At 63.5% G+C, this 114968-nt stretch carries 100 protein-coding genes, 1 pseudogene and 1 riboswitch (2 of these 102 cut by a window edge); of the genes and pseudogenes, 59 read left to right on the top strand and 42 right to left on the bottom strand.

Annotated elements, in window-relative coordinates; translation table 11 throughout:
* From F3H96_RS22060 to F3H96_RS22050, 3 genes are all read left to right on the top strand, one after another.
* A protein-coding gene (locus tag F3H96_RS22060; protein ID WP_149803821.1) for a sugar-binding transcriptional regulator crosses the window boundary here: on the top strand, positions 1-870 show its 3' portion. It extends 96 nt beyond the left edge of the window; the window shows 870 of its 966 coding nt (coding positions 97-966); its start codon lies off the left edge, out of view; its stop codon occupies positions 868-870.
* Between the two features lie 87 nt (positions 871-957).
* Positions 958-3012 carry a bifunctional aldolase/short-chain dehydrogenase gene (locus F3H96_RS22055; RefSeq protein ID WP_149803820.1) on the top strand — a complete coding sequence of 685 codons (2055 nt, stop codon included), beginning with the start codon at positions 958-960 and terminating at the stop codon, positions 3010-3012.
* A gap of 223 nt (positions 3013-3235) precedes the next feature.
* Positions 3236-4300 carry a D-alanine--D-alanine ligase family protein gene (locus F3H96_RS22050; protein WP_149803819.1) on the top strand — a complete coding sequence of 355 codons (1065 nt, stop codon included), beginning with the start codon at positions 3236-3238 and terminating at the stop codon, positions 4298-4300.
* Positions 4301-4609: 309 nt separating this feature from the next.
* Here F3H96_RS22050 and F3H96_RS22045 read toward each other — a convergent pair whose 3' ends face one another.
* Positions 4610-6115 (bottom strand): winged helix-turn-helix domain-containing tetratricopeptide repeat protein, encoded by a 1506-nt coding sequence (locus F3H96_RS22045; protein ID WP_149803818.1) that lies wholly within the window; start codon positions 6113-6115, stop codon positions 4610-4612.
* Positions 6116-6266: 151 nt separating this feature from the next.
* Between F3H96_RS22045 and F3H96_RS22040 the strand changes: the two genes are divergently transcribed.
* Positions 6267-6479 carry a DUF1127 domain-containing protein gene (locus tag F3H96_RS22040; protein ID WP_188131496.1) on the top strand — a complete coding sequence of 71 codons (213 nt, stop codon included), beginning with the start codon at positions 6267-6269 and terminating at the stop codon, positions 6477-6479.
* Positions 6480-6556: 77 nt separating this feature from the next.
* On the opposite strand, the gene F3H96_RS22035 is transcribed toward F3H96_RS22040, so the two are convergent.
* From F3H96_RS22035 to F3H96_RS22025, 3 genes are all read right to left on the bottom strand, one after another.
* Positions 6557-7609, bottom strand: coding sequence for a substrate-binding domain-containing protein (locus F3H96_RS22035; RefSeq protein WP_149803816.1), 1053 nt, complete (start codon positions 7607-7609; stop codon positions 6557-6559).
* A gap of 43 nt (positions 7610-7652) precedes the next feature.
* A complete protein-coding gene (locus F3H96_RS22030; RefSeq protein WP_149803838.1) occupies positions 7653-8648 on the bottom strand; it encodes an ABC transporter permease in 996 nt (331 codons plus the stop codon).
* A 77-nt stretch (positions 8649-8725) separates the two neighbouring features.
* Positions 8726-10237, bottom strand: a complete 1512-nt coding sequence (locus tag F3H96_RS22025; protein ID WP_149803815.1) for a sugar ABC transporter ATP-binding protein — start codon at positions 10235-10237, stop codon at positions 8726-8728.
* Between the two features lie 137 nt (positions 10238-10374).
* Here F3H96_RS22025 and mtnK point away from each other — a divergent pair, with 137 nt between their 5' ends.
* The 7 genes from mtnK to F3H96_RS21990 all read left to right on the top strand — a co-directional run bounded on the left by mtnK (position 10375) and on the right by F3H96_RS21990 (position 18118).
* Positions 10375-11643 carry an S-methyl-5-thioribose kinase gene (gene mtnK, locus F3H96_RS22020; RefSeq protein ID WP_149803814.1) on the top strand — a complete coding sequence of 423 codons (1269 nt, stop codon included), beginning with the start codon at positions 10375-10377 and terminating at the stop codon, positions 11641-11643.
* Positions 11640-12734 (top strand): S-methyl-5-thioribose-1-phosphate isomerase, encoded by a 1095-nt coding sequence (mtnA, locus tag F3H96_RS22015; protein ID WP_149803813.1) that lies wholly within the window; start codon positions 11640-11642, stop codon positions 12732-12734. Before mtnK ends, mtnA begins: the two co-directional genes overlap by 4 nt.
* A 233-nt stretch (positions 12735-12967) precedes the next feature.
* Positions 12968-13114: riboswitch (FMN riboswitch) on the top strand.
* A 76-nt stretch (positions 13115-13190) separates the two neighbouring features.
* Complete coding sequence (locus tag F3H96_RS22010; RefSeq protein WP_149803812.1) at positions 13191-13658, top strand: 6,7-dimethyl-8-ribityllumazine synthase; 468 nt, start codon at positions 13191-13193, stop codon at positions 13656-13658.
* Positions 13659-13818: 160 nt separating this feature from the next.
* Positions 13819-14883, top strand: a complete 1065-nt coding sequence (fba, locus tag F3H96_RS22005) for a class II fructose-bisphosphate aldolase (protein ID WP_041005077.1) — start codon at positions 13819-13821, stop codon at positions 14881-14883.
* A gap of 132 nt (positions 14884-15015) precedes the next feature.
* Positions 15016-15174: a peptide ABC transporter permease gene (locus tag F3H96_RS22000; protein ID WP_149803811.1), complete on the top strand. Its 159-nt coding sequence runs from the start codon at positions 15016-15018 to the stop codon at positions 15172-15174.
* 114 nt (positions 15175-15288) lie between these two features.
* Positions 15289-16014 carry an MgtC/SapB family protein gene (locus F3H96_RS21995; protein ID WP_149803810.1) on the top strand — a complete coding sequence of 242 codons (726 nt, stop codon included), beginning with the start codon at positions 15289-15291 and terminating at the stop codon, positions 16012-16014.
* A gap of 103 nt (positions 16015-16117) precedes the next feature.
* On the top strand, positions 16118-18118 hold the full coding sequence (locus F3H96_RS21990) for a protein-L-isoaspartate(D-aspartate) O-methyltransferase (protein ID WP_149803809.1): 2001 nt from the start codon (positions 16118-16120) through the stop codon (positions 18116-18118).
* A 16-nt stretch (positions 18119-18134) separates the two neighbouring features.
* On the opposite strand, the gene F3H96_RS21985 is transcribed toward F3H96_RS21990, so the two are convergent.
* Positions 18135-19529, bottom strand: a complete 1395-nt coding sequence (locus F3H96_RS21985; protein WP_244620103.1) for a transaminase — start codon at positions 19527-19529, stop codon at positions 18135-18137.
* Between the two features lie 159 nt (positions 19530-19688).
* Here F3H96_RS21985 and F3H96_RS21980 point away from each other — a divergent pair, with 159 nt between their 5' ends.
* The gene (locus F3H96_RS21980; protein ID WP_149803807.1) at positions 19689-20435 is read left to right on the top strand and encodes an IclR family transcriptional regulator; all 747 of its coding nucleotides are present in this window, start codon (positions 19689-19691) and stop codon (positions 20433-20435) included.
* Positions 20436-20906: 471 nt separating this feature from the next.
* Positions 20907-24311: an acyl-[ACP]--phospholipid O-acyltransferase gene (locus F3H96_RS21975; RefSeq protein WP_149803806.1), complete on the top strand. Its 3405-nt coding sequence runs from the start codon at positions 20907-20909 to the stop codon at positions 24309-24311.
* A 241-nt stretch (positions 24312-24552) separates the two neighbouring features.
* Here the strand turns inward: F3H96_RS21975 and F3H96_RS21970 are convergent, their stop codons facing one another.
* On the bottom strand, positions 24553-25278 hold the full coding sequence (locus F3H96_RS21970) for an SDR family oxidoreductase (RefSeq protein ID WP_149803805.1): 726 nt from the start codon (positions 25276-25278) through the stop codon (positions 24553-24555).
* Positions 25279-25427: 149 nt separating this feature from the next.
* On the opposite strand from F3H96_RS21970, the gene F3H96_RS21965 reads away from it, so the two are divergent.
* Positions 25428-26324: an AraC family transcriptional regulator gene (locus F3H96_RS21965; protein ID WP_149803804.1), complete on the top strand. Its 897-nt coding sequence runs from the start codon at positions 25428-25430 to the stop codon at positions 26322-26324.
* A gap of 11 nt (positions 26325-26335) precedes the next feature.
* Here the strand turns inward: F3H96_RS21965 and F3H96_RS21960 are convergent, their stop codons facing one another.
* Positions 26336-28309, bottom strand: coding sequence for an EAL domain-containing protein (locus tag F3H96_RS21960; protein WP_244620102.1), 1974 nt, complete (start codon positions 28307-28309; stop codon positions 26336-26338).
* A 315-nt stretch (positions 28310-28624) separates the two neighbouring features.
* Here F3H96_RS21960 and F3H96_RS21955 point away from each other — a divergent pair, with 315 nt between their 5' ends.
* Complete coding sequence (locus F3H96_RS21955; protein WP_149803802.1) at positions 28625-29659, top strand: class I SAM-dependent methyltransferase; 1035 nt, start codon at positions 28625-28627, stop codon at positions 29657-29659.
* Between the two features lie 64 nt (positions 29660-29723).
* Here the strand turns inward: F3H96_RS21955 and F3H96_RS21950 are convergent, their stop codons facing one another.
* Positions 29724-30710 carry a zinc-dependent alcohol dehydrogenase family protein gene (locus tag F3H96_RS21950; RefSeq protein WP_149803801.1) on the bottom strand — a complete coding sequence of 329 codons (987 nt, stop codon included), beginning with the start codon at positions 30708-30710 and terminating at the stop codon, positions 29724-29726.
* Positions 30711-30812: 102 nt separating this feature from the next.
* On the opposite strand from F3H96_RS21950, the gene F3H96_RS21945 reads away from it, so the two are divergent.
* Positions 30813-31715, top strand: coding sequence for a LysR family transcriptional regulator (locus F3H96_RS21945; protein WP_149803800.1), 903 nt, complete (start codon positions 30813-30815; stop codon positions 31713-31715).
* Between the two features lie 29 nt (positions 31716-31744).
* Here the strand turns inward: F3H96_RS21945 and F3H96_RS21940 are convergent, their stop codons facing one another.
* From F3H96_RS21940 to F3H96_RS21930, 3 genes are read right to left on the bottom strand one after another with little or no spacing between them, the layout of a single operon-like run.
* Positions 31745-33235 carry an aldehyde dehydrogenase gene (locus tag F3H96_RS21940; protein WP_149803799.1) on the bottom strand — a complete coding sequence of 497 codons (1491 nt, stop codon included), beginning with the start codon at positions 33233-33235 and terminating at the stop codon, positions 31745-31747.
* Between the two features lie 19 nt (positions 33236-33254).
* Positions 33255-33443: a hypothetical protein gene (locus F3H96_RS31220; protein ID WP_244620101.1), complete on the bottom strand. Its 189-nt coding sequence runs from the start codon at positions 33441-33443 to the stop codon at positions 33255-33257.
* Positions 33444-33498: 55 nt separating this feature from the next.
* The gene (locus tag F3H96_RS21930; protein WP_188131494.1) at positions 33499-34956 is read right to left on the bottom strand and encodes an APC family permease; all 1458 of its coding nucleotides are present in this window, start codon (positions 34954-34956) and stop codon (positions 33499-33501) included.
* 164 nt (positions 34957-35120) lie between these two features.
* Here F3H96_RS21930 and F3H96_RS21925 point away from each other — a divergent pair, with 164 nt between their 5' ends.
* The 4 genes from F3H96_RS21925 to F3H96_RS21910 are packed head-to-tail and all read left to right on the top strand — an operon-like array spanning position 35121 to position 39229.
* Complete coding sequence (locus F3H96_RS21925) at positions 35121-35891, top strand: IclR family transcriptional regulator (protein WP_149803797.1); 771 nt, start codon at positions 35121-35123, stop codon at positions 35889-35891.
* Between the two features lie 30 nt (positions 35892-35921).
* The gene (locus tag F3H96_RS21920; RefSeq protein WP_149803796.1) at positions 35922-37184 is read left to right on the top strand and encodes a Tm-1-like ATP-binding domain-containing protein; all 1263 of its coding nucleotides are present in this window, start codon (positions 35922-35924) and stop codon (positions 37182-37184) included.
* On the top strand, positions 37181-37846 hold the full coding sequence (locus F3H96_RS21915) for an HAD-IA family hydrolase (protein ID WP_149803795.1): 666 nt from the start codon (positions 37181-37183) through the stop codon (positions 37844-37846). The genes F3H96_RS21920 and F3H96_RS21915 overlap by 4 nt, the downstream gene beginning before the upstream one ends.
* A 24-nt stretch (positions 37847-37870) precedes the next feature.
* A complete protein-coding gene (locus F3H96_RS21910; RefSeq protein WP_149803794.1) occupies positions 37871-39229 on the top strand; it encodes an aminotransferase class III-fold pyridoxal phosphate-dependent enzyme in 1359 nt (452 codons plus the stop codon).
* A 54-nt stretch (positions 39230-39283) separates the two neighbouring features.
* Here the strand turns inward: F3H96_RS21910 and F3H96_RS21905 are convergent, their stop codons facing one another.
* Entirely contained in the window at positions 39284-40150 is an 867-nt protein-coding gene (locus F3H96_RS21905) for a helix-turn-helix domain-containing protein (RefSeq protein ID WP_149803793.1), read from the bottom strand.
* A gap of 94 nt (positions 40151-40244) precedes the next feature.
* Between F3H96_RS21905 and F3H96_RS21900 the strand changes: the two genes are divergently transcribed.
* Both F3H96_RS21900 and F3H96_RS21895 read left to right on the top strand, forming a co-directional pair.
* On the top strand, positions 40245-41789 hold the full coding sequence (locus tag F3H96_RS21900) for a 4-hydroxyphenylacetate 3-hydroxylase N-terminal domain-containing protein (RefSeq protein WP_149803837.1): 1545 nt from the start codon (positions 40245-40247) through the stop codon (positions 41787-41789).
* Positions 41790-41813: 24 nt separating this feature from the next.
* Positions 41814-42323 (top strand): flavin reductase, encoded by a 510-nt coding sequence (locus tag F3H96_RS21895; RefSeq protein WP_149803792.1) that lies wholly within the window; start codon positions 41814-41816, stop codon positions 42321-42323.
* A 2-nt stretch (positions 42324-42325) separates the two neighbouring features.
* Here F3H96_RS21895 and hpaR read toward each other — a convergent pair whose 3' ends face one another.
* Positions 42326-42730, bottom strand: a complete 405-nt coding sequence (gene hpaR, locus F3H96_RS21890; protein ID WP_244620100.1) for a homoprotocatechuate degradation operon regulator HpaR — start codon at positions 42728-42730, stop codon at positions 42326-42328.
* 211 nt (positions 42731-42941) lie between these two features.
* On the opposite strand from hpaR, the gene F3H96_RS21885 reads away from it, so the two are divergent.
* The 5 genes from F3H96_RS21885 (at position 42942) to hpaH (ending at position 47794) form a co-directional block, all read left to right on the top strand.
* Entirely contained in the window at positions 42942-43328 is a 387-nt protein-coding gene (locus tag F3H96_RS21885) for a 5-carboxymethyl-2-hydroxymuconate Delta-isomerase (RefSeq protein ID WP_149803790.1), read from the top strand.
* 35 nt (positions 43329-43363) lie between these two features.
* On the top strand, positions 43364-44881 hold the full coding sequence (gene hpaE, locus F3H96_RS21880) for a 5-carboxymethyl-2-hydroxymuconate semialdehyde dehydrogenase (RefSeq protein WP_149803789.1): 1518 nt from the start codon (positions 43364-43366) through the stop codon (positions 44879-44881).
* Between the two features lie 12 nt (positions 44882-44893).
* A complete protein-coding gene (gene hpaD, locus F3H96_RS21875; protein ID WP_149803788.1) occupies positions 44894-45874 on the top strand; it encodes a 3,4-dihydroxyphenylacetate 2,3-dioxygenase in 981 nt (326 codons plus the stop codon).
* Between the two features lie 244 nt (positions 45875-46118).
* Positions 46119-46994, top strand: coding sequence for a fumarylacetoacetate hydrolase family protein (locus F3H96_RS21870; RefSeq protein WP_149803787.1), 876 nt, complete (start codon positions 46119-46121; stop codon positions 46992-46994).
* Positions 46991-47794 carry a 2-oxo-hept-4-ene-1,7-dioate hydratase gene (gene hpaH / locus F3H96_RS21865; RefSeq protein ID WP_188131493.1) on the top strand — a complete coding sequence of 268 codons (804 nt, stop codon included), beginning with the start codon at positions 46991-46993 and terminating at the stop codon, positions 47792-47794. Before F3H96_RS21870 ends, hpaH begins: the two co-directional genes overlap by 4 nt.
* 223 nt (positions 47795-48017) lie before the next feature.
* On the opposite strand, the gene F3H96_RS21860 is transcribed toward hpaH, so the two are convergent.
* The 5 genes from F3H96_RS21860 to F3H96_RS21840 all read right to left on the bottom strand — a co-directional run bounded on the left by F3H96_RS21860 (position 48018) and on the right by F3H96_RS21840 (position 52996).
* Positions 48018-49037 carry an isopenicillin N synthase family oxygenase gene (locus F3H96_RS21860; protein ID WP_149803785.1) on the bottom strand — a complete coding sequence of 340 codons (1020 nt, stop codon included), beginning with the start codon at positions 49035-49037 and terminating at the stop codon, positions 48018-48020.
* Positions 49038-49249: 212 nt separating this feature from the next.
* A complete protein-coding gene (locus F3H96_RS21855) occupies positions 49250-49906 on the bottom strand; it encodes a methionine ABC transporter permease (RefSeq protein WP_149803784.1) in 657 nt (218 codons plus the stop codon).
* The gene (locus F3H96_RS21850) at positions 49887-50978 is read right to left on the bottom strand and encodes a methionine ABC transporter ATP-binding protein (RefSeq protein WP_149803783.1); all 1092 of its coding nucleotides are present in this window, start codon (positions 50976-50978) and stop codon (positions 49887-49889) included. The genes F3H96_RS21855 and F3H96_RS21850 overlap by 20 nt, the downstream gene beginning before the upstream one ends.
* Positions 50979-51060: 82 nt before the next feature.
* Positions 51061-51912, bottom strand: a complete 852-nt coding sequence (locus F3H96_RS21845) for a MetQ/NlpA family lipoprotein (protein ID WP_149803782.1) — start codon at positions 51910-51912, stop codon at positions 51061-51063.
* Between the two features lie 394 nt (positions 51913-52306).
* Positions 52307-52996 (bottom strand): SDR family NAD(P)-dependent oxidoreductase, encoded by a 690-nt coding sequence (locus F3H96_RS21840; protein WP_149803781.1) that lies wholly within the window; start codon positions 52994-52996, stop codon positions 52307-52309.
* 225 nt (positions 52997-53221) lie between these two features.
* Between F3H96_RS21840 and F3H96_RS21835 the strand changes: the two genes are divergently transcribed.
* Positions 53222-54337 (top strand): anhydro-N-acetylmuramic acid kinase, encoded by a 1116-nt coding sequence (locus F3H96_RS21835; protein WP_149803780.1) that lies wholly within the window; start codon positions 53222-53224, stop codon positions 54335-54337.
* Here the strand turns inward: F3H96_RS21835 and F3H96_RS21830 are convergent, their stop codons facing one another.
* Positions 54338-54763, bottom strand: a complete 426-nt coding sequence (locus F3H96_RS21830; protein WP_149803779.1) for a GNAT family N-acetyltransferase — start codon at positions 54761-54763, stop codon at positions 54338-54340.
* Between the two features lie 157 nt (positions 54764-54920).
* Here F3H96_RS21830 and F3H96_RS21825 point away from each other — a divergent pair, with 157 nt between their 5' ends.
* The 3 genes from F3H96_RS21825 to F3H96_RS21815 all read left to right on the top strand — a co-directional run bounded on the left by F3H96_RS21825 (position 54921) and on the right by F3H96_RS21815 (position 56974).
* Positions 54921-55460, top strand: a complete 540-nt coding sequence (locus F3H96_RS21825; protein WP_149803778.1) for a dihydrofolate reductase family protein — start codon at positions 54921-54923, stop codon at positions 55458-55460.
* A 125-nt stretch (positions 55461-55585) separates the two neighbouring features.
* Complete coding sequence (locus tag F3H96_RS21820; RefSeq protein ID WP_149803777.1) at positions 55586-56005, top strand: GFA family protein; 420 nt, start codon at positions 55586-55588, stop codon at positions 56003-56005.
* 57 nt (positions 56006-56062) lie between these two features.
* On the top strand, positions 56063-56974 hold the full coding sequence (locus tag F3H96_RS21815) for a sigma-70 family RNA polymerase sigma factor (protein WP_244620099.1): 912 nt from the start codon (positions 56063-56065) through the stop codon (positions 56972-56974).
* Between the two features lie 14 nt (positions 56975-56988).
* Here F3H96_RS21815 and F3H96_RS21810 read toward each other — a convergent pair whose 3' ends face one another.
* The gene (locus tag F3H96_RS21810; protein WP_149803775.1) at positions 56989-58167 is read right to left on the bottom strand and encodes an MFS transporter; all 1179 of its coding nucleotides are present in this window, start codon (positions 58165-58167) and stop codon (positions 56989-56991) included.
* A 48-nt stretch (positions 58168-58215) separates the two neighbouring features.
* Between F3H96_RS21810 and F3H96_RS21805 the strand changes: the two genes are divergently transcribed.
* The gene (locus F3H96_RS21805; protein ID WP_149803774.1) at positions 58216-58755 is read left to right on the top strand and encodes an Lrp/AsnC family transcriptional regulator; all 540 of its coding nucleotides are present in this window, start codon (positions 58216-58218) and stop codon (positions 58753-58755) included.
* Between the two features lie 97 nt (positions 58756-58852).
* Here F3H96_RS21805 and F3H96_RS21800 read toward each other — a convergent pair whose 3' ends face one another.
* A complete protein-coding gene (locus tag F3H96_RS21800) occupies positions 58853-59356 on the bottom strand; it encodes a hypothetical protein (protein WP_149803773.1) in 504 nt (167 codons plus the stop codon).
* A gap of 94 nt (positions 59357-59450) precedes the next feature.
* Positions 59451-60278 carry a class I SAM-dependent methyltransferase gene (locus tag F3H96_RS21795; protein ID WP_149803772.1) on the bottom strand — a complete coding sequence of 276 codons (828 nt, stop codon included), beginning with the start codon at positions 60276-60278 and terminating at the stop codon, positions 59451-59453.
* A gap of 82 nt (positions 60279-60360) precedes the next feature.
* On the opposite strand from F3H96_RS21795, the gene F3H96_RS21790 reads away from it, so the two are divergent.
* Entirely contained in the window at positions 60361-61314 is a 954-nt protein-coding gene (locus F3H96_RS21790; protein WP_149803771.1) for a LysR family transcriptional regulator, read from the top strand.
* A 186-nt stretch (positions 61315-61500) separates the two neighbouring features.
* Here F3H96_RS21790 and F3H96_RS21785 read toward each other — a convergent pair whose 3' ends face one another.
* Complete coding sequence (locus tag F3H96_RS21785) at positions 61501-62322, bottom strand: helix-turn-helix transcriptional regulator (RefSeq protein ID WP_149803770.1); 822 nt, start codon at positions 62320-62322, stop codon at positions 61501-61503.
* A gap of 104 nt (positions 62323-62426) precedes the next feature.
* Between F3H96_RS21785 and F3H96_RS21780 the strand changes: the two genes are divergently transcribed.
* Positions 62427-63989: an ABC transporter substrate-binding protein gene (locus tag F3H96_RS21780; RefSeq protein ID WP_149803769.1), complete on the top strand. Its 1563-nt coding sequence runs from the start codon at positions 62427-62429 to the stop codon at positions 63987-63989.
* Positions 63990-64045: 56 nt separating this feature from the next.
* On the opposite strand, the gene F3H96_RS21775 is transcribed toward F3H96_RS21780, so the two are convergent.
* Positions 64046-64879: a helix-turn-helix transcriptional regulator gene (locus F3H96_RS21775; protein ID WP_149803768.1), complete on the bottom strand. Its 834-nt coding sequence runs from the start codon at positions 64877-64879 to the stop codon at positions 64046-64048.
* A 98-nt stretch (positions 64880-64977) separates the two neighbouring features.
* On the opposite strand from F3H96_RS21775, the gene F3H96_RS21770 reads away from it, so the two are divergent.
* Entirely contained in the window at positions 64978-65880 is a 903-nt protein-coding gene (locus F3H96_RS21770; protein ID WP_149803767.1) for an SDR family oxidoreductase, read from the top strand.
* Between the two features lie 52 nt (positions 65881-65932).
* Here F3H96_RS21770 and F3H96_RS21765 read toward each other — a convergent pair whose 3' ends face one another.
* The 10 genes from F3H96_RS21765 to F3H96_RS21720 all read right to left on the bottom strand — a co-directional run bounded on the left by F3H96_RS21765 (position 65933) and on the right by F3H96_RS21720 (position 74272).
* Entirely contained in the window at positions 65933-66640 is a 708-nt protein-coding gene (locus tag F3H96_RS21765; RefSeq protein WP_149803766.1) for a GntR family transcriptional regulator, read from the bottom strand.
* Between the two features lie 135 nt (positions 66641-66775).
* Positions 66776-67519 carry an aspartate/glutamate racemase family protein gene (locus F3H96_RS21760; protein WP_149803765.1) on the bottom strand — a complete coding sequence of 248 codons (744 nt, stop codon included), beginning with the start codon at positions 67517-67519 and terminating at the stop codon, positions 66776-66778.
* Between the two features lie 10 nt (positions 67520-67529).
* The gene (locus F3H96_RS21755) at positions 67530-68252 is read right to left on the bottom strand and encodes an ABC transporter ATP-binding protein (protein WP_149803764.1); all 723 of its coding nucleotides are present in this window, start codon (positions 68250-68252) and stop codon (positions 67530-67532) included.
* Positions 68249-69028 carry an ABC transporter ATP-binding protein gene (locus F3H96_RS21750; protein WP_149803763.1) on the bottom strand — a complete coding sequence of 260 codons (780 nt, stop codon included), beginning with the start codon at positions 69026-69028 and terminating at the stop codon, positions 68249-68251. Before F3H96_RS21750 ends, F3H96_RS21755 begins: the two co-directional genes overlap by 4 nt.
* A 3-nt stretch (positions 69029-69031) precedes the next feature.
* Positions 69032-70012 (bottom strand): branched-chain amino acid ABC transporter permease, encoded by a 981-nt coding sequence (locus tag F3H96_RS21745; protein ID WP_149803762.1) that lies wholly within the window; start codon positions 70010-70012, stop codon positions 69032-69034.
* A 7-nt stretch (positions 70013-70019) separates the two neighbouring features.
* Positions 70020-70886, bottom strand: coding sequence for a branched-chain amino acid ABC transporter permease (locus F3H96_RS21740; protein WP_149803761.1), 867 nt, complete (start codon positions 70884-70886; stop codon positions 70020-70022).
* A gap of 80 nt (positions 70887-70966) precedes the next feature.
* Positions 70967-72169: an ABC transporter substrate-binding protein gene (locus F3H96_RS21735; RefSeq protein ID WP_149803760.1), complete on the bottom strand. Its 1203-nt coding sequence runs from the start codon at positions 72167-72169 to the stop codon at positions 70967-70969.
* A gap of 208 nt (positions 72170-72377) precedes the next feature.
* Entirely contained in the window at positions 72378-72689 is a 312-nt protein-coding gene (locus F3H96_RS21730) for a hypothetical protein (protein ID WP_348530078.1), read from the bottom strand.
* Positions 72690-72878: 189 nt separating this feature from the next.
* A complete protein-coding gene (locus F3H96_RS21725) occupies positions 72879-73760 on the bottom strand; it encodes a sigma-70 family RNA polymerase sigma factor (protein WP_280177785.1) in 882 nt (293 codons plus the stop codon).
* Positions 73757-74272, bottom strand: coding sequence for a carboxymuconolactone decarboxylase family protein (locus F3H96_RS21720; protein ID WP_244620098.1), 516 nt, complete (start codon positions 74270-74272; stop codon positions 73757-73759). The genes F3H96_RS21725 and F3H96_RS21720 overlap by 4 nt, the downstream gene beginning before the upstream one ends.
* Before the next feature lie 310 nt (positions 74273-74582).
* On the opposite strand from F3H96_RS21720, the gene hutH reads away from it, so the two are divergent.
* From hutH to F3H96_RS21675, 8 genes are all read left to right on the top strand, one after another.
* Positions 74583-76079: a histidine ammonia-lyase gene (gene hutH / locus F3H96_RS21715; RefSeq protein ID WP_149803758.1), complete on the top strand. Its 1497-nt coding sequence runs from the start codon at positions 74583-74585 to the stop codon at positions 76077-76079.
* A 440-nt stretch (positions 76080-76519) separates the two neighbouring features.
* Positions 76520-77245 carry a Crp/Fnr family transcriptional regulator gene (locus tag F3H96_RS21710; RefSeq protein WP_149803757.1) on the top strand — a complete coding sequence of 242 codons (726 nt, stop codon included), beginning with the start codon at positions 76520-76522 and terminating at the stop codon, positions 77243-77245.
* Positions 77246-77252: 7 nt separating this feature from the next.
* Positions 77253-77501 (top strand): hypothetical protein, encoded by a 249-nt coding sequence (locus F3H96_RS21705; RefSeq protein WP_149803756.1) that lies wholly within the window; start codon positions 77253-77255, stop codon positions 77499-77501.
* A 132-nt stretch (positions 77502-77633) separates the two neighbouring features.
* On the top strand, positions 77634-77879 hold the full coding sequence (locus F3H96_RS21700; RefSeq protein WP_149803755.1) for a hypothetical protein: 246 nt from the start codon (positions 77634-77636) through the stop codon (positions 77877-77879).
* Between the two features lie 475 nt (positions 77880-78354).
* Positions 78355-78933, top strand: coding sequence for a hypothetical protein (locus tag F3H96_RS21690; RefSeq protein ID WP_149803754.1), 579 nt, complete (start codon positions 78355-78357; stop codon positions 78931-78933).
* Between the two features lie 162 nt (positions 78934-79095).
* A complete protein-coding gene (locus F3H96_RS21685; protein ID WP_149803753.1) occupies positions 79096-80310 on the top strand; it encodes a glycosyltransferase family protein in 1215 nt (404 codons plus the stop codon).
* Between the two features lies 1 nt (position 80311).
* Complete coding sequence (locus F3H96_RS21680) at positions 80312-81556, top strand: glycosyltransferase (protein ID WP_149803752.1); 1245 nt, start codon at positions 80312-80314, stop codon at positions 81554-81556.
* On the top strand, positions 81553-82749 hold the full coding sequence (locus F3H96_RS21675) for a glycosyltransferase family protein (protein WP_149803751.1): 1197 nt from the start codon (positions 81553-81555) through the stop codon (positions 82747-82749). The genes F3H96_RS21680 and F3H96_RS21675 overlap by 4 nt, the downstream gene beginning before the upstream one ends.
* 110 nt (positions 82750-82859) lie before the next feature.
* Here F3H96_RS21675 and F3H96_RS21670 read toward each other — a convergent pair whose 3' ends face one another.
* Both F3H96_RS21670 and F3H96_RS21665 read right to left on the bottom strand, forming a co-directional pair.
* On the bottom strand, positions 82860-83255 hold the full coding sequence (locus tag F3H96_RS21670) for a RidA family protein (RefSeq protein ID WP_149803750.1): 396 nt from the start codon (positions 83253-83255) through the stop codon (positions 82860-82862).
* A gap of 127 nt (positions 83256-83382) precedes the next feature.
* Positions 83383-84054, bottom strand: coding sequence for a class I SAM-dependent methyltransferase (locus F3H96_RS21665; protein ID WP_149803835.1), 672 nt, complete (start codon positions 84052-84054; stop codon positions 83383-83385).
* A gap of 280 nt (positions 84055-84334) precedes the next feature.
* Between F3H96_RS21665 and F3H96_RS21660 the strand changes: the two genes are divergently transcribed.
* The 3 genes from F3H96_RS21660 (at position 84335) to F3H96_RS21650 (ending at position 88449) form a co-directional block, all read left to right on the top strand.
* Positions 84335-87049 carry an ABC transporter ATP-binding protein gene (locus F3H96_RS21660; RefSeq protein WP_149803749.1) on the top strand — a complete coding sequence of 905 codons (2715 nt, stop codon included), beginning with the start codon at positions 84335-84337 and terminating at the stop codon, positions 87047-87049.
* A 27-nt stretch (positions 87050-87076) separates the two neighbouring features.
* Positions 87077-87526: a cyclic nucleotide-binding domain-containing protein gene (locus F3H96_RS21655; RefSeq protein WP_149803748.1), complete on the top strand. Its 450-nt coding sequence runs from the start codon at positions 87077-87079 to the stop codon at positions 87524-87526.
* 74 nt (positions 87527-87600) lie between these two features.
* Entirely contained in the window at positions 87601-88449 is an 849-nt protein-coding gene (locus F3H96_RS21650; protein WP_149803747.1) for an MBL fold metallo-hydrolase, read from the top strand.
* Positions 88450-88713: 264 nt separating this feature from the next.
* Here F3H96_RS21650 and F3H96_RS21645 read toward each other — a convergent pair whose 3' ends face one another.
* Both F3H96_RS21645 and F3H96_RS21640 read right to left on the bottom strand, forming a co-directional pair.
* Positions 88714-89475 (bottom strand): polysaccharide deacetylase family protein, encoded by a 762-nt coding sequence (locus F3H96_RS21645; RefSeq protein ID WP_149803746.1) that lies wholly within the window; start codon positions 89473-89475, stop codon positions 88714-88716.
* Positions 89472-90560 (bottom strand): glycosyltransferase family 4 protein, encoded by a 1089-nt coding sequence (locus tag F3H96_RS21640; protein WP_149803745.1) that lies wholly within the window; start codon positions 90558-90560, stop codon positions 89472-89474. Before F3H96_RS21640 ends, F3H96_RS21645 begins: the two co-directional genes overlap by 4 nt.
* Before the next feature lie 92 nt (positions 90561-90652).
* On the opposite strand from F3H96_RS21640, the gene F3H96_RS21635 reads away from it, so the two are divergent.
* From F3H96_RS21635 to F3H96_RS21595, 8 genes are all read left to right on the top strand, one after another.
* Positions 90653-91813 carry a DUF3095 domain-containing protein gene (locus tag F3H96_RS21635; protein ID WP_149803834.1) on the top strand — a complete coding sequence of 387 codons (1161 nt, stop codon included), beginning with the start codon at positions 90653-90655 and terminating at the stop codon, positions 91811-91813.
* Between the two features lie 114 nt (positions 91814-91927).
* Positions 91928-93271 carry a nucleotide sugar dehydrogenase gene (locus tag F3H96_RS21630; protein WP_149803744.1) on the top strand — a complete coding sequence of 448 codons (1344 nt, stop codon included), beginning with the start codon at positions 91928-91930 and terminating at the stop codon, positions 93269-93271.
* Positions 93272-93538: 267 nt separating this feature from the next.
* Complete coding sequence (locus F3H96_RS21625; protein ID WP_149803743.1) at positions 93539-94879, top strand: adenylate/guanylate cyclase domain-containing protein; 1341 nt, start codon at positions 93539-93541, stop codon at positions 94877-94879.
* A gap of 145 nt (positions 94880-95024) precedes the next feature.
* Positions 95025-96920, top strand: coding sequence for an ABC transporter ATP-binding protein (locus F3H96_RS21620; protein WP_149803742.1), 1896 nt, complete (start codon positions 95025-95027; stop codon positions 96918-96920).
* On the top strand, positions 96917-98815 hold the full coding sequence (locus tag F3H96_RS21615) for an ABC transporter substrate-binding protein (RefSeq protein WP_149803741.1): 1899 nt from the start codon (positions 96917-96919) through the stop codon (positions 98813-98815). Before F3H96_RS21620 ends, F3H96_RS21615 begins: the two co-directional genes overlap by 4 nt.
* Before the next feature lie 2 nt (positions 98816-98817).
* On the top strand, positions 98818-99816 hold the full coding sequence (locus tag F3H96_RS21610) for an ABC transporter permease (RefSeq protein WP_149803740.1): 999 nt from the start codon (positions 98818-98820) through the stop codon (positions 99814-99816).
* Positions 99813-100994: an ABC transporter permease gene (locus F3H96_RS21605; RefSeq protein ID WP_149803739.1), complete on the top strand. Its 1182-nt coding sequence runs from the start codon at positions 99813-99815 to the stop codon at positions 100992-100994. The genes F3H96_RS21610 and F3H96_RS21605 overlap by 4 nt, the downstream gene beginning before the upstream one ends.
* A 316-nt stretch (positions 100995-101310) precedes the next feature.
* Positions 101311-101790, top strand: coding sequence for a class I SAM-dependent methyltransferase (locus tag F3H96_RS21595; RefSeq protein ID WP_149803737.1), 480 nt, complete (start codon positions 101311-101313; stop codon positions 101788-101790).
* Positions 101791-101812: 22 nt separating this feature from the next.
* Here the strand turns inward: F3H96_RS21595 and F3H96_RS21590 are convergent, their stop codons facing one another.
* Positions 101813-103228 carry an adenylate/guanylate cyclase domain-containing protein gene (locus F3H96_RS21590; protein WP_149803736.1) on the bottom strand — a complete coding sequence of 472 codons (1416 nt, stop codon included), beginning with the start codon at positions 103226-103228 and terminating at the stop codon, positions 101813-101815.
* Positions 103229-103431: 203 nt separating this feature from the next.
* On the opposite strand from F3H96_RS21590, the gene F3H96_RS21585 reads away from it, so the two are divergent.
* The 3 genes from F3H96_RS21585 to F3H96_RS21575 all read left to right on the top strand — a co-directional run bounded on the left by F3H96_RS21585 (position 103432) and on the right by F3H96_RS21575 (position 106338).
* Positions 103432-104256 carry a hypothetical protein gene (locus F3H96_RS21585; RefSeq protein ID WP_149803735.1) on the top strand — a complete coding sequence of 275 codons (825 nt, stop codon included), beginning with the start codon at positions 103432-103434 and terminating at the stop codon, positions 104254-104256.
* A gap of 75 nt (positions 104257-104331) precedes the next feature.
* The gene (locus F3H96_RS21580; protein WP_149803734.1) at positions 104332-104853 is read left to right on the top strand and encodes a GNAT family N-acetyltransferase; all 522 of its coding nucleotides are present in this window, start codon (positions 104332-104334) and stop codon (positions 104851-104853) included.
* A 99-nt stretch (positions 104854-104952) separates the two neighbouring features.
* A complete protein-coding gene (locus tag F3H96_RS21575) occupies positions 104953-106338 on the top strand; it encodes a hypothetical protein (protein ID WP_149803733.1) in 1386 nt (461 codons plus the stop codon).
* Positions 106339-106348: 10 nt separating this feature from the next.
* Here F3H96_RS21575 and F3H96_RS21570 read toward each other — a convergent pair whose 3' ends face one another.
* On the bottom strand, positions 106349-108118 hold the full coding sequence (locus tag F3H96_RS21570) for an adenylate/guanylate cyclase domain-containing protein (protein ID WP_149803732.1): 1770 nt from the start codon (positions 108116-108118) through the stop codon (positions 106349-106351).
* 242 nt (positions 108119-108360) lie between these two features.
* Between F3H96_RS21570 and F3H96_RS21565 the strand changes: the two genes are divergently transcribed.
* Positions 108361-111660: an adenylate/guanylate cyclase domain-containing protein gene (locus F3H96_RS21565; protein WP_188131491.1), complete on the top strand. Its 3300-nt coding sequence runs from the start codon at positions 108361-108363 to the stop codon at positions 111658-111660.
* Between the two features lie 17 nt (positions 111661-111677).
* Positions 111678-112358, top strand: coding sequence for a peroxiredoxin-like family protein (locus F3H96_RS21560; protein WP_149803731.1), 681 nt, complete (start codon positions 111678-111680; stop codon positions 112356-112358).
* A 131-nt stretch (positions 112359-112489) separates the two neighbouring features.
* Here F3H96_RS21560 and F3H96_RS21555 read toward each other — a convergent pair.
* Together F3H96_RS21555 and F3H96_RS21550 are read right to left on the bottom strand one after the other, a co-directional pair.
* Positions 112490-112850: pseudogene (locus F3H96_RS21555) on the bottom strand (DUF5939 domain-containing protein); the annotation flags it as partial.
* Positions 112851-112991: 141 nt separating this feature from the next.
* Positions 112992-114968, bottom strand: the 3' portion of a protein-coding gene (locus tag F3H96_RS21550) for a trifunctional glycosyltransferase/class I SAM-dependent methyltransferase/polysaccharide deacetylase (protein ID WP_149803730.1). It continues 987 nt past the right edge of the window; 1977 of the gene's 2964 nt are visible here — the last part of the coding sequence; the start codon falls outside the window, past its right edge — the gene reads right to left on this strand; the stop codon is at positions 112992-112994.

Here is a 114968-nt window from a genome sequence, read left to right as displayed (position 1 = left end):
ATCTCGCGTGCATCGGTCGCCATGTATTTGCGCAAGGCGCGTGAGACCGGCATCGTCAACATATCGACCTCGACGCAGCTTTTCACCGACGACGTCATGGCGCGCGAGGTCGAGGACGCCTTCAAGCTCGACGCCGTCTGGATCGCGCCGGAAAATGCCTATGTTGCCGATCCCTCGACCGACATTGCGGTGCTGGCGGCAAGCGTCTTCCTGGAGCTGGTGAAGAAGGGCGACCGCATCGGCGTCGCCTGGGGCCGCACCGTCTACACCATCGCCGACATCATGTCCTATGCCGACCTGCAGGACGTCACCGTGGTGCAGCTCTGCGGCAATCTCGGCGCGCCCTATTCCTATCGGCCGGACCAGTGCACGATGGAGATCGCGCGGCGGCTGAACGCCAGGGGCCTCAATTTCTACGCGCCGCTGGTGCTGTCGACCGAGGCGCTGGCGCAGGGCCTGCGTGCCGAGCCGGTGATCCGCGACCAACTCGCCGGCATCAGCGACTGCGATCTGGCGCTCTATTCGGTGGGCGCGGTCGACGCCGACAGCCATCTGGTGAAATGCGGCGCGCTGACGCCGGCCGAGATGGAAGCGCTGCGCAAGGAAGGCGCCGCGGGGGTCATTGCGGGGCAAATCATCGACGCCAGCGGCGAGGCGCTCGACTGCAGCTACAACCGGCGCGTCATCTCCGCCGAGCTCGCTTCGCTGCGCGCCATCGGGAAGCGGCTGATGGTGGTGCAGGAAGATACCAAGTTCGAGCCGCTGCTGGCAGCCATCGCCGGCGGGCTCTGCACGCATCTGGTGATCGGCGCGCATATGGCCGAGCGCCTGCTACAGCAGGCCGGAGCGGCAAGCAAAAAGGCCTCGTAGGAAAAACCACCTTCGCCGCGAACTGTCATCAAGGCGTCGCGGCGTCCTGTTCATGAACAGCAAAAAGACGGAATCGGACGGAACGACATGAAGAACCTTTGGAACGACGCCGACGCGCAAAAGATGGTTGCCGACTATGCCAAGAAGGGTGTCGGCCGCGACCTTGCGCTGCGCGTCTATACGACCCGTCTGCTCGGCGGCGAGCCGCGCCTGGTGCTGCACGGCGGCGGCAACACCTCCTGCAAGACCAAGGCCACCGACCTCGTCGGCGACGAATGGGACGTGCTCTGCGTCAAGGGCAGCGGCTGGGACATGGCCGTCATCGAGCCGCAAGGCCTCCCTGCGGTGAAGATGGACGCGCTGCTCAAGGCGCGCAGGCTGGAAAAGCTGTCGGATGAGGACATGGTGGCGCTGCAGCGTTCCAACCTCATCGATCCCGCCTCCCCCAACCCGTCGGTCGAGACGCTGCTGCACGCCTTCCTGCCGCACAAATTCGTCGACCACACGCATTCGACCGCCATCCTCGCCATCGTCGACCAGGAAGACAGCAGGGCACTGGTGAGGACAGTGTTCGGCGACAAAATGGGCTACGTGCCCTACATCAAGCCGGGCTTCGACCTCGCCAAGGTCGCGGCGGAGGTTTTCGACGCCGATCCGAGCGTCGAGGGCCTGATCCTCGACAAGCACGGCATCTTCACCTTCGGCGACGACGCCCGGCAGGCCTATGACCGCATGATCCACTATGTGAACGTGGCCGAGGACCATGTCGCGAAGAACGGCAAGCCGCCGGCGGCCAAGGCGGCGCTGCCGGCAAGGCTCGCCAAGCCGAGCGACATCGCGCCGACGCTGCGCGGCGCTGTTGCCGTGTCGCGCGGCGAAGGCCGCTTCGACCGGATGATCAGCGACTTCCGCACTTCCGATGCAATCGTCGATTTCATCAATTCGGCTAAGATCGCAGACTATGCCGGGCGCGGCGTATCGACGCCGGATCTGTCGATCCGCATCAAGACCGGACCGATGGCCGTGCCGGCGCCCGATGCCGACAAGCTCGGCGACTACAAGGCGGTCATCCGCAGCCGCGTCAGGGCCTTCGTCAAGGACTACACTGCCTATTTCGAGGCCAACGACGCGCTGGACGACGTCAAGCGCACCATGCTCGACCCGATGCCGCGCCTGACGCTGGTCCCCGGCCTCGGTATGTTCGGCCATGGCCGCACGCTGAAGGACGCCAGGATCGCTTCCGATGTCGGCGAGATGTGGATCGAGGCAGTGCGCGGCGCGGAGGCGATCGGCAATTTCCATCCGCTCTCCAAGGCCGATCTCTTCCCGCTCGAATACTGGTCGCTTGAGCAGGCCAAGCTCGCTTCGAACAAGCCGAAGCCGCTCACCGGCCAGGTGGTGCTGATCACCGGCGGCGCCGGCGCCATCGGCGCGGCAACCGCCAAGCTTTTCGCCGCCAACGGCGCGCATGCCGTCATCGTCGACCTCGACCCCGCAAAGGCGGCCGAAGCGGCAAAGGCGGCCGGCAACAGCTCGATCGGCGTCGGCGCCGACATCACCAATCCGGCCGAGATGCGCGCCGCCTTCGACAAGGCGGTCGCCGTCTTTGGCGGCGTCGATATCCTGGTGTCCAACGCCGGGGCGGCTTGGGAAGGCCGCATCGGCGAGCTCGACGACGCCACCTTGCGCAAGAGCTTCGAGCTCAACTTCTTCGCCCACCAGTCGGCGGCGCAGAACGCGGTGCGCATCATGCAGGAGCAGGGCACGGGCGGCGTGCTGCTCTTCAACACCTCCAAGCAGGCGATCAATCCCGGGCCGAAATTCGGCGCCTATGGCATCCCGAAAGCGGCGACGCTGTTCCTGTCACGGCAATATGCCTTGGACTACGGCGCCTACGGCATCCGCTCCAACGCGGTCAACGCCGACCGCATCCGCTCCGGGCTTCTGACCGACGCCATGATCGCGAGCCGGTCTGGCGCGCGCGGCGTGTCGGAGAAGGAATACATGTCCGGCAACCTGCTCGGGCAGGAAGTCACGGCCGAAGACGTGGCGCAGGCCTTCCTGCACCAGGCTCTGGCCGAGCGCACCACCGCCGACGTGACGACCGTGGACGGCGGCAACATCGCGGCGGCCCTGCGCTGATGAAGTAAAGACACAACCTTGGAGCGGTTTGTCGTTTCATAAACGGATGAACCGCTTCCCGTCTTGACGCGGTTCCAAACGGAAGGCCTTTCATTCTTCTGCTGAAAAACTGCTTCAACCTGTCAAAGTCCGCTCCAATCCTTCGGTTACTACTCGGACGGTTGAAGGGGATGTCTGGTGATTCGCGTACGAGCTCCAACCCCGATCATTGGTGGAGTTGTCGATGCCCGCGAAAAGACTGCGTATCGGAGTGCTGTTCGGCGGGCGATCCGCAGAGCACGAGGTGTCGCTGCTTTCGGCGGCCAATGTCATGGCCGCGCTCGATCCGGCGAAATACGACGCCGTCCCAATCTTCGTCACCCGGCAAGGGCAATGGCTGCTCAGCGGTTTCGAGAACGGCGCTCTCGCCACGCCCTCCAGCGGCACTGAAATCTGCCTGTTGCCGGGTGGCCATGGACGCCTGCTGGCGATTCCCGCGAGCGACTCTCCTTACCCGCTGCCCGCCCTCGACATCCTGTTTCCGGTGCTGCACGGCCTGCACGGTGAGGACGGCGCGGTGCAGGGAGTGGCCGAGGTGGCGCGCGTGCCGCTCGCCGGCTGCGGCATTCTGGGTTCTGCCACGGCCCTCGACAAGGATATCGCCAAGCGGCTGCTGAAGGCGGCGGGAGTGCCCGTCGCGCGCTCGGTGACGATCGATGCGGATTCGGCGCCTTCCCTCGCCTCGCTGGAAGAGCAGCTTGGCCTGCCGCTGTTCATCAAGCCGGCGCGGCAAGGCTCTTCGGTCGGCGTCGCGAAGGTCAATGCCAGCCAGGAATTCGATCGAGCGCTTGCGGAAGCCTTCCGGCACGATCGCAAACTTTTGGCGGAGGAATTCGTTCGCGGCCGTGAGATCGAATACAGCGTGCTGGAGGACACCGCGGGCGAGCTCTTCGTCTCACGGCCGGGCGAGATCGTGCCCGCGGAAAGTCACGGCTTCTACGACTACAATGCCAAGTATGTCGACGAGAACGGCGCGGTCTTGATCGTGCCGGCTGAACTGCCGCCGCAGATCGAGGAGGCCATGCGTGCCATGGCTGCAAAGGCCCTCAGAGCCGTCGGTTGCGACGGGATGGCGCGCGTCGACTTTTTCCTGATGCCGGACATGCAATTCCTGGTCAACGAGCTCAACACCATTCCCGGCTTTACCGATATCAGCATGTACGCCAAGGCGATGGCGGCAAGCGGCGTCAGCTATCCGGAGGTCATCGACCGGCTGGTCGCCCATGGGCTGGCGCGCGCCGGCCGGTGAAAGGGTCTGAGGAATTGGACGCGGGGCGACAAGTTCCCCGACACAGGCATTTTGAAAGGTCGCCTTTTGTCTCGGTACAAGATTTTCCGCTCATTTCCGTGAAATCAGCGCAAACGCCAGGATTGGTTGAAGCCGCCCCGACCTCGTCATTCTATGGTCTTCGCGACGGAGTTCGCTCCTGCTCCGCCCTAGAATGACGATCGCGATGGGCGTTTCGGCCAATCTCCAAGGCATGCCACCTGCCAACGCAAACAGAGCCGACCGGTCAAAATCCCTGTGCTGGGTAACTAGCCCGTCGCCGTGGCCACCTCACTCCGGTAGGCCCGCCTTGCGGAAGCCGTCGACGAAATGCTCCAGCGTCGCCGTGTCGCGGAACGGTTCCGTCTCGACCCAGCGGCGGGTGGAAAAATGCGGATTGCCGACGAGGAACAATTCGACCTCCGTTCGCGCCTCGTCGAGCCGGCCCAACTGCGCCAGGCTCGCCGCCAGGAAGCGGCGCGAGCTGGTGCGATAGGTTTCGTCGCGGCGCAGCGTTTCGACGGCGGTTTCGTAGTCGCCGGCAGCATATTGCGCCTGGCCGAGCGTCAGGTGATACCAACTCGGCGGAAACGGGTTCAGCCGGAACGCCTTGCGAATATGTTCCAGGCCGACTTCGACCCGCCCGGCCAGCACCTCGATGTCGGACAAGGTCGCCCAGATATCGGCCTCGTTCGGATCAAGCTCGATCGCCCTGGCGAATTCCGCATCCGACTGCTCGAAATCGCGTTCATAGGCAAGCAAATTAGCCAGAACCCAGCGGCAGCCGGCGTCGTTGGGGTCGATCGCCACGGCCTTGCGCGCCAGTTCCAAGGACGTGCTGCGGGCAGGCTCGAACGGCTCGCCCCAATGCACCCAGCCCATCCAGTGGTTCATGGCGAGCCAGCGATAGGCCTCGGCGTAGTCCGGATCGAGCGAGATCGCGCGCGTGAGCATCAGATGCGCTTCGCGCGCCATCTGCGGGGACTCGTCGAACACTTTTCGTGCCCGCACGACGAGATCGTAGGCCTCGAGGTTCTTCGGCCGATTGCGCGCCGGCGGCGCGCGCAACCGCCCGAGCAACGCCTCCACGATCTTGGCCGTCGCCTCGTCCTGAACAGCGAAAATGTCTTCCAGGCCGCGATCGAAACGCTCCGCCCAAAGATGCTCGCCGCTCAGCGCATCGATCAGCTGGGCGTTGATGCGCACGCGCCCTGAGGCACGCCTGGCGCTGCCCTCCAGCAGATAGCGCACGCCGAGCTCGCCCGCGATCGCGCGCACGTCCATGGCCTTGCCCTTGTAGGCAAAGACCGAATTGCGCGCGATGACGAACAGGCCCGGAATCCGCGACAGATCGGTAATCAGGTCTTCGGTCAGGCCGTCGGCGAACGATTCCTGCTCGGGATCGTTGCTCAGATTGACGAAAGGCAAGACGGCGATCGACGGTTTGTCGGGCAGCGGCAAGGGTTTTCGCTTGGTGTCGGACCGTTCGACGGAGCCGGTGAAACGGTAGCCGACGCGCGGGACCGTGGCGATCCACTCGCCGCCGTCGGCCGCTGGACCAAGCAGCTTCCTCAGCTGGGCGATCTGGACGGTGAGATTGCCTTCTTCGACGGCCGTGCCCGGCCAAGCCGCATCCATCAACTCGGCCTTGGCCAGGATTTCGCCCGGACGCGCGACGAGGGCCTCGAGCAGCTTCAATCCGCGATGGCCGGCGGCAACGGGAACATCGCCCCGAAGCAGCGTTCCCGCGCCCGGATCAAGCACGAACGGTCCGAAGGCAAAGCGCGATCCCTGCATGCGGCGATCTATAGCCGATTTGGAAGTTTTGAGAACTATTTGGAAGGGCTTAATTACGCCGCTGGCGGCATCCTGCAGAATTCAGCCTCATTCCAGTCAACGGGCCTTGGAGCCCTCATCCTGCATGGAGGTTGCCATGAACGATATTCTTATGCCCGCCTCGCGTCTGGGCGCGCGACCGGCGACGCGCCGTTTCAGCCTGGCCGCCTTGCGAAGCAGGATCGCGGCTGAGCGCGAGCGCGCCCGCTTTCGCCTCGCTCTCAACCGGATGGCCAGGGACAATCCGCACCTGATCGACGATATCGGCCTGACCAACCGGCAGGTCGAGGAAGAGATCGCCAAGCTGCCTTTCTGGCAGCGCTAAGCGCAGCGCTTGAAAGAGGCCAATACGAAAAGAGCGGCCGAGGAGCCGCTCTTTCTTTTTTACAATTGGCCGAAACCTTACTTGGCGTTCGGGTTCGGCATCCAGGCGGGCATCGCCACATCGGCATGGGCGAACTGCGGCAGCTTGGCCGACAGGTCTTCCATGTTCTTGATGTCCTTGTCGACGAGTTCCTTCTGGGTGATCAGCGTCGGCGGCACGATGACGTTGTGGCCGGGATCCTCGCCGGCAAGCAGTTGCGCCAGCGCGCGCACCGAGACCTGGCCGACGACGGCCGGGTTGGTGGCGGCAGTCGCGGCCCAGGCGCTGTCCGGCTCGCGCATCGCCGCGATGTCGGAGGTCGAGATGTCGGCCGAATAGATCTTGATGCCCTTGTTCAGGCCGGCTTCGTCGACGGCGATCTTCACGCCCTTGGCGAACTCGTCATAGGGCGCGAACATCACCTTGATGTCGGGATGCGCCTGCAGCACCGAGCGCGCCTGGTTGGCGACGGAGTTGGCGATCGGGTTGTCGAGCGTGCCGAACATGGCGACCTCGCTGATGCCCGAATATTTCTTCTTCACGTCCACCCAGGTCTCGTTGCGGCGGTCGAGTGGGGCGATGCCGGCGACATAGACATAGCCGGCCTTCCAGCTGTCGCCATTGTCCTTGACCGCCTGCTCGAGCGCGAGCTTGGCCAGGTCGCGATCGGACTGCTCGATCTGCGGGATCTTCGGGTTCTCCACATTGACGTCGAAGGCGACGACCTTGATGCCGGCGTCGACCGCGCGCTGGGCGGCGTCCTTCATCGATTCCGTCAGGCCGTGCTGGATGATGATGCCTTGCACGCCGAGCGCGATCGCCTGGTCGACCATGTCGGCCTGAAGCGCCGCGTCCTGGCGGCTGTCGAGCACGCGCAGGTCGACGCCAAGCGCTTTGGCCTGCGCCTCGACGCCGGAGAGATAGGCCTGGAAGAAGTCACCGGTCGACAGATAGCGCACCAGCGCGATCTTGACGCCCGGCTTGTCGAACGGCGCCGGGCGGTCCGCCGCCAATGCCGTTCCCTGCGCCAGCAGCGCCGCGCCGGCGAGGCCGAGTGCCGCCTTGCCCAAAAGTCTTCTTGTGATGCTCACGTCGTTTTCCTCCGTTGTGTTCTCATCAATGCCCCGGTCGAAACTATCTCTTGCCCCTGCCGGAAAGGGCGAAGGTGAAGACAAGGGCGACGACGAGCACCGCGCCCTTGACGAAATCCTGCGTGTAGTAAGGTGCGTTCATCATCGTAAGGCCTTGCAGCAGGACGCCGACGAACACCGCGCCGACAGCCGTGCCGAAGGCGTTCGGTTTGGCGGCGCCGAGCACCGCGTAGCCGATGAGCGCCGCGGCGACAGCGTCGAGCAAGAGATTATTACCCGAGGCGATGTCGCCGCGTCCAAGCCGGGCGGCGAGCAGAATCCCGCCGATCGAGGCAAAAACTCCCGAAATGACATAGGCCCAGATTTTATATGCCTTGACAGGCGCGCCGGCGAGTTCGGCAGCGCGTTCGTTACTGCCGACGGCATACATCATGCGGCCGAAGCGGGTGTATTCGAGGAAGAACCAGATCAACAGCGCGAGCACGACCAGCACCACGACCGAGACCGGGATCAGGTTCGGGATGAAGAAGTCGATGCGGTGACGGCCGAGCGCCAGGAAGGCCTCGGAGAACTTGCCGTTGGCGACCGAGCCGTCGGGCATGGTCATGCCGGTGGCGATCGAACGGCCTTCGGTCGGGATGCGCTGCAGGCCGAGCAGCAGGAACATCATGCCGAGCGTCGCCAGAAGATCGGGGACGCGCATATAGACGATCAGCCAGCCGTTGATCAGGCCGACGATCACGCCGATGACCAGGCAGGCGACGACGGCGACGATCGCATTCTGCTCCAGCACCACCATGGCATAGGAGGCGGCCATCATGGCGCTGGTGGCGACCGAGCCGATCGACAGGTCGAAGCCGCCGACGACCAGCGTGGCGGTGACGCCCAATGCCAGCACGCCGGTGATGGCCACCGACTGGAAGATGAAGACCGCGCTCTGTGGCGACGCGAAACCGTCGGCGGCAACAGCGAAATAGGCGATCAGTCCGACCAGCAGGACGATGAAGCCGTAGCGGATGGCGTAATCGCGCAATGTCATCGAACGCTCCCGCGCCGTTGCCTTGCCCGCCAAACTGGAACTCATGCCTGCACTCCGAGTCTCGTCATCCTGCGATCTCACGCCGCGCTGGTGAGCGGCCCGCCGGCCACTTGCGCCAACAGCCGGTCGAGATCGATGTCATCGTTCCGGTGCTCGCCGACGATCGTGTGTTCCGACATCACCAGGATGCGGTCGGCGGTCTCCAGCGCCTCGTCGAGCTCGGTGACGAAGATCAGCGTCGCGCGGCCATCGGCGCTGGCCCTCAACTTGGCGGCGATGTCGCGCCGCGCCGAAATGTCGACGCCCTGGAACGGCTCGTCGAGAATGAACAGCCGCGCGGCCTGCGACATCCAGCGCGCCACCATCACCTTTTGCTGGTTGCCGCCGGAAAGCGCCGACAGGTCGTCCTTCTCGGAGCGGCAGACGATGCCGAGCTCGTCGATCTGACGGCGGGCAATTGCTCGTTCCGCCCGCTTTTTCATGACGCCGAGACCCGACATGCGCTTGAGGAACGGCAGGCTGATGTTGCGCTCGATGTTGAAGCCGCCGACGATGCCGCTTGTCGCGCGGTCCTTGGCGACGAGGAAGACGCCGGCGGCAATGGCCTGGCGCGCCGACTTTGGCGCAAAGGGCTTGCCGTCCATCTGCATGGTGCCGGCGAGCGGCCGGCGCACGCCGAACAGCGTTTCCGCCAAAGCCGTCTTGCCGACGCCGACCAGGCCGGTGATCGCCACCACCTCGCCGGTGCCGAGCGTCATCGAGATTGGTTTCGCGCCTTGCGCTAGCCGCAGGCCTTGTGCGGTGAAGACTGCTCGCGCCGAGCTCCTGGCGACAACCCTGTCGAGATGGATCTTGCGGCCAAGCATGGCGTTGACGGCGCCTTCATAGTCGAGCGGCTTGCGGCCGAACACGCCGGAAACGGCGCCGTCGCGCATCGAGACGATGCGGTCGGCAAGCCGCCTGATATCGGACATGCGGTGCGAGATGTAGAGGATGGCGACGCCCTGCCCGCGCAGCCGGTCGATCAGGGAAAACAATCGTTCGGCCTCGGCGCTTGACAACGAAGAGGTCGGCTCGTCGAGGATCAAAACCTTCGGCCGGTGCGCCATGGCGCGCGCGATCGCCACCATCTGGCGGTCGGCAAGCGAAAGGTCGGCGACGCGCGCCCTGAGGTCTATGGCCAGGCCCATGCGGTCGGCGACGGCCCTGGCTTCGGCGCGGACATTGGCAGGCTTGAACAGCAACGATGCGCCCTTGCCGCTCAACCGGTCGAGCGTCAGGTTGGTGGCCACATCCAGTTCGGCCACCACGCCGTCATTGATGTTTTGATGTACCGTCACGACGCCGGCGCGGATGGCTTCGGCGGGAGTCTGCGGATCGAAGGTCGCGCCGGCGAGCTGCATCGTGCCGCCGTCGTGCGAATAGACGCCGCTGACGATCTTGACCAGGGTGGATTTGCCGGCGCCGTTGGCGCCCATCAGCACGGTCACCTCGCCGGCAAAGAGGTCGAGCGAGATGCCGCCAAGCACCTCGTTGCGGCCAAAGGATTTCCTCAGGCCTTCCACACGGAACACGGCATCTGCGCCCATTCGTTCCTCCCTGGCCGTGACGCTATGGGCTCATTCGGCAATTGTCAACACGATTGACATTTGCCAGATCGCTTCCTAGCTTGGCCCCGCCGCCGTGGCTCCGCTATCGTCGGAAACCACGCGCAGGAGGGGAGAGAATGACCGGGAAGTTCGAAGCATTGTCGGTGGAGACGCTGCCGGCGCGCCTTGGCGAGACCACGGCGCTGACCGGGCGCATCGGCAAGGACGCCGGCCGCTGGAAGGTACGCGAGGTCGGCGACGGCAATCTGAACCTCGTGTTCATCGTCGAGGGCGACCAGGGCGCTGCGGTGGTGAAGCAGGCGTTGCCCTATGTGCGGCTGGTCGGCGACACCTGGCCGCTGCCGCTCAAGCGCTCGTTCTTCGAGTATCATGCGCTGACCAGGCAGGAGCGCCGGGCGCCGGGCTCGGTGCCGGCGATCTATCATTTCGACGAGACCCAGGCGCTGATCGTGATGGAATATCTGGCGCCGCCGCATATCATTCTGCGGCGCGCGCTGATCGATGGCCGCGAATTGCCTAACATCGCGCGCGACATCGGCCTGTTCATGGCCCGCACGCTGTTTCGCGGCTCGGATCTCTCGATGATGGCCAGGGAGCGCAAGGCCGACCTCGCGCTGTTCGCCGATAATGTCGAGCTCTGCGACATCACCGAGAATTTGGTGTTCTCCGATCCCTATTTCGACGCAAGAATGAACCGGCATACCAGCCCGCAGCTCGATGGCCTGGTGGCGGAGCTACGCGCCGACCGCGACCTCAAGGTCGAGGCGCAACGGCTAAAACATCTGTTTGCCGCCAATGCCGAGACGTTGCTGCATGGCGACCTGCATTCCGGCTCGATCATGGTGACCGACACCGAGACCCGGATGATCGATCCGGAGTTCGCCTTCTACGGTCCGATCGCCTTCGATGTCGGCATGCTGCTCGCCAATTTCTGGATGGCGTTCTTCGCGCAGCGCGGCCATGAGGAGAAAGGCAGCCGGGCCTCGATGCGCGCCTATCTGCTCAATGTCACGGCCGAGACCTGGGCGGTGTTCCGCGCAGAATTCTCGCATCTGTGGCGGACCGAGCGGACCGGCATGCTCTACCAGAAGAGCCTGTTCGAGGATCAGGGCGATCAGCTCGGTTCGGAGCAGGCGCTCGACCACATGCTGCATGCCATCTGGACCGACCTGCTCGGTTTCGCCGGCATCGAGGTGCACCGGCGCATCCTCGGCCTTGCCCACAATGCCGATTTCGAGACCATTGCCGATGCCGACCTGCGCGCCACATGTGAGGCCAAGGCTTTGCGCTTCGGCCGCCACATCGCCGTCAACCGGCGCCAGATCCACAGCATCGACGAGGTCAACACTCTGGCCGCGCTGATCGAACAGGAGAAGAGAATTTGAACGTCGGCGAACGCCACTACCGCACCATCTGGCTGAGCGACGACAAGCGTTCGGTCGAGATCATCGACCAGCGCTGGCTGCCGCACGAGTTCCGCATCGAAAAGATCGGAACGGTTGCCGGCATCGCCACCGCGATCCGCGACATGTGGGTGCGCGGCGCGCCGCTGATCGGCGTCACCGCCGCCTATGGCGTCGCCATCCAGATGACGGACGATGCGTCGGACGAAGCGCTCGACGCGGCATGGGAAACGCTGCACAGGACGCGGCCGACGGCGATCAATCTGCGCTGGGCGCTGGACGAGATGCGCCGCTTCCTGAAGCCGCTCGCGCCGGGTGAGCGCGCCGAGGCCGCCTACAGGCGCGCCGCCGAGATCGCCGACGAGGATGTCGGGCTGAACCGCGCCATCGGCGAGAACGGCCTTGCGATCATAAGGCAGATCGCCTCGCGCAAGCAGCCGGGGGAAAGCGTCAACATCCTCACCCACTGCAATGCCGGCTGGCTGGCGACGGTCGATTACGGCACCGCCACGGCGCCGATCTATCTGGCGACGGAGGCCGGCATTCCGGTGCATGTCTATGTCGACGAGACGAGGCCGCGCAACCAGGGCGCCCAGCTGACCGCCTGGGAGATGGCCGGCCACGGCGTGCCGCATACGCTGATCGTCGACAATGCCGGCGGCCACCTGATGCAGCATGGCGACATCGACATGGTGATCGTCGGCACCGACCGCACCACCGCCAATGGCGATGTCTGCAACAAGATCGGCACCTACCTCAAGGCTTTAGCCGCCGCCGACAACCACGTGCCCTTCTATGTCGCGCTACCCTCGCCCACCATCGACTGGACGGTTGCCGACGGGCTTGCCGAAATCCCGATCGAGGAGCGCTCGGGCGACGAGGTTTCGCTGGTCTGGGGCAAGACGGCCGACGGCAAGATCGCCCAGGTGCGCGTCTCGCCGGACGCGACGCCGGCGGCCAACCCGGCGTTTGATGTGACCCCGGCAAGATTGGTGACCGGGCTGATCACCGAGCGCGGCGTGGCGAAGGCCTCGCGTGAGGGGCTGAAGGCGATGTTTCCGGAGCGGGGATGACTAGCTGATCTCCCCCCTGGGCTCTTCGTCATCCTCGGGCTTGACCGGCTTGACCCGAGGATCATGCCGTGACGGTCGCCGGAGCAGAATTCTTAACCGTTGCAATACCTTAGCGTCACGGCATGGATCCTAGGATCTGCGCGCGTCGCTTCGCTCCTTGCTCCGCCCTAGGATGACGACCGAAATGTAATCGCCAATTGACAGCCCCTTCCCGCCCTTCCATAAACCCACGTCAATGTTCTCAGGGCGGGGTGAAAGTCCCCACCGGCGGTAAGGGTTTCGACCCAAGCCCGCGAGCGCTTTCCGCTTAAACGGAGAGGTCAGCAGATCCGGTGTGATTCCGGGGCCGACGGTTACAGTCCGGATGAAAGAGAACGAATGCAAAAGACGGTCCGCTCGCGGGCCGCGTTTTGCGTCGTGCGTCCTGATTCTGGTTCGAAACGGAAGGAAGGACCCATGAATCAGCATTTCCCCAAAGACCACACTACCCTTCGTGTCGCCGTCATCCGGGCGCGTTGGCATGTCGATATCGTCGATCAGTGCGTGACCGCCTTCGAGGCCGAGCTTGCCGCGCTCGGCGGCTTCGCCGTCGATGTCTTCGACGTGCCGGGCGCCTATGAAATCCCGCTGCACGCCAAGACGCTCGCCGAAACCGGACGCTATGCCGCGATCCTCGGCACCGCCTTCGTCGTCAATGGCGGCATCTACCGGCATGACTTCGTGGCGAGTGCCGTCATCGACGGCATGATGAGCGTGCAGCTTGCGACCGGCGTGCCGGTGCTGTCGGCCGTGCTGACGCCGCACAACTACCATGAGAGCGCCGAGCACCAGCGCTTCTTCCACGCACATTTCAAAGTGAAGGGCAAGGAAGCGGCGAAAGCCTGCGTCGAAATCCTCGCCGCACGCGCAAGACTCGCTGCTTAGGCTCTACTTGGGCCGGATTTCAGCCCTGCAACAAGAATTGCGGCCGAAAAGGCTTCAAAAGGTTGCAGCAGGTCCGGATTCCGGCCAGAAGCAACGGGGCCGCCCGACGCCCGGGCTGCCTTTTCAAAACGGGCTCGAACCAGATACGGGAGACTATTCGTTGGCTCGCATCACACTGAGACAATTGCTCGACCATGCCGCCGAACATGGCTATGGCGTGCCTGCCTTCAACATGAACAACATGGAACAAGGCCTCGCCATCATGGAGGCGGCCGAGGAGACCAAGTCGCCGGTTATCCTGCAGGCCAGCCGCGGCGCGCGCGCCTATGCCAATGACGTGGTGCTGGCCAAGCTGATCGACGCGCTGGTCGAGATCCATCCCGACATCCCGGTCTGCATGCATCTAGACCACGGCAACAACGAAGCGACCTGTGTCACCGCGATCCAGTACGGCTTCACCTCGGTGATGATGGACGGCTCGCTCAAGGAAGACGGCAAGTCGCCGGCCGACTATGCCTATAATTCCGGCATCACCCGCCGCGTCGTCGACATGGCGCATTGGGGCGGCGTGTCGGTCGAAGGCGAGATCGGCGTACTCGGCTCGCTGGAGAGCGGCGGCGGCGAGCAGGAGGACGGCCATGGCGTGGAAGGCGCGATCAGCCACGACCAGTTGCTGACCGATCCGGTGCAGGCCGAGCAGTTCGTGCGCGACACCCATGTCGATGCGCTTGCCGTTGCCATGGGCACCAGCCACGGCGCCTACAAATTCTCGCGCAAGCCGGACGGCGCGGTGCTGGCGATGAACGTCATCGAGGAGATCCACCGCCGCCTGCCCAACATGCATCTCGTCATGCACGGCTCTTCCTCGGTGCCGGAGGAGTTGCAGGAGATCATCAACAAATATGGCGGCCAGATGAAGCCGACCTGGGGTGTGCCGGTGGAGGAAATCCAGCGCGGCATCAAGCATGGCGTGCGCAAGATCAACATCGACACCGACAACCGCATGGCGCTGACCGGCGCGATCCGCAAGGTGCTGACCGAGAATCCGTCGGAATTCGATCCGCGCAAATATCTGACGCCGGCCATGGCAGCGATGAAGAAGCTCTGCAAGGAGCGCTTCGAGCAGTTCGGCACCGCCGGCAACGCGCCGAAGATCAAGCCGATCCCGCTGGCAGACATGGCCAAGCGCTACAAGTCGGGCAGTCTCGACCCGAAATTCGGCTGATCGATCATATCCCGCGACCGGTTCAGTCCCGGTCGCGGGCACGCGTCATGCCGCAACATGGCGGAACTTCAAGCCGACAAACTGGTTCCTGCTCAGAGCCTTCCGCACCCGTTCAAAGGGAAGGAGCACGCCATGAGCAAGGATCGCGACGGCGAAGGGCCGGTTTTTTCCGGTCAGGATGCCAGGCAGGGCGAGATCATCCTGCGCACGCGTACGCAACGCATCATCTTCATCGCAGGGCTGGTGGGCATCGCGGTGCTGGCGCTGGTGATCAGTCTCGCCGCCCGCTGAGGACGGTCCAGAGCGGAAACGCCAGCGTCGGCCAAGGAACCTTCCTCGGCTCTGCCTAGTTGAAGTCTCGGACGAAATTTGAGGCGCGGTGAACTTACACAGCCCCGACGATCGATGTTCGAGCCGCTTTGCTGCGACATGCCGCTTCATCCGACCTGGCCGGATCTCGTCGGGCGGCTGCTGCTAACGCTGGTCGCAGGTTTCCTTATCGGCTTGAACCGCGAGGCGCGCGGCCATTCCGCCGGGTTGCGGACGACCATCCTCGTCGGCCTGGCGGCCTGTGTCGCCATGGTTCAGGCCAACATGCTGCTTGACGCCTCCGGCAAAGCGCCGGACTCCTTCGTGCGCATGGACGTGATGCGCTTCGCGCTCGGCGTGCTCACCGGTGTCGGCTTCATCGGCGGCGGCGCCATCCTGCGGCGCGGCGATCTCGTCACCGGCGTCACCACCGCCGCCACCATGTGGATCATGACAATGATCGGGCTGGCCTTCGGCGGCGGCCAGTTCGGCCTCGGCGTCATCGCAACGATACTGACGCTGGTAACGCTGCAGGCCCTGAAATGGGTCGATCTCAAGATCGCGCGCGACCACAGGGCGATCCTTTCGGTGTCATGGCCGAAGAGTTCGCCGCCCGACATCGGGAGCATTGTACGGCCGCTCGGCTACGATGCACGCTTCGTCGGCGTGGAACACCATCCCGACGGCAACCGCTTTGTTTTTTCCTTCAACGTGCAATGGAAGCAGCCGGACGAAGTCGAACCTTCGACGGACGTGCTGGCGGTGATAACCGAGCACTGCCCGGTCGAGCGCTTCGAAGTGATCGGCGAGAAGCCGTTCTGAGTGTCGTGACGGAGGATGGTTGAAATTGTCCCGGGCATGAAACTTTCCTGCCCGCGGATGGTTCTGGGGCAAGACGGTACTTGTCCATCATGGGTAGGCATTGATGGCCGAACTATCTTCGACGCGCGGCCGGATGGTCGATGTCCAGATCGCCCAGCGTGGCATTCGCGACCGCCGGGTCCTGCAGGCCATGCGGGAGGTTCCACGCGAGGCCTTTGTCGATCCCGATTTCGAAGAGTTCGCCTATGAGGACACCCCTCTGCCGATCGGCAAGGGTCAGACGATCTCGCAGCCCTTTATGGTCGCCTACATGATCGAAGCCGCCGAGATCGATCCTGACGACCGCGTTCTCGAGGTCGGGACCGGCTCGGGCTACGCGGCGGCAGTGATGAGCCGCATTGCGAGCCGCGTCTACACGATCGAACGCCATGCCACGCTCGCCGAGATCGCCCGCCAGCGGCTCGACCGCCTTGGCTACGGCAATATCGAGGTCCGCGCCGGTGACGGCACCAAGGGGTGGGGCGACGCCGCTCCGTTCGATGCCATAGTGGTGGCCGCCGCCGGTCCCGGCGCGCCGCTGGCGCTTCAGGAACAGCTCGATGTCGGTGGCCGCCTGGTGATCCCGGTCGGCAAGGAGGCCGACGGCCAGCGCTTGCTGAAGGTCACACGCACCGGCGCAACGACCTACGCGGAGGAAGACCTCGGTGGCGTACAATTCGTTCCGCTCATCGGCGAAGAAGGCTGGGCCGAAACGCCCCAATCCGATGACGATCGACGGAGGATGGTCGCGCCGCTGGCGCGCGGACAAAGCCTGCCGGAGATGATCGCGGTCGCCGCCGAGCCGCTGCCCGACTTCCAAGACCCGGCCTTCGGCGACCTGTTCGACCGCTTCGGCGACCGGCGTGTTGTCCTTCTCGGCGAAGCCAGCCATGGCACCTCCGAGTTCTACAAGGCGCGCGCCGCAATCACGCGCAGGCTCATCGAAAAGCATGGCTTCGCCGTCGTCGCGGTTGAAGCGGATTGGCCGGATGCGGCGGCCATCGACCGCTACGTCCGCCATCGACCGGCGCGCGCGGCCGCCGAGCCACCGTTCCAGCGCTTTCCCACATGGATGTGGCGCAACACCGATGTCGAGGCATTCGTCGGCTGGATGCGAGATCACAATGCGAATCTCGACGATGCGAACAGCATGGTCGGCTTTTACGGTCTCGACATCTACAATATGAGCGCGTCGATCGCGGCCGTGCTTCGCTATCTCGACCAGGTCGATCCGGAAGCGGCTGCCGCCGCGCGGCAACGCTACGGCTGCCTGACGCCGTGGCAGAAGGAGCCGTCCACATACGGACGAGCCGTGCTCACCTCTGGCTATCGCAAATGCGAACAAGCCGTGCTGGAGCAATGTCGGGAACTGCTTGCGAGACAGCTCGACTACGCCCGACAGGACGGCGCTGACTTTCTCGATGCCGCGCAAAATGCAAGACTGATCGCAGCCGCCGAACGCTACTACCGGATCATGTATTACGGTGGTACCGATTCATGGAACCTGCGCGACAGGCATATGTTCGAAACGCTCGAACATCTGCTCGAGGCACGCGGCTCCGAGGCGAAAGCCGTCGTCTGGGCGCATAATTCCCACATCGGGGATGCCCGCTACACCGAGATGGGGACGATCAGGCAGGAGCTTAACATCGGCCAGCTCAGCCGCGAGCGTTTCGGCGACCGGGCGGCGCTGATCGGCTTCGGCACCGACAGCGGTACGGTGGCAGCGGCATCGGACTGGGACGATCCGATGGAGGTTATGCGGGTACGGCCGTCGCACGCCGACAGCTACGAACGACTTTGCCATGATAGCGGCGTGCCACGATTTTTGCTCGATTTCGACCGCGACGGCGCGGTGAGGAATCGCCTGCTGGAGCGTCGGCTCGAACGCTTCATCGGCGTGATCTATCGGCCGGAGACGGAATTGCGCAGCCACTATGCCGACGCCTCTCTGCCGGGGCAATTCGACGCCTTTGTCTGGTTCGACAAGACGGAAGCGGTCACGCCGCTCGGACCGGAGCACACCGGAAAGGGCGTCCCCGAGACCTATCCGTTCGGGCTTTGAACGGGTCGCCATCGTCTCAGACGATGCCCGCGCTTCGGACGAGGTCGACGAAGCGGCCAAAGACCTGCGTGTGGTGGTCGACATCGGCCGGCGAGGTGGCCGGGCACATCAGGAACATGGTGTGGAACGGCGTCACCAGGATGCCTTCGTTCATGTAGAAGGCGTGCAGAAGCGTCTCGAGGTCGCCGCGCCGGCCGGCGATCACATCGGCGCCGCTGCGCGGCGGGTGCGGCATGAACATGATCTCGGCGCGGGCGCCGACCTGCGTCACGTGCCAGGGCAATCCGTTGGCTCGGATGATATCCCGCGCGGCTTCGGCAAGGCGCGTGGCGTTGGCGATCATCAGCTCGAAATTGGCCGGCGTCAGCACCTCTTCCAGCACCGCGCGCATGGTGGCGACGGTGAGCGCGTTGCCGGCCAGCGTGCCGCCGATGCCGAGATGCGCCGACTGGCGCACGCGCGGATTGACCATCGGCACGATTTTCCACAGCCGCTCGGCAATCGTTTGCGAGACGCCGAAGATGCCGGCCGGAATGCCGCCGGCGATCGCCTTGCCGGCCACCAGCATGTCGGGTTCCAGCCCATGCAGGGCCGTGTAGCCGCCGGGGCCGCTGGAGATGGTGTGCGTCTCGTCGATGATGAGCACCGTGCCGGTGCGCCGGGTCATTTCTCGAAGCTCGGCGTGAAAACCGTCGGCGACCGGGATCGTGCCGAAATTGGTCATCAGCGGCTCGGTCAGCACGCAAGCGACGTCGCCATGCGAAAGGGCTTCTTCCAGCGCCGCGATATCGTTGAACTCGACCACCCTGGAGACCGCCGCATGGTCCACGCCGTTGGGATGGATCATGTTGCGCATGCCGATGCGGCCGTCGCGGATCTCGACATGCGCCTCCTCGACGCCGCCGTGATAGCAGCCGGAAAAGACCAGCACCTTGGGGCGGCCGGTGATCATGCGCGCAATGCGGATGGCGCCGCGATTGGCGTCGGTGGCCGAGGTCGTCAGCGTCCAGTAAGGCAGCCCGAAGCGGCGCGCGAGTTCGGCGCCGACCCACAGGCTGTCCTCTGTCGGCAGCATCATGGTGGTGCCGTTCTGCAGCTGGTGCAGGGCCGCGCGCGTCACCGGCTCCGGCGCATGGCCGCACATACCGCCGGTGTCGCCAAGCGCGAAGTCGACATAGTCGTGGCCATCGATGTCCCGGATATGCGCGCCGCGCGCCGAAGCGGCATAGACCGGAAAGCCGCCGGCCCAGCGGCGCATCCAGTGCGACGGCCCGCCATAGAGGAAATGCTTCTTGCCCTCTTCCCAGGCTGCGGCCGAGCGCGGATGGGTGTCGAGGAACCTCGCCTGCTCGCGGTCAAGCAGGCCTTCGATGGTTGCTGGTTGCAAAGCAGTCTTGCTGGCGGCCGTCACGGCGCTGAACTCTCCCTGGCGCGCAAGTTTCCGGGGCGCTGAACCGTTCCCAATTCGGTTCATTATTTGAACCGGTGTTTTGTATGTTATAGACACTCTGAAGGCAGCAATGGCACCTGTCAAGTTTATTCACATGCGAAGTATCTTGGAGAATGCGCAATGAGCACGGTGGGCAAGGCGGTGTCGCTGCTGGAGTTGTTCACGCTTCACGAGCCGGAGATCGGGCTCTCCGACCTCGCCCGGCGCGCCGGCCTCGACAAGGCGACCGCCAGGCGCCTTTTGATGGCCCTTGCCGCGCACCGGCTGATCGAGCAGGAGCCGAAAAGCCGCCGCTACCGGTTGGGCGCCGGCCTGTCGCGGCTCGCCCGCATCCGCGACGCGCATTTTCCCCTCGTGCGGCTCGCCGCGCCGGTGCTCCGCGAGTTGTCGCTCGAAACCGGCGAGACCGTGCATCTGTCGGAATTCAGCGCCGGCGCGCTGCTGACGCTCCATGTCGAACTGTCGGCCAAAGCCAACCGCGTCAATGTCGATGTCGGCCAGGTGCTGCCGCTCCACGGCACGGCCTCGGGCATCGCCTTCCTCGCCGCCTCACGCCTGGAAGCGGTCAGCGCCTATCTGGAAAAACCGCGGCAGGCCTTCACCGCGTTCACGATGACGCGACAGGACGATCTGGTGAAAGCTATCGCCCTTGCCGCTTCGCGCGGCTATTCGCGCAGCGCCCAGGGTTACGAAGAAGGCGTGCACAGCATCGGCGCCGCGATCCTCGGCGCCGACGGCCAGCCGATCGGCGCGCTGGCGGTGGCCTCTCCCGTCTCGCGGGTGGACGATGCGGTCGCCGCAAGTCAAGGCGAAGCGGCGGTCAGGGCGGCAACGATGATTTCGGCGCGGCTTACCGGCGAAGCGTAACACGCGCTCCCGGCGCCCGACCCATTTTTAGCATTTTTAACCTACGCGCCAGCTTTTGAACATCGTTCATTTTTCTCTTGAACGCCGTTCACGATGTGCTATTATGGTGCACTCATGAACAAAGTTCACGCAATACCCAGCTCGCGCCGAAGCAATTGGCGAAGAACAAGACCCAGGCCGGCTCGACTGTATCCGGCCTGGAAACAGACCGGCGCCGGGCCACCCTAACCCTGAAACGAAAGGATCATATCGATGCTCGCCGACAACCATGTCCGCAAATATTCGAGCGCCTGGAAAAGCTGGAGACCGATCGCGGACGACAGATGCGGGGCGCCACGAACAAGAAACAAATGGATTGGATTGAGCGGTAGTAACGAAGTTTAACCGCTTCCCGATAAACAAGGCTCAAACCGCGCAAGTGTCCGCTCAGTCCAATCGATTGCCTGACGGCCTTGCCCAATGGAAATTGCCATGAACAACCATCTGATGATGTCGCGGCGCTTCGCGCCTCTCTTCTGGACGCAATTCCTCTCGGCCTTCAACGACAATTTCCTGAAGAACACGCTTGTGTTCCTCATTCTCTTCACGCTGGCGGCTGATCAGGCCGCGTCGCTGGTGACGCTGGCCGGCGCCGTCTTCATGGCGCCCTTCCTGCTGCTTTCGGCGCTGGGCGGCGAGATCGCCGACCGCTTCGACAAGGCGCTCATCGCGCGGCGGCTGAAATTCACCGAGATCGCCGCGGCCGCCGTCGCTGTCGTCGGCATCGCGCTGTCGTCGATCCCGGTGCTGATGACGGCGCTCTTGATGTTCGGCGTCATCTCGGCGCTGTTCGGACCGATCAAATACGGCATCCTGCCGGATCACCTAGAGCGCAAGGAACTGCCCAAGGCCAACGCCTGGATCGAGTCGGCCACCTTCGCCGCGATCCTCGGCGGCACCATCGCCGGCGGCGTCGTCTCTGCCGACGGCATCGGCGTCGCGGTGTTCGGGCCGATCATGATGGCGCTGGCGGTCGGTTGCTGGTTCGTCAGCCGCTACATCCCCTCTACCGGCTCGGCCGCTCCCAACCTTGCCATTGACAAGAACATCTTCCGCTCGACCTGGCGCCAGGTCGCCGACTTGCGCACCGACACGCGCATCTGGCGCGCCGGCCTGATGACCTCGTGGTTCTGGCTGGTCGGCGCCATCGTGCTTTCGATCCTGCCGGCGCTGATCAAGGATTCGCTCGGCGGCAAGGAGATCGCGGTCACCGCCTACCTCGCAGTGTTCGCCGTCTCGATCGCTATAGGCTCGGCCATCGCCGCGTGGATGTCGCAGGGCCGTATGGTGCTGCTGCCGGCGCCGGTCGGCACGGCGCTGCTGGCGCTGTTCGGGCTGCACCTTGCCTGGACCATCTGGAGCATGCAGCCTTCGCCCAAGGCCGAAACCCTTGCCGCCTTCTTCGCCGGCCCCAACACCATCCGTGTCGCCATCGACCTCGCCGGCATGGCTATCGCGGCCGCTTTCCTGGTGGTGCCGACCTTCGCCGCCGTGCAGGCCTGGTCGCCGGAGGCGCGCCGCGCCCGCGTCGTTGCCGCGGTCAGCATCGTCAACGCCGGCTTCATGACGGTCGGCGGCATCCTCGTCGCGGCGATCCAGGCAACTGGCGTCTCCATCGCCGGCATCCTGTTCGGCCTCGTCGCGGCCAATGCGGTCGCCGCCTGGCTGATGCTGAAATTCCTGCCGACCAATCCGTTCCGCGATTTCGTCTCGATCCTGTTCCGCGCCTTCCTGCGCCTGGAGGTCGAGGGGCTGGACAATCTCAAGGCGGCCGGCAAGGCGCCGATCCTGGCGCTCAACCATGTCAGCTTCCTCGACGGCCCGCTGGCGCTGACGCTGACCGACGAGGAGCCGGTCTTCGCCATCGACTACACGATCGCCCAGGCCTGGTGGATGAGGCCGTTCATGAAGCTGGCGCGCGCGCTGCCGCTCAATCCGGCCAAGCCGATGTCGACCCGCACGCTGATCAAGATCGTGCAGGGCGGCGATCCGCTGGTCATCTTCCCGGAAGGCCGCATCACCGTCACCGGCGGCCTGATGAAGGTCTATGACGGCGCCGCCATGGTCGCCGACAAGACCGGCTCGATGGTGGTGCCGGTGCGCATCGAGGGGCTGGAGAAGAGCTACTTCTCGCGGCTGACCGCGCAGCACGTGCGCCGCCGCCTGTTCCCGAAGGTCAAGGTGACCATTCTGGAGCCGGTGAAGCTCGAAGTGCCGCAGGCGTTGAAGGGCCGCCAGCGCCGCGCGGCGGCGGGCTCCGCGCTCTACCAGGTGATGTCGGATCTCGTCTTCCGCACGCAGGACATCGACAAGACGGTGCTGCAGAAGATCATCGAGACGGCGAACGAACGCGGCATGAAGGAGCTTGCCGTGCAGGATCCGGTCACCGGCTCGCTGAGCTACGGCAAGCTGCTCACAGCGGCCGCGGTGCTGGGAGAGAAGTTCGAGCACCTTTATGCCGGACATGAGACGCTGGGCATCATGCTGCCCAACGCCAACGGCTCATGCGCGACGCTGCTCGGCGTCATATCGGCCGGCAAGGTGCCGGCGATGATCAACTTCACCGCGGGTGCGGCGAACATCGTCTCTGCCTGCAAGGCGGCCGAGGTGCGCACCGTGCTGACCTCCCGCGCCTTCGTCGAACAGGCAAAGCTCGGGCCGGTGGTCGAGGAAATCGGCCGTTCGGTCGACATTGTCTGGCTCGACGATCTGCGGGCAACGATCGGCCTCAAGGACAAGTTGCTCGGCCTGTTGCGCAAGGCGACGCCGCGGGTGGCGCGCAAGGCTGACGATCCGGCGGCGATCCTGTTCACCTCTGGCTCGGAAGGCACCCCGAAGGGCGTGGTGCTGACCCACCGCAACATCCTGGCCAATGCCGCCCAGGCCGCCTCGCGCATCGACTTCCACTCGGGCGACAAGGTGTTCAACGTGCTGCCGATCTTCCACTCCTTCGGCATGACGGCGGGCACGGTGCTGCCGCTGATCTCGGGTGTGCCGGTCTATTTCTATCCCTCGCCGCTGCACTACCGCATCGTGCCGGAACTGATCTATGCGTCGAACGCGACGATCATCTTCGGCACCGACACGTTCCTTTCGGGCTATGCCCGCACGGCGCATCCTTACGACTTCCGCTCGGTGCGCTACTGCTTCGCCGGCGCCGAGCCGGTCAAGGCCGCGACGCGCACGACCTATATGGAGAAGTTCGGCCTCCGCATCCTGGAGGGTTATGGCGTCACGGAGACCGCGCCGGTGATCGCCATCAACACGCCGATGTACAACAAGTCGGGCAGCGTCGGCAAAATCATGCCCGGCATGGAGTATCGCCTGGAGCCGGTGCCCGGCGTCGACGAAGGCGGGCGGCTCTTCGTGCGCGGCCCCAACGTCATGGCGGGTTATCTGCGCGCCGAAAATCCGGGCGTGGTCGAGCCGCTGAAGGACGGCTGGCACGACACCGGCGACGTCGTCACCGTCGACGATGCGGGCTTCATCTCGATCCGCGGCCGCGCCAAGCGCTTCGCCAAGATAGCCGGCGAGATGGTCTCGCTGGCGGCGGTCGAGGCACTGGCGGGCGAACTGTGGAAGGGCTCGCTGTCGGCCGTCGCCACGCTGCCCGATGCCCGCAAGGGCGAGAAGCTGATCCTGATCACCGAGGCTGCCGGCGCCAGCCGCGCCGACTTCCTGGCCTTCGCCAAGGCGAACGGCGCCATGGACCTGATGGTGCCGGCCGAAGTGCGTGTGGTGCCGAAAGTGCCAGTCCTCGGCTCCGGCAAGCTCGACTTCGCCGGCGTGACGAAGATGGTGCGCGGCGCGGACGAGCTGAAGGTCAAGGCCGCCTGACCTGAACAGTCGAGCAGGCTGGCGCCAAACGCCGGCCTGGTGGTGTTTTTCCTCATCTCCACACTCACCGCAACCAAAGTGACGTTCAGAAGACAATGACGTCTTGCAGCATCACCGACTCTGCTCCGATCCTTCCAATCGTCACGGAACTCATGCCTGGCTGACTGCGGGCATGCACCCCCTGTCGGACTTGCGGGGAGCTCAGTCGCTTACCCGCAAGCCGACATAGCAGGCGAAGCGACTACATGTTGGCGGCGGTCGGCCGCACGATCACTTCGCTGACGTCGACACCGTCGGGCTGCTCCAGGGCGTAGCGGATCGCGCGTGCTATGGCGTCCGGCGTCAGCGACTTTTGCCGCCACTCTTTCAGAGCGGCCGCCACCTGGGGATCGCTGATGTCGTCGCCCAGCTCTGTCGCTGTCACGCCGGGAGAGATGATCGTGGCACGGATGTCGTCGTGCTCCTGGCGCAGCCCTTCGGTGATCGCCCACACCGCATACTTCGTGCCGCAGTAGACCGCCGCGGTGGGCAGCACGAGATGCGCGCCGACGGACGCGACGTTGACAACATGTCCGTTCTTCTGCGCCACAAAGCGTGGCAACACCGCCGCGATCCCGTTCAGCACGCCGAAGATGTTGACGTTTATCATGCGCGCCCACTCATCGCGCTTCAGCGCGGCAAGCGGGGACAGCGGCATAACACCCGCATTGTTGACCAGCATGTCGATCCGCCCGAATTGCGCATGAGCGGCATCGGCAAAAGTGTTGAAGCTTGCCGCATCCGTCACGTCGAGCTCGCGCCAGGCGACCGCTTCGCCAATCTCCTCGGCCAGCGCCATGAGCCGTTTAGTGCGGCGAGCGCCGATGAACAGCCTGGCGCCCGCTGCGGCAAGCTCCCGAACCGTCGCCTCGCCGATGCCGCTCGAGGCACCGGTAATCAATACAATTTTGTCTTTCAGTCCCGTCATGATCGTTTCCTTTCGCTTGCGGTGACGGGGCGCAAGATGGTGGTACGAAGACGGACGGCGGTAGTGTGATCGTCCAAAGAGTTTGCACGATCCTCCAAATGAGCCCGGCCAAGCCTTGCAACATTGCGCGCGATGCGGATTTATGCGACATGCAAAAAATTGCCGATCTGGCTCAGCTGATTTCGCGGTTTGCACCGGTTTCCGGCATGTCCGGCACTGCGGTGCCCCGGCTGTCGCTCATTCGCGCCAACCATCCCAGCGCTCCTGTACCGGCGGTCTATGAAGCTTCGCTTTGCATAATCGCCCAGGGGTCGAAGCGTGTCTCGCTGGCCGGCCAGAGCGTCCTCTACGACGCTTCGAGCTATCTTCTCGTCTCGGTCGACCTGCCTCTGGTTGGCCACGTTCTCGAGGCCAGTCCGACCGCGCCATACCTCTGCTGCAAGATCGATTTCGATGCTGCCGCGCTTGCCGACCTGCTCGTGACGGAAGGCCGCGCTTCCTGTGGCAAGGACCAGCCTGTGCTTGCGGCCTATCCGGGCGACCCCAACCTGATCGATGCCGCCTGCCGGCTTGTCAGGCTGCTCGATCGCCCCGAGAGCATCAAGGTCCTGGCTCCGCTGATAGAGCGCGAGATCCTCTATCGACTGCTGACCGGGCCGCAAGGCGCGACGCTTCGCCAGATGGCGTCGGTGGACAGCCACCTGAACCAGGTCAGTCGCGCCATCGCCACGATCCGTAACGGTTTTCACACGCAGTTGCGGATCGACGAGATTGGCGCCGCGTCAGGCATGAGCGCGTCGTCGCTTCACGCCCACTTCAAGGCAATCACCCGCATGACCCCGCTCGAATACCAGAAACAGTTGCGGCTGCAGGAAGCGCGAAGGCTGATGCTGGCGGACGGGGCCAGCGCCGGCGCCGCCGCGTTCGCGGTCGGCTATGACAGCCCCTCGCAGTTCAGCCGTGAATATCGTCGCCTGTTCGGCGCGCCGCCGCGTCAGGACATCGACCGCCTTCAGGCCACGCCGACCTTCGCCGCAGCCTACTGAGCCCGCACTCCTCACGCCGACTTCAGCACGGTGAACGGCCGCTTCTGCACGGTCCGCTTGGTCTGGAAGCTTGCGGCGGGCATCGGGCGGCCGACGTGGTAGCCTTGCACCTTGTCGATGCCGAATTCGCGCATCAGCGCCAGCTGTTCGTCTGTTTCCACGCCCTCGACCAGGATCTTGTGACCGCGGTTGCGGACAAGCGCGATGATGTCCTGGAGCATCGCCATGCCCTTCGGCGTGCCGCAGTCGTGAAGGAACGAGCGGTCGATCTTGACCGTGTCGAAATCGATCAGGCGCAGCCACGAAAGGCCCGCGAAGCCGGTGCCGAAGTCATCGAGCCAGATCCTGATGCCCAGGAGTTTCAGGTCGCTGATGCAGCGCAAAATGTCGGAGTCCATCTCCAGCTCGCGCCCTTCGGTGATCTCGAAGGCGAGCCTGCTGCCGGCGACGCCGGTCTCGCCGAGGATACCGGCGACCGACGTCGCGAAGCCGGGCGTCTTGAGCTGAATGGGCGATACGTTGACGCTGACGACACGGACATGGTCGTGCGCCAGGAGATCCGTGCACACCGTCCTTATCGCCCAGCGCCCGAGCTCGAGGATGGCGCCGGTGCGTTCGGCGACGGGAATGAACAGGCTCGGCGGCACCAGGATGCCGTCGAGCATTTTGAGGCGCATCAGCGCCTCGACGGCCTCGACCCGGCCCGACGCGACATCCTGGATGGGCTGATAGACCAGTGAAACGAGTTCCCTTTCGACGGCGATCTTCAGCAGGGCCGCGATGTTCTCGCTCTCGTCGCTGCTTTGGGGGTCGGTCGGATCGAACAATCGGGCACAGTTGCGGCCGCCGGCTTTTGCCAGGTAAAGCGCGCGATCGGCCTCGTGGATGATCTTCTCCAGCTTGGCGCCGGCCTGTGTCCTGGTGAATGCCGCGCCGACGCTCACCGTCACGATCGAGATGCCGTCTCGCCGCAGCTCATGCGTGAGCGCCAGGTCCTCCACCGTGCGGCAAATGGCTTGCGCGAGATCCGCCACCTGGTCCTTTTCGTTCATGCGCGCCAGGACGATGAATTCCTCGCCGCCATAGCGGCCGATCGAGCCATTGTATAGCTTGACGAGTTCGCTCAGCGCGTCGGCGACATGGATCAGGCAGCGATCGCCTTCCTGATGGCCGTAGCAGTCGTTGAATTTCTTGAAGAAATCCACGTCGATCAGGATCACCGCGAAGCGATTGCCGAGCTTTTGCCAATCACTCCAGCAATCCCGCAGTTTCTCGTCGATCGCCCGCCGGTTCTCCAGACCCGTCAGCGGATCGGTCCGCGACAGTCTCAAAAGGGCCTTGCCGCGTTCAGTGGCCTCATTGTGCTGGATCTTGGCGTCCAGGGCGTTGAGGAAGACGTTATAGCGCTCCTCATTCAGCTTCCAGTTCACATAGGACGTGAATGTGAAGCAGGAGACGTAGAACGTTCCAAACACGAGCTTATATGTCAGTGAGGCGGGCACGAAATAATTTACGACGTATAGAATAATCAGTATTATTGTCGAAGTTATGATTGAACCTTTGAAGCTGAACGTGAAGAAGAGATTGGCACTCATCATGAAAATAGTGCCGAACACCATATAGTAAGCGACAGTTTCCCGGTCCGCGCCCATGGATGTCGGCCACAACCAGCCGATATAGCCAAAGATGATGGCGGCGGCGCATGTCACATCCAGCCATTGCGTCGCGATCCGGCGACGAAGCTGGGTTTCCAAGGTCAACAGCGCGGTGATGCCGACGACAAAGCGCGCCGTGATCGTGTAGACCGCCACATCCGGTATCAGCATCAGATCCGCTGCCGAAAACAGCAGATATATGGCAACTGCCATCCATAGTCCGGGCCTCGCTTCCGCGCGCCGCTTCGCCTGGGATTCCTCGCGGTAAAGGGCGCGCAGTTCGTCCGACGCCGGCTCTTGCCGCGCTTCGTACGGTTCCACATGCGCCATATCAGCCAGTCTGGATGCAACGCGCTCGTTCGCGATGAACCCCGGTTCAAGCGATTTTAGCGCTTCGGACTCTTTTCTCGCTTCTGCCCCCACGCGGGCCCGCTCCTTGGGAAACATCGATTAGCTGCGCAATAAAATGCAATGGCGCGAGACAAGTTTGCGTTAACTCGACCCCGAAATCCGACCCGCAAAACATCATTGAACCGACATGGTTGGCAGGAAATTAATCATATTGGTAAAATGCTATCGAACGCCCGTTGGCAAATGAGACATTCTACGTAATAAATTAATAGACTGTTAACCATGGAGCATCCGGTGCAAACCGTTTTTGACGGCAAAAGCCTCATTACTGCCAAGACGATTGCCGCCAGCCTTCCTCGCGGAAAGCCTGAGCATCATGGCGAAGCGTTCGAGACCGCTCGCTCGGAGCTGGCGCTCATCCTGTTAACGACAGAGCAGCAGATCGAACAGCAGAAGGATCCGGCGGAGATCGTTCGCCGTCTGCTGTCGGTGCTGAACGCGCTGCGTTCGAGGGTCCATTCCGATGTCTGGCAGGCCTTGATACCGGTGGCGCAGAGCCATGCGATCCTCCAGTATTTTCTCCAGGATCCCCTCACCAACTGGTCCTTCACCAAGCCCAGAGGCTATTCCGGCGACGCGCAGTTGCTCGACTACATCTACTGCGACCCGCATGTGGCCGACGACGTGGCAAGCGCCTCGGAGATCGGGAAAGCGCTCTACAGCCACACCCAGAACGTGCCGTCCTGCGTCGCGGCCCGCGAACGGCGCGACCTGTTGACACGATATGTCGATGAGACGGCGACAACGAACGCGCCGGAAGCCGAGGTCCTTGCGATCGCCGCTGGCCATCTGCGCGAGGCCAATCGTTCGACCGCGCTGGCCGAGGGCAGGCTCAAGCGCTGGGTCGCGCTCGACCAGGATCCGCAGAGCGTCGGGCTGATCGCGCGCGACTTCCAGGGCACCGCCGTCGAGGCCATCGACGGCTCGGTGCGAACCGTGCTGACCAGAGGCCATAAGCTCGGCAAGTTCGACCTGATCTATGCCTCCGGCCTTTACGATTACCTCCAGCACAATGTCGCGGTGAAACTCACCAAGACTTGCCTGCAGATGCTGAAGCCGAACGGGAGGTTCCTGTTCGCGAACTACGCCGAGGGCACCCCCGACGCGGGCTACCGGGAAACGTTCATGGACTGGGTGTTGCTGCTGCGGTCTGAGGCCGAAATGTGGAACATCATCAATGCCAGCGTCGACCGCAACAGCGTCGAGGCGCAGGTGTTCTTCGGCGAAAACCGCAACGTGCTCTACGGCGTCATCGAAAAGCGCGGATAGCTATCGATCGCTTGGCTCCATGCGCGCCCGTGCCCGGGCGCGCCGACCATTCGAAGCCCCGGCTTCAGACTGTCACCACGATCTTGCCGAACTGCTCGCCCGATTCCAGGAAGCGATGCGCCTCGACGATCTCCTCGAACGGGAACGTCCTCGCGACAATCGGCTTCAGCGCGCCGGATGCGAGGCCGTCGAGGATGAAAGCCTTGGCGGCTTCCAGGCGGGCAGCATCGCCGGTGATTTCGTGGACGAGATAGCCGCGCAGCGTCAGCGTTTTTGCCAGTACATCGGATAGCGGGAACGGCGTCGGCTCGGGGCTGAGGCCGCCATACTCGATAAGGATGCCGCCCGGCGCCATTGCCGCCGTCAGCGGCGTGAAGATCGGGCCGCCGACTGGGTCGAGGACGACGCGCACGCCTTGCGGCGCGATCTCCTTCAGCCGCGCTTCGAGATCCTCCTCCCGCGCGGCCACGACATGCGCGGCGCCGGCATCGAGCAGCGCCTTCTTCTTCAGCGATGTCCGCGTGACGGCGATCGGCGCGGCGCCGATCGAGTTGGCGATCTGAATGGCGGCCAACCCGACGCTGCTTGACGCGGCGGTGATGACGACGGGCTCGTCACGGCCGAGACGAGCGATGTCGATCAGCGCACCGTAAGCGGTCAGATACTGCATCCATGTCGCGGCGGCGGCCTCGAAGCCAAGCGAAGGTGGATGCTTGACGACGAGTTCGGCCGGAAAGGTGACGAGGTCGCCATAGGCCGGCCAGCGCGCCATCGAACGCGGCGGGATGATGCTGACGGCATCGCCGGGCGCGAGGCCATCGACGCCCTCGCCGACCGACTCGACGACGCCCGCCGCCTCGAGGCCGAGGCCTGACGGCAGCGGCGGCGTCTCGATATAGGCTCCTCTGCGCATCGAGGCTTCGGCGCGGTTCAGGCCCAGCGCCTTGACGCCGATCCGCACCTCGCCTGGACCGGGCGGCGACACCTCGACATCCTCGATGCGCAGTACTTCCGGCCCGCCGTGCGTGTGAAAGCGAACAATTCTTGCCATCCGGGCAACTCCAAATCCATTTGATGGAATGCACTATGCAAGGGCACGCGAAAGCGATAAACCGCGCCGGAGGCAGAACAGTCGAAACGATTGGTTTTGAATATGGACCGTCTCGAAAGCATGGACGTCTTCATCAAAGCGGTCGACCTAGGCTCGTTCGCGGCCGCCGCGGCGGCGCTCGACCTGTCGGGACCGATGGTCGGCAAGCATGTGCGCTTCCTCGAAGAGCGGCTCGGCATGCGCCTGCTCAACCGCACGACGCGCCGGCAAAGCCTGACCGAATTCGGCCGCGCCTATTACGAGCGTTGCAGGATCGTGCTTGCGGAGGCAAAGGCCGCGGACGCGCTGGCGGCCGACCAATTGTCCGAGCCGCGCGGAAAGCTGCGCGTGACGATGCCGGCGCATTTCGGGCGCCACTGCGTCACGCCGATCCTGCTCGAACTGGCGCGGCGCCATCCCACGCTGGAGCTTGACCTGTCGCTCAGCGATCGTTTCGCCGACCTCGTCGAGGACGGCTTCGACCTGGCGATCCGCACCGGCACGCTGGATGACAGGGCCGGCATCATCGCGCGCCGCGTCGCGCGGCAGCGCATGGTTGTCTGCGCTTCGCCTTCATACATCGCTAAGTTCGGCCAACCGCTCCAGCTCGAAGATATCGCCGGCCATCAGGCGATCGTCTACCGGCGGCTCGGCCAGGGGCTGCAGCCGTGGCTGTTCCCGCGCGACGACGGCTCCGTCGCGGGGATCGCCCCGGTCGGGCGGCTGCGGCTCGACGACCTCGATGCCATCGCCGACGCCGCGACCGACGGCATGGGTCTTGCATGGCTTCCGTACTGGCTGGTGCGTGAACGTGTCGAAGCCGGCGCGCTGATGCGGCTGCTGCCGGACCAGCGCGACTATCTCTATGACTGCCACGCGCTCTGGCTGCAGACGCCGCATCTGCCGCTGAAGGTGCGGCTGGCCGTCGATGCGCTGGCGGCGCGCTTGCCGAAGATGATGAGCTGACCGCCGACCGCCACGCTGATGGAAAAGGATCAGTTCAGCGAAATCCACGCGGTCTTGAGGTCGGTATATTTCTCGATGGCGTGGAGCGATTTGTCGCGACCGAAGCCGGACTGCTTGAAGCCGCCGAGCGGCACCGTGATGTCGGCGCCGCCATAGGTGTTGACGTGGACGACACCGGCGTTGATGGCCCGCACCATGCGATGCGCCGTCGACAGGTTCGATGTCCACACTGCCGACGCAAGACCATAGACGGTCGCGTTGGCGAGGTGCACCGCTTCTTCTTCCGTCTCGAAGCGCATGACGCCGAGCACCGGCCCGAACACCTCCTCGCGGGCGAGCTGCATTTTCTCGGTCACGTTCTCGAAGATCGTCGGCGCCATGTAGCTGCCGCCCGTCTCCGCCAGGATGCGTTCGCCGCCGGTGACGAGACGGGCGCCCTCCTCCGAGGCTTTGGCGACGAAGCCGAGATTCTTGGTCAGCTGCTCGGCGCTCGAGACCGCGCCGATATCGCTGCCGAGGTCGAGCGGGTCGCCGACTTTCAGCTTCGTCGTTGCCTTGAGAAGCTCATCCATGAAGCGGTCATAGACCGAGGCCTGGACGAGCAGCCGCGAGCCGGCGACGCAGACCTGGCCGGAATTGCGGAAGATGCCGTTGGCCGATACCACCGCTGCCTGTTTCAGGTCCGGCGCATCGGCCAAGACGATGTTGGGTGACTTGCCGCCGAGCTCGAGGAAGACGCGCTTCAGGTTCGAGCGGGCGGAATATTCGAGCAGGCGGCGACCGACCGGACCGGAGCCGGTAAACGCGATGGCGTCGACATCCATGTGCAGGCCGAGCGCTTCGCCGGCGACGGAACCGCGGCCGGTGACGACGTTGAAGACACCTTCGGGCAGCCCGGCTTCGGCTCCGAGCTCCGCCAGACGCAGCAAGGTGAGCGAGGCGATCTCCGGCGGCTTGACGACTATTGCATTGCCGGCCGCCAAAGCCGGCGCAATCTTCCAGGCGCCGATCATCAGCGGGAAATTCCACGGCACAATCACGCCGACGACGCCGAGCGGCTCCTTGTGGATGAGGCCGAGCACATTGTCGGGCGTCGGCGCGATCTCGCCATAGACCTTGTCGATCGCCTCGGCGTAGTAGCGGATGGTGCCGGCGGCAGAGAGCGGCTCGGCCTTGTAGGCCATGCCGATCTCGGTGCCGTTGTCGCGCACGCCGAGCACGGCCAGTTCCAGAGCGTTTCTTTCGACCAGCTCGGCGAATTTCAACAATACCTTCTTGCGAAAGGCGGGTGCCGCGCGCGACCAGGAGCCCTTGGCGAACGCCTTGCGCGCCGAGGCCACCGCGCGATCGACATCGGCGGCGGCGGAGTCGGCTATGCTGGCGAAGGGACGGCCGTCGATCGGCGAGGTCACCTGCAGGCTGGCGCCGCTTTCCGCATCCGAATGGGCGCCATCGATGAACAGTTGCCGCGCGCCGACCTCCAACTTGCGCAGCGTGTCGATGGCGTCCTGGTCGATCATTATCAGCTTGCTCCAAAGGCTACGTGAAGTGTCGCCGGCGCGCGGAACTCCCAGCCGCGGAAGACCGGCTCCTTGCCCGGCACCAGACGACGAACCAGAGGTTGACCGCCGGCACGAAGGCGACCGGGGCGCTGCGCCGCAATTGCGCGTAGATCGGATAGGGGTCGGCTTCCAGCGCCTCGACCGTGATGTTGTCGGCAAAGCTCATGCCGCTGCTCCCGTTGCGCCAACAAGGGGCGGCGCGGGCGCCGCCCCTTCTGCCTTCAATCGCTCAGCGGCTGGCCGAGCCTTTCGAAGGCGGCCGGATCCCGGCCCCTCAAAGCGCCCGCCAGCAGCAGGCCGACGACGGCGGCGACCAGCACCAGTGCCGGCAGGAACACGCCGAGGAAGCCGCCGGCCCCCGACAGGCTGCCGAAATTGATGACGATGAGGTAGATGATGATGACGAAGGCGACAAAGGTCAGCCCTGGCAGGATCGTGGTTTTCAGCGCATTCTCCTGATTGGACGGGTTGGCGCGGAAGTACATCACCACGGCGAGCGAGGCGACCGCCATCATGACGATGACGCCGAGCGTGGCGACGTTGGTGAGCCACGAAAACAGCGCCAGCACCGGGTCGAGGCCGAGTACCGCGAAGAGCCCGACGACGACGGCCGCAAGCACGGTCTGGATCACCGAGGCGACATGCGGGCTTTGATGGGCCGAATGAGTCACCCCGATAGTCTGCGGCAAAAGCTTCTCGCGGCCGGCGACATAGATGTAGCGCGCGACCGCGTTGTGGAACGCCAGCACGCCGGCGAAGAGGCTCGACACAAATAGGATGCTCATGGCGTGCGTAAGCAGCGTTCCGGCGTAGCGGTCCGACATGCCGAACAGGAAGGTGGTCGGATCCTGCAGCGCCTGCAGCGCCGGCAAGAGCTTGTCGACGCCCGTGCCGACCGCCATCAGCCAGGCGGTGACCATATAGAACAGGCCGATCAGGATGACCGAGAAATAGGTCGCGCGCGGAATGGTCACCTTGGGATCGCGCGCCTCCTCGGCATAGATCGTCGTCGCCTCGAAGCCGATGAAGGCGGCAAAGCAGAACAGGATCGCGATGGCCGGCGCGCCGCTGCTGATCTGGCTCCAGCTGAAAGGCGCGCCCGACAGGCCGCTGTCGCCACCGGTTTTGAAGATGGCGAGGTCGAGGATCAGCACCACGACATATTCGGCGAGGACCAGCACGGTCAGGATCTTGGCCGACAGGTCGACCTGTCGGTAGCCGAGCACGGCGACGATGGCGATGGCGATGAAGCTCCACACCCACCATGGCAGATTAATGCCCCAGCCGGCGAATAGGCCGGAGGTAGCGGCGCCCAACAAGCCCATGACACCGATCTGCATGGCATTGTAGGAGAGGATCGCGATCAACGCGACAGCGCCGCCGGAAAGGCCGCCAAGGCCGCGCGCGGCATAGGCGTAGAAGGCGCCGGCGTTGCCGATATGACGCGACATGGCGACATAGCCAACCGCGAACAGAAGCAGCAAGAGCGTCACGATGAGGTATGTGCCGGCAAAACCGGCGCCGTTGCCCATCAGCATGCCGAGCGGCGTGCCGCCGGCGACAGCCGTGAGCGGTGCGGCCGCCGAAATCACCATGAAGGTGATGGCGCCGACGCCGAGGCTGTTCTTCCTCAGCCGGTTCATTTCACCGGCTTCGACAGTGGTCATTTTTCCCTCCATTCCGCGCTGCGGAAACCAAGTGTCCCTGAAATGCCGAGGGTCTTCTGGCGGCCCGATGTTCATTTCACTATTTGCAACGGCATTTCGATATTAGACTTGCAAAGGAATCGACTTGCTGTCAAGTTAATTCGCACGTTAAGTATATGAGGAGGATCCGACAAGCGATGAGCACGGTGGCCAAAGCCATTTCGCTGCTGGAGATGCTGGGCAGCGGCGCGCCCGAAGCGGCGCTTGCCGACCTTGCCAAGGCCGCCGGCTTCGACAAGGCGACGACACGCCGGCTGCTGGTTTCGCTCATTGCGCAAGGGCTGGTCGACCAGGACGAGACGACGCGCCTCTATCGGCTTGGCGCCGGCCTGACGCGGCTGGCACTGATGCGCGATGCGCAGTTTCCGTTCCTGCGCGTGGCGGTACCCGTGGTCGAGCAGTTGGCGGCAGAGACCGGCGAGACCGTGCATCTTTCGGAATATTCGAAGCGCGGCCTGATCACCGTTCAAGTCATTGAATCGGCCAAGGCCAACCGTGTCAGCGTGCGGCTTGGCGAGGTGCTGCCGATGCATGCGACCGCGTCGGGCATCGCCTTCCTGGCTTTTGCCGAAGAGCGCATCCGCGAAGGCATTGTCGCCGGGCCGCTGCCGGCATTCACACGCTTTACGATCGGCGACGTGCAGACACTCGCCGATCGTATTGCGGCTGCCCGCGCCCGGGGTCATTCGACCGGCTCCCAGGGCTATGAGGAAGGCGTGCTCAGCGTCGCCGCCCCAATCCTCGGCGCCGACGGCTTCGCCATCGGCACCATCGCAGTTGCTGCACCCCAGGTGCGCATCCGCAAGGGCGACATCGAACGCCACGGCGCCAGCGTCGCGGCGGCGGCGCGCGACATCACCGAACGGCTTTTCGGACCGAACGGCGTGCCGGGCCGCAAACGCGCATGACACCATCGACAAAATTGCGGGGAGATTGACGTGGAGGAGAAACGCCGAATCCTGGTTATCGGCACCGGCGACACCAAGGCCGACGAGCTTTTGTTCATGCGCGAGCGCATCGAGGCCGTCGGCGGCGTCGCGGTGATGATGGACGTCAGCGTGCTTGGCGATCCGCCCTACAGGCCGGAGCACGACCGGCATGCCGTAGCGCGCGCGGCCGACACGACGATCGAGGCGATCACCGCCAGCGGCGATGAGAACACCGCGATGACGCTGATGGCGCTCGGCGCCTCTCGGCTGGCGCGCGCGCTCTATGACAAGGGCGAGATCGACGGCTTCATAGCGCTCGGCGGCTCGATGGGCACAGACCTTGCGCTCGACGTGGCCCTGGCGCTGCCGCTCGGCGTGCCGAAATTCGTCGTCTCGACGATCGCCTATTCGCATCTCGTGCCGCCGGAGCGGATCGCCACCGACCTGATGATGATCCTGTGGGCGGGCGGCCTCTATGGCCTCAACAGCGCCTGCAAGGCGGTGCTGTCGCAGGCCAGCGGCGCGGTGGTCGGCGCGGCGCAGGCCGTTGTCAAACCCGATGCCTCGCGGCCGAAGATCGGCATGAGCTCGCTCGGAAAAAGCTGCCTGCAATATATGGTGACGCTGAAGCCGGAGCTGGAAAAGCGTGGCTATGAGGTGATCGTCTTCCACACCACCGGCATGGGTGGACGCGCGCTGGAGGCGATCGCGGCGCAGAAGGGCTTCGTCGCGGTGCTCGACTTCAGCCTGCAGGAGCTTGCCAACCAGCTCACCGGTTCGGTGGTCAACTCCGGGGCCGACCGGCTCGAGAATGCCGGGCGGCAAGGCATCCCGCAAATCATCGCGCCCGGCGCCATCGATATGGTGGATTTCCCGACCTGGCAGGCTGTCCCTTCCCGCTTCACCGAGCGCCCCTACCACGCGCATAACCGACTGCTCGCCTCGGTCACCTCGGACGCCGCGACACGCCAGGAGATCGCACGCGCCATCGGCGACAAGCTTGCGGCGGCGACGGGGCCGACCGCCTTCATCCTGCCCGCCGGCGGCATCCAGCAATGGGACCAGGAAGGCGAGCCGCTCTACGAACCGGAGGCGCTGTCGGCCTTTGTCGAACAGATGCGTTTGAGCGTGCCCGCCAATGCCGAACTGCACGAGATCGCCGCCCACATCAATGACGCCGCCTTCAGCGCGAAGGCGCTGGAGATCTTCGATCGCTGGGTGGCCGAAGGCATCGTTCCGCCCGGCGTTTCGGCCGGCAGGCGCGTGGCATGAGCAGCGCGAGGCCGCAGGCGCTGGTGCTCGACTTCGGCGGCGTCGTCACCCGCACGCTGTTCGAGACGCATGCGCTGACCGAGCGCGCGCTCGGGCTCGAGCCCGGCACGCTCGACTGGCGCGGGCCGTTCGACCCGGCCTCGGATCCACTATGGCGCTCCATGCAAGCCGACGAGATCAGCGAGCGCGACTACTGGAGGACACGCACGCGCGAGGTCGGCCGGTTGGTCGGCGAGGACTGGCGGGACATGTCGACTTTCGTGCAACGGGCGCGCGGCGCCGACCCGCAGGCGGTGGTGCGGCCCGAGGCCGAGCGGGCAATCCGCATCGCGCATGAGGCGGGCGTCAGGCTCGCCATCCTCTCCAACGAACTCGACCTGTTCTACGGCAAGTCCTTTCGCGAGCGGCTGCCGCTGCTTGCGCTGTTCGAGACGATCGTCGACGCGACCTATACCAAGGTCCTCAAGCCAGCCCTTCGCGCCTATGCAATGGTCGGCGAGGCGTTGGAATTGCCGCTCTCGGCCTGCATCTTCGTCGACGACCAGAAGCGCAATGTCGACGGCGCGGTCGCCGCCGGCATGCGCACCGTTCATTTCGACGTCGCCCGACCGGCGCACAGCTATGCCGAGGCGCTCGGCGCTTTCGGCCTGACGCTCTCCTAATCGGAAAAACCGGAGCCCCTCGCGATGCGTGACATCAATTTCCTCACCGAAAACAACGCCAAGCCGATCTGGCATCCGATGGCGCATCCGGCTGAGATGCGGACGACGCCGCCAAAGATCATCATGAAGGGCGAAGGCGTCTCGGTCACCGATGCCGAAGGCCGCACCGTGCTCGATGCCGTCGGGGGCTTGTGGAACGTCAACCTCGGCTACAGCTGCGACCCGATCAAGAAGGCGATGGCCGCGCAACTCGACGCCCTGCCCTATTATTCCGGCTTTCGCGGCACCTCGACCGGACCGTCGATCGAGCTTGCCTACGAACTTACCGAATGGTTCGCGCCGGAGGGCATGGTGCGCGTCTTTTTCACCTCGGGCGGATCGGACTCGGTCGAGACGGCGCTCAGGCTTGCGCGGCAATACTGGAAGATCCGCGGCCAGGGCGACCGGACGAAATTCCTGGCGCTGAAGAAGGGTTATCACGGCACGCATTTCGGCGGCGCCTCGGTCAACGGCAACGCCAATTTCCGGCGCAACTACGAGCCGCTTTTGCCCGGCGTGTTCCATACCCCGGCGCCGTGGACCTACCGCAATCCGTTCGACGAGACCGATCCGGCGCAGCTCGCGAAACTCTGCGCGCGAGCGATCGAGGAAGAGATCGCCTTCCAGGGCGCCGACACGATCGCCGCCTTCATCATGGAGCCGGTGCTCGGCGCCGGCGGCGTCATCGTCCCGCATGAGAGCTTCATGCCGATGGTGCGGGCGATCTGCGACCGCCACGACATCCTCCTGATCGCCGACGAGGTGGTGACCGGCTTCGGCCGCACCGGCGCCTGGTCGGGGTCGCGGCTCTCCAACACTAGGCCGGATTTCATGACCGTCGCCAAGGCGATCACATCGGGCTATTTCCCGCTCGGCGCGACGTTGATCGGCGCCAAGGTCGCCGACGTTTTCGAGGCCGACAAGACGAGCTTCGGCTCAATCGGCCACGGCTATACCTATTCCGGCCATCCCGTCGGCTGCGCGGCCGGTCTGGCGACCCTGGCCGAGACGAAACGGCTTGCCGTCAACGAGAACGCCGCCGCGCGCGGCGTCGAGCTCGGCAAGGCGCTGGAGGCTCTGAAGGCGAAGCACCAGCTGGTCGGCGATGTCCGCTATCAGGGGCTGATGGCTGCGCTCGAGCTGGTCTCGGACCGCGCCACCAAGAAGCCGGTCGACAAGAAGACGATGGCCGTGGTCGCGGAGGGAGCCTACGGCGCCGGCGTCATGCTGCGCGTCTCCGGCAACAACATCATCCTGTCGCCGCCGCTGGTGATCTCGTCCGCCGACGTGGCGAGGATTGCGGAGGGGCTGCATGCGGGGTTGGCGGCTGCTGCCGCAGCCTAGGCAATAGGGCTTAGGCAGTAGGCAATAGAGGGCATAGAAGGCAATGCCTACTGCCTACACTGCCAGCCTCTCTTTCCGCCATGCCGCCGGCGACAGGCCAACGGCCTGTCGGAAGAACCGCGAGAAATAGGCGGGGTCGTTGAAGCCGGTCTCGTAGGCGATGTCCTCGACCGGGCGTATGGTGAAGAGCAGCAGGCGCTTGGCCTCGACCAGACGCCGTTCGCCAACGGCTTGGCGCACACCGCAGCCCAGCACCTGATGCGCTGCCTTGTCGAGCAGATGCCTGGTGGTGCCGAGCTCCCCGGCATAGCGTTCGACCGGCCAGTCGTCGCGGAAGTGGCGATCGATGAGTCGCTTCAGCCGGCCGCCCAGCGCCACGGCCACCGGCACCGTGACCGCATGCGATTGCGCGTCGAGCCGGGCGATGTGCGACAATGCCACCGCGATCAGCGGCGGCAGTATTTTTTCCGCGCCAGATTGCGCCTCGGCATATTCGGCCTGGATCATCCTGACCGTGTCGCCCAGCCTTTGCCAGAGCGCCGCGTCGCCTCGCCCGGTAACGAAGACGGGCTGGTCGAGAGGCAGCGCCGAATGGTCCGCGATCACCGCGAGCGCCGCATCCGCGACCGAGACGACGATGGCGTCGGTGCCCGGCTCGATGTCGAACCCATGCACCACGCCGCTCGGCATGAAGCTCGCCGTCGGCGCCGAAAAACTCCAGGTCCCGTCTTCAATCCGGTAGATGCCCTGTCCGCTCGTCCAGAGGGTGATCTGCGCCATTTGCGGGTGTTTGTGCGCCAGAACCTGGCCTCGATGCACAGAAGCGCGGGCCTGCACGGTCTCGACATGCAGGAAACCGACGTCGAGCGCCCGCGCCGGTTCGCCATAGACGAAGTACTCCGGAATAGTGGTCTGGCTCATAAGTCGCCCGAAAAAGTCCAAGCGGTTTTGCGCTTTCGTCCATAAACCATTGCATCGCTTGCGGCTACTGTCGACTAATCAAGGGAGGATCATGATGCGATCGGAAGAATTCCGGGCCGACAAGTCGCGGCCGTTCACGGGCGCCGAGTATCTGGCGAGCCTGCGCGACGGGCGCGAGGTCTATATCAATGGCGAGCGGGTGGCCGACGTCACCAGCCATCCGGCGATGCGCAATTCGGTGCGTTCGTTGGCTCGCCTCTATGACGCGCTGCATGATCCCGCGCAGCAAGCGGTCCTGACCGCGCCCACGGATACCGGCTCGGACGGCTACACCCACAAATATTTCCGCGTTGCCCATTCCGCCGCCGAGCTTGCCCTGCAGCAAAGCGCGATCGCGCACTGGGCGCGCATGACCTATGGCTGGATGGGCCGCACCGCCGACTACAAGGCTGCGCTGATGAACACGCTCGGCGCCAACGCCGAATGGTACGGGCCGTTCAAGGACAATGCCCGCGCATGGCACAAACGCGCCCAGGAAGCGGTCCTGTTCATGAACCACGCCATCGTCAATCCGCCGATCGACCGACATAAACCGGCCGAGCAGGTGAAGGACGTATTCGTGCACATCACCAAGGAGAACGAGGCCGGCATCTGGGTGTCGGGCGCCAAGGTGGTGGCGACGTCGTCGGCGCTCACCCACTATAATTTCCTGGCGCAGAGTTCGGCGACGGTCACCGAGGATCCGTCGCTGTCGGTGATGTTCATCGTGCCGATGAACGCGCCGGGGATTAAGATGTTCTGCCGCGTCTCCTACGAGCAGACGGCGAACACCGTCGGCCACCCCTTCGACTATCCGCTGTCGTCGCGCTTCGACGAGAACGACGCGATCCTGGTGCTCGACAACGTCTTCGTCCCCTGGGACGACGTGCTGGTGCTGCGCGACGCGCAAAAAATCCTGTCCTTCCACCCGGCATCCGGATTCATGCATGGCTATTGCTTCCAGGGCTGCACGCGCTTTGCCGTCAAGCTCGACTTCCTCGCCGGCCTGCTCGCCAAGGCATTGCGCGCGACAGGCGGCGACGCGTTCCGCGGCAACCAGGCAGCGCTCGGCGAGGTGATTGCGCTGCGCCACATGTTCTGGGGCTTTTCCAATGCGATGGCACACAATCCGATCCCTTGGGCGAACGGCGCGGTGCTGCCCAACCTCGAGGCGGCGCTCGCCTATCGCACCTTCATGTCGGAGGCCTATCCGCGCGTCATCGACACGGTGCGACGTGTGGTCGCCTCGGGGCTGATCTATCTCCCCTCCTCGGCCAAGGATTTCGACAATCCGGAGATCGACCGCTACCTTGCGCAATATGTGCGCGGCTCGAACGACATGGGCCATGTCGAGCGCATCAAGATCATGAAGCTGCTGTGGGATGCGACCGGCACCGAGTTCGGCGGACGCCATGCGCTCTACGAGCTCAACTACGCCGGGGCGCCGGAAGAGGTGCGGCTGCAGGTGCTGAAGGGCGCCGAGCGCGGCGGCCGGCTGAAGCAGATGGAGGAGTTGGTCGACCAATGCATGGCCGACTATGACGAGAAGGGCTGGACCGGCGACACCTGGCTGCCGCCGCTTGCGGCCCAGACCAAGTGACGGAGGCCGGCGATGGAAGCGGCCATGACGGCACAAGTCGCGAGGCTGGAATTCCGCGAGGCCATGGCGCGGGTCTGCGCGCCGGTCAACATCGTCACCACCGACGGCCCGGCGGGACGCGGCGGCTTCACCGCGACCGCCATGTGCAGCGTTTCCGACGATCCGCCGACGCTGCTGGTGTGCATGAACGAGCGTTCGGCGCAGACCGGCATGTTCCTCGCCAACCAGCGCTTCTGCGTCAATGTGCTCACCCAGTCGCATATGCATCTGGCGGCGAAATTCGCCGGCGCGATCCGCGACATGGCCGAACGCTACAATGCCGCGCGATGGCAGACCATGCCATCCGGCATGCCGGCGCTGCTCGACGCCATCGTCAGCTTCGATTGCGAGATCGGCGCGGTGAACAAGGTCGGCACGCACAATGTGATGTTCGGTCGCGTCGTCGACATCCGCCATGGCAGCGACGAGGCGGCACTGCTCTATGTCGGGCGAAACTACATGCAGCCGAGCGCGCTGGGGAGCTTTGGCGGGTGATCCTAGCCCTCCGTCGACTCCGACTGGATCAGGCTCTCCAGCATGTCGAGCAAACGCTCATGCTGCTCGGCGCCATAGCGCTTTTCGATCGCATCGTAGATGGCGGTGCGCTCGGGCGAAAGCTCCTCGATCAGCGCCAAGCCGGCCGGGCTGATGGCAAGCAGGGCGCGGCGGCCGTCCTCCTTGACCTTGTTTCGGCTGATGAATTCCCGCTCCTCCATCGCCTTGATGATGCGGGTCAGGCTGGGCGGCAGGATCGAGGCCCGGTTGGCGAGTTCGGTTGCCTCCAGCGGGCCGGCTTCGGCCAGCACGCGCAGCACGCGCCACTGCTGCTCGGTGATGTCGTGTCGGGCAAGCATCGGCCGGAAATGCGCCATGATCACTTCGCGGGCGCGAAGCAGAGCCATGGGCAGGGAGCGGCGGGTGCTGGGCGGTAGCAAAGTCAGGTCTCCGAAAAATCCAATCCAGTACGACTCGCGGCAAATATTAGGGCTATATCCGCGATTTTGCCGAGAGCGGCAATCCCACTCGCGGAAGCTGCATCTGCATGGAGAACGACGCTTGACATTCGGCCGTCAAGATGTAATTCACATGTTAACTACAAGTGGGAGGAAACCCTTGCCACACATGGCGATCGAATATTCGGCGAATCTCGACGCGAAGGTCGACATGACCGAGCTCTGCGCTCTGATCTCGCGCGCCATCCTCGAAACCGGGCTGTTCGAGCCGGGCGCCGTCAGGGTGCGCGCCTTCCGCGCCGAAGCCTATGCGATCGCCGACCGGCTGCCCGAGAACGGCTTCATCGACCTGAATTTCCGCATCGGCAAGGGACGCACCGCCGCGGAGAAGAAGAGCGCCGGCGAAGCGATCTTCGCGGCGGCCTCGGATCATCTCGCATCGCTGTTCGCCACGCCGCATTTCGCGCTGTCGCTGGAGATCCGCGAGATCGACGCCGAACTGAGCTGGAAGAAGAACGCCATCCACCCGCGGCTCCGTGGCAAGTGACGGGCGCGGCAAAAAACTAGAACGGGAAAGATACCATGGCGGCACTGGACGACAATTTGAGGAAGGCCGAGGCCTATCTCGAGCGCTTCAGGAAAGGCGGCGTGCTCAACCAGATCGCCGGTGAGACCGTGCCCTCCATCGACGGTTCGACATATGAGACGATCTCGCCGATCGATCTGAAGCCGATCGCCAGGGTCGCGCGCGGCAAGGCCGCCGACATCGACCGCGCCGCCAAGGCGGCAAAGGCCGCCTTCAAGGACTGGGCCGCGATCTCCGGCGACGCCCGCAAGAAGCTGCTGCATAAAATCGCCGACGCGATCGTCGCCCGCGCCGAGGAGATCGCCTTCGTCGAATGCATGGACACCGGCCAGTCGCTGAAGTTCATGGCCAAGGCGGCGCTGCGCGGCGCCGAGAACTTCCGCTTCTATGCCGACCGCGCACCGGAAGCGCGTGACGGCCGCTCGCTGAGAGCGCCCGGCCAGCTCAACATGACGACGCGCGTGCCGATCGGCCCGGTGGGCGTGATTACGCCTTGGAACACGCCCTTCATGCTGTCGACCTGGAAGATAGCGCCGGCGCTCGCCGCCGGCTGCACGGTGGTGCACAAGCCGGCAGAGTTGTCGCCGCTGACGGCCCGGCTGCTGGTCGAGATCGCCGAGGAAGCCGGCCTTCCCAAGGGCGTGTGGAACCTCGTCAACGGTTTTGGCGAGGATGCCGGGCGGGCGCTGACCGAGCACCCCGACGTCAAGGCGATCGGCTTCGTCGGCGAGAGCCGCACCGGCTCGATGATCATGCGCCAAGGCGCTGAAACGCTGAAGCGCGTGCATTTCGAGCTCGGCGGCAAGAACCCGGTGATCGTCTTCGCCGACGCCGATCTGGAGCGCGCCGCGGACGCCGCCGTCTTCATGATCTATTCGCTGAACGGCGAACGCTGTACCTCGTCGTCCCGCCTGCTGGTCGAGGCGTCCGTGCACGACAAGTTCACCGATCTGGTGGCTGAGAAGGCCAAGCGGATCAAGATCGGGCACCCGCTCGATCCGGAGACCGTGGTCGGACCACTGATCCATCCGGTGCACGAGGAAAAGGTGCTGTCCTATATCGAGATCGGCAAATCGGAAGGCGCGGTGGTCGCCGCCGGCGGCGGCAAGTTCGCCGGTCCGGGCGGCGGCTGCTATGTCAGCCCGACGCTGTTCGTCGGCGCCACCAACAAGATGCGCATCGCCCAGGAGGAAATCTTCGGGCCGGTGCTGACCGCCATTCCGTTCAAGGACGAGGCCGAGGCGCTGGCGCTGGCCAACGACACTCAATACGGCCTCACCGGTTATCTGTGGACCTCGGACGTCACCCGCGCCTTGCGCTTCACCGACGCGCTCGACGCCGGCATGATCTGGGTGAATTCGGAGAATGTGCGGCATCTGCCGACGCCGTTCGGCGGCGTCAAGAGCTCGGGCATCGGCCGCGACGGCGGCGACTGGTCGTTCGACTTTTACATGGAAACCAAGAACATCGCGTTCGCCACGGCGCCGCATCCGATCCAGAAGCTCGGCGGCTGAGCGGAGACACAAATGGCCCTGCCCCAACCCAACCTATACCCCGCCTTCAATATCGTACGGCTCAGCCATGTCGAGCTGGCTGTGACGGATCTGGCGAAATCCCGCGCCTTCTATGTCGACACGCTCGGCCTGCAGGTGACCGACGAGACCAGCGGCGCCATCTACCTGCGCGCCATGGAAGAGCGCGGCCATCACTGCATCGTGCTGCGCAAGGCGACGACACCGGAAGCGCGCGACCTCGGCTTCAAGCTGTTCTCCGACGAGGACCTCGACAAGGCAGCGCATTTCTTTGCTGCCAAGGGCCTGCCGGTCGAATGGGTCGAGCGGCCCTACCAGTCGCGCACCTTCCGCACCCGCGACCCGCACGGCATCCCGCTCGAATTCTATTCCAGGATGGAACGGCTGCCGCCGATCCATCAGAAATACGCTTTATACAAGGGCGTGAAGCCGCTGCGCATCGACCACTTCAATTGCTTCTCGCCGAACGTCGATGAGGCGGTCGCTTTCTATAACGAGCTCGGCTTCCGCGTGACCGAGTACACCGAGGACGCCGAGACGGGCAGGCTATGGGCGGCGTGGACGCACCGCAAGGGCGGCGTGCACGACATCGCCTTCACCAATGGCCTCGGCCCGCGGCTGCACCATGTAGCCTTCTGGGTGCCGACGCCGCTCAACATCATCGACCTGCTCGACCTGATGGCGACCACCGGCTATGTCGGCAACATCGAGCGCGGTCCCGGCCGGCACGGCATCTCCAACGCCTTCTTCCTCTACATCCGCGACCCCGACAACCATCGCATCGAGATCTATTGCTCGGACTACCAGACGGTCGATCCCGATCTGGAGCCGATCAAGTGGGATCTGAAGGACCCGCAGCGCCAGACGCTGTGGGGCGCGCCGGCGCCGCGAAGCTGGTTCGAGGAAGGCAGCGTCTTTGCCGGTGTTGAGCCGCGAAAGTCGGATCTGGCGGCCTCGCCGATTGTAGCGCCTTGATGGGCTGTTGGGAGATGTTCGCGTTCCTTCGCGCCCCCCTCTGTCCTGCCGGACATCTCCCCCACTTGGGGGGAGATCAGATGTCACGCAGACTTTCGCCAGTTTTCGACGTTGCAAGACAAGCGCCGACCATGCGGCAAGCCAATCTCCCCCCTCGTGGGGGAGATGTCCGGCAGGACAGAGGGGGGCGCCGTAGAACTCGGCGCTTCCGCTTGGCCAGCAGGGACGACTACGGAGGATCAGTATGAGCGCGGCGCGCCTCGCCACCTTTACCGTCAACGGCAAGACGCGCTACGGCGCGATCACCGGAAAAGGCATCGTCGACCTGTCGGCGCGACATAGCGAATGGCCGACGCTGCGCGAAGTGATCGAGGCCGGCTCGCTGAAAAAACTCGCCGATGAGGCCGAAGGCCTCGCCGCCGATTTCGCGGTCGAGGACATCGCCTACGAGATCCCGGTGCCCTCCCCGGAAAAGATCATCTGCGTCGGCGTCAACTATCCGGACCGCAACGAAGAGTACAAGGACGGACAGGCGGCGCCCTCGAACCCGTCGCTGTTCACCCGCTTCCCGCGCTCCTTCGTCGGCCATGGCGCGCCTCTGGTGCGGCCGCCGGAATCGCCGCAACTCGATTATGAGGGCGAGATCGTCATTGTCATCGGCAAGGGCGGCCGCAGGATCGCCGAGGCGGATGCGCTGGGCCATATCACGGCACTTTCGCTCTGCAACGAAGGCACCATCCGCGACTGGGTGCGGCATGCCAAGTTCAACGTCACGCAGGGCAAGAACTTCGACCGGACCGGCTCTATAGGCCCCTGGCTGGTGCCGTTCACCGACGAGGCACAGATCGCCGACATCGCGCTGACCACGCGCGTCAATGGCGAGGTTCGCCAGCAGGACCGCACTGGCCGCATGATCTTTTCCTTCCGCAAGATCATCAACTACATCTCGACCTTCACCACGCTGGCGCCGGGCGACGTCATCGTCACCGGAACACCGACCGGCGCCGGCGCCCGCTTCGAGCCGCCGATCTGGCTCAAGCCGGGCGACGTGATCGAGGTCGAGGCCGAAGGCATTGGCTTGCTGCGCAACGGCGTCGTCGACGAACGGGCCGGCCGATGATGACGGAAGAACAAGTCGAGGACGCCGCGCGCAGGCTGTTCGACGCCGAACGCGATCGTCGCCAGATCAGGCTGCTCAGCCTAGAATTTCCGCAGGCGACGATGGACGATGCCTACCGCGTGCAGGCAGCGCTGGTGCGGAGGAAAGCCGCTTCGGGGCTCACCGTCAGTGGCTGGAAGATCGGCCTGACCTCGAAGGCGATGCAGTCGGCGCTCAGCATCGACATCCCGGATTCCGGCGTCCTGTTCGACGACATGTTCTTCGAGGACGGCGGCACGGTGCCGGCCGGCCGCTTCATCCAGCCGCGCATCGAGGCGGAGATCGCCTTCGTCATGAAAGCGCCGTTGGCGGGCCCCGACGTGTCGATCGACGACGTGCTCGACGCCACCGACCACATCACGCCGGCGCTGGAAATCCTCGACACCCGCATCGAGCGGATGAACAAGGAAACCGGCAAGATCCGCACCTTCTTCGACACCATCTCGGACAACGCCGCCAATGCCGGCATCGTCGTCGGCGGCCGCGCGGTCGGCGCGCGCGAGGCGGATCTGCGCTGGATCGGCGCCATCGTGTCGCGCAATGGCGAGGTCGAGGAAACGGGCTTAGGCGCCGGCGTGCTCGATCATCCGGCCAAGGGCATCGTCTGGCTCGCCAACCGGCTCCATCAATACGGTATGCGCATCGAGGCCGGCCAGGTCGTGCTGTCGGGCTCCTTCATCCGGCCGGTCGAATGCCGGCATGGCGACCGGATCGTCTCGGATTTCGGCCCCTTCGGTGCGATCCGCATCGGTTTCGCCTGAACGGCGCATTTTCACAGACACATGAAAGAAAAAGGCCGGGCACGAAAGCGGCCCGGCCAAAAATGAAGGCCATAACCTTCAGAGGGGAACATCGTCCGGCGCAATGGGAGGAAAACACCGAACGACACGCCATATGTGGGCGCTTGCCAGCATGTTTGCGACGAACAGAATTCCAAAAACTATCCAAAACGCGAAAAAATCTCGCTCGGACGGCCGCAAAACGTCAGCCGGCCGCCGCTGTCGTTGCGAGCAGATCGGCATAGTGCCGCCGCGCCACGTCGGGATGCGACCTCAGCCGGCTCTTCAGCACATTGGCGCCGACGTTGCGGAACAGCGGATTGTCGGGATCACTGGCCGGCCCGCGCGCCTCGGCCGCCAATTCCTCCGGCAGGTCGAGCAGCGGTATCGTCGCATCGAGCCGGGCGCTGAAGAAGAAGGGGACGGAGATGCGCTCGACGCCGGCCGGCGGCGTGACCACGCGGTGGACGGTTGCCCTGAGATAGCCATTGGAGGCCAGTTCCAGCAGCTCGCCGATGTTGACCACAAGCGTGCCTGGAATGGGATCGACGTTCACCCAGCTGCCGTTATACTCGACCTGCAGGCCCTTGTTCTCGTCCTGCAGCAGAAGGGTGAGAAAACCGCCATCCTTATGCGCGCCGACGCCCTGGTCGTCGCCGGTCGCGTTGCGGCCGGGATAGCGCACGATCTTCATGCGGTGGTTCGGCTCGCCGCGATAGATCGGGTCGAATGCGACTTCCGGCTGGTCGAGCGAGAGCGCGAAGGCCTTGAGCAGCCGGATCGCCACGTCGGTCGCCTTGGCCTGCCAGGCAAGCAGGGCGGGCTTGAGATCGGGAAGTGCGGCAGGCCACTGGTTCGGGCCTTGCAGCCGCGTCCAGGCCGGCACGCCCGGCCCTTGCTGGATCGTCGCGCGCTCGACGCCGATGTCGAGCTGCTCGCGCCAGTCGGCCTTGCCTTTGGTCAGTTCGCCGCCGGCGCGCGTATAGCCACGGAACTGCGGTGACTTCACCATCTCGATGGCGAGCTTATCGGCTTCCGGCAAGGCGAAGAAGCGGCGCGCCGCGTCGAGCACCGCATCGATCTCCGGTTGGGTGATGCCGTGGCCACTGAGATAGAAGAAGCCGACATCGCGAGCGGCGGTTCGCAGATCAAACAAGAAAGTCCGCAGTTCCGACGCGCCCTGTTCCAGGCGGTCGAGATCGAGCACGGGAATTATTCTGGGCATTGACAGGCTCCTTCTGCGGCACCTCTTCGTTTTTCCGGACGGAAAACCGCTGCGCACTTTCCGGGAATTGCTTTAGCGACCCGGCCGCACGATGACATGCGCGTCATTGCAGGTGAAGAAACGCGCCGACCAATCTCATTGCAAACGGAGCAAGCTGGCGCTCAATTCCCGGCTTTCGCGGCAAATTGCGTTCGTCCTCTCACACCAGCGCCTTATGCGCGATGATCCAGCCGTGCGACCAGCCGGTCGCCGATCCACTGGATGCCGCAGACCAACACGATGAGAACGACAACGACGGCGACCATCACGCTGGTCTCAAAGCGCTGATAGCCATAGCGGATGGCGAGGTCGCCCAGTCCGCCGGCACCGATGGCGCCGGCCATGGCGGAAGCGCCGACCAGCGTCACCAGCGTCACTGTGAAGCCGGCGACGATGCCCGGCAGCGCCTCCGGCACCAGCACCTCGCGGATGATCGTCCAGCGATTGCCGCCCATGGCGCGCGCCGCCTCGATCAGCCCGAGATCGACCTCGCGTAGCGACACTTCGGCGATGCGGGCATAGTAGGGCGTTGCCGCGATCGACAGCGGAACGATCGCCGCCCACGTGCCGATCGAGGTGCCGACAATCAGCCGCGTCACCGGGATGAGCGCCACCAGCAAAATGATGAAAGGAACCGAACGGAAGCCGTTGATGATGGCGCCGAGAATGCGGTTGACCCAAAGGTTCTCAGCGATGCCGCCGCGATCGGTGGCGACCAAAGCGAGGCCGAGCGGCAGGCCGAAGACCAGCGAAACGAGGCCGGAAGCTCCCGTCATCAGGATGGTCTCCCAGATCGAGCGAAGCAGGAGTTCAAACAGGATCGGCGACATGGCCAAGCACCTCCACCCGTGCATCGCGGTCTTTCAGGAAAGCGATAGCCGCGGCCAGGTGCGCAGCGTCGGAACCCGGGAGCGCCACGAACAGCGTGCCAACGGGTTGCTGCTGCACGTGGTCGATGCCACCATGCACAAGTCGGAACGGACCTGGTACGCTGGCGCCCAGCTCGGACAGCAGCGGGCGCCGCGCCGCCTCTCCGGCGACATCGATCCTCAAAATCGTTTCAGAGCCCGCGCCCGCCGCCAATTGACTGGCGATCTCTGGTGGCAGTTGCGGCCGGATGCCGCCGAGCAGGCTGCTGGTGATCGTCGACTTCGGATTGGAAAAAACCTGCCACACGGCGCCTTCCTCGACGATCCGGCCAGCGTCGATCACCGCCACGCGGTCGGCGATGGAACGGATCACCTCCATCTCATGCGTGATGAGCAGGATGGTGAGGCCGAGCCTGGAATTGATGTCCTTGAGCAAGGCCAGGATCGAGCGCGTCGTCTCCGGATCGAGCGCCGAGGTCGCCTCGTCGGACAAGAGCAGCGCCGGGCTCGCGGCGAGCGCCCGCGCAATGCCGACGCGCTGCTTCTGCCCACCCGACAGCGACGCCGGATAGGCTTTCGCCTTCTCCGACAGGCCGACGAGTTGCAAAAGCTCTGCCGCACGCGCCATGCGCTCGGCGCGCGGCCGCCCTTCGATCTTCAACGGCAGCGCGACGTTGTCCTCGACGGTCTTCGCCGACAGCAGATTGAAGTGCTGGAAGACCATGCCGATGCGGCGGCGAAGCGGCCGCAATTCGCGCTCGTTCAGACGGCTGATTTCGCGGCCTTCGATGAACACCTCGCCCGAGTCTGATCGCTCCAGCCCGTTCAGGCAGCGGATCAGCGTCGACTTGCCGGCACCGCTGCGGCCGATGAGGCCGAGTATCTCGCCCTTGCGCACGGTAAGCGAGACGCCGTCCAGCGCGGCCGTCGCGCCGAAGCGGCGCTTGAGGCCGACGAGGCGGACGACATCATCCGGCCCCGTGGGCTGGATGCGGACCTGATCGGCCAGCTCGGCCGTGACATGCTGGTTCATCTCTGTTTCCGTTTCAGTGCCGCGAAAAAGCGTCGGCGGTCCGCTCAATGCGGACCGCCCGTTCCTGCCAGCCAGGCTCCGATCAATAGGCGCTGATCCCCGTGCCCTTGTAGACCTTGTCGAATTCGGCTTTCACCGTCTCGTTCTGGTAGGACGCGACCAGCGTCTTCACCCAAGGCTGGTTCTCGTTGCCAGCCTTGACTGCGATGAAGTTGCGGTAGGGATTGTCGGCCACCGGCTCCTGCGCGATGCGGTTTTCCGGCGTCAGACCACTCTTCAGCGCCCAGTCGGTGTTGACCACGGCCGCGTCGAGATCGTCGACCGAGCGGCCGACGATGCCGGCGTCGAGCTCCTTGATCTCGAGCTTCTTCGGGTTCTCGGCAATATCAGCCGTGGTCGCCAGGATGCCGGTGCCGTCCTTCAGCTTGATCAGGCCTTCGTTCTGCAGCACATGCAGCGCGCGACCCTCGTTGGAGGGATCGTTCGGCAGCCCGATGACGGCGCTCTCCGGCAGGTCGGCGACCTTGGCGTGCTTCTTCGAATAGAGGCCGATCGGCCTGACGCCGGTATAGCCGACCGGCACGATATGGTAGCCTTGCGTCTTGATCTGGTTGTCGAGATAGGGCTTGTGCTGGAACGCATTGGCGTCGATTTCGCCGCGCTCCAGCGCTTCGTTGGGCTGGGTGTAGTCGTTGAAGACGACGGTCTCGATCGTCAGCCCTTTCTTGGCCGCCTCGGCGGTGACGACGCGCCATACATCCTCGTCCTCGCCGCTGATGATGCCGACCTTGATCGCCTTCTTGTCCTCGGCAAAGGATGGCGACGGCGCGGCCAAGCCGATGACGGCAAATGTCGCGGCGAGAAGCGCGGCAATTCCGGCGCGCCTGGTGATTGACGTAACGAGAGAATTCGTAGCGTTTCCACGTTCGGACATGATGCGTTCCTTGCGATCCAGAAATCATTTCGGCCCTGCGGGATGTGGAGCCTTGATATCAGCATCACCAATGCTGCCCTGTCGGGCAAAGAAGCGCTTTTCCTCTTAGGGGGAGAGCGCAAAATATTCTCTCAAAGATTTTGTGACTTGGAGCACGTGGGCAGCTGGCAAGCCGGTCTTGCCTGGTGAAGGTCGAAGCGGCAGTGCCTTATGAGGCCCGCCGCGCAGCGCGCCAGCTCAATCGGCCATTGCCGCGCAAGCGCGGCACGGTCGGCAGACCTCGGGCCGCAAATGGCCTGCGCTAAAACGGCATCGTTAATATGCGCCATTTCTAAAATACCGACAGCATCGAACTGGTGCGTTACTGGGTGTGCCGGGCAACCAGCCTGAAGGGTCAGAACGCTTCAACCCAGGGCCTGAGCTCGACTTCGAAGCTCCAGGCGCTGCGATGCTGGCGGTGGACAGCCAGATAGGTCTCGGCGATTGCGTCGGGCGACAGGCGACGATCCGGCCGGTCGGGGTCGGGCGCCTGTCCGGCCGGCTCGATCTGTCCGTCGATGACGAAATGCGCGACGTGGATGTTCTTCGGCGACAGCTCGCGCGCCATGGACTGCGCCAGCCCACGCAGGCCGAATTTCGGCATGGCGAAGCCGGCCGAACCTGAAAAACCCTTGAGGCTCGCGGTCGCGCCTGTGAATAGGATCGAGCCGGAGCCGCGCTCCAAAAGCCGACGCGCCGCCTGCTGGCCGACCAGGAAGCCGCCATAGGCACCGACGAGCAAGGCTCGCTTGACCGCCTCGGGATCGAGTTCCGCGATCGGGCCGCGCGTGCGGCCGCTGGCATTGAAGACAGCAATTTCGAGCGGGCCCGCCTTATCGGCCGCCTCGAACAGCCGCTCGACGGAGGCCGCGTCCGACACATCGGTCTCCACCGCCAGCGCGCCGGTCTCCTTTGCCAGCGTGGCGAGCTTATCGACATTGCGGGCGGCAAGGACGACGCGGAAACCTTGCTTGCCGAGAAGCCGTGCCAATGAAGCGCTGAGACCCTGCCCCGCGCCTGCGATCACCGCAACGTTGGCTGCCATGTGATGTCCTCCTTGCGAATCCATCCGGGCAGTAGGCCCGCTGGTGTTCTTTGTCCGCAGCCTCGCGCCTTCTTCGCCGGGAGGCAAGAACCGCATTGCTCGGTTTTCACCATTCGACGCAAAAGGCCGTCGGCCCCTCCGGCGGCCTGCTTGGGTGTGGCGAGACACTTGCCTGCCACGTCAATCCGTCCGACAGGTGTTTGAACGGCGATTCGAGGAACGACCATGGAACCAATCTGGGCCGTCGGCCTGATGACCGGCACGGTGCTCGACGGCAACATCGACGTCGCGCTGATCAAGACGGATGGCGAGCGCGTTGCCGACACCGGCACCTATACCTTGGCTCCCTACCCGCAATCGATCCGGACCCTGCTCGAAGAGACGTTGCGCCAGGCGCGCGCCTGGAACTTCGAGGGACCGGAACCGGCGATTTTTCGCGAGGCCGAGGAAGCGCTGACACGGGCGCAGTCGGCGGCGGTCAGGGATCTTGTCGAGCGCCAGGGAATGAGCATGGCCGATATCGGCGTCGTCGGCTTCCACGGCCAGACCGTGCTGCATCGCGCCCCGCAGCCGGGACGGATCGGCCGCACGCGCCAGCTCGGCGACGGCGAGCTGATGGCCTCGCTGCTTGGCACCAAGGTCGCCTACGACTTCCGCTCGGCCGATGTCGCGGCAGGCGGGCAAGGCGCGCCCTTGGCCGCCACGTATCACGCGGCGCTGCTCAAGGAGGCGGACGCCAGCGGCAACACCGCCGTGCTCAATCTCGGCGGCGTCGGCAACATCACCTGGTGGGACGGCAACGACAATATCATCGCCTTCGACACCGGCCCGGCCAACGCGCCGGTCAATGATTTCATCAAGGCGAAGGGGCTGGGCGAGATGGACCGCGACGGCAGGCTCGCAGCCGCCGGCAAGGTCGATGAGGATCGCCTCGCCAGGCTGCTGCAGCACCCCTATCTGACAAAGCCCTATCCGAAGTCGCTCGACCGCTTCGACTTCACCGCGGCGATGGCAGACGGGCTCGGCGCAGAGGACGGCGCGGCGACGCTGACGGCCTTCACCGTGTCGGCCGTTGGCAAGGCACTCGACCTCTTGCCGCGCCGGCCGAAGCGGCTCGCGGTCAGCGGCGGCGGCCGCCACAACCCGACGATGATGGCTATGCTCGGGAGCCGCGCCGGTGTCGAAGTCGTGCAGGCCGAGACGCTTGGATGGAAGGGCGATGCTGTCGAAGCGGAGTGCTTTGCTTTCCTCGCCGTGCGCGTGCTGCGCGGCCTGCCGATCAGCTTTCCGAGCACCACTGGCGCGCCAAAGCCGATGCGCGGCGGAAAGCTGGCTGGCTGATCAGGGCAACAATTTCTTCTGCAGGAAGATGCGGCTGCGGCCGATGGGGAAGTCAGGCAGCGTGCCGAACGGCTGGTAGCCCTGGCGCTGATAAACCTTCTCAGCGGTGGGGTTGAAAGTGTCGATCCAGGCGCCGTGGCAGCCGCGTGCGATGGCTGCCCGTTCGGCGGCGTCGAGCATGCCGGCAGCCATGCGCCGGCCGCGTAGCCTTTCGTCGACCCATAGCCACTGCACATAGAGCCAGCCCCAGGCGGTGTAACCGGAAATGCCGGCTACGATGACGCCGGTTTCGTCGCGCACGAAAACCGCCAGCGGCGTTCGCCCTGACGCCCCGACATCGGCATCGTTGAAGGCGGTGAGGCTCCCGCTCAGGAAAGCCAGATCCTGCGGCAAGGGCTCGGCGGTGACTTCGAGGCTCGTCTTCATCGCGCTTTTCGCTCCGGCCGATACTGCGCCAAGCCATATCGAAGGACCCAAGGTCTCGGCAAGCCAGCCACGGCCCGAAAAAATTCCCTGCACCACGTATCCCGGAGCGCATCTCGAACGTCCTTGGGACGCCGTCCACGCAGCAGGAGTATTTTTGGTGAGAAAATTGATCGTCGGCAGTTTCGTTTCACTCGACGGCGTTATCGAGGCGCCCATGAACTGGGCATCGCCGTTCTTTGTCGGAGATGCGCTGGAACATTCCTATGAGAAGGCCGGCGAAGCAGAGTATTTCCTGCTCGGCCGCGTGACCTACGAGCTGTTTTCCAGCCGGTGGCCGCAGATTCAGGGCAAGTATATGGACCGCATGAACGGGCTGAAGAAGCTGGTCGCGTCGCGAACCCTGAAAGAGGTCGGCTGGAACGCTTCGCTGATCGAAGGCGACGTTGCGCAGGGTCTCGCGGCGATCAAGGCGCAAGGCGGCGGCGACATCTTGAAATACGGCATCAGCCAACTCGACCAGACCCTGCTCGCCAGCAAGCTCGTCGACGAATATCAGCTGTCGATCGTGCCAACGCGGGTGGGTTACGGAAAGCGCGCGTTCCAGGATGTCGACCCATCCCTGGTCAGGTTGGAGCTCACGGACACACGCCGGTTCGAAAGCGGTGTCGTCACGCTGACCTATCGCGTGCTGAAATGATCTTGGCGCGACCATGCCAGATGCCGCGCGTATCTGTCAGGCGGCACGTATCTTTTCCTGGCGGCCATCCGTCTTGGAGCCAACCGGCGATCATGCCGGCCAGCCAGCGCGGAGACCATTGGGCTATGTTGAAAACCTACGCAGGAAGCTGCCATTGCGGCAAGGTGCGGTTCGAGGCGGATATCGATCTCAGCCGGGGAACCGTCAAATGCAATTGTTCGACATGCACCAAGACGCGCTCCTGGGTGGGCTTCGTCGGTCCTCAGCACTATCGCCTGATGTCCGGGGCCGAAGCGCAGAGCGAATATCAGTGGATCCCGCCGGGCAGGGAGGCGCCCAGCATCCAGTATCATTTCTGCGCGACCTGCGGCGTGCGCATGCCGGCGCGCGGCGATGTTCCGGCGCTTGGCGGCATCGTCTACGCCATTCCGATGGCGGCTCTCGACGGGGTAGACCCGGAAGAACTGGCGGCGGCGCCGGTGATGCATGTCGACGGCAGGCACGATCGTTTTGATCGGACTCCCGACGACATCAGGCTGATGTAACATGACCGGACCTTGCTCCGGTGGAAGATGCAGAACGGTGTTCGTGTTGTCATGACGATGCAGCCCAGACTTGAGCCCGCCGGGCTCTTCGACGTTCGCTACGTCGCGTTTCTGGAAACGGTGATGCATCTGCGGGAACGGCTGCACCGCTATTGCGCGCGCATGACAGGCTCGGCGCTCGACGGCGAAGACGTCATGCAGGAAACGCTGTTCGAGATCTATCGCAAGATCGAGAAGATCGACGATCCGGGCGCTCTGCGCTCATGGCTGTTTCGCACCGCGCACAACCGCTGTGTCGATTTCTTGCGCAACCAGCAAACGCGGCGCCGCGCCGAAGCCAATTTCACGGCCGACGAGATCGTCCTGCCGGCCGAACCGGCGGGCCAGGGCGCCGATCGCGCCATCGAACGGCTGGTGATTCACCTGCCGCCCAAGGAGCGCGCCTGCATTCTCTTGAAGGACGTCTTCGACTATTCGCTGGAGGAGATTGCCGATCTCGTCGGATCGACCGTCGGCGGCGTCAAGGCCGCCTTGAGCCGTGGCCGCGCCAAGCTGGCTGCGCTGCCAAGCCAGCCAATCGTTCGCCCAGAGCCGTGGCGCGATCCGCAGCTTTCGAGATTGCTCAACCGCTATGTCGAACTGTTCAACCGCCGTGACTGGGACGGTGTGCGGGCATTGACCAGCGCCGACGCGCAACTGCGGGTCTCGGACTGTTTCAGGGGCCCCTTGTCGGAATCGCCCTATTTCGTCGAATATGAAAAGGGCAACGCGAACTGGAAGATGGCGATCGGCGCTGTCGATGACGAGATCGTGCTGCTCGTGCTCCACCGAGGCGAAGGCGGCTGGAAACCGGTCTACCCGGTGCGCATCGAAGCGGCCGGTTCGACCGTCAATCGGATAAGCGACTATTATGCATGCCCCTGGTTGATCAGGGCCGCGCGCACCGTTGTCGTCGCCAGCTCAAACTGATTTTCCACGGCCGGTCAGGCCGCAGATCGCCACGCCGCGGCGGTTGCCGCGACGAGCATGAGCAGCGCGGCGATCAAGGCGCAGTTGGCGAAGCCGAGCCCAGTGTAGAGCGGGCCGAAACCGGCGGTGCCGACGGTGACGGCGAGATAGGTGACCGCGCTGTTCAGGCCCATGATGGTGCCGCGCCGCGAAGGGTCGAGGGCGGTGAGGCGCATCACTAGGACGTTCAGCCCGAAATGATTGGCGAGACCCCAGGCGCCGATCGTTGCCATGAGCACCCCGAAACTGCCGCTCGCCCAAGCGATCGCGACATAGACGGCGGCGACCAGCAGATAGGCGAAGGGCATGACGCGGCGGGCACCGAGGCGATCGATCACGCCGTCGAGAAGTGCGGCAGCGCCAAAGCCAAGGCCGTAGGCGACCGCCGCAAGGCCGTTGGCGCTGACCGGCTCGCCGAGACGTTCATGAAGGTGGTCGCCGAGATAGCCGTAGACGCCGTAGAAGGCGGTCATGAAGGCGCCGCAGGCAATGAGCAGCGGCAAGATGCCGGGCACGGCCAGCGCGCCGAGCGGCGACGGCGCCGGCCCGCCTTTCCTGATGTCGGGAAGCGCGCTCATCGCAAGGCCGGCGACGGCCATACCAGCCAGCAGCGCCACCGCTGCGAAGACGGCGCGCCAATGGATGAGATCGGCAAGCACGGCCGACAGCGAGACGCCGGCGACCATGGAGAGCGTCCAGCCGGTCAGCACGACGCCGATGGTGCCGCTCTCGCGGCCGGGCGGCGCGATCGCGGCCGAGCTGGCATAGATCGCCGGCATGGCGATACCGGCCGCGATGCCGGCAACGAGCTGGGCGGCGACCAGCGCCGTCACCGTCGGCGCCAGGGCGCTGGCGACCAGTGCGACGGCCAGCAACAGCAATGCGCCCTGCAGCATGCGGCGCGCGCCGATCCGGTCGATGTAGCGAGCAAGGAACAGCGCGCTGGCCGACGTGCCGAGGCCGAAGGCGGCGGCTGCCGTCATCACCGCCGGCACGCTGGCGCCGAACGATGCCGCGACGGCCGGCGCGATCGGCCCGAGAACCAGCGAGTTGGAGCCGATGACTGCGATGCAGCCTGTCAGCAGATAGGCGGCGGCCGGGATCGGCGCGCGCGGTGCCACAGTCAGAATTGCTGATTGATCACTGTTCGACATATCATCATAATGGCCGAATTAAATTCCGCATCAATGGAGAATTTCCATATGGACACAGAAACAGATGACGTTCAGCGGAACAAGCCGCCGGCCCGCGAGATCGACCCTGTCGACCGAAAGATATTAGGCGTTCTCGTCGAGGACGCGACCATCAGCTATGCCGAGCTCGGGGAGCGCGTCGGCCTGTCGCCGCCGGCGGCGCATGAGCGGGTCAAACGGCTGAAGCGCAGCGGCGCGATCCGCGCCACCTCCGCGCTCATCGATCCGCGAGCGGTGAAGAAGCCGCTGCTCGCCTTCGTGCATATCGACACCAGGGGCTGGGGCAAGACGCCGGAGCTGATGGCGGTGTCGAAATATCCCGAGGTCGAGGAGATCCACACGGTTGCCGGCGACACCTGCATGCTGCTCAAGGTGCGCACCGAGGATACGCGCGCGCTCGAAGGCCTGCTGGCTCGCCTCTACGACACGCCGGGCGTCACCTCGACGCGCAGCTATGTGGTGCTGTCGACCTATCTCGAGCGGCCGGTGCAGCCCGAGATCACAAGCGAATGGCCGGCGCCCAAGCACATGGCGACGCCGGTCTATTAGAGCGTTTCGCCGTTTCATGAAACGGCGACGCCGCTCTATTCCTTTGTTTTGGCGCGATCCCGGACGGATAACCGTTTCATACCTTTCCCGGGATTGCCTATGTCGCCGCGAGCTCGCGGCGCCTGGGCCGCATCATGAGATAGAAGGCCGCGACATGCGTAATCATCAGCAGCGGCACGTAGATGATCGGGATCGCGTAGGTCGCGCCCAACTGCCCGGCCTGCCCCGGAAGGTCGAGCACAGTGCCGTGATAGTAGTCGACGATTATGTCGACCACGCCCACGACGTTGAAGGCGACAACGAGCGGCCAGAAGATCGACGGCCTCGCCACGGCAAGCAGCGCCAACATAGCAAGCAGACCGGTCGCGAAGTCGCCATAGGCGGCGAAACTGGCAAAGCCGCCGGGCAGATTCGGTCCGACAACGCCTGGAATGAGGAAGACGAGCCCGAAGAAGCGGAAGCCGTGCAGCGTGGCCATGGCGCGCTGCGCCTCGGTGTTGTCCATCGACTTGAGCCTGGGCCAGACATAGGTTGCGAAGCAAAGCAGCCACGGCACGTAGCCGAGGCCGAGGTGGATGTTGAAGATCATCGCTGGCGACATTCTCATCTCCCAGTGTTGGTTTCGCGCAATTCCGGACGGAAAGGCTACGGCGAAGTCGCCGAGCCCAACCGCTGGAACGTTCTCCTGGAATTGTTCAGCTGACCGGGACGGCTTCGAACACCGCAGTGAGGATGCCCAGCCGGCCTTCCATGAGATTGCGTCCGAGATTGGTGGCTAGATCCGCGAAACCCTGCCCCATGACGACGCCGAGATTGAGCGAAGGCGGCGGACCGGAGGCACGAAACTCGGCAAACCAGGCCTTGGCGGCAGCCGTGTCATCGCGGCGGACGAGTGTGCTGAAGCCGGCGGCTTCGATCGCCTCGCAGGTTTCGGCGGCAGTGATGAGGAAGCTTTCACCCGGTGTCTTCGCCCATGGCACGGGATAGTGCGGATCGCCGCCGCTCAGCACCACGTCGAAGGTCGCGAATTTTCCGCCCGGCTTCAGCACCCGTCTGATCTCGCGGTAGAGCAGCGGCCGGTCGGCGATGTTCATCGCCACATGCTGCAGAAGCGCGGCTTCGAAACGGCCATCCTCGAAGGGAAGCGCCAGGGCGCTGCCGGCTTCGAACGACACCCTGCCGTCCTGCCCGGTCCGCTTGGTCAGGTAGCGGGAAGCATCGACGAATGGTTCGCTCAGGTCGATGCCCGTGACCTTGCAGCCATAGGTCGCTTCCAGGAAGCGAGCCGGCCCGCCAACGCCCGATCCGATATCCAGCACCGACATGTCGGCAGTGATGACAGCCAGGTCGGCCAGCTCGGCCGTCGCGGCCAGCCCGCGCGTGTGGAACTGGTCGAGCGTGGCCAGTTGTTCCGGCTTCAGCAGGTGTTCCTCCGGCCCGAAGACCGCGAGCGCTGTCTTCAGGCGCTCCGTCAGGCCGGTTGCACGGTAGTGATCGCGCACGCGATTCGTTTGGTCGGTCATTGCCACCTCCTTGGTTTTCAAACTCGCATCAGAAATACGGCCGCTTTGCGCCGGCAACTATCAGCGATAATGTCGATGGGTCATGAAGCAGAACTTCACAGTCAGGCATGGCGCGCTCGACGGCGTCGAGGCGTTTTTGAGCGTGGCCAGACACCGCAATTTCCGCAAGGCGGCGGCCGAACTCGCCGTCACCCCGTCGGCGATCAGCCAGGCGATACGCACGCTCGAGGCGCGCATTGGCGCTGCGCTCTTCATCCGCACGACGCGCAGCGTCGGCCTGACCGAAGCCGGCGAGCGCTTTTTCGCACGCGCCCGGCCGGCATTCGAGGAATTGATCGCCGCGAGCGAGACCGCGCGCGGGATGGGCCTGCGGCCTGCGGGACTGTTGCGCCTCTCGGTACCGCCGGCAGTGGTGCCGGTCCTGCTGGAACCGATGATCGCCTCCTTCTGCCGGGCTTTTCCCGAGATAGAGCTGGAGATTGTCGCCAGCGGCGAACTGACCGATCTCGCCGCCGAGGGATTCGATGCCGGCATCCGCATGGGCGATCTGATCGCGCCCGACATGGTGGCGGTCCGACTGACCCCCTCCTTCCCTATGGTGGTCGTCGGCAGCCCCGATTACCTGCGCCACCGAACGACGCCGGAGCGCATCGAGGACCTGCGCGACCACGCCTGCCTGCGTCTGCGGCGATCAAATGGTTCGGTTGCGCCCTGGTCCTTCGCCGACGGCAACAAGGCTGTCGAGGCAATCGTCTCGGGGCCGCTGATCGCGCATGACTATCCGTCGCTGCTCGGCGCGGCGATCCAGGGCGTGGGACTGGCCCAGGTGCCAGGCCCGATCACCGAAGCGCCGATCGCCGACGGGCGACTGCAGGCGCTGCTCGGCCGCTTCGCGGTGACCACGCCGGGTGTTTTTCTTTACTACCCCGAACGGCACCAGGTGCTGCCCAAGCTGCGCGCCTTCATCGACCACATCAGGCGTCCGGGCGGTGCTGACGCTCCCCCGAAGCGGTCGGGCAGGCGGCGGCAAGGCTGACGCTTCGAAGGCGCGTGAAGGCGGTTATGCCAGGCAATGCGCCGCCCGACCGCAGTGCCGAGCGGAGCGGTTTCGGCGATGCTGTGCGGCGACGACCTGCTGCCGGGCGCGCCGGGCAAGGAATCTGCGGATCTCCTCCCGCTTGTCTTCGGACAAACCCGCAAAGTAGCGGGGTGACCCCGCGGATCAGGGAGGCGCTCGGCGATCCGGTCTTGGTGCCTGCACAGGCGCGGCGGTGACCGGCTGGGCCTCGGTCAGGAAAGACAGCACGGCGGTGGGTAGCGCTGCGGAATTGGGGGCATAGATGCCGCAACGCAAAATAAGACTTCTCTTGTCGACATGTTTCCCCAGATAGTGCCAGACGGTGCGGGTGGCGTAGGGCAGATTGTTGTTCCGCCACGACACGCCCATGGTGACACCGCGCAGGTAGCGCCGCTGGTAAGTTTCGAACGGCATAAGGATCGTCTGTCCAAAGGTTGGTGCCTTGCCGCGCGTCAGTTCAGTTAGGAAGATGCGCTGGTGCCGATACGCCGCGAGCCCGAAATAACGTGAGCGCTGCGCGATGTCGTGTTCAGCATCTTCGATGCGCTCAAGCGTGGTAACCAGAACTTGTCCGCCATGCTCGCGCATGTGAGCGCAGGCGCAGACGATCTTGTCAGGCCAAGACAGCGACGTATGCCATGCCTGATAGAATCCGAGATATGGTTCGAGTGCATGCAGGTCGCCCGGAAAGGCGTCCGCCAACGGCCCTTGCAGGCCGGTGTGTCGGCGCCGTTCGCCCAATTTGCTGCGGAAGGCGCCCGCAGGAAGGTCGAAATCGGCTGGTTCGAGGCCAAAGGCTGCCGCGATCGTCAGGAGATTGTGGGCGGAAGGCTGGGATCCCGCATTGAGGTAGCGATTGAACTGCTGCCTGTTGATGCCGATGGTGCGGCACAAATCGGATACCGATTTGTGCGTGCTGCAGGCAAGCTTCAGGTTGTTGCTGAAATTGGCCCATGGCTTGCTCATGGAGACAGTATAAATCCGCTTAAACGCGCTTCAAGCAACGAAATTGCGTTGCCACGGCCTCGGCCTAGGATCGCCCGAAGCCTTCAGTCCAAAAGGGGAACCCAATGAGCGCTTCCAGCAGGTTATCGAGTCTGTCACGCCGTGATCTTCTTCAAGCGGGGGTGGTTTTGGGCCTCTCGGCAGCGGTCGGCTCGCTGGCGTCGCCGGCCGCGGCGCAAACGCCCGTGCGCGGCGGACAGTTGCGGCTGGGACTCGATGGCGGCGCCTCCGCCGATACACTTGACCCAGCCTTGGCGTCTGCCAGCGTCAATTTTGTGATCGCGCATTGCTGGGGCGATACCCTGGTCGAATCCGATCCCAAGACGGGCGCGGCGGTTCCCTCGCTGGCCGAATCCTGGTCACCGTCGGCCGACGCCAAGGAATGGACCTTCAAGATACGCAAAGACGTTCGTTTCCACGATGGCAAGGCGTTTACCGTTTCCGATGCTGTCGAGACGTTGCGCCGCCACGCCGGGACGAAATCGCAATCGGGCGCACTCGGCCTGCTGTCCGGGATAGACCGCATCGAGGAACGGTCGGGCAACTTGGTGGTGACGCTGAAGGAAGCCAATGCTGACTTGCCCCTGATATTTACGGATTATCATCTTCAGATCCAGCCGGGGGGCGGCGTGGAAAAACCGACGGCGGCGATCGGCACCGGGCCCTACAAGCTGGCTGCGTTCGAGCCGGGCATTCGCGCTGCTTTCGAAAAAAACACCGACGACTGGCGCCAGGACCGGGGCTACGTCGACAGCGTCCTTATTACCGTGTTGAACGACCTGACCGCCCGGGCCAGCGCCTTGCGATCCGGTCAGGTCGATTTCATCAGCACCGTCGAACCGAAGATCGTGCCGTTGCTGAAGAGGGTTCCGGGCGTCGAGATCCTCCGTACCTCCGGCAAGGGGTTCTATTCCTTTCTGATGCATTGCGACACCGCGCCGTTCGACAACAATGATCTGCGTCTGGCGCTCAAATATGCGATAGACCGCGAGGCTATCCTCAAGCGGGTTCTGGGCGGGTTCGGCACCATTGGCAATGATTACCCGATCAACGGCAACTATGCGCTCGCGCCTACCGATATAGAGCAGCGCAATTACGATCCCGACAAGGCTGCATTCCACTTCAAGAAGTCTGGCCTTCAGGATCCAATTCTGCTGCGCACGTCGGAGGCGGCGTTCCCCGGCGCGGTCGAAGCGGCCCAGCTTTTCCAGTTGAGCGCGCAAAAGGCTGGCATCAAGATCAATGTGCAGCGCGAGCCTAGTGACGGCTACTGGTCGGAAGTCTGGAACGTCAAGCCGTTCTGCACCTCCTTTTGGGGTGGGCGTCCGACGCAGGATGCGCGCTATTCCACTTCCTACGTTTCCAACGCGGAGTGGAACGACACCCGCTTCAAGCGGCCCGACTTCGACAAGATGGTGGCGCAGGCGCGCGGTGAACTGGATGAGACAAAGCGGCGCGTACTTTATCGTGACATGGCGCTGATGGTGCGAGAGGAGGGCGGCCTGATACTGCCGGTATTCAACGACTACATCAACGCCTGCACGAGCCATCTTAAGGGTTTTGTTCCCGATATTGGCAATGACTTTTCCAATGGCCGCATCGCCAGCCGGGTCTGGCTGGAGGCTTGAGCCCGGAAATGATCGGACCTCAGGCGCGCCGCGTAGCCAAGACAATAGACACGGCGTTAGCCGGAGCGAGAAGCGATCAGCGATTGGATGCGCTCGGCGTCAGCAGGCGTCGCGGGGTTGTAGACAATCATGCCGAGCTCGGGTCGGCCGTCTACGGCAAAGACCGAGAACTCCAGCTCGATCAGCCCGATCTCGGGATGTCGCAGGCGCTTCACGCCTTCGCCATGCGCGGGGACTACGTCATTGTCGCGCCAGAGCGCCGCGAACTCCGGACTCACGCGGGACAGTTCTTCGACCAGTTCCGCGACCTCCGCGCCGGCGCCGGCGCGGACGGCGTCGGCCCTGAAGGACCCGACTACGAAACGCGCGACGCTCTGCCAGTCGTCCTGTGCGTCGCGCACGCGCGGATTGCCGAACATCAGGCGCAGGATGTTGCGCTGCTCGCGCGGCAGCTTGGAATAGTCAGTCAGCATTGCCGCGGCGGCACGGTTCCATGCCACCACATCCCATGTCGCGGTCTTGACGATCGCCGGGCTGGGGTCCAAGGCGTCGAGGACGCGCTGGAGGCGCGGGGTTACACTGTCGACGTTGCGGTAGCGAACCTCCGGCGGCCGCCCGAGACCCAGCATGAACAAATGCTCGCGTTCGGGTTCAGTCAGCATCAGGCCGGTGGCGATGCGGTTGAGCACGTCGGCTGACGGCGCGCCGCCCCGCCCCTGCTCCAACCAGGTGTACCAGGTCGGGCTGATGTTGGCGCGCTGCGCCACCTCTTCGCGGCGCAAGCCTTGCGTGCGCCGGCGCCCCGTGGCGAAGCCGAAAGTGGCCGGATCAAGGCGCATGCGGCGATCTCGCAAAAAGGTGCCAAGCCTGTTGCACGTGTCGATGGGCATTGCGATCCTGTTGGCTATTATACCATGATAAAGTCACTACTTTAATAGAATGAGCTATAGCGCAAGAAGGGCCTCCGAACAACAAGCGGAGACCTCCCATGCGTGTATTCCTCACCGGCGCGACCGGCTTCATCGGTTCCAGAATCGTGCCCCAACTTCTTGCCGCCGGTCATCAGGTGCTCGGCCTGACCCGCTCCGACGCCGGCGCGCGGTCGCTTGCGGCCGCGGGCGCCGAGCCCCATCGCGGCGACCTTGAGGACCTCGACAGCCTTCGCGAAGGCGCGGCGAGATCGGACGCGGTGATCCACACCGCCTTCGACCACAACTTTGCGAACTTCGTCGCGAATTGCGAGAAGGACAAGCGCGTCATCGAAGCGCTGGGCGGCGCGCTGGCCGGCTCGGACCGGCTGCTCATCATCACGTCGGGTGTGGGCATGGGCTCTGCCGAACACGGACAGCCGGCCAAGGAAGACGTGTTCAACACCGACCATCCCAATCCGCGCATCCTGTCCGAGCTTACCGGCGCGGCGATGGCTGAGAAGGGCGTCAAAGTATCGGTGGTGCGCCTGCCGCAGGTGCATGACACGGTGAAGCAGGGCCTGATCACACCGCTGATCGCGCAGACGCGCGCCAAGGGCGTGTCAGCCTATGTCGGCGAGGGCCGCAACCGTTGGTCGGCGGCGCATGTGCTGGATGTCGCGAAGCTCTATCGTTTGGCGTTGGACAAGCAGGAAGCCGGCGTGCGCTACAACGCCGTCGCCGAGGAAGGCATCCCGATGCGCGAGATCGCGGAAGTGATCGGCGCCGGCCTCAACGTGCCGGTGGCCTCGCTGTCGCAGGAAGAGGCAGCGGACCATTTCGGATGGCTTTCCATGTTCGCCGGCCTCGACCTGCCGGCGTCGAGCGAATGGACGCGTGCGCATCTCGGCTGGCAGCCGACGGGACCCGGCCTCATTGCCGACCTCGAGCGGATGGATTATTCGCAGGCGGCCGCGGCCTAGCTTGCGGGGCGGTTCGGCAACCAGTTGAACCGCCTCAACATTCCATGTCGGGTTAGGCGCGCAGCAAGTCCGCCAAACTGTCCGACTTTTCCACCTTGTCGGTGAGGTCCAGCCCTGACAGCAGATCGACCAGATGACTTTTCATCAGGGCGGCCGCGTCGGCGCTGTCGCCGGCCTCGATCGCATCGACCAGCGCGTGGTGGGCGTGCTTCTCGCAGGTGGCGTCGCGGCGCTTCCAATAGAGCGCTATGATCAGCGAGGAATGCGAGACGAGGTCGCGCACGAAGTTGGTGAACACCGAATGGGCGGCGATCTCGGCGATGCCGACATGGAAGCGCGCCGACAGCATGATGGCGTCGCTGTCACGGCCGTCGTGCAGCGCCTCGTGCTCCTTCTCGAGATGATGTCTCAGTTGCGCGATGTCCGACGGCACCGCCGCCCTGGCGGCGAGTGCCGCCACCTTGGGCTCGATCAGCGCCCTCGCCTCGAACACCTCGCGCGCCTCGATCTTCGACGGCTGCGCGACGAAGGCGCCGCGATTGGGCTCCAGCCGCGCCAGCCGGTCGTGGGCGAGCGCCTGCAGGGCGGCCCGAACAACCGTGCGGCTCACCGAATAGATCGACGCCAACTCGTCCTCGGGCAGCTTGGTGCCTGGCGCGAGGCGATGGCTGACGATGGCATCCCTCAGCCCATAATAGATCGGCGACCAGCGCGCAGCCGGTTTGTCGTCTCGATCGTCGTCCCTAAGTACCGTCAACATGCTTTCAATGCGCGGGTCCGACATGGCCCGATCTGCCCCCAAATCGCCGGCAGCCCGCCCAATCTAGTATCGCTCGCGCGGCGGTCAATCCCACCCAGCCCGGCGCCGGCCGGTCGTCCGGCAGCATGAAGCCGCCTAGACGATCTCAGCTTCCGTGGGCGAGAGCGGTGCGAACATGCCGGCAAACCGCTTGCCGCGCGGGGCCGCATAGCCGCCGATCTTCGACGTCTTCAAGCCGACCTTGAACAGGCTCTCGGCCAGCGTGACGGCGCAGACGACGCCATCGAGCACGGGAACGCCGTGCTCTTCGGACAGGCTGTGCGCGAGGTCGGCCATGCCGGCGCAGCCGAGGACGATCGCCTCGGCACCATCCTCACGGATGGCGCGCGCGATCTCCTGCGATATCTTGTGCCTGGCGTTCGAGCCTGGGCGTTCGAGCTCGAGCACGGCGACTTCGGACGAGCGCACCTTGGCGCAGCGCGAGGCGAGGCCGTATTTGGCCAGATTGTGCTCGATCGCCGGCACCGAGCGGGCAAGTGTGGTGACGACGCTGAACTTGCCGGCGACCAGGCTGGCAAGGTGGAAGGCCGCCTCGCCGATGCCGATGACCGGAGCCTCGGTGGCGCAACGTGCGGCATCGAGCCCGGTATCGTCGAAGCAGGCGATGACATAGGCATCCGCGGCCGGCGCCTTGCCCATCTCGGCGATGATGCCAGGAATGGCGAACACCTCGTCGAAGTAACCCTCAATGCTCGGCGGACCGTCAGCCGGATTGACGGCGACGATTTCAGTCGCAGCGGACGCGACGGAAGATGCCGCCTCGCCTACCTTGGCAGTCATCGATGCGGTCGTGTTGGGGTTGATGACGAGTATGCGCATTAAATCAGCCTCAGATCTCGCCGCCGAGATAAAGACGCTGGACCCGGTCGTCGGTCAGCAATTCGGTGGAGTTGCCGCTCAGCGCGACGCTGCCGGTGGTCAGCGCATAGGCCCGCTGCGAGATGCGCAGCGCCATGCGGGAATTCTGCTCGACCAGGAGCACACTGACCTTCTCGTCGCGGTTGATGGCGACGATCGAGCGGGCGATATCCTGGACGAGCTTTGGCGCGACACCGAGCGACGGTTCGTCGAGCAGCAAAAGCCTGGGCTTCGCCATCAGGGCGCGGCCGATGACCAGCATCTGCTGCTCGCCGCCGCTCATCGTGCCGGCGGCCTGCGAGAAGCGCTCCTTGAGGCGCGGAAAGCGCCCCAGCACCATCTCCATCGATGCGGCGATCTCGGATTTGCTCGAACGCGTGAAGGCGCCCATCAGGAGATTGTCCCTGACCGTCATATACGGGAAGACGCGGCGCCCTTCCGGCACCATGGCGATGCCCATCTTGACGATCTCGTCCGGGGCGGCGCCGTCGATGCGTTTGCCGCTGTAGTGGATCTCGCCGGACCTTATCTTGCGCAGGCCGGTGATGGCGCGAAGGATCGAGGACTTGCCGGCGCCGTTGGCGCCGATGAGCGCGACGGTCTCGCCTTCGTTGACCTCGAGCGAAACGCCTTTCAGCGCATAGACGTGGTCGTAGTAGAGTTCGACATTGGTGAAGTTCAGGATCCGGTTCATAGGCCGATCGCCTCGTCTTCGCTGCCGAGATAGGCTTCGATCACCTTGTCGTCGGCCTGGATTTCCGACGGGGTACCCTCGGCGATCTTCTGCCCGAAATTGAGGACGACGATGCGGTCCGAGATCCTCATGACGGCTGGCATGTCGTGCTCGACGAGCAGGATGGTGAGGCCGCGCTCGCGCAGGCGACGCACCATGGCCACCATTCGCATCGTCTCGTCGTGGTTCATCCCGGCGAAAGGTTCATCGAGCAGCAGAATGGACGGGTCCGTGGCGAGACCGATGGCGATGCCCAGTGCCCGCAAATGGCCGTGCGGCAGATTGCGGGCGGTCTCTTCGGCGAGTGAGGAAAGACCGAGCAGTTCCAGTATCTCATCGGCCGATGCGCCGAAGGCCGCCTCGTCGGCCTTCGCCGTGCCTGTGCCGAGGAAGAAGCCGAAAAGGCTCGCCTTCGAGCGCAGATGGTGCGCGATGACGACGTTGTCGCGCACGCTCATGTTTTTAAAGATGGTCGTTTCCTGGAACGTGCGCACGACGCCCCTGCGGGCGGCGATGTGCGGCGCGAGTCCGGAGATGCGTTCGCCCTTCAAGCGCACCTCGCCGGTTGTCGGCCGCAGGAACGACGAGATCAGCTTGAACAGCGTCGACTTGCCGGCGCCGTTCGGCCCGATGACCGACAGGATTTCCTTTTCGCGCACCGAGAAGGAGACGTTATTGACCGCGACGAGGCCGCCGAAGCGTTTTGTCAGGCCGGAGACTTCGAGCATTTCGGCCATGGCTCAACCCTTTTTCCGGGTCATTTCGGCAAGGCTGAGCAAGCCGTTGGGCAGCACCAGCATCAAGACGATCATCAGGCCGGAATAAATGAGCAACTGGAACTGGCCGGTCTGGAACAGAAGGTCCCAGCCGAAATAAAGCACCAGCGTGCCCAGCATCGGTCCGAACACGTAGCCGAGGCCGCCGAGGAAGCAGTTCAGCATGAAGTTGACGGAATCGGTGACGGTGAAGCTCGACGGATAGATCGACTGCGAGATTGCGGCAAAGATGGCGCCGGATACGCCGCCGAAGAAGGACGAGACGGCATAGGCGATGACGCGCAGATAGGCGATGTTGACGCCGATCGAGGACGCGAGCTCCTCGTTCTGCTGCAGCGACTGACAAAGCTTGCCGATGCGCGAATTGACCAGCCGGTACATCACCGCGAAGCAGACCACCATGACGGTGACCGCGAGCAGATAGAAGGCAAGACGCGAATTCTGCAGCACGGCGAAATCCGGAATGACGGTCAGGCCGAAGATCGACAAGGCGCCCGGTAGAGGAATGCTGACGATGCCCTTGGCGCCGTTGGTGATCGGCAGGGCCAGCGCGAGCAGGCGCGCGACCTCGGTCAGAGTCAGTGTCACCATGGCGAAGTAGACCCCGCGCAGCCGCAGAATCGGCAGGCCGATCAGCACGCTGGCCGCGGCGCAGAAGAGACCGGCCACCGGCAGCGTCGGCCAGAACGACCAGCCATGGTTCATCACCAGCACGGCCGACACGTAGCCGCCCATCAGCGCATAGGCGCCCTGGCCGATGTTGATGCGGCCGATGTAGAAGGTGAGCCACACGCCGGCGCTGCCGATGCTGAGCAGCGCCACGGAGGTCAGCGTGTAGTAGAGGTCGATGCGGCCGCTCGCCGAGATCGCCGCCGGCACGGCGATGAAGACTATCGCCAGGAAGGCGACGACCGAAGCGATTTTCACATTGCGTTTGTGGGTCATGGCGCTGTCAACCCCACGGCTTGCCCATCAGCCCGTTGGGGCGGATCGACAGAAAGACCATCAGGGCGGCAAAGATCACCAGGTAGGTGACGTCGCCATATTCGCGCAGCACTGTGAGGCCGACCGATTCCATCATGCCGAGGATGAAGCCGCCGGCGATCGCGCCGCCGACGACGCCGGCGCCGCCGATCATCACCATCAGGAAGGCCTTGATCGAGATCGGGCCGCCGATGCCGGAATTGACGCCGGTGATGGTGACCAGCAGCCCGCCGACGACGCCGGCCAGCATCGCGCCCATGGCGAAGCCGATCATCGAATAGCGGTCGACCCTGACACCCATCAGCTGGGCGGCGACGCGATCCTGGGCGAGCGCCCGCATGGCGCGGCCGACCCTGCTGTACTGCATGTAGAGGACGAAGGCGGCGATGAAGACGATGGCGAGGGCGCCGACGACCATGCGGTCGTAAGGCATGATGATGCCGGCGTCGTTGAAGACGCCCTTGACGATCTTGGGAACGCCGCGCTGCTTCTCACCGAAGAGGAGCAGGATGACGGCATCGAAGAAGAAGGCCGTCGCCGCGGCAAGCAACATCGTGCTCTCCTCGCGATGACTGCGCCGGATGACGGTGCGGAAGAGAAATTTCTCCATCAGCGCGCCGATGACGGCGAGCGTGACGCCGGAGGCCAGCAGCGCCACCACGAAAGGCAGGCCGAGCTGTCCGTAGACGGTGTAGGTGATGAACCCGCCCAGCACGTACATCTGTCCGTGCGCGAAATTGAGCACGTTCATCAAGGCGAAGATCAGGGTGAGGCCCAGCGCGATCAGCGCATACTGAGCACCGAGATACAATCCGTTGGCGATCACCTGTTCCATGGATACCTTCGATCTTCCGGGAGCCCGGAACGCCGTCCGGACCCCCGGCATGCGGGAGGAATTAACCTAGGAACCGAACCTTAGTCGACAGAACCGACGAACAAGGTCTGGAATGCACCGTCCTTGTACTCATTAACCACCATCGGCACCGAGAGCTGGCGCTTCTGGCCGAACGACGTCGTGCCGACATAGCTCAGCTTGGCGTCGCCCTTCAGGAACGGATTGGGCGCCGAGAAGGTGTCCATGGTCTTCTTGAATTCCGCGACATCGTTGATCGCCTTGGGGTTGGCCTTCAGCGTTTCGATGATGTATTCGAGCGCGTAGACCTTGGTGTTGGACTCGTCGTTATATTCGCCGAACATCTTGGTATAGCGGGTGACGAACTCCTTCATCGAGTCCGAGGCGATCTCCGGCGTGGAGGCACCACCGACGGAAATGAAGCCGTTGGCGTATTCACCGGCTCCCTCCTGAAGAACTTTCGCGTCCTGCGCCGTTTCGGTCGAGATCAGGCCTTCGTAGCCGAGCTCGCGAGCGGCGCGGATGAGCAGCGGCGCATTGGCCGGCGCCACGCCCGACAAGACGAGCAGGTCGGGCTTCAGCGCGACGATCGGCGTCAGCACCGGCGTGAAGTCGCGGGTGTCGTTCTGGTAGGTGTCGTTCTGCGCGACGACATCGAGCCCGAGCGCCTTGGCCGCCTCGACGCCGCTGTCACGCTGGCTGAGCGGGTCGGATTCGTTGGCGGCGACAAAGGCGATCTTCTTCACGCCTTTGTTTTCCTTGAGATATTTGTAGATAGCCGGGCCCGACTGATAGTTGGCGATCATGCCAAGCACGGCATTCGAGGCGGGCTTCTGGTAAAGCGCCTTCGGGAAGGCGTAGGGGAAATAGATGATGCCGTTGGCCTCGGCGACGGGGCGGACCGCGGCGGCGCCATCATCGACATTCGGTCCGACGACATAATGGATGCCTTCCTGCGCCATCTTCTCCATGCCGGCGATGGCGCGCTTGGGATCCTTCTGGTCGTCGAAGGTGACGATGTTGATGTTGTAGGTGTCATTGCCGATCTTGACGCCGCCGGTCTCGTTGATCCAGGCGGCGCGCGTCTGCATCGAGCGCACATTCGACGTGCCCCAGGCGGCGGCGGGACCGCTGGTGACGCCAACGAAGCCGATTTTCAGCTCCTTGTTTTCAGCTAGCGCCGACGGCATGCCGACAGCGGCGATCGCCAGGGTCGAGACGGCGCCAAGCGCCAATGATTTGAGAGTCGAGCGTCGGTTGATCATCTGCAGTTCCCCTTTGGTTACCGCGCTTTGTTTTTGCTCAGCGGCTGCGCGGATAGCGTAAGGGAAACTGCCTGCGGCAGATTGTCAACATTTTTCTGCAGTATTGTATACAATATTTTGGGGCGGCTATCCGAGGCCCATGATTAGCCCGCGTGGCCGGACCCGGGCGGCTGCCGAGGTGGCAGATCGCGCGATCGCCGCTGGCAGCCTATTTCCCGCAATGATGATCGTTGATCTTGTTCAGTGCGTACGCATCCGGCCCAGTCCGATGGTAGGAGCAGGCCCCTGCGGCTGTTGTGACCAGCATGACATCATAGTAGCGCGGGCCGCCGAACAGGATATCGATGATATCGCCATTGGCGGGGACGTAGCGTTCACGCTCGACCGTTTGCTGGCGGTGGTGCCGATCGCCGGCGGATGTCGGGCTGGACATGCCAACCGCCGCGGCCAGAACAAGAGTGGAGATCGCAAGATAATTCGTCATCGGCGGAACCCTTCTGGCCATACGGATCACCAGCATATCCAAAATCGCCAGCGGAACAAAAGTTCCGTCAGAGAACTCAGCAACATCTCTCGCTCGAGAAAGACGCCCGCTGTTCCTGGCGCAAAAAATTCTGACGAGTCGGACGGTGCTGCCCTGGCAGATCGTATGCAGTCGAAAACACCCGTCGCTTCCTGCTCCTGCGGCTGCAGGCAGGTCTGCAATCTGTCATATCCCTGGCCGAAACCCTAAGTGCAGGTGCCGCAGCTTGTCGGGATTGCGCATGACATAGATCGCCGCGATCTTGCCGTCCTCGATGTCGAGGGCAGTTGTCTGAAGCTCGCCGTCGACCTCCAGCGTGACGAAGCCGGGCAGGCCGTTGATGAAGCCGTAGCGGATCAGCTTCGAGGGGTTGTCCTTGAGCCACGCCGCGACGACCGCGTATTGCGTCATGACCGCCTGGTAACCAAGCGCCGGCTCGGTCGCCGCGGCACGCTTGCCGCCGCCATCGGCATGCGCCGTGACATCGGCGCTCAGCATCGCGCCGAGCGCCTTCATGTCGCCGCTGCGCGAAGCCTGGAAGAAGGCTTCGGCGATCTCCAGTCCGCGCTGCTTCTCGACCTTGAACCGGGGCCGTGCCTCGCGGACATGCTCACGCGCGCGGGCGGCAAGCTGGCGGCATGCCGCCGGATCGCGCTCGATCTCAGCCGCGACTTCCTCGAATTGAAGTCCGAATACATCGTGCAGCAGGAAGGCGGCGCGCTCGAGCGGCGACAGGCGCTCCAGCGCCATCATCAGCGGCAACGTAACGTCGTCGGCCTCGTCTTCCTCCACGAGCGGCTCGGGCAACCAGGGGCCGACATAGGTCTCGCGCTGATGCCGCGCCGATTTGAGCTGGTCGAGGCACAGTCGCGTGACCGTGCGGCGCAGGAACGCCTCGGGCCAGCGCACCTCGGCGCGCTCGGTCCTCATCCAGCGGATGAAGGCCTCCTGCACCACGTCCTCGGCATCGGCGACCGAGCCGAGCATGCGGTAGGCGAGCCGCATCAGCTTCGGGCGCAGCGGCTCGAATTCGGCCGCCGCGCCCGTGAATGCCGGCGCCGTCGTCAAGCGGCGGCCGCCTTGTCGGCAGTCTTGGCGGCAGCCGCCTTGTCGGCAGCCGCCTTGTTGGAAGCCTTGACCGCCGCCGGATCGACAAAGCCGCCAAAGCCGACCGCGATGCGGTTCCAGCCATTGATTATGTTGATCATCAATGTGAGCTTCACCCGCTCCTCCTCGGAGAAATGCGCTTCCAGCGCTTCATAGGCCGCCTCATGCGTATGGCCTTCGCAAATCCTGGTCAGCGCCTCGGTCCAGCCGAGCGCCGCGCGCTCGCGGTCAGTATAGCACGGAGCCTCGCGCCAGGCCGACAACAGATAGATGCGCTGCTCGGTCTCGCCGCCCTCGCGGGCATAGGTCGAATGCATGTTGATGCAGTTGGCGCAGCCATTGATCTGGGAGGCGCGGATCTCGACGAGCTCGGCAAGCGCCGGGTCGAGGCTGCCGGCAATGGCGAGCGAGGCGCGGTGCCACTCCTTCATCAGCGACGGGGCGGCGGCAAGGGGATCAAGTCTGACAGTCATGGTCGGTTCCTTTCGTTGGTTCCGACCTCAAGACGAGCAAGGCCCAGCGTCTTGTGACATCGGCCCCAGAATTTTTTTGCCGCCCTGGCCGCCGCTTGACCGGTCGTGCCTGTTCTCGGACCGCCCGGCACCTTCGTTGGCTGATGGACGCCACATTCGCCTACAAGCAGTTTGACACCAGGACCGCCGAAGAAAGATAACGGCAATCGCGACGGCGGATTTCCGACAATGACCGGTGCCGATGGCAGCTATCCTGCGTTCGTTCGGCCGCAAGCCACCAGCGCAGGCGCGCATAAGGAATAGCCGACAGATGACAGCCAGAGTGATCGTCCTCGACGCCAGGCCGCTCGGTACAGATGATGTCGCCGAGATTGCGCGACGCAATGCCCGGCTTGTGCTCGGTGAGGAAGCCATGCGCCGCATCCGCGCGAGCCGCGCCCTCATCGAGCATCTCACCCGGCTCGGCAAGCCGCTCTATGGCGTCACCACCGGGCTTGGCGCCTGTGTCGACACACCGCTGGCAGAGGCCGACCTGATCGCCTTCCAGCACAGCGTGCCGCTCAGCCACTCGATGGGCGCCGGCCCGTCGCTGCCGACCGAGGCGGTGCGGGCGCTGATGACGGCGCGCATCTGCGGCATGGCCGCGGGCGGTACCGGCGCCTCGGAGGGCGTGGTCATGGGCCTGATCGCGGCGCTCAATGCCGGCGTGCACCCGATGATTCCGAGCTGGGGATCGGTCGGCGCTGCGGACCTTGCGCCGCTCGGCCATCTGGCAAGGGCGCTGCGCGGCGAAGGCGAGGCGGAATATCAGGGCAGGATCATGCCGTCGGCCGAGGCCCTACGGCTCGCCGGGCTCGAACCGCTCGACCTGCGCGAGAAGGACGGGCATGCCATCATCGTCGCCAACAGCCTTTCGACCGGAACGGCCTGCCTGGCGCTCGAAGAGGTCGCTTGCCTGATCGACTGGTCGCTGGCGGCGGTCGCGCTGAATTACGAGGCATTCCGTTGCACGCTCAAGGCCATCGACGAGGAGGCGCTTGCCGCGCGACCGGCATTCGGCCAGGTCGAGATCGGCGCCCGGCTGAGGGCCGAGCTTTCGGGAAGCGGGCTTTGGCAGGAGAATGCCGCGCGACGGCTGCAGGATCCGCTGAGCTTTCGCTGCGTCCCGCAGGTATGGGGCGGCCTGCTGCATGCGTATGAGCAGGCCAAGCTGGCGACCGAGATCGAGCTCGGCCATTCCGGCGACAATCCCGTGATCCTGCCTGATGCCGAACGCGTCCTTTCCAACGGCAATTTCGACCTGACGGCGTTCACGCTGGCCTGGGAGCATCTTGGCCAGGCGCTGGCGCACTGCGCCGTCGGCACCGCCAACCGCTCGATGAAGCTGATGTCGCCGACCGTGGCGGAACTGCCGCGCTTCTTGTCGGCCAGGGGCGGAAGCCGCCAAGGCTATGCCGAATTGCAGAAGCCGGTGGCGGCGCTCGAGGCGGAGATCCGCCATCTCGCCAATCCGATGTCGCTCAGCCCCTTGGCCATCTCGGACGGCGTCGAGGACCAGTCGTCGATGGCGCCGCGCGTGGTTGCCAAGACCGCGGGGATCATCGAGCGCCTGCGCTACCTGGTAGCGATGGAACTGATCTTCTCGGCCACCGGCGTCGAACTGCGCGGCGTGCTCGACAGCATGGGCGAAGGCCCGCGGCGCAGCTATGCCACCGTGCGCGCGCTGGTCGCACCGCTCGACGACGACCGCGAAATGAGCGCCGACATGGCGCGGGTCGCCAGGATGGTGGCCGGGCCGCGGCTCTGAGCGGACGAGAGGCCGCAGCAAGCACGCCGCGTCCGTGGCGGGTCGTCGCACCCCTGGGTCATGTTCATTCACGAGGTGATGTCGGCGAAGCTCGCGCCGCCGATATTCTGGTCCGCCACGCCCGACTTCGAACAAAGGAAGCCCGCTGGTTGCTCCGGGAAGCAGCCGGCGGGCTCTTACGCGCGCGGGAGAGCGGCCGCAACAGGTTTTGGGACAGAAACTCGACCGCTCTGGCATGCCCAATGCTTGATTTGCGCTGTGGTTCCCACACGCGAATGCCAGCGTACGAATCCGTACCCAAGTCGCCAAAATGACATTCATCCTTGCCTGGGATTGAGCTTGGGAGGATACAAGTCGATCGCTTGCTGACTGTTTGGGCGCAAGCGGCTGAGAGATGGCTGAGCCGCCCGTGCTCTTGCCCCTAAACGGAGGCTATGAGCATGGCTCACTTTCAGCAATCAGTCATTCGCAATCGTCTGCTGGCATCTCTATCGCCGGACGACTTTGCCTTGGTGCAGCCGCATCTCGAGGCCGTTACGTTTGAGGTGCGCGAACACCTGTTCAGAGCCGACCAGAAGATCGCGCACGTCACCTTCCCCGAATTTGGGGTTGCCTCAATCGTCGCCGACACCGGGGAAGGACGGTTCGAGGTCGGCATGGTCGGATCGGAGGGTCTTGTGGGTGTCCCCATCGTGCTTGGCGTGGATCGTTCGCCGCACACCTGCCTGGTCCAGGCTTCTGGAGAAGCCGTGCGCATAGGGGCGGAGGCACTTCACGCGGCGATGGACCAGAGCCTCACGCTGCGCGCCCTGCTTCTGCGCTTCGTGCACACCTTTATCGTGCAGGTCAGCCAGACGGCCTATGCCAACGCCGGCTACTCCATTGAAGAGCGGCTGGCGCGGTGGCTGCTCATGACCCATGACCGGCTGGAGCGTGACGACTTGCCTATCACGCACGAGTTCATGAGCGTCATGCTGGGCACGCGCCGTCCCGGCGTAACGCTGGCGGTGCAGATGCTCGAGGGCGTCGGCGTGATCCGCGCCACGCGTGGTCACATCACGGTGAGGGATCGCGACAAGCTGGAACAGATTGCCGGCCAGTCCTACGGCTTCGCCGAGAAGGAATACTCCAACGTGTTCCAGTTCCCGATCAAACGGGGCGCATGAGGTGGCCTTGCGCTACTTCATGAACATGCGCTACCGCGGTCGGCTGATACCCGACTATGAAGGCGATGAACTGGCAAACGAGGAAGCCGTGCGCGGACATGCGCTCGCCACCGCTCGGGATCTGGTCTTCCGCACCCGCATGGACACAATCCGCAGCTGGTTCGACTGCAGTTTCGAGGTCACCGACGAGAGCGGCAGGGTCGTGCTGGCGATGCCGTTCGACGAGGTGATTCCGGGGTCCGCGGGACCAGCCTGACTGCTCCGGAAGACACTGGAGCGATGTCACCCGGACCTCGCCGCCGCCGAACTGTCCGGAATCATACGAAGCCTTGAAGACCGCGAAAATCCGCTTTCTAAATTCTCCAGTCAGGTTCAGGGAGGAATCTCGATGACCCACGCTTTTCACGCCCTCACGGTAGAGAGGGCGGCCGAGGCCTATGTGCGCTCAAGAGGCAAGGCGCGGTTCCTGTCCATCGCCCAGGCGATCCGCGCCATTCGAACACTCATGCCGGCATGCAAGGCCACCGACCGCGAGTTGGAAGAGTTGCTGGCGCAAGCATGCATTACGCACGGCGTGGCGATCGCTTTCGACGCAGGAACGGCCGGCGGCTCACAAACGCGGCTCCATTCCTAGGGCAGGAGATGTCCGCGCCCGAGCAGACACCCACCCCATCGGACATTCGCCGAACGATTGTCCGCTACCTGCTCGACAATGCCCACAACCCGTGCATCTCGATAGCTGAGGGGATCTGTGCCGTGCGGAGAACGTTCCCTTCGTGTGAACTGACGGATCGGCAACTCGGCGATCTCATTGCGCAGATCGCCATCGACGCAGGATTTGCGATCGAATTCGACGCGGCGGATCCTGCCAGGCCCCTTCCCCGAAATCGTGCCGCGGATCCTCCTCGCCATGCACGTGCCTCACGCGGCCGAAAGGCAGCCGCTTACCACGGCATCGCCGGTCATCCCCTTCTCCCAGCTAAAGGCATTGGCCAGAAGCCATAGCGATCGACAAGCACCCGGTGTTGCACCCCCTGCTGCGGGCGGTGTGTCGTGAGCGCTGGCATCCACTCGATTCCTGCCGAATTTCCGGATAGCGTGGGCGATAGATGGCTCAGTTCCGGTGGGTGAATCATAATCAGGCCGCACGTCGAGAGATTGACGGGCAGCACCTTTGCTCCCCCAAGACCGAGAGCAATGGCGCGCGAAGTGAGTACGATTATATGCGCCGTGCGACAGCCGCCGGCCTCGTCATTTCGTATACCGAGCAAGCAATTAAGTATGCCGATCAAGCAATTAGCTATATTGGCAGGATAGCGGAATTCGCCTTCACCACTGCCAAACCAATTGAGTTCGGAGAGACCGGAGCCTATCGAAAACAAGAAGGGAGGCCTTTGCCAACCACTTGGACACTGCTTTGCCCTTGGATCCATCCCAAAACAACAATAGGGAGTCTCAGCCCGCTCCCGCCGAGGCGATATTCGCCAATCCATGCAGTTTCGGGCTCGGCCAATCAGAAAGCCTATCCGACAGATATACCAAACAATACCTTCGAATTGGTGGCAGCCGGCGCCACTTTCAGCCACGATGCGCTGTCACGCAGCGGCTCGAATAGCCCGGCCTTTGAAGTGATTAATGAGCTTGGACGACATTATCGAACATCGTATAGCGGACGACGGTCAGCTTGAACGCACGATCAAGAAGCGCGTCATCGTTGGCCCCGTTGGATAGGACAAAGTGAAAATTGCGGCCTCATATCTCAAAACGGATCGGTAGGCCTGCGAGATGGTTTCGAAGCCTGCGGGGTCGCCCACGGTGCTCAAGGCGAGAATTTTAAGAGACGTTCAACAATGACCCAGCACGCAGAAAACGCTCGAATTCTCATGTACAGCCACGACACGTTCGGGCTCGGCCACCTGCAGCGCTGCCGGACGATCGCGCATTCGCTGGTCGAGGATTTCCGCGGGCTTCAGGTGCTCATAATTTCGGGTGCGACTATCGCCGGCGCCTTCGATTACCGCGCTCGAGTCGACTTCGTGAAGATCCCCAGCGTCATCAAGTTGCGCAACGGCGAATACACCTCGCTGGAAAAGGATATCGATCTGCATGAGACGCTGAGGATGCGCCAGTCGATCATCCGCCACACGGCCGAGAGCTTCCGGCCGGATATCTTCATCGTCGACAAGGAGCCGCTCGGCCTGCGCGGCGAGATTGAGGACACGCTGTCCTACCTCAAAACGCGCGGCACCACGCTCGTGCTTGGCCTGCGCGAGGTGATGGATGCGCCGCATCTGCTCGAGGCAGAGTGGGCGCGCAGGGATGTGATGCGCAAGATAGGCCTGTTCTACGACAAGATCTGGGCCTATGGTCCGCCGGATTTCTACGATCCGTTGACCGGCCTGGATGTGCCTCCCGCTATCAGGGCAAAGATAAGGTTCGTCGGTTTCCTGCAACGCAGCCTGCAACGGAACGAATTGCCCGGCCACCGGCCCGAGGGCGAGTATATCCTCGTTACCACCGGTGGCGGGGGTGACGGCGCCGAACTGATCCACGACGTCGTCGATGCCTATCAGCAGGATCCACAATTGCAGCATAGGGCGCTGATCGTGCTTGGGCCCTACATGCCGGCGCGCAAGCGCAACAAGCTGCTCAAGAAGGGGGCCAAGATCCCCTACATCAAGATCATCGAGTTCGACAACCGCATGGAAGACCTGATTGCCGGCGCCAAGGCGGTGGTGGCGATGGGCGGTTACAACACCTATTGCGAGATACTGTCTTTCGACAAGCCGGCGCTGATCGTCCCGCGCATCGAGCCCCGCGAGGAACAATTGATCCGAGCCCGGCGAGCAGCCGAGCTCGGCCTCGTCGAGATGCTGTTGCCCGAGGAAGCCAAGGATTCCCAACGGTTTGCCGATGCGCTGGTGGCGCTGCCGAACCGGCCCCGCCCCTCACAGAGCAATCCGCATCTGACGCTGGAAGGGCTGCCTCATATTTCCGAAATCGTCGCGGAACTGCTCGACCGGCGGGCCGGCCATCACCTGTCGGTCATTGAGGGAATCAACTGACTTGCAAAATCGCAAGATCGTCGTGGTTCTGAAGGGCTATCCGCGGCTGTCGGAAACCTTCATCGCGCAGGAACTGCTCGGTCTGGAGCGAGCGGGGTTCGACCTGATACTGGTCGCGCTCAGGCGGCCAACCGACGCAAAACGCCACCCCGTGCATGACGAGATCAAAGCGCCCGTCCACTATCTGCCGGAATATCTGCATCAAGAGCCGCTGCGCGTGCTTCGCTCGCTGTTTGCTTATCTGCCGCGACCGGCCTTCTGGCGCGCGCTCGCATCGCTGGCCAGCGATATCCCTCGCGACTTTACGCGCAATCGCGCGCGCCGCTTCGGGCAAGCGCTCGTGCTGGCGGCCGAATGGCCGGAAGGCGCGGAATGGTTGCATGCGCATTTCGCGCACACGCCGGCATCGGTTACCCGCTACGCCAGCCAGCTTCGTAGCCTGCCCTGGAGCTGCTCAGCCCACGCCAAGGACATCTGGACTTCGGCGGACTGGGATCTGGCTGGCAAGCTTTCCTCTGCGCGCTGGACGGTCACTTGCACGAAGACCGGCTTCGACCGTCTGAAAGAACTCGCCAACGGCAACTCGTCAGTGCATCTGAGCTACCATGGGCTCGACCTTCATCGCTTCGGCAGTTTCGGCGGCGCGCGAAAACAGCATGACGGCTCGGCGCCGGACGAACCGGTTGTCATTTTGAGCGTCGGGCGCGCCGTTGAAAAGAAAGGCTACGATACCTTGCTGGAGGCCCTTGCCCTCTTGCCCGGCGATTTGGCGTGGCGTTTCGAGCATATCGGCGACGGCGAGAAACTGGAACGGCTCAGGGCGCTGGCGCAAAAGCTCGGACTGAGCGGTCGCGTCTCCTGGAAAGGAGCGCTTGCTCAGGAGCAGGTACTCGAGCACTACCGCAGCGCCGACATCTTCGCGCTGGCCTGCAGGATCACCGCAAATGGCGACCGCGACGGTCTGCCGAATGTTCTCGTGGAGGCTGCCAGCCAGCGGCTTGCCTGCGTGTCGACCGATATTTCCGGCGTGCCGGAGCTTTTGTTGCCGGATGAGACCGGGTTGCTGGTTCCGACGGAAAACCCGGTTGCCCTGGCACAGGCGCTGGAGCGCCTGATCCGTGATCCTGTGCTGCGCGCCCGCCTCGGCGAGGCCGCTGAGCGGCGCGTGCGCGGCAATTTCGATCATATGGCAAGCATTGGGCAGCTCAAGGAGCTGTTCGAGCGCGAGTGGCGGGCCGCCGATTGAAGCAGCTGCGCGCCTTCCTCTATGTCCAGCACCTGCTCGGCATCGGCCACCTCGCGCGCGCCAGCCGCATTGCGGCGGCTCTGGCCGATGACGGGTTTGACGTAACCGTCGTGACCGGCGGAGCGCCGGTCGCGGGGTTTCCAGGACCGGGGGTAAAATCCGTAATCCTGCCACCCGTCACCTCCGGTGATGAAGGATTTTCCGAACTTGTCGATCTGCAGGGCAAATCCATCGATGATGATTTCAAGAAATCGCGTTCACAGATGCTGCTGCAGGCATTCCGGGATTGCCGGCCTGACATCGTCATTATCGAGGCGTTTCCATTTGGACGCCGGCAGATGCGTTTCGAACTCTTGCCGCTGATCGAAGCCATCGACGCGACGTCGCCCAGGCCGCTGCTGGCAACGTCCGTCCGCGATATCCTCCAGGAGCGCGTCAAGCCAGGCCGAAACGAGGAGACGGTCGATCTCATCAACAGGCACTTCGACCTTGTCATGGTCCACGGCGATCCGGCTTTCGCAACCATCGACAGGACATTTCCACTGGCTGGGACGATCAAGGCCGAGATCACCTACACGGGGCTTGTTGCCGCGCCGCCTCCGCCCGCGGCCTCCGAGCGCTTCGACGTTCTGGTGTCGGTTGGCGGCGGGGCTGCCGGAAAGGTCCTGGTCAGCTCCACCATCGCGGCGGCACGGCATGCCAGCAACGGTTGGAAATGGTGTTTGATCACCGGTCCAAACCTGCCGAAGGACGAGTTTGACGCGATCGCACGCGATGCCACGCCGGGGCTGTCCATCTTCAGGTTCCGCGAGGATTTCGCCAGCCTGCTTACCGGTGCCCGCCTGTCGGTCTCGCAGGCGGGCTACAACACGGTCTGCGATGTCCTGCGCGCGGGTTGTCGCTCCCTGCTCGTTCCGTTTGCAGCCGGCGGGGAAACCGAGCAGACGGTTCGCGCCCTGATGCTCGGGGAACTCGGTCTGGCAACCGTACTGACGGAAAATGACCTAACGCCTGAAGGTCTGGCGCGAGCGATCGAACAGGCGCTTGCGGCACCGACGCCATCCGCGCATCGTCTCGATCTGGAAGGCGCGCGTCACTCGGCGCAAATCCTGCGCGAGCGGTATCGAACCTGGTGCCTGAAAACACGGCCCGGTTTTGGAAAAGCACACGATCAAACAGACCAGGGATCCTAGAGCTTTTCACCGTTTCACGGAAATGGCGAAACGCTCTATCTCTTTGTTTTGACACAATTCCCGTGTCACACTTTTCCTGGAATTGTTCTAGACCCGTCGCAAATGCGTGGTCAGTCGATGACCGCGACTGCGTCAACTTCGATCAGATAGTCGGGAGACAGGCTCGCCACGCCAAGCACCACGTCGGCCGGTTTGTGATCTCCGAACAGCTCTACCCGAGCCTTTTCGATGATCGGCAGGCATTCATCGCGGTGGTAGTTGACCACATAGATCGTGATCCTGGTGACCTGCGCAGGCGTCGCACCGGCAGCGGCAAGCGCCCGGCCGAGATTGGTAAACACTTGGCGCGCCTGGGTCGCAAGATCACCACGGCCGACAAGCTTGCCATGCAGGCCTTCGGGCTCCTGGCCCGAGATGAATACCAGCTTGCTGCCTGTCGCAACGACGACCTGGCTGTAGGTCTGGGGAACCGGCAGATCCTTGGGGTTGATGCTTTGGAGCGTCACTTGTCGGTCTCCTGTGGGGCGATTTCAATTTAATGCATGTCGCCCAGTGCAGCGGCTCTGGGAGAACGACATGCATCAAAACAAAGACTTAAGCGCGTCGCCTGAATCCGTTTCAGCGCGACGCGCTTTAGACAGATCCGATCAGCATGAAGCGCGTGTAATTTTTTGTCGGCAGTTCGCCGGAGAACCGCACCTCCCGTAGCGCCGCCATTGCTTCGAAAGCCGCAAGTGAAGCCACGCAGTTGACGTGCGTCGGCTCGCTGAAATAATCGTTCGATTGCAGCAGAACATTCGTACCCTGCGGAAGCAGAGCAAGCCAGGCGCGCAGATCGGCTATGTGTTCGCAACTCGTATTGACCGTCAGGTCGGGCCGCCCGGCCGCGTAGTCGAGCGCGTACATATCGGCCGTCAGCGCCCGGAACCGGTCGCCGGCTTCCCGGTTGAAGGTCCTGGCGACCGGCGCGACTTCGGGATCGATGTCGATGCTATCGACCGCCACGATGTCGAAGCGGGCGTCGTTGAAAAGCATTGCCGGCAACACGCCGTACCAGCCACCCAGAACCCATATGCGCCCGAACCGGCCGCCGCAGCTTTCGAACAGCTTGTCGAGCGCCCACATCTTGCAGGCGACCTGCTTGTGGTTAAAGGCGTTGGCGATATCGGCCTTCGGATGCTTGGCGATGACGCGCGCCAGCCCTGCCACGAGAGGGTCGTTGAGGTAGGCGGCAATCCCCCGCGTGAGGTCCAAGGCTTGCTCGTGCCCGTCCATGCCGGCATTGCGTGGTTGCGTGACATCCATCATATTCGTTCTTGTATGTTGGGATTTCGGGCGACACAACGCAATCTTGCCTCCCGCAAAGCTGTTGGATTCGCGGACGTGATCATGCCGCAAGCCGCTTCGCCATTGCCCGGTGCCGGAGAGAGGCTGTTGCATCTGTCCGGGCCACCGGCGTCCATCAGCCAGCAGCAGCCGCGCAGCCGCGGCCTCGTGCCGCTCGCTGGCGACGAAGACATCGCCGATACGCCGTCCGCCAGGCGCTTTTACATCCATCCTTCCAACTGAAGGCTCACTGTCGCATATGGAACCCAGCCTAGCGCGCTATATCTGGAAGCACACCAAGAAGCAGCAGATCTGGATATTGCTGATCGTCTTGCTTTCGATGATCCCGTATTTCTTGTCCTTCGACCTGCCGAAGTTGATCGTCAACGGTCCGATCCAGGGTCGCGGCTTCGAGCAACCGGGCGCGACCCATCCGTTCATGAGGCTACACTATGACCTGCCGTTCATTGGAGAGGTCCAGTTCTTCTCCGGTTTTCAGCTCGACCGCACCGCGACGCTGTTTGCCCTGAGCGTCGTGTTCCTCCTGCTGGTCATCATCAACGGCCTCTTCAAACTCTACATCAACACCTACAAGGGCCGCCTCGGCGAACGCATGCTGCGGCGTATCCGCTTCGATCTGGTCGATCGTGTGCTGCGGTTTCCGCCGGTCTACTTCAAGCGGGTGAAATCCGCCGAAGTGGCGACAATGGTGAAGGACGAGGTGGAGCCGCTGGGCGGCTTCATCGGCGATGCCTTCCTGCAGCCGGTGCTGCTCGGCGGCCAGGCGTTGACGGCCATGCTGTTCATCATGGTCCAGAACTTCTGGCTCGGAATGATAGCGGTCGTGATCGTGCTGATCCAGATCGTGCTCATCCCGCGAATGCGGCGACGGCTCATCGTGCTCGGGCGCGAACGGCAGTTGACGGCACGCGCCCTCTCGGGCCGGGTTGGCGAAATCGTCGACGGCATCGGCGCGGTTCACGTCCACGATACATCAAACTACGAGCGCGCCGACATAGCTGCCCGGCTCGGGCTTATCTTCAAGATTCGCTTCGATCTTTACCAATGGAAATTCATGGTGAAGTTCCTCAACAATATTCTGGCGCAGCTCACGCCCTTTCTGTTCTACATGATCGGCGGGTATCTGGTCATCCAGGGGCGGCTGGACGTCGGCCAGCTCGTAGCCGTGATCAGCGCCTACAAGGACCTGCCCGGACCGATGAAGGAACTGATCGACTGGGATCAGGCGCGGCAGGATGTCCAGGTCAAATATCAGCAGGTCGTTGAACAGTTTACCGTCGAGGGCCTCATTGCGCCGAGAATCGGGGCATTGGCGATCGACGATCCCGCTCCGATGACCCAGCCGCTGTCGGCGATCAGCCTGTCCATAGCAGACGATGGCGGTGCAATGCTGCTTAACCGTATCTCCCTCCAGGTCAAGCCGGGCGAGACGGTGGCGCTGGTCAGTACCGCGACAGGTGGAGCGGAGGCGCTTGCAGAAGCATTCGCGCGGCTGAACTGGCCGGCCAGCGGAAGGGTCGCCTCGGGCGCCGACGACCTGCATGAACTCCCCGAAGCAGTGACCGGGCGGCGCATGTCCTATGCCTCGTCGGATGTTTTCCTGTTCCAGGCAAGCCTGCGCGATAACCTGCTCTACGGGCTGAAGCATGCGCCGCTGACACCGGTGACTTATGACGGTGTTGCGGCAGCCCAGCGCCGCTGGAACATCAACGAGGCGCTCCGGTCGGGCAATTCGGATCTTGATATCAACAGCGACTGGATCAACTATGCTTCCGTCGGCGCTACCGGCCCGAGCGACCTTTTTGAAGCCGTGCGCAGGGTGCTCGACGCGGTTGTTCTGTCGCGCGACATTCTGGATCTTGGCTTGCGCTCTTCGGCCGACCTCACGCGTCACACGGAGCTTGCCAGGCGGATCATCGAACTGCGAGCGACGCTTCGAACCCGGCTGGAACACGAAGGGCTGAGCGGATTGGTGGTTCCTTTCGAACCGGGCGCCTACAACAAGGAAGCGACGATCGGCCAAAACCTGCTCTTCGGCGCTGCCGCCGGCCCCGAACTGGCCGACAGGGCTCTGGCGGCCAATCCCTATTTTGCTTCAGTGCTGAGGCAAGCAGGCCTCGACCGCACGCTCTATGAAATGGGCATGGAAATCGCCGAGCAGGCGATCGAGCTGTTTGCCGACCTGCCGCCCGATCACCAGTTCTTCCAGCAGCTCGCCTTCATGAGCGCCGAGGAGATACCCGCTTACGAAACCCTGCTGCAACGGCTCAAGAACCGTCCGTACGAGGCGGTTGCCGAAAATGACCGCGCCATGATCGTCACCTTGAGCTTTGCCTATATCGAGCCCCGGCACCGCTTCGGCCTATTGAGCGACGAGCTGATGAGCAAGATCGTCGCCGCACGCAACCGGTTCTACGAAAACCTGCCGCCCGAGCTGCAAAACGCGGTCGAACGGTATGATCCCGCCAAATACATTGCCGCGGCTACCGTCATGGACAATGTCCTGTTCGGGCGTGTGGGCAACAACCATCCCGACGCGCCGGACCGCATACGCTCCATCGTCTATGACATTCTTGACGAACTGGGGCTTTATGCCGAGGTTCTGGATGTCGGCCTGGACTTCAACGTCGGCTCCGGCGGCAGGCGGCTGACCAGTGGACAGCGACAGAAGCTCGATGTTGCCCGGGCCCTGCTCAAGCGTCCCGATTTTCTCATCCTCAACCGGCCGTTGTCGGCGCTCGACCAGCGCATGCAGGAGAAGGTGCTGCGAAACGTGCTCGAGGAAGCCAGACGCGATGGTCATTCGCCGGCTATTATATGGGTCGTGACGAATCCGTCGATGGGGATGATGTTCGATCGCGTTATCGTCTTCGACTCGGGTCAATTGGTGGAAGACGGAACACACGAGACACTTTTGGCAGGGAACGGTATCCTCAAGGAACTGCTTTCATAGAGCAACGATTTTGGGAAGGTTGCGACAATGCTGCTCAAGGATGAGGTTGGAATGCTGCAACGCGTTCCCTTGTTCTCTGGCATAGAGCCGACGAAGCTCAAGTTGCTTGCGTTTACATCCGATCGCGTGAGCTACAGCGCCGGCCAAATCCTTTTCCGGCAGGGCGACGAGGGAGACGCCGCCTATGTCATCCTTTCAGGCCGGGCGGATATCCTGGTCGATTCCGACAGCGGACCGATCAAGGTCGCCGAGCTGGCGCCAAATTCGATTGTCGGTGAGATCGCCATATTGTGCAACAGCTCCCGCACCGCCACCGTCAGAGCGGCATCTCAACTGGAAGCCTTGAGGATCCGCAAGGATCATTTCCTGAGGCTTATGAGGGAGTTCCCGGAAATGACCATCGAGATGGTGCGGGTTCTTGCCGATCGCCTGAACCATACGACCGCCGACCTAATCGACGCACGAAGCGGCAAATAACGACTGACGTGCACTTAATCTCGCCGTCGTGATGGCACTGGCTACCATGGGCGACCGGACTGCGAAGGGGTAGCATGGACGACGACGTTTTCCTGATCAAGTTTTGGGGCGTGCGCGGGAGTATTGCGGTATCGGGGCCAGAATTCTCTCGCTATGGCGGCAACACGATCTGCATCGAGATGCGATGCGGCAAGCATACGCTTCTCTTCGACGCGGGGTCCGGTCTACGGTCCGCCGGCCGCTCGCTTCGGGCGTCGGGCGTGACCGATTTCGACTTGCTTTTCACCCATTGCCATTACGACCACATCATCGGGCTGCCATTTTTCGCACCGATCTATGACCGGAGCGTCAAGCTTGCGCTTTGGTCCGGACATCTTGCAGGACGCATGACGACCCGGCAGATGGTCGACGAGTTCATGCGGCCGCCGTGGTTTCCGGTGAAACTGGATATCTGCAAGGCAAGCCTCGACTTCCGCGATTTCGTATCCGGAGACGTGCTTCGGCCGCGCGAAGGGGTGGTGGTCCGAACCGCCAGTCTTACCCATCCGGGCGGCTGCATAGGCTACCGGGTGGAATGGGACGGCCGCGCGGTCGCGGTGATCACGGACACCGAGCACCAGCCGGACAAACTCGATCCGGCGGTGCTCGGCCTCATCAAAGATGCCGACCTCGTCATTTACGACTGCACTTACACCGAGGAGGAAATGGAGCGCCACCGCGGTGACGGGCACTCGACATGGGATCACGGCGTCAAGCTCTGCGAGGCGGCCGGCGCGCGGAGGCTTGCGCTGTTTCACCACGATCCGACACGCACCGACGAGCAACTGGACGAAATCGAGAAACTGGCCAAAGACAGGTTTGCCGGCGCATTTGCCGCACGGGACGGCCAGACGCTCAAACTTCCATTGCACAACGAGCGCTGAATTATTTTCCGCTGGCGTTTCACCGTTTCGCGGAAACGGCGAAACGCTCTATCTCTTTGTTTTGACGCAATTCCTGACGGAAAACAGCGTCACACTTTTCCTGGAATTGCTCTGGAGCTGGATGATTTCAGTTCAGGTCGACGTGAAATCCCCCGGCTAGAACCCGGATGATTTCAGGTCAGGTCGACCTGAAATCTGAATCCGGCTCTAAATGAAAGAGATAGAGCATGATGTCGTCCGAAAACCGCTTCGCACGCTTCGGCATCATGCGCTGGACGCGTGGCGCCCGATCAATGTCCTGATCGGAAGCCAGGCGCAGGCTCCAGCCCGCGCGGTGACCGCGAACAGCCGTTCGAGGAAAAGCCAGGCCGATTCGTCATGTACGAGATGGTGTGTGAGCAGGCCGACCGGTTCGCCGCCGTCGAACGCATCCTGCAATTGCGCGGCGATTGCTTGAACCAACGTGGCATGATCGCGGCATCCGCGAGTGCCATGCCAATCCATAATGTCGACATTGCTGTTGATGACCGCCAGCGAAGCCGGCTTCGGCGGCCCATAAACCGACAATGCCGCAAATCCTATCGATCCAAGGTCGGGTACCAAGCCGGCGTCGATCCTGTTCCAAGGCGGCACCAGCATCGGAACGGCACGTGCGCCGTGCAGGCCGGTTACGCGCGCCAGCCCGCGAGTCAGGTCGTCGAGCACCGCCTCGCGTGGCCGATGCGGGCCGAGTTCCTGCTTTTTCTGATCCTCGGGCGCATGATTTCGGTGCGCCCAGCCATGGACGGCGACCGTGGCGTGCGGCGCCTGGTCAAGCCGGGCAACAAGCTTCTCATCCGTCAGGGCCGGAATAACGGCCAGAGTGACCGGAACCGCGAATTCACCTGTGAGGCCGAGCAGCCGATCAAGCGCAGGCGTCGGGTCCACGGCGTCATCGTCGCGCAGCCAGAACTCTACCTTGCGGTCGGCGCGCTGCAGGGACGCCAGTTCTTCCACCAAGGGTTGCCAGATCCGGTCGGATGTCATGAAACCGGGATCTTCGCAAGAAAGTCGGCCAGACGCGCCGCCGCAGCAGCAAGGGAACGTTCTTCGAGGACGAAACGTCTGGCTTCGGCGGCCATGATGGTTCTTTCGTCGTTACGGGCCAGAAGCCTTTCGATGGCGGAAGCGAACGCGGCGACATCGCCCGGCGGGGTGAGAAATCCGGCGCGGCCATCGCGCACGACCTCCGGCACGCCGGCGATGTCCTGGGCCACCACCGGAAGGCCGGCAGCCTGCGCTTCGAGATAGGCGACGCCATAGGCCTCGCCGAAACCCGGCCAGACGTAAATTCCGCCACTGTAGAGGACATCCGGCACGGCGGCTGGCTCAATCGCGCCGAGCCATTCGATACGGCCGGCCGGCAAGCCGGCGAATTGCGCTTTGACCTCTTCACGGGCAGGCCCGTCGCCGACGACCGACATGGTCCAGGGCAAGTGGCTTATCGAACCGAGCGCCTGCGCCAGTATGCGATAGCTTTCGACTTTGTCGCCCGGGCGCATCATGGCAACGGTAACAAGGCGCGTCGGACAACCCCGTGCCGGCTTTTCCCGGAATGCCGATGTGTCGATGAAGGGCGAAAGCATGCCGAGAGCGGCGCCGGGTATCGCATCCGCCAGTCCCTGACGATCCCTTTGCGTGAAGCAGATGTTGAGCGCCGCCTGTTCGATGGCTCGCGCCACCGACGCCTGCGCATCGGCCCACAAACCGGCGTTGCGCCGCCTCGAATAGGAGGCTTCCGCCGTCACATAGGGGACAGCAAAGGCCGAGGCCAACGCGGGCCCGACCAAGTCGGGCGCCTTGTAATAGGGATGGTAGGACAACCAGAGACCGGGCTTGCCGTCACGGTGCCAAAGCCTTGTCAGCCGCGCGACTTCCTCTCGAGCCTCGATCTTGAGCGCATCGAAACTTTTCGACTCCGGTTCGCGTAGATAGAAGCGCAATTCGGATGCAAGTTCGACGCTGTGGCCTCCGTGCTCCAGCGCCTTGATCAGCATCCGTGCCATCTGGCGGTCGCCGGAGACAACGGGATGATTGGGCGACTTCAGCGGCGCGTAGAAGGCAATTCGCATCGCGCGATCCTATCATCGCAAAGCCTGCGCAAGTCAATTTCGACGCATGATCGACTTCACCTTCGAACAGTGGAATGTGCTATCTGATGCTCATGGAAACAGCTGTCGCAACTGACGCGTTCGTCGCTTCTCTGCCGGTCTTCGCAAAGTTCGAAAGCGTCGCCGACATAGACAACTATCGGCCGCTGCCCGATGGCTGGGCGCTGGCCACCGCCGACATCGTGGGCTCGACCAAGGCGATCGAGGCTGGGCACTACAAAACCGTCAATATGGCCGGCGCCAGCGTCATTTCGGCGCTGCTCAATACGCTGGGTCGGCAAGATCTTCCCTTTGTTTTCGGCGGCGACGGCGCGCTCGTGGCGTTTCCCGGCTCGGCGATGGAGAAAATCCGCAACGCGCTAGCCGCCGTGCAGCGATGGGTGGCGGATGAACTGGACCTGACCCTGCGTGCGGCAATCGTGCCGATAAAGGATATAAGAGCACAAGGCCTCGATGTTCGCGTGGCGCGGTTCCAGGCCTCCGAAGCGGTCTTCTATGCCATGTTCGCCGGCGGTGGCGGCAGTTGGGCGGAAGCCGAGATGAAAGCGGGGCGCTACCGCATCGATCCCGCGCCGGCCGGCGCGCGGCCGGATCTGACCGGCCTCTCCTGCCGCTGGAACCCGATCGAAGCCAGGCATGGTGAAATCGTCTCGATCATAGCCATACCGGGGGCGTCGCGCGACTCGCGCGATTTTCAGGTACTGGTTTCCGACATCATCGCCCTTGCCGGCAGGCAGGAACGCGATGGCCACCCGGTGCCGGTGAACGGGCCAGGCTACAGTTTCTGGCCCGCCGGCCTCGATATCGAGGCGCGGGCCATTGCGCCGGCAGGATGGCGGTGGCGGTCGAAGCTATGGATATTGTTCCTGATGACGCTTACGGCCGTCACCGATAGATATGGCTGGACCATCGGCGGTTTCGACCCGAAGATCTACAAACGCGAAGTGGCCAGCAATTCGGACTTCCGGAAGTTCGACGACGGCTTGAAGATGACCATCGACGTTGACGCGGATGTGTTGCAACAGATCGAGAACCGGCTGAAGCAGGCGGAAGCGGCGGGCATCTGCAACTATGGCCTTCACCGCCAGAAATCGGCCTTGATGACATGCCTCGTCGCCTCGCCGCTGCAACGCGACCACGTTCACTTCATCGATGGCGGCGCCGGCGGCTATGCGATGGCTGCCGCGAGCCTGAAGGCGAAGGTGCCGGTCTGATGACGGCTTGCGGAAATCGATCTTCCGCAATATGGCTCGGCCATGGTTCTTGGGACCAATTGAGCCCCGCCATGGCAACGGACAGCTTGTTCGAATTGACGGGAAAGCGGATTTTTGGACGCCTCACTTTCGATATATGACCGTCTTCTAAACCAGATTTCGACGCGCGCCGCGCAAGTCGGCGTGATCGGACTGGGCTATGTCGGGTTGCCGCTGGCGGTTGCGATCGCACGCGCCGGCTTCCCGGTTACCGGCTTCGACATCGAAGCCCAGAAGGTCGAGGGCCTGAACAGAGGCCAATCCTACATCGAGGCGGTGACGTCGACAGCCCTGGCCGGCCAGGTGGCGAGCGGACGGTTCCGCGCCACTGCGGATTTTGTCGAGCTGGCCGTCTGCGATGTCATCATCATCTGCGTTCCGACACCGCTGACGAAACACCGCGAGCCGGATCTTTCCTTCGTTCGGAACACGGCAGGCACCATTGCCAAGCATCTGCGTCTCGGCCAGCTCATCGTGCTGGAATCGACCACCTATCCCGGCACCACCGACGACGTGATCAAGCCCATACTGCAAGAAACCGGCTTGCAGTCGAAGCAAGACTTCTTCCTCGGCTTCTCGCCCGAACGCGAGGATCCCGGCAACCGCAGTTTTGAAGTCGCGACGATCCCCAAGGTCGTGGCAGGCGACGGCGTTGAAGCGGCGACGCTCGTGCAGGCTTTCTACCAAAGCGTGGTCAAGACCGTCGTTCCGGTTTCCACCACTGCGACCGCCGAGGCGGTCAAGCTGACGGAAAATATCTTCCGCTCGGTCAACATAGCCCTCGTCAACGAGTTGAAGGTCGTGTTCGGCGCGATGGGCATCGACATCTGGGAGGTGATCGAGGCGGCAAAGAGCAAGCCCTTCGGCTACATGCCTTTCTATCCTGGCCCCGGACTTGGCGGCCACTGCGTTCCGATCGATCCCTTCTACCTGACGTGGAAGGCGCGCGAATACGAACTGCCGACCCGCTTCATCGAGCTGGCGGCAGAGATCAACACGGCCATGCCGCGTCATGTGGTCGACGAACTGGCGAAGGCGCTGGACCGGCGCCGCGGCAAGGCGCTCAGCCGCTCGCGCATTCTCATAATCGGGCTGGCCTACAAGAAGAATGTGCCCGACATCCGCGAAAGCCCCTCGTTGCGGCTTATTGAACTCATCGAGGAATGGGGCGGCAAGGCCGAATTCCACGATCCGCATGTTTGCGAGATCCCGACCACACGGGAGCATATGGCGATCAAGGGGCGCCGCTCGGTCGAATTGACCGAGGCGGCCTTGAAGGATTTCGATGCGGTCGTCATTGCAACCGACCACGACGCGATCGACTATCGGACGATCGCCGATCACGCCCCTCTGATCGTCGACACACGCAATGTTTTTGGTCGCCTCGGGCTGGCCCGAGGGACAGTGGTGAAGGCCTGACGGAGTCTGAGCCGGCGATTTTTTTGCCCCGGTGTCAGGATCGTGGTTGCACGCCGCCGGCGGCCTCGCCACATAAGGCCGGCAGAACATGGATGCAGTTGCGTTCGCTCCTTTGCCGCAAGGACCGTCGTCCGGGCAATTGCTCGACGCTTTTGCTGCCGAAGCACGTTTCGTTGACTTCGGGGGGCTAAGCTTTGGGTGGCTGGCGGACTGTGTTATGGCGGATCAAAGGATAATGGCTCCGTCTTCGACGGGTTGCGAGATAGCATGGGCACAGCGCAAGCAGAAATTTCCACCATTCTCATGGACAAGGTTGCCGATTGGCTGAACCAATCGGCGCTGGCGGGCAATGACCTGGAGACATTGGTAAAAGGCTTTTGCGAACGGCTGGCTGCCGCCGGCCTGCCGCTGAAGCGGGTGCATTTGAGCTTTTCGATGCTCCACCCGCTTTATGACGCGCTTGGGTTCACCTGGCTTCGCGGCCAGGGCCTTGAAGTGGAAAGCTTCCGCAAAAAGGCCGGCGTGGCGTCCGACAGGTTCCTGACCAGCCCATACTACCATCTGCTCAGCCACAAGCTCGACCATCTGCGGCGCCGGCTCGACACGTCGGTGCCGTCGGAGTTTCCTGTTTTCGATGAACTCAGGCTTATGGGCGTCACCGATTACATGGCTTTCGTCCTTCCCTTCAACGGCAACACCAGTCAGGGCATGATGGGGTCCTGGTCCACCGACAGTGCCGCTGGCTTCAGCGACAGCATGATTTCGGCGCTGCTGCGCATCCAGAGCCATCTCGCCATCGCAACCAAGATGGCGGTGCTCACCAAGCTCGCCGACAACATGATGGCCACTTATCTCGGCGGCGATGCCGGCAGGCGCGTCCTTGACGGTCAGATCAAGCGCGGCGACGGAGATACAATCCGGGCGGCACTGGTCATGGGCGACATGCGAGGGTCGTCAAGGCTCGCCGAAACCTCCGGCCGCGAAATCTATATCGATACGCTGAACCAGTTTTTCGACGCGGTCGCTGCCCCCTTCAATCGCAGCGGCGGTCAGATTATGAGCTTCATCGGCGATGGCTTCATTGCCGTGTACCCTTGCGAAAGGCACCGCTCGCAGTCCGAGATCGCCTGCCAGGCTGCTCTCGCGGCAGCGCACAAGGCCACGGCGCGGATGACGGATCTCAATCTGCGCCGAAAGGAAAACGGGTTGTCCGACATAAAATTTGGCATCGGCCTGCATGTCGGCAATGTGATGTTCGGCAATGTCGGGCTTACCGACCGACTGACGTTCTCGGTCTTCGGCTCGGCTGTGAACGAGGTCCAGCGCCTCCAGACCCTGACCAAGAAATATCCGCACAGCGTTCTCGCCAGCAAAGACTTCGCCAGCTATTGCGGCGATAACAGCTGGCTGACGCTCGGCGCCGAGGAACTGGCGGGCATCAAGCAGAAGCTGACGGTGCTTTCACCCGATCTGTCGGGTGCTCTCGCACTCGACGAAGACGGTGCGATGGAGCCGATCTACGATCGAAGGTCGGATGCCGAGCAGGTCATGCTGCTTCACCGCGATGCTGCGCGGCTGTCGGCAGGCGACCCGAGGAAACTCCAATAACCGCCACGATCTGATCCGAACGCCCTTGGGAGGCAGTCCGGTCGCCGCTTCCGCCAGCGACGACCGTGTCGAATCCAAGTTGCTCTAGGCTGGCAATACGCTAGTCTCGCTTTCTGGGGCCGACCAGAGTGGGGCTGGTGTGAGGATGAATTCGGGTTTTGATCTACTGCGGATCGAAGACGTTGGCATCTCTTTTGCCATTATCGGGGGACCGTTGCATGCCGTCAGGCGCGCAAATCTTCGCGTCCTGCCCGGCAAGGTTACCGCGCTTGTGGGCGAATCGGGTTCCGGAAAATCGGTTCTGAGCCAGGCCGTGATGGGCATTTTGCCGAATACAGCCCATGTGCGCGGCCGTATCCTGTTTTCCGATCCTGAAAAGCCCGGCACGACGCAGGATATCCTGCAGATGCCACGTGACGGACCCGAAATCCGGGCCTTGAGAGGCAGCCGCATCGGCAAGATCTTTCAGGAGCCGATGACATCGCTGTCGCCGCTGCACACGATCGGCAACCAGGTCAGCGAATCCCTGCAGATCCATACGCCCATGGCTCGGGCAGAGCGCAAGGCGCGGACCGAGGAAATGCTCAGCCTTGTCGGCTTTCCCAATCCCAAGCGCGCCTATGACATGTATCCGTTTGAACTTTCAGGAGGATTGCGTCAGCGCGCCATGATCGCCATGGCGCTTATCTGCCGACCCGCCCTGTTGATCGCCGACGAGCCGACGACGGCGTTGGACGTCACCATCCAGGCGCAAATCCTGCAATTGCTGCGCGGGCTTCAGACCAAGCTGAACATGGCGATGCTGCTGATCACGCACGACCTCGGCGTGGTCGCCAATGTCGCCGACGAGGTGGTGGTCATGTACCATGGCGAGATCATGGAAGCGGGACCCGTTGAGGCGATATTCCGCCGGCCGGGTCACCCTTACCTGAAGGGCCTGATGGCAGCCGTTCCGCATTTCGACCTGAAGCCTGGCGAAAGGCTAAAGGCGCTCCGCGAGGTGCCGGTGAATGTCGGGGACCTGCTCGGCAAGCAGACGGCGCCGGCTTCGAAGGGGCCGGACGACATCCTGTTGTCGGTCAGGGACCTGAAAAAGATCTTCACCATCCGCAAGTCCGGATGGTTCGGCGGGGATCATCACAGCTCCGTTCGCGCCGTGGACGGCGTGAGCTTCGATATCAGGCGGGGTGAGTGCCTGGGTCTGGTCGGCGAAAGCGGCTCCGGCAAAACCACCGTCAGCAAGATCCTCATGCGGGCGGTGACCCCCAGCGGCGGCTCCGTGACGTTCAACGGCCGCGATGGACCGATCGACGTCTTGGCAGGCGGCGCAGACGCCATGCGCAAGCTGCGCGCGAAAATCCAGATGGTCTTCCAGGATCCGGTGTCGTCCCTTTCGCCTCGCATGACGGTGGAGAACATCTTGAGCGAGCCGCTGGAAATCCACCAACGTGGCAATGCCGCGTCCCGGCTCGCCACGGTCAAGAGCCTGATGCAGGCGATCGGACTCGATCCACGCTTCATCAAGCGCTATCCGCACAGTTTCTCCGGCGGGCAGCGTCAGCGTATCGGCATCGCGCGCGCGTTGGCGCTGGGGCCTGAACTGCTGATCTGCGACGAGCCGGTTTCGGCGCTCGATGTCTCCGTCCAGGCGCAGATCCTGAACCTTCTGAAAGATCTGCAGAAGGAACTGGGCCTGACCTACCTGTTCATATCGCACAACCTGGCGGTGGTGGACTACATGGCCGACCGCATCGCGGTGATGTGCGGCGGGCGTATCGTCGAGCTCGCGCCGCGCGAAATTCTGCTTAGGAAACCGATCCACCCCTACACGCGCTCGCTGGTCGCCGCAGTACCTTTCCCCGATCTCGACCGGCCGATGGATTTCAAGACGCTGAAGCTCAGCGGCGCTTCCGACAGCAGCGCATGGGGACCGCAATTCCGTGACGAGGGCGAGGAGGACATGCTGTCGCCGCTCGATCTTGGCGGCGGCCACCTCGTGCTGGCCCGACGTTCGGCCGATGTCAGCGAGTTACGCCATTGATCAGCCGGCGCACCGTCCTTGGACTTATGGCTTCGGGATTTCTGCCGAGCACGTCGCGCGCCGGCGACCTGGAGCCGGAATTTCTTCAGCCGCGGCTGACGGCCAGGGCGTTGCCGGCACTCGCCGAACGCGTGCCCAAGAGGCCGCGCGCGGTGAATCTCGCCGCGATGGGCCGGCAGCCCGGCCAGTATGGCGGCACGCTGCGCACGATCATCGGCAGCCAGAAAGATATCCGGATGATGACGATCTACGGGTATTCCCGCCTGGTCGGCTATGACGAAAAGCTCAATCTGCAACCCGACATTCTCGAAAGTTTCGACGTAGCGGGTGACCGCGTCTTCACCTTCAAGATACGGGAAGGACACAAATGGTCCGACGGCAGCCTGCTGACGCCGGAGGATTTTCGCTATTGCTGGGAAGATGTCTGGCTCAACGATGAGCTTTCGCAAGGCGGGCTCCCCCCGACCCTGATGGTGGACGGCAAGCCGCCCCGCTTCGAAATCGTCGATCCGTTGACGGTCCGCTATAGTTGGGACGCGCCCAATCCCGACTTCCTGCCCAAGCTTGCTGCCGCCTCGCCGCTGTCGCTTGTTCTGCCGGCCGCCTATCTCAAGCAGTTCCACAAGAAATACCAGGATCCATTCCGGCTCGCCGGCCTGATGGAAGAGAACCGGGCGAAGAAATGGACGCTCCTGCATATCCGCATGTCGCGGCAATACCGCCCGGAGAATCCGGAACTGCCGACGCTCGATCCCTGGCAGAACAGGACCAAGCCGCCGGCCGAGCAGTTCGTCTTCGAGCGCAACCCGTTCTTTCATCGAATAGACGAGAATGGCAGGCAACTGCCGTATATTGACCGGGTTATCATGGATGTCAGCTCGTCGGCGATCATTTCCGCCAAGACCGGTGCGGGCGAGAGCGACCTGCAATGCATGGGAATTGACTTCAGCGATTATGCCTTCCTGAAGGATGCGGAGAAGCGCTATCCGGTGAAGATGCGTCTGTGGAAACGCACACAGGGTTCTCGGCTGGCGCTGTTGCCCAACCTGAATTGCGCCGACAAGGTGTGGCGCGGCCTGTTGCGTGACGTGCGCGTGCGCCGCGCGCTGTCGCTCTCCGTGGACAGGCGCGAGATCAATTTGGCCGTGTTCTACGGATTGGCGCAGGAAAGCGCCGATACCGTCCTGCCGGAGAGCCCTCTCTACCGGCCGGAATTCGCGAAAGCCTGGGTCGCCCATGATCCCGACCAGGCCAATGCCCTGCTCGACGAGGCCGGGCTCAAGACGCGTGACGAAGACGGGCTGCGGATACTCCCCGACGGGCGCCCGGCGCAAATCATCGTGGAAACGGCCGGTGAAAGCACTCTGGAAACCGACGCGCTCGAACTCATCACCGATCACTGGCGCAAGATCGGCATCGCCCTGTTCGTTCGCACATCGCAGCGCGACATCTTCCGCAGCCGTGCGCTTGGCGGCGAAATCATGATGTCGATATGGTCGGGCATCGACAATGGCGTGCCGACCGCCGACATGAATCCGTACCAGTTGGCTCCCACCATCGACGACCAGCTGCAATGGCCGCTCTGGGGTGCCCACTACCTGTCTCACGGCACGCTCGGCGAGGCGCCCGATCTTGCGCCAGTGATCGAGCTGATGGCTCTGCTCAAGCGCTGGAACGCATCGACCGGGGCCGCGGAGCGCGCCGAAATCTGGAATTCAATGCTATCGATCTACACCGATCAGGTGTTTTCGATCGGCACGGTGAACGGGACGCATCAGCCGGTTCTTGCATCCTCGCGACTGCGCAACATGCCTGACAAGGCACTCTACGGCTACGACCCGACCGCCTATTTCGGTGTCTACATGCCGGATACATTCTGGCTTGGAGAGTCCTGAGCGTGCTTCGATATATTGTCTGGCGCATCGCTGTGATGGTTCCAACGCTGCTGATCATATCGGCGCTGGTGTTCACGATCATCGAACTTCCGCCGGGCGACTATTTCGACAGCTATGTTTCGGAGCTTCGGGCCCAGGGCGAAGCGGTGGATTCCGATCGCATCCAGATGATGCGCAAGGAGTACGGTTTCGACAAACCGCCGATCATTCGCTACTTCTACTGGGTCGGCGGGATGCTGCACGGCGATTTCGGCTATTCCTTCGAGTATGAGCTGCCGGTTCGCGACGTCGTCGGCGACCGAATGTGGCTGACCGTGCTGGTTTCCTTCGTCACCATCATCGTCACCTGGCTCATCGCCTTTCCGATCGGCATGTACTCCGCAACGCATCAATACAGCTGGGGCGACTACGGCCTGACTTTCCTGGGCCTTCTCGGCCTTGCCATTCCGAATTTCATGCTGGCGCTGATCCTGATGTATTTCGCCAACATCTGGTTCGGCACATCCATCGGCCATCTCATGGACCTGCAATATCTCAGCGAGCCGATGAGCTGGGCCAAGGCGAAGTCGATCCTCGCGCATCTGTGGATCCCGGTCCTGATCATCGGCACCGGGGGCACGGCAAGCATGATCCGGCGGCTGCGCGCCAATCTGCTCGACGAGCTCCACAAGCAATATGTCGTGACCGCGCGCGCCAAGGGCCTTCATCCTTTCAAGGCACTGGTCAAATATCCGCTGCGCATGGCGCTCAATTTCTTCATTTCAGACATCGGCTCTATCCTGCCTGCCATCATCTCCGGCGCCGAAATCACGGCGATCGTGCTGTCCTTGGAAACGACCGGGCCGATGCTGATCAGAGCGCTGCAAAGCCAGGATATGTATCTGGCAGGGTCATTCCTGATGTTCCTCGCCTTCCTGACGGTCATCGGCGTGCTGATTTCCGACCTGGCGCTGGCGCTGCTTGATCCGCGAATTCGCTTGCAGGGCGGCAGCACCAAATGAACACGCAATCGCCGCTACCCGCTCCGGGCGCTCCACTGCAACACTATGTTTCCATCGCGCCCTTCGACCTGCAGTCCGTCGAGGCGATGACGCCGGAGCAGTCGAAGGTGTTTCAGGCCTCGCAGGTGCGGCTGATGTGGTGGAAATTCCGAAAGCACCGGCTTGCCCTTGTATCCGGCATATTCCTGGCAGCGCTTTATTTCGGGATACTGATCTGCGAGTTCCTGGCACCCTACAATCTGCACACGCGCAACATGGACTACATCTATTCGCCACCGCAGCGGGTGCATCTGTTCCATGACGGGCAGTTCGTCGGGCCGTTCGTCTATGGCCGTCAGATGATGCTGGACATGGACACGCTCAAGCGGAACTACATCGACAAACACGATGATGTTCAGCGGATCCGTTTCTTCTGCAAGGGCGACTCTTATCGGTTCCTGGGCCTGATCGAAGGCGACCGGCATCTTGTCTGCCCTGCCGAAAACGGCCAGCTCTTTCTGGCCGGCACCGACAGGCTGGGGCGCGATGTGCTGTCGCGCATCATCTACGGCGCACGCATCTCACTGACAATCGGCCTGGTCGGCATCAGTTTCAGCTTCGTGCTCGGCATAGTCATCGGGGGACTGGCCGGCTATCACGGCGGTATCTTCGACCTGATCGTTCAACGCATAATCGAAGTTTTGCAATCGATCCCCAGCATTCCGCTCTGGCTGGCTCTGGCGGCGATCATGCCGATAACCTGGAGTCCGATCCTGATCTACTTCGGCATCACCGTCATCCTCGGGCTGATCCACTGGACAGGACTGGCGCGGGCCGTGCGTTCAAAGCTTCTTGCCTTGCGCGAGGAGGATTACGTTCTGGCCGCGCAATTGATGGGCGCCAGCAGCAGCCGCATCATCCGGCGGCATCTCATTCCCGGCTTCATGTCGCATCTGATCGCCACGGCGACGATCTCCGTACCCGGCATGATCCTGGGCGAGACGGCGCTGAGCTTCCTCGGGCTCGGCCTCAGGGCGCCGACCACCAGCTGGGGCATCCTGCTCACCGAGGCGCGCAGCGTTAGCGTGATCGCGTTCTATCCCTGGCTGCTTTTGCCGATGCTCCCCGTCATTCTCGTTATCCTGGCGTTCAACTTCCTCGGCGACGGCTTGCGGGACGCCGCAGACCCCTACAAGTGACGTCGTCGCCATCGCGTCGCGCCGTGTCGGCTATAGCGCGTCGCGCTTCGGCTGCCGTTCGGTTGTTGCAATGTTCGTGGTTCGGCTCTATGCGGCAAGAATCGATCGGATTTTGACACCTCGCCCTCGGGTTTCAGAGCATGATACCGAAAAGTGTGAAGTGGTTTTCGGACGACATCATGCTCCATCTCTTTGATTCGGAGCCGGATCCAGATTTCGGGTCGACGCGAGCTGACATCTCCGGCTCCAGCTCTGAAAGGCTTTGGTCGGGGGCATCGCCGATTTTCGTGGACCGGTTCAGGACATACGATCGCAGATGAGTCGCCTCGACAGTTTCATCCGCAGGATGACCGCACAGCGCGACATTCTCGATCATGTCTGCCCAGAGGTGGCGAAGATGGAGGGGCCGGTGCTCGAGCTCGGCCTCGGCAATGGCCGGACGTTCCACCATCTGCGCGAGCGCCTGCCCGGACGCCGAATCGTGGCGTTCGACCGCGCGCTGGCCGCACATGCCAGCTCAATTCCCGAAGCGGAAAACCTCGTGCTCGGCGAAATACGCGAGACGGCGAGCAGGTTCATTGGCATCGAGGCCGCTCTTGTTCATGCAGACATCGGCACCGGCTACGAAGATCGCGATGCAGTGACCGCTACCTGGCTTCCCGACCTGGCCGCGCGCCTGCTGCGCGTCGGCGGTATCGCGGTCAGCGGCACGCCGCTCGATCACCCACTGCTGCAACGCCTCCCGCCGCCGCCTTCGGTGCCCGCCGATCGTTATTTTATCTGTAGGCGCGTGTGAGGGGCGGAGACGGCTCAGATCTTCAGGGGATCGTGTATACCGCTATCTCCCGCTCGATGCCGCGCAGCGAGACCTCGTGGGGCACGGGCGTCAGCGCGTTCCTGTGCAACAGATCGGCGGTGAGATCGTCGTCGACAACCGCGCGAGTGGCGAAGATCGCCTGTGCGTTGGCAAGGTTCTGGACCCGCGAAGCAATGTTGACGGTCTGGCCGAAATAGTCCTGTCGCTCGTTCATGGACACTGCGATGCAGGGGCCGGCGTGAACTCCGATCTTGAGCAGCAGATCCTCGCGCCCGCTCTTTTCATTGAGCGCACGCATGGCATCGCGCATCCTGAGGGCCGCAGCAATCGCACGATCGGGCGTCGCGAAGGTCGCCATCACCGCATCGCCGATCGTCTTCACCACCGCACCCGCCTCCGCCGCGACGATTTCGTGCAGGACCTGGAAATGCTCGCGCACGAGATCGAAAGCCGAAAGGTCGCCCACCCGCTCGTAAAGCTCGGTCGATCCGCGCAGGTCGGTGAACAGGAAGGTCAGGCTGGTGATCTTCAGGCGCTGGTTGATGTCGAGCGTATCCGCCCGATAGAGATCGCGGAACGTCTGGTTGGTGAGCAGGCGCTTGGCGGTCAGGAAGGGCCGGCGCTTGCCTATGAAATCATGCAATAGCTGGCCGGCGATGAAGACCGTCGGCAGTACGCGGGTGTCGGTCCTGTTTTCCAGCGAAATGCGCAACGGGCCAGGCTGCATCTCCAGCGTCTGGTTCTGGACATGGTCGCGATCGAAGACCAAAGAGAGGCCTCGGCGCTCTTTTGTTGGTTCGCCCTTCCCGTCGATGAACTGCACCGAATGGGTCACCGGCTCGAAGACGATGACGAATTCGGACGGAAGCTGTACGGGCAGAACCGCCCTTTCACCGGGCGCAAGCTCAATATCCTCCAGTGTGAACGCTTCCATCTTTTCCGCCAGATCCCCTTCCGGCAGATCGACGCCGGACCCCCAGTAGATCTGGCGGAAATATTCCACCATCGGCAGTTCGTTTGGGTTGTGGGCGGCAATCCGGCGCACGCGGGGACTGACGGTGAACGTCACCTCGACCATCTCGTCGAGGGTCGGCGAATAGCCCTCGGAGCACAGCGCGCAGGTGTATTCGTCCTTCTGCACGGTTTTCAGCGTGGCATTGGTGTCGAGCACGCCGCCACAGCCGGGGCACAGAACATTCCAGGAAATGTCGAAGATGCCTACCCGCGCCGCATGGAGAAAGGCGCTTACGGCGCGTTCCTCGTCGAGGCCGTGCTTGCTGGCGAAGGCCAGCGCATTGATGCGGCAAAGTTCGCGGTCGTTGCCCTTGGTGATGGTTTGCTTGATCGCGTCGATAGCCAGCGGATCGACGTCGGTCGATTGCCGCAGAAGCGAGAACAGATCCTGAGCTTCGTTCATCGTGCAGGCTCCGGAAAATGCGTCCTGAGGCGTGTTGACCGGACCGCTCCTTGGTCCGAGCCCTCCATCTTACTGCGAAACGGACCGTACGGCCATTCGAATAGACAAGCCCGGTGACAGTTCAATCTCCATTCGGCGGATTTTCACCGGCCGCAAGCGGCACTATGATGGTCGATAGGCATTCAGCTCTGGGACTCTCTCCCATGCCGACATCCGACAACCCGCGATTTCCCGCGGCCCTGCGGCTTTTCTCGGCGGTGGTCATCATCGTCCTGATCGTAGGCGCCGGCCTGTTTTTTGCGCCTGAGTTGGTCAAGCCGCGCTGGCCCTGGGCTGTCACGCCGTTCAGTGCCCGCTTCCTCGGCGGCTTCTATACCGCCGAAATGGCGGTGATGGCTGCGCTGCTGGTCTGGAATCGCTGGTCGCCCGGCAGGCTCGTGCTGGTCATGGCCTTCATCTTCACAGTCATCGTCTCAGTGGCTTCATTCGTCAATCTCAGCTATTTCAATTTGGAGCGCAAAGCGACCTGGCTCTGGTTCCTGGTCTATCTTGGCTCGGCCGCGGTATCGGGGCTGTTCTTGTGGCGGGCCAGGGCCCGTCCTTCAGCAAAGGGCGTGACCTTAAATCCCTCATGGCGCGGGTACATGTCGTTGGAAACGGCGACACTTGGGCTTTATGGCGCCGGCATGTTGCTGTTTCCCAAGATAGTCAGCAGCACATGGCCATGGCCGGTAGATCCCTTCCATGCCCAGGTCTACAGCGCCATCTTCCTCGCCGGCGCGGGCGGTACATATCTCGTCCGGAGAAGCGCGCCGCGCGAGGAACTGCTGGTGCTCGGCCTGGCGCAGTTCCTGGTTGGCCTGCTTGCCATCCTTGGCCTCGTCATCACCGACGCTGCGGTGCACCGGATAGACTGGACGGCGACCCGGACATTGTGCTGGCTCGCCCTTTTCGGCTGGATCGGCATCAGCGGCGTCTTCAAATTCTACGCCGCCTGCCGGTATTTTAGCTCGCGATCGGCATCATAGGTTGCACAGACGGCTGGATTTTCAGGTCACGTCCGGTGCATCGTGCCGGGCCGATTGCCTTCGCCGGGGAACGCCATGACCAGCACCTCGCCATCCCCAGAGAAAATCCAGCCGCTGCTGCGAGCCGTCCGGCCAAGCGATGCGGAGGCGCTTTGCGCTATCTTCAACATGCCGGGCTTCCGCTGGGGCACGTTCAGGATGCCGTTCGAGATGGTGGAGCAGGTGGAGCGGCGCATCGCCAAGTCTGGCCAGGAAACCACCTGGATCGTCGCGGAGTTGGACGGCAAGGTGGTCGGCCATGGCAGCCTGGTCGTGCAGGGTTCGCCGCGCCGTTCGCATATCGGCGAGATCAATATCGGCCTTGACGATGCCTTTGTCGGCAAGGGCATCGGCTCTGCCATACTTGGCGCGCTGCTCGACGTGGCCGACAACTGGCGGGCCCTGAAGCGGGTCGAACTGTCCGTCTATGCCGACAACGAACCGGCCATCCGTCTCTACACACGCCACGGCTTCGTGGTCGAAGGCCGGCATGTGAAGGCCGGTTTTACCGACGGGCAGTACCACGACCTCCTGAGCATGGCCCGGCTACGGTTCTAAGTTCAGCTGTTCAGTAGGACAGAGGCCACTTTCGTCTCAGCTGATGCAGCAAGTCCGGTCTCCCTTGGCGTTTGCACCACAAGCGGCTAGACGGGACCAATGACCGCCGCCTTTGACCCAGCCCCCGCGCCTCCGGTGGAAATTCTGGCCGTGCTGTCGCTGCTCTGCCCGGAAGTCGCGCGTGACATCGAGCAGAACTGGAATGCGCCGGTTTCCGATTACGCCCGCCATCTGTGGCGGCCGGTGGCAAGGCCTGCATCAGGGCCGGCGATCGCTGCCCGCTCGATCCTGCGCGACGTCCTGCATCAGCGCCTCGGTGTGATCATGCAGCCTGAGGAAATCGGCAAGGCCCTCGATGAGTTCGAACACAGACCGGTGATTCAGTCCGGCCTGCACTGCCTGCTTCTGATGGACCGGATCACCTTCGACGCCGTGCTGCTTGCCTGGCTCGGCGCGGTCGAGAACGGGCTTTCGGCCTTCTTCGGCTTCATGGGAACGACGATGACCATGGAGACAATTGGCCGGGAGGGACCGGGATGGCTCGATGTCGGCGACGACAAGGTCAACCTGTTTGGCATGGGGCGCCACAAACTGTGCCGCAAAAGCGCCTGCGTGGCCGGTCCCGTCTCGCTCAACAAGCGCGCGCTCGAGGCGATAGGCGATGAAACGGACGCCAGCCGCTGGCTGGGCACACTGCTTGCCAGCCGGGACAAGGTGTTTGGAACCGCCGCCGATGCGCTAACAGCCCTCAACGAGAACCTGGTCGCCGATTGGGATCGTTGCGGCATGGCATTGCCGGTCTTCATCGATGACCGGCTCGCCGCGGCTGCCATGGCGCGGCATCTGGAATATGACGGCAGCCTTCTTTCCAGGCTGCTCCTTGAACCCGCAAGACGCCAGCGTCTCGAACATGCCTTGCAAGCGGCCGCATCGGGTCCATTTGGCAGATTCCTGCCCAATGCCACGGACTATTTCTGGGGCATCCGCGAGGAGCGCGTGCGCAAGCTCGTCCTCGAGAACGGCCACATAATCGAGCCTGACAGGCCGCATGGTCTTTCCATCCCGTTCGAGCGACCGCATCTCAAGCAGGCGCTGTTGGACGGCGTGCTGCTGCCGAACCTGTTCCTGATGTTCCTCGTCCTTGCCATATTGCCGCGCGTGCGGGTTGTGGGCGGCCTGAGACAGATTGGCTATGTAGCGCTTTTCCACTCGATCCTGCTGGCTGCGCTGGACGAAAACGCCCCTGAAGAGCGCGATCTTGCCGCGGAGCTTAAGGTTCGGGAAAATGCCTGGGGCACGCGGGTCATCGATGAAAAGGTCTCGGTGCGCGAGCAGCTTGCCGGCTTGCCGGAAGGAGCGCTCTTCCCGGCCCTGCTGCGGCAATACCGATCGCGGACGTTTGCAGAGACGACCGAAGACCTGAAACTGGTTCGCGAAAACGCCCGATGGCGCAAGATCGGCCAGGCAAAGATCAAGGAGACCTGACCTCCACCTGTCATGGCACGATAGCGGCCTTGCGGAGCCCCTCCACCACGAGTTCGAAATCGGCAGGATTCTTGTAGGGCAAGACTTTGCGACGGTAGTCCAGCGAATAGTCGGGATTGACGCGAAGCACCTCCTGCCATGCCGCGCGGGCCTCGGCGAAACGGCCCAAATGGCCGTAGCTGGCGGCCAGAAGCGCGCGCGAGACGTCGGTGACGGCGTTGCGAGCCAGCCGTTGCATCAAGAGGTCGACGGCCTCTTCGTACCTTCCCAGTTGAAACAAGGCCAAAGCCTGGAAGTGCAGAAGCACATCCGGAAAGTATGGATTCAAGGCCTTTCCCCGGGCGTAACTCTCGAGCGCCTCCTCGGATCTGCCCGAATAGTACAGCGCCTCGCCGAGAATCACTTGCCCTTCGGCGAAGTTCGGATTGAGGACTATCGCGCGCTCGGCCTCGGTGAGGGCCCCATCGTGCCGTCGTGTGTACAGCTTGACGATAGCCAGCGCCCAGTGCGCCCAGGGATCGCTGTCATCCAGCGTTACCGCTCGCGTTGCTGCCTCTTCCGCTTGCGCCATCGATTCCGGCGGCGACGCGCTCCACCTGTTCAGGTAATCGAGACCGTGCGTGAGGGCGAGGAAGGCGTGGGCAGAGGCAAACTCCGGGTCCTGTTCGATGGCACGTTGCAAGAGGTCGCGGGCTGCGACGTTCGTCTCCTTCGTCAGCCGGTACCACAGCTCTCGGCCCCGCAGGAAACGGTCATACGCCTCGATGTTGCGCGGGTGCTCGGGCGCCAGTCGCTGACGGTCACCCTCAGTCAGATTGAGCGCCAGCGCAGCGACGATCTGCTGTGTCACGTCGTCCTGCACGGCGAAAATGTCGGTCAGGTCGCGATCGAACCGCTCCGCCCAAAGATGGCCGCCCGAGGTTGCGTCGATAAGCTGGGCGGTGATGCGCACCCTGTTCCCGGACTTGCGCACGCTGCCCTCGAGGACATGCCGCACGCCGAGCTTCGCGCCCACCTCCTGCACATGGACGTTCTGGCCCTTGAAGGTGAACGACGAATTGCGTGCGATGACGAAGAGCTGCGACAGCTTGGATAGCGCCGTGATGATGTCTTCCGAGATGCCGTCGGCGAAGTAGTCCTGTTCGGCGTCACCGCTCATGTTGGCGAACGGCAGGACGGCGATCGACAGCTTCGGCGGCGCCGGCGCCGGCCGGCTCGTTGCGGTTTCCGGGATCGCGGCCGCCTTGGTCCCGGCGCTGCCGACTTGCAGCGAATAGACCCGGATCGGCTCGGCGATGTTCTTGAGCTGCGTGCTGCCGAGATCGCTGACCGAAAGGTCCAGCCTCGCCTTGACCTGGCGATAGGCATCCTCGGACAGGCAGATGGCGCCGGGCGCCGCGACGCCCTCCAAACGCGAGGCGATGTTGACGCCGTCGCCCATCAAGTCGCCGTCGCTTTCTTCGACCACATCCCCCAGATGGATGCCGATCCTGAACTCGATGCGGCGGTCCTGCGGCACGCCGGCATTGCGCTCGACCATACCGTTCTGAACCTCAATGGCGCAGCGCACGGCATCCACCACACTGCGGAACTCAACCAGCGCCCCATCCCCGGTGCGCTTAATCACCCGCCCGTGGTGCACAGCGATGATCGGATCGATCAGGTCGCTGCGCAGCGCCCGCAACCTCGCCAAAGTCCGGTCTTCGTCCTCGCTCGCGAGCCGGCTGTATCCGACCACGTCTGCAGCGAGGATTGCGGCTAGCTTACGACTCTCGCTCAAAGGTCCGTCTCCTCAGCTCCACGATAGCAGGAAGACGCAGGGTAAGGAGGAAATTTCGCAAACGCCGGCGATGCAGCCGCTCGAATCGGCGGCGCTCCGCCACGGGAACCCGCACGGATCGCTCGATGCCCGTTTGCGCTGCCGCTTGCCGGTCGACGTCAATCGGTCCATCTTTGCGAATACCTGGCCGTGAAGGTGTGTAGCGAGATCACGCCGTCACGGCCCCAGTGAGGTCTTGTTCGATGGACTGCGCGGGCTGCGGTTTCGAGGTTGAGGGCGGTTACGCCTTCTGCCCGAAGTGTGGCAGGCGTCAACCCGTGCCGTGCGCCAGCTGCGGCTACATCTGCGCGCCCGATTTCGAGTTCTGTCCGAAGTGTGGGGCAAGCGTCGGTGCGCCCGCAAAAGCCGGCGAGCGGCCTGCTCCGACACTGGATCGGACCATTGTGCCGCCTTCTCGAACTTCGTCGCTGCTCGCGAACATCGAAAGCGCGGAAGGGCTGCATCCCGTCTCCGACGCCGATCGCCGGACGGTAACGGTCCTGTTCGCCGACCTCTGCGGCTTCACGACACTCAGCGAGCAGCTCGACCCCGAGGTGATGCAAGCGTTGCAGAACGAGCTGTTCAAGGAACTGACCGCGGCCGTGCGAAATTTCGGCGGTTTCGTCGACAAATTCATCGGCGATGCACTGCTGGCATTGTTCGGTGCGCCGGTCGCGCATGAGGACGATCCGGAACGTGCGCTTCGCGCCGCTCTCGACATGATCGCCCGGACGGCGCGGCTCGGCGAACGCGCCCCCCACTCCGGCTCGCCTCTGATGCTGCACATCGGCATCAACACCGGTCCGGTCGTTACGGGAGGATTGGGCATCGGCGCCGCCAGATCCTATTCGGTGACCGGCGACACGGTGAATACGGCGCAACGCCTGCAATCTCTGGCCGCACCGGGTCAGGTGCTGGTCGGCGAACTCACTCACAGGCTGACCCGGCATGCCTTCTCTTACGAGTCGCTGGGCGATGTCGTGTTTCGCGGCAAGGCTGGCAGTGTGCTCGTCCATCGACTGGACGCACCGCTTGCGGCGCCGCGGGCAGCGCGTGGACTCGAGGCGCTCGGCCTCGGTGCGCCGATAATAGGTCGTGGCGCGGAGCTCAATAGAATGCTGGCGAGCCTTGACCAGGCGTGCGGCGGCTCGGCCCAACTTGTCCGCCTCGTCGGAGAAGCCGGGATCGGGAAATCGCGCCTGGTGAAGGAATTCGTCACCCGCGTCGGCGACGAGGATCGTTTTCGCAACGTCGCCGTGCGGCAGGCCACGTGCTCACCGCTGGGCGAACAATCATTCGGTGCCTTGGGCGCAGTGATGCGCAGCGCCGCCGGGATGATGCGAAACGACAATGGGGATGAAATGCGGGCGAAGCTCGCAGCCTTGCTTACCGATCTCGGCGTGCAGGGCGAGGAGGCGAAGCGGCTGATGCCTTTGCTCTACCATGTGCTTGGCCTTGGCGACCCCGATGCGACCTTGCAGCATGTCGAGCCCGAGCAGCTGCGGCGGCAAATTTTCTACGCAGTCCGCACGATCATCGAACGGCGGCTTGCGTTGTCGCCGCTGTTGATTGTCCTCGAAGACCTGCACTGGGCCGACGCCGTGTCGCTCGAGGCATTCCGTTTCGTGATGGACAGGCTGGAACGCACGCGGTTGATGTTGCTGGTCACGCATCGCCCGGCGCCGGACAGCGGCCAGCTCGATTCAAGTCGGGTCAGCCATACAGCGCTCAGGCTTTCGCCGCTCAGCAGTGATGAGGGACGCAGCCTGCTGGCTGCGCTTTTCGGCGAGAGCTGGGTAATCTCCGCAGGCGGGCTTATCGACCAGATCCTCGAGCGCGCGGGCGGCAACCCGCTTTTTGTGGAGGAGATCGTTCGCGGCCTCATCGATCGCGGTGTCCTGGTGCGCGAGGGCCAGCGATGGCGGACCGTGGCAGGCGAAGTCGCAACCGATATTCCCGCCACTATCCAGGCAATGCTGCTTGCTCGCGTCGACCGGTTGCCGCAGGAGGTGCGCCGGCTGGCTCAGGAAGCCGCGGTGATCGGCCCGCGCTTCGATGCCGCGCTTCTGAAAGCCGTGACCGCCGACCCGGGCCGGCTGGAAGCCGGCTGCGAAACGCTTTGCGATGAGGAAATCATCGAGGAAGTAGCAGGATCAGGCTCGGTCTCGTCGCAAAGCTACCGCTTTACGCAAACATTGCTGCAGGACGTGATCTACCAGAACCTGCTCCTGCAACGCAGGACGGACATCCACGGGCGGATCGGTGGTGCCTTGGAGCAACTGTGCGGCGACAAGCCGGAACGGTTCGAGGATTTGACCGTGCTCGGTCATCACTTCGCACAGAGCGCCGAGCGGGAGAAGGGCGCGCATTACCTGCAGGCGGCGGGCGATCGCGCTCGCATGATATACGCCAACGATGACGCCCTTCGGTTCTACGAGCGGGCACTGACCGCATTGGACGCGCACGGGCAAACGCCGCTAAAGCTGGCAATTGCGGAACGCATTGCCGATTTGAGCGGCCCGGCAGGGCGGCGCGAGATTGCCCACCGCCACTACGAGACGGTACTGCAGGCATATCGCAAGTCAGCCGATCGTGTCGCGTCGGCTCGCGTTTTGCGTAAGATCGGTCGGCTGCTCTGGGACGTGGGCAAGCGGGGCGACGCAGAATCCCGCTATGCCGAAGCGGCGGCGCTCCTCGACGGAGCGGATGCCCCGATCGAGCAGGCGCATCTGTGGCAAGAACGCGGCAGACAGGCGTTCCGCAGCGGAGATCACGCTCTCGCGGCAAAATGGGCGGACGCGGCGCTGGATTGCGTACGCACCCTGACAACCGAGCATGCCCCTCAGGTTGGATCCGATGCCACGCTTGTGACCGCCGAGGCACTTAATACCAAGGCTGTCGCGCTGGCTCGCCTTGGGCGAAACCACGACGCCGTGCGCCAGGTTGAGCGCAGCATTGAATTGGCCGAAGCCGCCGGTCTACTTGGCACGGCCTGCCGCGGCTATACCAATCTCGGCGTGCTTTACACGACCATCGATCCGGCACAGGCGATAAAGGTCTGTCGGCGCGGTCTTGAAGTGGCGCGCCATATTGGTGATCTGGGTTTCCAGGCGCGCCTCCTCGCCAATCTGGCGGTCGCTTGTTGCACTTTCACGGATCGCTGTCCGACGGAGGGCGTGCCTGCTGCCGAGAAAGCCATCGAGATCGATAAGGCGCTCGACCAGCGCGAGCACCTGCCGGTGCCGTTGATCGTGCTTGCGCAGATCCACCAGTGCAACGGCCGTCCGGAGCTGGCGGTTGGCTTGTTCCAAGAAGCACTGGACGTGGCCAGCGAAACGGGCGAGCCCCAATTGCTGTTTCCGTGCTATGATGGGCTGGCAACGCTTAACCTCGACCTCGACAATCTGGCCGAGGCCGAACGCTATTTTTCCCTGGCGCAGGGTGTATGCGCCCAGCACGGGCTCGACCCGGAAGCGCTTGTGGTGCTGCCTTTTCTCGACTAGCCGGAGGGAGGTTGGAAATGTCCACGCGTAGTGACTTGGTGCCGCTTCAACCGGGCGACCGTGCGCCGAACGTGGTGCTCGACGCCATTACCCAGGAAGGCAAGATCGCGCTTGACGATTTTCGCGGACAAAAACCGGTGCTGGTCGGCCTGTTTCGAGGTTTGCATTGTGCGTTTTGCCGGCGCCATATCGCTGCCCAGGCGCGGCTTGATCCGGAACTGCGCGAAAGGGGCGTAGAGAGCCTGACGGTGGTCAACACGCCGATCGAACGGGCGCGTCTCTATTTCCGCTACCACCCGATGCCGAATCTGCTTGCGGCCTCCGATCCTGAACGCGCTTCACATCGTGCCTTTGGACTGCCCAATCTCGAATTCACCCAAGACGAGACGAACTGGCCGTACAAGGTCTCGATTGCAGCGGCAAAGGATATGCGGGTCGACATACCAGGCGAGTTGCCCGGTCCAATGGATCCTTTTGCGGCCAGCGAATTCCTCGACAAGAAGGACAATTACGAAGTGACCGAAGCCGACGAGGAGATGATGGCGACGGGACACGGACAACTGATAGGCCAGTTCCTGCTGGACCGGCAGGGGATCGTCCGCTGGAGCTTCACGGAGGTGCCGGAAGGTGGGCGATACATGTTTGGGGCGCCAAACCCGCGGGAGCTGATGTCAGCCGTGTCCCAAATCGCTCAATAGGGACCGTTGCAGGCGTATGCTGCGGCGAAGCAGCTAGTTTTTTGGCCGGCAGGGCCGAGGCAACGGCTAACAGTTTGTGGCACGCAATCGCGCCTATCCCCCCATGATGCGATAGACGGTTGCATCGCCTCCTCGATGAAGTCGTCGAGGTCGGTATCGCCCGATACGTCGCACAGGCCGCAGACGTAATGCGTCTTGAGCGTGCGCAGGGCGCCGAAACTGTCGAAGCACCATCCCGGATTGGGGACAGAGCACGTCCCAGCTCATGTCGAACAGGCCGCAGCGGGCGGCGTGAAGGAAGAGGTCGATTGCTTCAGGCTCGGCGATTGCGCGGTCGCGGGCGAAGGCCAGCGGATTGACGCGATAGAGCGCCTCGTCGTCGCTGCTCCTGATAAGCGTTTCGAATTTTGAGATGACGCGCGGGCTCCAGGCTCGCGCTTGCTCGATCTCGGTCATCTTGCGTTCGAGAAGACGATCGTCGACCACCATCACGGCGGATCCCAATTTGCCTTGCGGCAACCTACCAACAATCCTGCCCGATGCGAATGGCATGGGGTCGGTCATCGACGGCCGAGCGTCTCGTCGAATGCGCCTTGCGCCCTGTGAGCGGGAAGACACTGACGAGTTCACCGTTCAGTCGAGCACTGCCTCGACACTGGCGACAAAGGCATCGAGCGAGCGATCCCCGCGAATCTCGATGCGCGGAAGGTCGATGGGATCGCAATCGAGGTCAGCTGGCCCGTGTCGTTCGCCGAAGCCAATTCGATAGCCGCACTCCCTGGCCAGCCTGCCAAGCCGTCGGTCGGTGGCGGAGAAAGGCGCCGCGAACGCTGTGGTTGGCCGACCGGTCCAGCGTTCGATGAACATACGCGAGCGCAGCAGCTCGGCGGCCAGGTCAGAGCTCGACAGACCATCGATCGCGCGATGCGTCGCCAGATGGCTTCCGAAGAACGCGCCCTCGGCGGAGAGGCGCCGCACCGTCGCGGCGTCCATAAGCGGCGCCGGCGGACCGCTGACGGCGTCCCACCGTGCGCTTTCACCCACCAGGTCCGTCACCAGGAACACTTCCGCGGTCAGGTCGTTCGTGCGCAAGGTCGGCCAGGCATGGTCGGCAAAGTTCTGGAAGCCGTCATCGAAGGTGATGAGCACCGGGCGGCCGGCGAAAGGCTGACGGTTGGCGATAAACCATTCCAGCTGCTCGGATGTAATGGCGTGAAAGCCATTGGCGCGGAGCCATGCCATCTGGCTGTCGAACGCGGCGGGCGCAAGCCGAAAACGCGTGAGCGCGGCCGGACCGTCATCGGAGACGCCGTGATACATGAGGACAGGGATACGCCGCCGCCGCTCGCTGCGTGCGACGTCGCGGCGCAAGGCCCGCGCCCCGCCCCAGACGATCTTTCGCGCGACCCCGATTTCGATGGGCGCGCGGATCGGGACATGATCAATCGTCGGCCCCGTGGCCACCTCGCCCGGTGACAGGCGACGGAAGCGGTCTATGCGATAGAGCTCGGTCTGGATCGACTGCTCCAGGACGAGGCCTTCGGTCGCGGCCAGCGTCTGCGAGATCACTTGCGCACCGAATGTGTTCCAGTCGAAGCCGGTCCTTTCAACATTGTCGCCTAGCACGAATGCGTGCGCGCTGATGAAACTGCCGCCAGGCGCCAACGCCTCAACGAGTTTTCTGACGACGCGCCGCAACTCGGCGACATCGTCCAGGTAGTAGAGCGCTTCCGAACAGACGATCAGGTCCATTTCGCCCGGCAGCGTGTCCGCAGAGAAATCCAGTACGCCGAACTCAACATTCGGCTGATCGCTGCATCGCGCGCGCGCCCGCCCAATGGCTACGTCGGAGATGTCGGTTGCGGTCAAGTGACCCACACGCGGCGCCAGCTGCCGCGTGAAGTGACCCTCCGCGCAGGCCAACTCGAGTGCCCGTCCGATGCGGCCGGCAGGCAGAATTTCGAGCTGCCGCCCATACTTTTCCTGTTCATAGGGCGAACCGTAGTTCCAGGGATCCGCGGTCGCGAAATGGCGATTCCAGAACGACGTGCGATCATTGTCGCGCCCATCCGCGGCTGCTGCACGGCGCGGCGCGGCCAGAGGCTCCGCAGCTTCGGCGCTCGAGCGAACCAACCGCCGCGCTTGCGCGGCCAATCGCGCGAGTTTGCCGAAATGGCTGTCCCGATCAGGCCGGCGTTCCGCCATGGTCAACGAGGCCCCGGCAGCAACAGGCGATCGTCCCGCAAGCTGCGCGGCACCCTTTCGCAAGACCACGCGCTCATAGCGGGAGAGGCTGCGCATAAGCCGCTCAGCGGGCACGAAATTCAGGGTCAATTCAAGCCAGTGACGCCTTGTCACTTTCCCGAGCGCGCCGAACTGCACGCGAGCCTCGATCTGGCCATCCATCATCAGATAGGCATAGATTTGATCGATTCCTTCCGGAAGCTCGATCGAGGTCGGATTTCGAGCGTCGACACGAATTCCAAGCGTTCGCGCCAGCTTGCGCGGCGCGGCAAGATCGTCGTAGTCGAGAAGCATTTGCTCAATGTGATACTGGACACGGCGACCCGCGACGGGATTGTTCCAGACCTCACCCAGGTCGGTGATCAA

The organism is Mesorhizobium sp. NFR06 (genome assembly GCF_900115245.1).
GTDB lineage: Bacteria > Pseudomonadota > Alphaproteobacteria > Rhizobiales > Rhizobiaceae > Mesorhizobium.
Note: the sequence above shows the minus strand (reverse complement) of the source record. Positions and strands in the feature narration are given on the sequence as shown.

Excerpts from the sequence above, each read along its gene's own strand:
- F3H96_RS22055 (WP_149803820.1), top strand. The coding sequence starts at position 958 with ATGAAGAACCTTTGGAACGACGCCGACGCGCAAAAGATGGTTGCCGAC.
- F3H96_RS22050 (WP_149803819.1), top strand. The coding sequence starts at position 3,236 with ATGCCCGCGAAAAGACTGCGTATCGGAGTGCTGTTCGGCGGGCGATCC.
- F3H96_RS22045 (WP_149803818.1), bottom strand. The coding sequence starts at position 6,115 with ATGCAGGGATCGCGCTTTGCCTTCGGACCGTTCGTGCTTGATCCGGGC.
- F3H96_RS22040 (WP_188131496.1), top strand. The coding sequence starts at position 6,267 with ATGCCCGCCTCGCGTCTGGGCGCGCGACCGGCGACGCGCCGTTTCAGC.
- F3H96_RS22030 (WP_149803838.1), bottom strand. The coding sequence starts at position 8,648 with ATGACATTGCGCGATTACGCCATCCGCTACGGCTTCATCGTCCTGCTG.
- F3H96_RS22025 (WP_149803815.1), bottom strand. The coding sequence starts at position 10,237 with ATGGGCGCAGATGCCGTGTTCCGTGTGGAAGGCCTGAGGAAATCCTTT.
- mtnK (WP_149803814.1), top strand. The coding sequence starts at position 10,375 with ATGACCGGGAAGTTCGAAGCATTGTCGGTGGAGACGCTGCCGGCGCGC.
- F3H96_RS22010 (WP_149803812.1), top strand. The coding sequence starts at position 13,191 with ATGAATCAGCATTTCCCCAAAGACCACACTACCCTTCGTGTCGCCGTC.
- F3H96_RS22000 (WP_149803811.1), top strand. The coding sequence starts at position 15,016 with ATGAGCAAGGATCGCGACGGCGAAGGGCCGGTTTTTTCCGGTCAGGAT.
- F3H96_RS21995 (WP_149803810.1), top strand. The coding sequence starts at position 15,289 with ATGTTCGAGCCGCTTTGCTGCGACATGCCGCTTCATCCGACCTGGCCG.
- F3H96_RS21990 (WP_149803809.1), top strand. The coding sequence starts at position 16,118 with ATGGCCGAACTATCTTCGACGCGCGGCCGGATGGTCGATGTCCAGATC.
- F3H96_RS21980 (WP_149803807.1), top strand. The coding sequence starts at position 19,689 with ATGAGCACGGTGGGCAAGGCGGTGTCGCTGCTGGAGTTGTTCACGCTT.
- F3H96_RS21975 (WP_149803806.1), top strand. The coding sequence starts at position 20,907 with ATGAACAACCATCTGATGATGTCGCGGCGCTTCGCGCCTCTCTTCTGG.
- F3H96_RS21970 (WP_149803805.1), bottom strand. The coding sequence starts at position 25,278 with ATGACGGGACTGAAAGACAAAATTGTATTGATTACCGGTGCCTCGAGC.
- F3H96_RS21965 (WP_149803804.1), top strand. The coding sequence starts at position 25,428 with ATGCAAAAAATTGCCGATCTGGCTCAGCTGATTTCGCGGTTTGCACCG.
- F3H96_RS21960 (WP_244620102.1), bottom strand. The coding sequence starts at position 28,309 with ATGGCGCATGTGGAACCGTACGAAGCGCGGCAAGAGCCGGCGTCGGAC.
- F3H96_RS21950 (WP_149803801.1), bottom strand. The coding sequence starts at position 30,710 with ATGGCAAGAATTGTTCGCTTTCACACGCACGGCGGGCCGGAAGTACTG.
- F3H96_RS21945 (WP_149803800.1), top strand. The coding sequence starts at position 30,813 with ATGGACCGTCTCGAAAGCATGGACGTCTTCATCAAAGCGGTCGACCTA.
- F3H96_RS21940 (WP_149803799.1), bottom strand. The coding sequence starts at position 33,235 with ATGATCGACCAGGACGCCATCGACACGCTGCGCAAGTTGGAGGTCGGC.
- F3H96_RS31220 (WP_244620101.1), bottom strand. The coding sequence starts at position 33,443 with ATGAGCTTTGCCGACAACATCACGGTCGAGGCGCTGGAAGCCGACCCC.
- F3H96_RS21930 (WP_188131494.1), bottom strand. The coding sequence starts at position 34,956 with ATGGAGGGAAAAATGACCACTGTCGAAGCCGGTGAAATGAACCGGCTG.
- F3H96_RS21925 (WP_149803797.1), top strand. The coding sequence starts at position 35,121 with ATGAGCACGGTGGCCAAAGCCATTTCGCTGCTGGAGATGCTGGGCAGC.
- F3H96_RS21915 (WP_149803795.1), top strand. The coding sequence starts at position 37,181 with ATGAGCAGCGCGAGGCCGCAGGCGCTGGTGCTCGACTTCGGCGGCGTC.
- F3H96_RS21910 (WP_149803794.1), top strand. The coding sequence starts at position 37,871 with ATGCGTGACATCAATTTCCTCACCGAAAACAACGCCAAGCCGATCTGG.
- F3H96_RS21905 (WP_149803793.1), bottom strand. The coding sequence starts at position 40,150 with ATGAGCCAGACCACTATTCCGGAGTACTTCGTCTATGGCGAACCGGCG.
- F3H96_RS21900 (WP_149803837.1), top strand. The coding sequence starts at position 40,245 with ATGCGATCGGAAGAATTCCGGGCCGACAAGTCGCGGCCGTTCACGGGC.
- F3H96_RS21895 (WP_149803792.1), top strand. The coding sequence starts at position 41,814 with ATGACGGCACAAGTCGCGAGGCTGGAATTCCGCGAGGCCATGGCGCGG.
- hpaR (WP_244620100.1), bottom strand. The coding sequence starts at position 42,730 with ATGGCTCTGCTTCGCGCCCGCGAAGTGATCATGGCGCATTTCCGGCCG.
- hpaE (WP_149803789.1), top strand. The coding sequence starts at position 43,364 with ATGGCGGCACTGGACGACAATTTGAGGAAGGCCGAGGCCTATCTCGAG.
- hpaD (WP_149803788.1), top strand. The coding sequence starts at position 44,894 with ATGGCCCTGCCCCAACCCAACCTATACCCCGCCTTCAATATCGTACGG.
- F3H96_RS21870 (WP_149803787.1), top strand. The coding sequence starts at position 46,119 with ATGAGCGCGGCGCGCCTCGCCACCTTTACCGTCAACGGCAAGACGCGC.
- hpaH (WP_188131493.1), top strand. The coding sequence starts at position 46,991 with ATGATGACGGAAGAACAAGTCGAGGACGCCGCGCGCAGGCTGTTCGAC.
- F3H96_RS21860 (WP_149803785.1), bottom strand. The coding sequence starts at position 49,037 with ATGCCCAGAATAATTCCCGTGCTCGATCTCGACCGCCTGGAACAGGGC.
- F3H96_RS21855 (WP_149803784.1), bottom strand. The coding sequence starts at position 49,906 with ATGTCGCCGATCCTGTTTGAACTCCTGCTTCGCTCGATCTGGGAGACC.
- F3H96_RS21850 (WP_149803783.1), bottom strand. The coding sequence starts at position 50,978 with ATGAACCAGCATGTCACGGCCGAGCTGGCCGATCAGGTCCGCATCCAG.
- F3H96_RS21845 (WP_149803782.1), bottom strand. The coding sequence starts at position 51,912 with ATGTCCGAACGTGGAAACGCTACGAATTCTCTCGTTACGTCAATCACC.
- F3H96_RS21840 (WP_149803781.1), bottom strand. The coding sequence starts at position 52,996 with ATGGCAGCCAACGTTGCGGTGATCGCAGGCGCGGGGCAGGGTCTCAGC.
- F3H96_RS21835 (WP_149803780.1), top strand. The coding sequence starts at position 53,222 with ATGGAACCAATCTGGGCCGTCGGCCTGATGACCGGCACGGTGCTCGAC.
- F3H96_RS21830 (WP_149803779.1), bottom strand. The coding sequence starts at position 54,763 with ATGAAGACGAGCCTCGAAGTCACCGCCGAGCCCTTGCCGCAGGATCTG.
- F3H96_RS21820 (WP_149803777.1), top strand. The coding sequence starts at position 55,586 with ATGTTGAAAACCTACGCAGGAAGCTGCCATTGCGGCAAGGTGCGGTTC.
- F3H96_RS21815 (WP_244620099.1), top strand. The coding sequence starts at position 56,063 with ATGCAGCCCAGACTTGAGCCCGCCGGGCTCTTCGACGTTCGCTACGTC.
- F3H96_RS21810 (WP_149803775.1), bottom strand. The coding sequence starts at position 58,167 with ATGTCGAACAGTGATCAATCAGCAATTCTGACTGTGGCACCGCGCGCG.
- F3H96_RS21805 (WP_149803774.1), top strand. The coding sequence starts at position 58,216 with ATGGACACAGAAACAGATGACGTTCAGCGGAACAAGCCGCCGGCCCGC.
- F3H96_RS21800 (WP_149803773.1), bottom strand. The coding sequence starts at position 59,356 with ATGTCGCCAGCGATGATCTTCAACATCCACCTCGGCCTCGGCTACGTG.
- F3H96_RS21795 (WP_149803772.1), bottom strand. The coding sequence starts at position 60,278 with ATGACCGACCAAACGAATCGCGTGCGCGATCACTACCGTGCAACCGGC.
- F3H96_RS21790 (WP_149803771.1), top strand. The coding sequence starts at position 60,361 with ATGAAGCAGAACTTCACAGTCAGGCATGGCGCGCTCGACGGCGTCGAG.
- F3H96_RS21785 (WP_149803770.1), bottom strand. The coding sequence starts at position 62,322 with ATGAGCAAGCCATGGGCCAATTTCAGCAACAACCTGAAGCTTGCCTGC.
- F3H96_RS21780 (WP_149803769.1), top strand. The coding sequence starts at position 62,427 with ATGAGCGCTTCCAGCAGGTTATCGAGTCTGTCACGCCGTGATCTTCTT.
- F3H96_RS21775 (WP_149803768.1), bottom strand. The coding sequence starts at position 64,879 with ATGCCCATCGACACGTGCAACAGGCTTGGCACCTTTTTGCGAGATCGC.
- F3H96_RS21770 (WP_149803767.1), top strand. The coding sequence starts at position 64,978 with ATGCGTGTATTCCTCACCGGCGCGACCGGCTTCATCGGTTCCAGAATC.
- F3H96_RS21765 (WP_149803766.1), bottom strand. The coding sequence starts at position 66,640 with ATGTTGACGGTACTTAGGGACGACGATCGAGACGACAAACCGGCTGCG.
- F3H96_RS21760 (WP_149803765.1), bottom strand. The coding sequence starts at position 67,519 with ATGCGCATACTCGTCATCAACCCCAACACGACCGCATCGATGACTGCC.
- F3H96_RS21755 (WP_149803764.1), bottom strand. The coding sequence starts at position 68,252 with ATGAACCGGATCCTGAACTTCACCAATGTCGAACTCTACTACGACCAC.
- F3H96_RS21750 (WP_149803763.1), bottom strand. The coding sequence starts at position 69,028 with ATGGCCGAAATGCTCGAAGTCTCCGGCCTGACAAAACGCTTCGGCGGC.
- F3H96_RS21745 (WP_149803762.1), bottom strand. The coding sequence starts at position 70,012 with ATGACCCACAAACGCAATGTGAAAATCGCTTCGGTCGTCGCCTTCCTG.
- F3H96_RS21740 (WP_149803761.1), bottom strand. The coding sequence starts at position 70,886 with ATGGAACAGGTGATCGCCAACGGATTGTATCTCGGTGCTCAGTATGCG.
- F3H96_RS21735 (WP_149803760.1), bottom strand. The coding sequence starts at position 72,169 with ATGATCAACCGACGCTCGACTCTCAAATCATTGGCGCTTGGCGCCGTC.
- F3H96_RS21730 (WP_348530078.1), bottom strand. The coding sequence starts at position 72,689 with ATGCTGGTGATCCGTATGGCCAGAAGGGTTCCGCCGATGACGAATTAT.
- F3H96_RS21720 (WP_244620098.1), bottom strand. The coding sequence starts at position 74,272 with ATGACTGTCAGACTTGATCCCCTTGCCGCCGCCCCGTCGCTGATGAAG.
- hutH (WP_149803758.1), top strand. The coding sequence starts at position 74,583 with ATGACAGCCAGAGTGATCGTCCTCGACGCCAGGCCGCTCGGTACAGAT.
- F3H96_RS21710 (WP_149803757.1), top strand. The coding sequence starts at position 76,520 with ATGGCTCACTTTCAGCAATCAGTCATTCGCAATCGTCTGCTGGCATCT.
- F3H96_RS21700 (WP_149803755.1), top strand. The coding sequence starts at position 77,634 with ATGACCCACGCTTTTCACGCCCTCACGGTAGAGAGGGCGGCCGAGGCC.
- F3H96_RS21690 (WP_149803754.1), top strand. The coding sequence starts at position 78,355 with ATGGCTCAGTTCCGGTGGGTGAATCATAATCAGGCCGCACGTCGAGAG.
- F3H96_RS21685 (WP_149803753.1), top strand. The coding sequence starts at position 79,096 with ATGACCCAGCACGCAGAAAACGCTCGAATTCTCATGTACAGCCACGAC.
- F3H96_RS21665 (WP_149803835.1), bottom strand. The coding sequence starts at position 84,054 with ATGGATGTCACGCAACCACGCAATGCCGGCATGGACGGGCACGAGCAA.
- F3H96_RS21660 (WP_149803749.1), top strand. The coding sequence starts at position 84,335 with ATGGAACCCAGCCTAGCGCGCTATATCTGGAAGCACACCAAGAAGCAG.
- F3H96_RS21655 (WP_149803748.1), top strand. The coding sequence starts at position 87,077 with ATGCTGCTCAAGGATGAGGTTGGAATGCTGCAACGCGTTCCCTTGTTC.
- F3H96_RS21650 (WP_149803747.1), top strand. The coding sequence starts at position 87,601 with ATGGACGACGACGTTTTCCTGATCAAGTTTTGGGGCGTGCGCGGGAGT.
- F3H96_RS21645 (WP_149803746.1), bottom strand. The coding sequence starts at position 89,475 with ATGACATCCGACCGGATCTGGCAACCCTTGGTGGAAGAACTGGCGTCC.
- F3H96_RS21640 (WP_149803745.1), bottom strand. The coding sequence starts at position 90,560 with ATGCGAATTGCCTTCTACGCGCCGCTGAAGTCGCCCAATCATCCCGTT.
- F3H96_RS21635 (WP_149803834.1), top strand. The coding sequence starts at position 90,653 with ATGGAAACAGCTGTCGCAACTGACGCGTTCGTCGCTTCTCTGCCGGTC.
- F3H96_RS21625 (WP_149803743.1), top strand. The coding sequence starts at position 93,539 with ATGGGCACAGCGCAAGCAGAAATTTCCACCATTCTCATGGACAAGGTT.
- F3H96_RS21620 (WP_149803742.1), top strand. The coding sequence starts at position 95,025 with ATGAATTCGGGTTTTGATCTACTGCGGATCGAAGACGTTGGCATCTCT.
- F3H96_RS21605 (WP_149803739.1), top strand. The coding sequence starts at position 99,813 with ATGAACACGCAATCGCCGCTACCCGCTCCGGGCGCTCCACTGCAACAC.
- F3H96_RS21595 (WP_149803737.1), top strand. The coding sequence starts at position 101,311 with ATGAGTCGCCTCGACAGTTTCATCCGCAGGATGACCGCACAGCGCGAC.
- F3H96_RS21590 (WP_149803736.1), bottom strand. The coding sequence starts at position 103,228 with ATGAACGAAGCTCAGGATCTGTTCTCGCTTCTGCGGCAATCGACCGAC.
- F3H96_RS21585 (WP_149803735.1), top strand. The coding sequence starts at position 103,432 with ATGCCGACATCCGACAACCCGCGATTTCCCGCGGCCCTGCGGCTTTTC.
- F3H96_RS21580 (WP_149803734.1), top strand. The coding sequence starts at position 104,332 with ATGACCAGCACCTCGCCATCCCCAGAGAAAATCCAGCCGCTGCTGCGA.
- F3H96_RS21575 (WP_149803733.1), top strand. The coding sequence starts at position 104,953 with ATGACCGCCGCCTTTGACCCAGCCCCCGCGCCTCCGGTGGAAATTCTG.
- F3H96_RS21565 (WP_188131491.1), top strand. The coding sequence starts at position 108,361 with ATGGACTGCGCGGGCTGCGGTTTCGAGGTTGAGGGCGGTTACGCCTTC.
- F3H96_RS21560 (WP_149803731.1), top strand. The coding sequence starts at position 111,678 with ATGTCCACGCGTAGTGACTTGGTGCCGCTTCAACCGGGCGACCGTGCG.